The organism is Bradyrhizobium sp. HKCCYLS20291 (genome assembly GCF_051167715.1).
Lineage (GTDB): Bacteria > Pseudomonadota > Alphaproteobacteria > Rhizobiales > Xanthobacteraceae > Bradyrhizobium.
The window spans coordinates 56,134-146,252 of the sequence record NZ_JBNPTO010000019.1 but is presented as its reverse complement, the minus strand read 5'-3'; the positions used below and the strand labels follow the sequence as shown (position 1 = coordinate 146,252).

The 90,119-nt window shown below is 65.5% G+C and carries 42 protein-coding genes and 1 pseudogene (1 of these 43 running past the window's edge); 14 read left to right on the top strand and 29 right to left on the bottom strand.

Annotated features, from left to right (window positions below; genetic code table 11):
* Positions 1-575: 575 nt before the first annotated feature.
* From ACQR07_RS31055 to ACQR07_RS31045, 3 genes are all read right to left on the bottom strand, one after another.
* The gene (locus ACQR07_RS31055) at positions 576-2,024 is read right to left on the bottom strand and encodes an MmgE/PrpD family protein (protein ID WP_434905873.1); all 1,449 of its coding nucleotides are present in this window, start codon (positions 2,022-2,024) and stop codon (positions 576-578) included.
* A gap of 120 nt (positions 2,025-2,144) precedes the next feature.
* Positions 2,145-3,350: a M20 metallopeptidase family protein gene (locus ACQR07_RS31050; RefSeq protein ID WP_434905872.1), complete on the bottom strand. Its 1,206-nt coding sequence runs from the start codon at positions 3,348-3,350 to the stop codon at positions 2,145-2,147.
* Positions 3,351-3,546: 196 nt separating this feature from the next.
* Positions 3,547-4,440, bottom strand: coding sequence for a LysR family transcriptional regulator (locus ACQR07_RS31045; RefSeq protein WP_434905871.1), 894 nt, complete (start codon positions 4,438-4,440; stop codon positions 3,547-3,549).
* A gap of 196 nt (positions 4,441-4,636) precedes the next feature.
* On the opposite strand from ACQR07_RS31045, the gene ACQR07_RS31040 reads away from it, so the two are divergent.
* From ACQR07_RS31040 to ACQR07_RS31025, 4 genes are all read left to right on the top strand, one after another.
* Complete coding sequence (locus tag ACQR07_RS31040; protein WP_434905870.1) at positions 4,637-6,247, top strand: ABC transporter substrate-binding protein; 1,611 nt, start codon at positions 4,637-4,639, stop codon at positions 6,245-6,247.
* 175 nt (positions 6,248-6,422) lie between these two features.
* Positions 6,423-7,403: an ABC transporter permease gene (locus tag ACQR07_RS31035; protein WP_434905869.1), complete on the top strand. Its 981-nt coding sequence runs from the start codon at positions 6,423-6,425 to the stop codon at positions 7,401-7,403.
* Complete coding sequence (locus ACQR07_RS31030) at positions 7,404-8,330, top strand: ABC transporter permease (protein WP_434905868.1); 927 nt, start codon at positions 7,404-7,406, stop codon at positions 8,328-8,330.
* Entirely contained in the window at positions 8,330-10,168 is a 1,839-nt protein-coding gene (locus tag ACQR07_RS31025; protein ID WP_434905867.1) for an ABC transporter ATP-binding protein, read from the top strand. Before ACQR07_RS31030 ends, ACQR07_RS31025 begins: the two co-directional genes overlap by 1 nt.
* A gap of 231 nt (positions 10,169-10,399) precedes the next feature.
* Here ACQR07_RS31025 and ACQR07_RS31020 read toward each other — a convergent pair whose 3' ends face one another.
* From ACQR07_RS31020 to ACQR07_RS30985, 8 genes are all read right to left on the bottom strand, one after another.
* The gene (locus ACQR07_RS31020; protein WP_434905866.1) at positions 10,400-11,659 is read right to left on the bottom strand and encodes an L-rhamnose isomerase; all 1,260 of its coding nucleotides are present in this window, start codon (positions 11,657-11,659) and stop codon (positions 10,400-10,402) included.
* A 27-nt stretch (positions 11,660-11,686) separates the two neighbouring features.
* Complete coding sequence (locus tag ACQR07_RS31015; protein WP_434905865.1) at positions 11,687-13,063, bottom strand: FGGY-family carbohydrate kinase; 1,377 nt, start codon at positions 13,061-13,063, stop codon at positions 11,687-11,689.
* 23 nt (positions 13,064-13,086) lie between these two features.
* Complete coding sequence (gene rhaM / locus ACQR07_RS31010) at positions 13,087-13,407, bottom strand: L-rhamnose mutarotase (protein ID WP_434905864.1); 321 nt, start codon at positions 13,405-13,407, stop codon at positions 13,087-13,089.
* Positions 13,404-14,414: an ABC transporter permease gene (locus ACQR07_RS31005; RefSeq protein ID WP_434905863.1), complete on the bottom strand. Its 1,011-nt coding sequence runs from the start codon at positions 14,412-14,414 to the stop codon at positions 13,404-13,406. The genes rhaM and ACQR07_RS31005 overlap by 4 nt, the downstream gene beginning before the upstream one ends.
* On the bottom strand, positions 14,411-15,403 hold the full coding sequence (locus ACQR07_RS31000; protein ID WP_434905862.1) for an ABC transporter permease: 993 nt from the start codon (positions 15,401-15,403) through the stop codon (positions 14,411-14,413). The genes ACQR07_RS31005 and ACQR07_RS31000 overlap by 4 nt, the downstream gene beginning before the upstream one ends.
* A complete protein-coding gene (locus tag ACQR07_RS30995) occupies positions 15,400-16,914 on the bottom strand; it encodes a sugar ABC transporter ATP-binding protein (protein WP_434905879.1) in 1,515 nt (504 codons plus the stop codon). Before ACQR07_RS30995 ends, ACQR07_RS31000 begins: the two co-directional genes overlap by 4 nt.
* A 160-nt stretch (positions 16,915-17,074) precedes the next feature.
* Complete coding sequence (gene rhaS, locus ACQR07_RS30990) at positions 17,075-18,094, bottom strand: rhamnose ABC transporter substrate-binding protein (protein ID WP_434905861.1); 1,020 nt, start codon at positions 18,092-18,094, stop codon at positions 17,075-17,077.
* Between the two features lie 83 nt (positions 18,095-18,177).
* Positions 18,178-18,984, bottom strand: coding sequence for a DeoR/GlpR family DNA-binding transcription regulator (locus tag ACQR07_RS30985; protein WP_434905860.1), 807 nt, complete (start codon positions 18,982-18,984; stop codon positions 18,178-18,180).
* Positions 18,985-19,232: 248 nt separating this feature from the next.
* On the opposite strand from ACQR07_RS30985, the gene ACQR07_RS30980 reads away from it, so the two are divergent.
* The gene (locus tag ACQR07_RS30980) at positions 19,233-21,335 is read left to right on the top strand and encodes a bifunctional rhamnulose-1-phosphate aldolase/short-chain dehydrogenase (RefSeq protein ID WP_434905878.1); all 2,103 of its coding nucleotides are present in this window, start codon (positions 19,233-19,235) and stop codon (positions 21,333-21,335) included.
* 38 nt (positions 21,336-21,373) lie between these two features.
* Here the strand turns inward: ACQR07_RS30980 and ACQR07_RS30975 are convergent.
* Positions 21,374-21,515, bottom strand: a pseudogene (locus ACQR07_RS30975) (HpcH/HpaI aldolase family protein); the annotation flags it as partial.
* A gap of 76 nt (positions 21,516-21,591) precedes the next feature.
* Complete coding sequence (locus ACQR07_RS30970) at positions 21,592-24,150, bottom strand: M1 family metallopeptidase (RefSeq protein WP_434905859.1); 2,559 nt, start codon at positions 24,148-24,150, stop codon at positions 21,592-21,594.
* Between the two features lie 1,645 nt (positions 24,151-25,795).
* Here ACQR07_RS30970 and ACQR07_RS30965 point away from each other — a divergent pair.
* From ACQR07_RS30965 to ACQR07_RS30950, 4 genes are read left to right on the top strand one after another with little or no spacing between them, the layout of a single operon-like run.
* Positions 25,796-27,427: a radical SAM protein gene (locus ACQR07_RS30965; protein ID WP_434905858.1), complete on the top strand. Its 1,632-nt coding sequence runs from the start codon at positions 25,796-25,798 to the stop codon at positions 27,425-27,427.
* A gap of 19 nt (positions 27,428-27,446) precedes the next feature.
* Positions 27,447-28,721, top strand: coding sequence for a nucleotide disphospho-sugar-binding domain-containing protein (locus tag ACQR07_RS30960; RefSeq protein WP_434905857.1), 1,275 nt, complete (start codon positions 27,447-27,449; stop codon positions 28,719-28,721).
* Complete coding sequence (locus ACQR07_RS30955) at positions 28,718-29,722, top strand: NAD-dependent epimerase/dehydratase family protein (protein ID WP_434905856.1); 1,005 nt, start codon at positions 28,718-28,720, stop codon at positions 29,720-29,722. Before ACQR07_RS30960 ends, ACQR07_RS30955 begins: the two co-directional genes overlap by 4 nt.
* A 53-nt stretch (positions 29,723-29,775) precedes the next feature.
* Positions 29,776-30,699, top strand: a complete 924-nt coding sequence (locus ACQR07_RS30950; protein ID WP_434905855.1) for a cupin-like domain-containing protein — start codon at positions 29,776-29,778, stop codon at positions 30,697-30,699.
* A gap of 19 nt (positions 30,700-30,718) precedes the next feature.
* On the opposite strand, the gene ACQR07_RS30945 is transcribed toward ACQR07_RS30950, so the two are convergent.
* Together ACQR07_RS30945 and ACQR07_RS30940 are read right to left on the bottom strand one after the other, a co-directional pair.
* The gene (locus ACQR07_RS30945) at positions 30,719-38,068 is read right to left on the bottom strand and encodes an amino acid adenylation domain-containing protein (RefSeq protein WP_434905854.1); all 7,350 of its coding nucleotides are present in this window, start codon (positions 38,066-38,068) and stop codon (positions 30,719-30,721) included.
* Positions 38,068-38,829 (bottom strand): SDR family NAD(P)-dependent oxidoreductase, encoded by a 762-nt coding sequence (locus ACQR07_RS30940; RefSeq protein WP_434905853.1) that lies wholly within the window; start codon positions 38,827-38,829, stop codon positions 38,068-38,070. Before ACQR07_RS30940 ends, ACQR07_RS30945 begins: the two co-directional genes overlap by 1 nt.
* 217 nt (positions 38,830-39,046) lie before the next feature.
* Between ACQR07_RS30940 and ACQR07_RS30935 the strand changes: the two genes are divergently transcribed.
* On the top strand, positions 39,047-40,348 hold the full coding sequence (locus ACQR07_RS30935) for a cytochrome P450 (RefSeq protein ID WP_434905852.1): 1,302 nt from the start codon (positions 39,047-39,049) through the stop codon (positions 40,346-40,348).
* Between the two features lie 70 nt (positions 40,349-40,418).
* Here the strand turns inward: ACQR07_RS30935 and ACQR07_RS30930 are convergent, their stop codons facing one another.
* The 6 genes from ACQR07_RS30930 to ACQR07_RS30905 all read right to left on the bottom strand — a co-directional run bounded on the left by ACQR07_RS30930 (position 40,419) and on the right by ACQR07_RS30905 (position 78,628).
* Positions 40,419-59,387: a non-ribosomal peptide synthase/polyketide synthase gene (locus ACQR07_RS30930; protein WP_434905851.1), complete on the bottom strand. Its 18,969-nt coding sequence runs from the start codon at positions 59,385-59,387 to the stop codon at positions 40,419-40,421.
* A gap of 3 nt (positions 59,388-59,390) precedes the next feature.
* Entirely contained in the window at positions 59,391-66,086 is a 6,696-nt protein-coding gene (locus ACQR07_RS30925) for an amino acid adenylation domain-containing protein (RefSeq protein ID WP_434905850.1), read from the bottom strand.
* On the bottom strand, positions 66,070-72,858 hold the full coding sequence (locus tag ACQR07_RS30920) for a type I polyketide synthase (RefSeq protein WP_434905849.1): 6,789 nt from the start codon (positions 72,856-72,858) through the stop codon (positions 66,070-66,072). The genes ACQR07_RS30925 and ACQR07_RS30920 overlap by 17 nt, the downstream gene beginning before the upstream one ends.
* On the bottom strand, positions 72,855-76,736 hold the full coding sequence (locus tag ACQR07_RS30915) for an AMP-binding protein (protein ID WP_434905848.1): 3,882 nt from the start codon (positions 76,734-76,736) through the stop codon (positions 72,855-72,857). Before ACQR07_RS30915 ends, ACQR07_RS30920 begins: the two co-directional genes overlap by 4 nt.
* 304 nt (positions 76,737-77,040) lie before the next feature.
* Positions 77,041-77,592 (bottom strand): MbtH family protein, encoded by a 552-nt coding sequence (locus ACQR07_RS30910; protein ID WP_434867578.1) that lies wholly within the window; start codon positions 77,590-77,592, stop codon positions 77,041-77,043.
* A gap of 277 nt (positions 77,593-77,869) precedes the next feature.
* Positions 77,870-78,628 carry a DUF3102 domain-containing protein gene (locus ACQR07_RS30905; protein WP_434905847.1) on the bottom strand — a complete coding sequence of 253 codons (759 nt, stop codon included), beginning with the start codon at positions 78,626-78,628 and terminating at the stop codon, positions 77,870-77,872.
* 740 nt (positions 78,629-79,368) lie between these two features.
* Between ACQR07_RS30905 and ACQR07_RS30900 the strand changes: the two genes are divergently transcribed.
* The 4 genes from ACQR07_RS30900 (at position 79,369) to ACQR07_RS30885 (ending at position 83,421) form a co-directional block, all read left to right on the top strand.
* A complete protein-coding gene (locus ACQR07_RS30900) occupies positions 79,369-79,947 on the top strand; it encodes a YcjF family protein (protein ID WP_434905846.1) in 579 nt (192 codons plus the stop codon).
* Between the two features lie 210 nt (positions 79,948-80,157).
* Positions 80,158-80,334, top strand: a complete 177-nt coding sequence (locus tag ACQR07_RS30895; RefSeq protein ID WP_434905845.1) for a hypothetical protein — start codon at positions 80,158-80,160, stop codon at positions 80,332-80,334.
* A gap of 100 nt (positions 80,335-80,434) precedes the next feature.
* On the top strand, positions 80,435-82,078 hold the full coding sequence (locus ACQR07_RS30890) for an ATP-binding cassette domain-containing protein (protein WP_434905844.1): 1,644 nt from the start codon (positions 80,435-80,437) through the stop codon (positions 82,076-82,078).
* Positions 82,075-83,421, top strand: coding sequence for a prohibitin family protein (locus ACQR07_RS30885; RefSeq protein ID WP_434905843.1), 1,347 nt, complete (start codon positions 82,075-82,077; stop codon positions 83,419-83,421). Before ACQR07_RS30890 ends, ACQR07_RS30885 begins: the two co-directional genes overlap by 4 nt.
* 36 nt (positions 83,422-83,457) lie before the next feature.
* On the opposite strand, the gene ACQR07_RS30880 is transcribed toward ACQR07_RS30885, so the two are convergent.
* From ACQR07_RS30880 to ACQR07_RS30845, 8 genes are all read right to left on the bottom strand, one after another.
* Positions 83,458-84,219, bottom strand: coding sequence for a thioesterase II family protein (locus ACQR07_RS30880; RefSeq protein ID WP_434905842.1), 762 nt, complete (start codon positions 84,217-84,219; stop codon positions 83,458-83,460).
* 196 nt (positions 84,220-84,415) lie between these two features.
* Entirely contained in the window at positions 84,416-84,928 is a 513-nt protein-coding gene (locus ACQR07_RS30875; RefSeq protein WP_434905841.1) for a YcjF family protein, read from the bottom strand.
* A 130-nt stretch (positions 84,929-85,058) separates the two neighbouring features.
* A complete protein-coding gene (locus ACQR07_RS30870; protein ID WP_434905840.1) occupies positions 85,059-86,714 on the bottom strand; it encodes a cyclic peptide export ABC transporter in 1,656 nt (551 codons plus the stop codon).
* Between the two features lie 236 nt (positions 86,715-86,950).
* Positions 86,951-87,778 (bottom strand): hypothetical protein, encoded by an 828-nt coding sequence (locus ACQR07_RS30865; protein ID WP_434905839.1) that lies wholly within the window; start codon positions 87,776-87,778, stop codon positions 86,951-86,953.
* 1,264 nt (positions 87,779-89,042) lie between these two features.
* Positions 89,043-89,366, bottom strand: a complete 324-nt coding sequence (locus tag ACQR07_RS30860) for a hypothetical protein (RefSeq protein WP_434905838.1) — start codon at positions 89,364-89,366, stop codon at positions 89,043-89,045.
* A 180-nt stretch (positions 89,367-89,546) separates the two neighbouring features.
* Positions 89,547-89,741 (bottom strand): hypothetical protein, encoded by a 195-nt coding sequence (locus ACQR07_RS30855; RefSeq protein ID WP_434905837.1) that lies wholly within the window; start codon positions 89,739-89,741, stop codon positions 89,547-89,549.
* 43 nt (positions 89,742-89,784) lie between these two features.
* Positions 89,785-90,006 carry a type II toxin-antitoxin system HicB family antitoxin gene (locus ACQR07_RS30850; RefSeq protein ID WP_434905836.1) on the bottom strand — a complete coding sequence of 74 codons (222 nt, stop codon included), beginning with the start codon at positions 90,004-90,006 and terminating at the stop codon, positions 89,785-89,787.
* On the bottom strand, positions 90,003-90,119 hold the final stretch of the coding sequence (locus ACQR07_RS30845; protein WP_434905835.1) for a hypothetical protein. It continues 480 nt past the right edge of the window; 117 of the gene's 597 nt are visible here — the last part of the coding sequence; its start codon lies off the right edge, out of view; its stop codon occupies positions 90,003-90,005. Before ACQR07_RS30845 ends, ACQR07_RS30850 begins: the two co-directional genes overlap by 4 nt.

Below are 90,119 nucleotides of genomic sequence, written 5' to 3'. Positions count from 1 at the left end.
GAAATCAATAAGATAAGGGAAACTCCACACGCTCATAACGGTCTGGTTGCAGGTTCGAGTCCTGCCGGGCCCACCAGCAAACTCAACGACTTGTATAAGAATCGGGTTTTGCAACGGTATGCTTCGGGACTAGGGCAAGATTGCCGATCATCGTTGAGCGTGACGTTGCGGACTCAAGCCATGGCGGCGGGCGATCTACGACGCCACCACGCCGGGCTCCGTCGCTTCCCGAATGATCCGCCCCTTGTCGTCGTCAGACCAAGGTTCGGCGCCCCCCCCCGTGATTACCTCAACCCGCCTCACCGCAGAAGCCTTCAGTTCCGGCTTAAGGTCGAGCGTAGACACAAGCAGATCCCCGAAATCGGACCCCGAAGACTTCTCCAACACGTGTCACAACAACAAGTGGGTCAGAAACGGCGGTTACCATTCATCGGACGTCGCTCCAAGACGTCTTCAACAGTCTGCTAGATCGTCGGTCCGAGCTTCTCGCGGTGCGTTGACCACACCGACCGCAGATCCCGCAAAAGGTGCGACATCGCGACGTCGCGAATACACTTCTTCGCGCCCGCCGGAAGTTAGCGTGACAACGCCGATGGGGCTTTGGATATGCACCCAGTGGTACGCTGAAAACGCTCTCCGTCGTCCACGTGGGCCTCGAACTGTAGCAGCTCCAACAAGCGGCGAACCTTGATGCCGTGCGGCGCGGACAGAATCTGGCGAACCTGCATGAGGCGTTCTGCGGGAGCAATGCCGGCCGTACACTGGTCAAATTTTGTCTGCCGCTCCGATGCAGAAAACGGGTTCAACAAGGATCCCTTGGCATGCTGTAGTGATCGCGCCAGGCGCCGGCCGTCCTTCAAGGTCACGATCGTCGTATGCGGCAACAGATTTGTCGCAGTTTCCGCGCCCCTTTCGGCCTTCGGATCCAGCCGCATCTCCACAATTTGCATGTGGCGCCGAGTTTCGGCATCGCGCACCGCTTGCGGGGTGAAGTCGGCAAGCTCCACGCCGCCATAGCGAAGCATGGTTGCGATGGCGTACTGCATCGAGAACATGGCTTCCCGCGGATCGCCTGGCTCTGAATGCATGAGGTTCACCATGTTGACCCGCCCTACCAGCGTTTCGACGTGCGCGACCTCATCTGCATCGAAGCGGTGCTCTGCAGCGAGAGATTGCAAGGCATCAAGGCACCGATGCGTTGATGCGCAGTTCGGGTAGAGCTTGAATGCAAACCCGTGCCTCTCAATGGCCAGGGGTTCGTCCTGGACATTTGCCACAGCGGACCAGTCAGCCATCGTGTGGCCGCCATACAACGCGCCAAAGCCGTGTGGGCCTTCCAGTGCCACTTCACTGCCCCTCACTCCCGCCGCGGCCAATGAGGCCGCCAGGACGCCGCCTTGGGCGGCCAGTCCAGCATGCAGCGGCTTGGCGTCGGTGCCGAACTGGACCTTGGGCCCCGCGGCCATGGAAACCGCCAGGCTGAGCGCGTGCGTCATCTTGTCGGTGTCCAAGCCCCGCAGCCTTGCGCATGCCGCTGCGGCGGCAATGACGCCGATGGTCTGCGTGCCGTGCCAGCCTTTTTCGAAATGCGCCCTGTTCATGGCCATGCCAATCCGAGCCATCACTTCGCTGCCGACAATCAGCGAATCCAGCACCTGGTCCAGGGAGGTATCCATCTCGCAAGCCAGCGCCAGGATCGCCGGGATGAGGGCGCAGCCAAAATGGCTTCCCGCAACGAAAAACATTTCGTCGAGCTCTCTCGCATGCGCCGCCGTTCCGTTCGCCAGCGCGCTCAATGGCGCGCACAGTCGCTTGGTGCTGCCAATGACGGGAATAGTTCCTGCACCGGACTCCAGCCCCTGCCGGACGGACGCCGAAACGCGATCCCCTGCGCCCGCCACCATGGCTGCGATCGTGTCCTCCAGGGAATGCTCGGCGATGCGGATCGTCGACGGTGCCCACCGCGCTGGTACCGTGGCTGCCCAGTGCGAGAGGGCTTTCGTGGCCTGCGGGTTCGCGCTCATGTTTTCTCCTTGAATTCGTCGGCTGCCTGGCCCTGCGTGCTGCGACTCTTGTCGTGGAAACAGACCGGAGGTCTCGTGAATCCACCTGCCTGCATGATAGCGCCGCAACGCTATCCGCAATCAGATCGCTGGCCGGAGACGATGGGTCGCAATCGCGACAAACATGCCGCCCGCGACCGGAAGGATCTCGTCGCAGAAATCATACTTCGGATCATGCAGATAGGCGCTCTCCTCGCCATTGCCGACAAAGAAGAAGCAACCGGGAACCTGCTCCAGATAGAATGCGAAATCTTCCGCGCCCATCGTCGCAAGCCTGTCGATGTGTCCCGCCCGATTCTCGCCAAAGGTATCGATGGCGACCTTGATCACAAAATCTGTCTGCGCTCGATCGTTGATGACCGACGGAATGCGTAGGAGCTGCGTGATCTCTGCGCGTGCGCCATGCGCGCTACAGATGTTGGTCGTCACTTGCCGTATCTCGTGACCCAGCAGCGCAAAGACATCCGGCGAACCGTCACGGGCGCTGATCATGAGCCTTGCCGCCGGCGGAATGACATTGCCGCCCCCGCCGGCATGGAAGCCGGTCACGGTGATCACCCCGGATTCCAGCGGCGACAGCCGTCGGGACACAATACTCTGGAGCCCCTGGACCACGGCAGATCCAACAAGGATCGGATCTATCGCGAGATCCGGTCGCGCCGCGTGGCCGCCATGTCCCGCGATGGTGAGTTCGTAGCGCGTACTGCCGCCCATTGCCGGACCTGATTTGGCGAAAACCCGACCGAGCGGAAAGCCCGGGCGATTGTGAAAGCCATAGATATTCTCGACCCCCTTCAGCACGTCAGCCTCGATCATGGCGACGGCGCCAAGGCCGCCTTCCTCCGCCGGCTGGAACAAGAGCTTGATTCTGCCTGAGAGATGATCGTGGTCTTCTGCAAGTTTGCGCGCAGCCAAGAGAAGTGATGCGGTGTGCCCGTCGTGGCCGCAGGCATGCATCTTGCCGGGGCTACGCGAAGCGTAGGAAAGCCCGGTCTGCTCCTCGATCGGCAGCGCGTCCATGTCGGCGCGGAAAGCAATGGTGGGACCGGGTCTGCCTGTATCCAGGAGACCGACAACCCCCGTCTTGGCGACGCCCTCGGTCACGTCATAACCTAGCGCCTTGAGCCGGCCAGCGACCAGATCGGCGGTTTGACACTCCTCGTACCGCAACTCGGGATTGGCGTGCAGGTGCTGCCTGATTGCGGTCGCCTCCGCGATCGCCGGCTTTGAAAATACCGACACCGATGCCTCCCCGACGTTTTGCGTCTCATGCTGATCAGTACCCATGGTTAGTCATGGGACTGCTCTGCCACAATCGCTTAGATTCGCATCCTTCATTGCTGAAATGGCAATGCATTGTTTGGTCGCAGAGTACGATCGACGCGGTCGACCAGATCGCGCCGACGTCAGCCGGCCACGGACTCCGATCGTGCAATTGAGCGACCGTGTGCGGAGAGACACTGTCCACGCAAAGGGGTCTTCTTCAGTCACCGGACCGAAGCCTACCCAGCACGATCTCAAGAAACGCCTGAACCGTTGCAGGAAGTGTTCGCTTTTCCATGGTGATGACGTGGATCACTGTTTCCGCGACTCCATCGTCACGGATGGGAACGACCTTCAAACCTTCCGCATCGGCTTCTTCGGCAATTCGCGATGAACTAAAGACGACTGCGCCGGCACTCTTGGCGAATTGGCGCATGGCGGCAACGGAATTGGACGACATCGCCGGCTCGACCCTCAGCCCGTGCCTGGCGAACGCCGTCTCGATCATCTGGCGCTGGGTTCTGGACTTGTCGGGCAAGGCAAGCGGGTAGCGGGAAATGTCCTTCAGCGTGACGCCCCGCCTCTTTGCGAGCGCGTGGTCTTTCGGGACGACGATGCTGACCAGGCGCCGACTGACGTGAACAACGTCGACGCCGCGTGGCGACGGATGATTGAAGGTCACTCCGATGTCCGCTTCACCATCCTTGACCTGCCTGGCGATCTCGAACGAGTTGCCGAGGTATAGATCGAATGTCACCTGAGGATATGAGCCGCGAAAATCGGACATCATGCGAGGCAGAGGCTCGAGCGCAAAACCATCAAAGGCCGCGACCCGGATGTGGCCCTTGTGAGGACCGCGCAACTCCCTGATCTCGGCGATTGCACTGCTCGCGTCCAACTCGGTGCGGCGACCATGCGCGACCAGAATTTCTCCCGCCGCGCTCGGAACCATCCCGCGCGCACGCCTTTCGAACAGCTCAACTCCAAGCTGTTCTTCGATCTTTGCGATCTGCCGGCTGATCGCCGATCCTGCGACATTCAGCCGTGAGGCGGCTTCGGCGATGGAGCCGTAGCGGGCGACCGCCAAGACATACCGTATGGAAATGGGCTGCATCGACACCTCGTGCGTTGCCAATTAGGCAACGGATTATGCGAATTATGATTATTGTGGCACGGCCGGCCGATCGATATCAAGGCAGCTAGAACGAAAACCGACAGAAGAAGCCGGAATGACGCGGACGCCAAAGCCTCCGAAAAGAGACCGGCGCGCAGCGGGCAGATCTTCTGTTCAACTTTCAGGAGGAGCGAGAGTGCCAGGCAACAGCTATAGCCGTCGTACGATCCTGAAGTATGGATTGGGCGCAGCGACCGCCTTTCCGCTGGTCGGCCTCGCCTGTCCCTCATTCGCTCAAGATGCAGTTCTGCGGATCGCGTTATCTGCACCACCAACGACGATCGATCCTCATCTCTACAACGCGATCCCCAACAATGCGCTGGCCAGGCACTTGTTTGATCCGGTCGTGTTGACCGACGAGAGCGTGAAATCCATCGCCGGCCTTGCGAGTTCCTGGAAGGAAATCGACCCCACGCATTGGGAATTCGAAATTCGGCCCGACGTTAGGTTCAACGACGGCGCGCGGCTCACCGGAGAAGACATCATCGCTTCAATCGAGCGAGCGTCCAGGATTTCGACTCCGGGAAACTTTCAGATCTACACACGGTCGATCAAGAAGATCGTCTCGGAGGGCCGGACACTTCTCATCGAGACGAACACCCGTGATCCCTTGCTGCCGAACTCGCTGAGCCGGATCGGGATCATCAAGGCACAGTTCAAGAACGCAACGACCGGCGATTTCAACAACGGTTCGGCGGCGATCGGCACCGGCCCGTTCGTGCTCGACAAGTATGTTCCGGGAGACCGGATAAATCTGGTTCGAAACGACAACTACTGGGGTGAGAAGCCGGCCTTCGAGCGCGTGGAGATGAAGGTCATCTCCAACGAAGCCGCACGCATCGCGGCACTGCTGTCGGGCGATTTCGACCTCGTTGAAGAGCTGCCCCACACGGGGTCGGAACGGGTCGAGGCATCCCCGAGCTTCCACATCGTAAGGGGCATGTCGAACCGGCTTGTCTATCTGGCCATGGACCAACATCGCGACGTCTCTCCTTTCATCACGGACAAGTCAGGCAAACCTCTCACGAAGAACCCGCTCAAGGATCCGAAGGTGCGCAGGGCCTTGTCCCTCGCCATCAACCGGGAGGGAATCGTCAAGCAAGTCATGGCGGGAAACGCCGAGATTGCGTCTCAGTTTCTGCCAGCCGGGCAGCCGGGTACATCGTCGGACCTGCAGCCCGAAAAGTATGATCCGGGTCTCGCCAGGTCACTTCTCGTGGAGGCCGGATATCCTGACGGCTTCCGGTTGACCGTGCATGGTCCCAATGACCGCTACATCAATGACGCGAAGATCGTTCAGGCGGTCGCCCAGATGTTCTCGCGCGTCGGGGTCGTTTCGGCTGTGGATGTCATGCCATGGTCTGTGTATTCGGCGCGCAACAACAAGGGCGACTTCAGCCTGTCTTTGGCGGCCTGGGGGACCAACACCGGCGAGACTTCAAACCCGATGTCAGCCACCATTGCGACGAGAAACGCAGAGAAGGGCCTCGGGGGCTCAAATGCCGGCTTCTATTCCAATCCGGCGGTCGACGAAAATCTGAAGAAGGCGGCAACGGCTTCTGACGATGCGACCCGCTACGCGATCCTCGCCGAAAACTCGAAGATCATCTTTGAAGACCACGCGATTCTTCCGCTGCACCGTGAAGCGATCGTGGTCGGCGCCAAGAAGAGCATCCAATATACGCCGCGATCGGATCAGTTCATGTCTGTCATGGCTGCAAAGCCGATCACGGCCAGCAGGACATGATTGCGCCCTCACGCGTCGTCAGGCGTGAGCAGAGCACTCTACTGAAGACGACTTCATCGACAGCCGCCAAAGCGACACCCCCACCTCGCAGGTGGCGCCGGCGGAGCGACGGCGGGCTCTTCCAGATGCGTCATGCCGGCAAGGCATGCGAGCGATTTTCACACGAGGAGGCATGATGTTTGGTTGGCTCACCAGCCGGCTCTTCCAATCGATCCTGGTCATGCTTGTCATGACCTTGATCGTTTTTGTCGGCGTCAACGTCATTGGCAATCCGATTGACATCCTCGTTCCTCCCGACGCCTCACAAGCCGAGAAACTGCGCATTGTCGCGCATCTAGGGCTCGATCGGCCACTGTGGATTCAATATCTGCTCTTTCTAAAGGGTATCCTGCAGGGAGATCTTGGAACCAGCTATGTCTACAACCAACCGGCACTCGGCGTCATCCTTGAGCGGCTGCCCGCGACGCTGGAACTGGCCATCAGCGCCATGCTGCTTTCGGTAACCCTCGGCCTGCCGCTTGGACTTTATGCCGGCTTGCAGCCGGATAGCTGGCTGGCCAAGACGTTGATGGCTGGTAGCATCCTCGGCTTTTCTCTGCCGACATTCTGGATCGGCCTGATCCTCATTATGGTTTTCTCGGTCCAGTTGGGATGGTTGCCTTCGGGTGGGCGAGGAGCAACCGAAAGCCTGCTTGGCGTGCAATTGTCATTTTTGACCGTCGGCGGACTCAAACACCTGGCGTTGCCCGCAATCACCTTGGCTCTCTTCAAAATCGCGCTGGTGATGCGCCTGACACGAGCAGGTGTCCGTGAAGCGATGCCGCAGGACTATGTTCGTTATGCTCGAGCGCGTGGGCTGCCGGAAGGACAGATCGTCGGCATCCATGTGCTCAAGAACATCATGATTCCGATCGTGACCGTCATAGGTCTGGAGTTTGGTTCGCTCATCGCCTTTTCGGTGGTGACCGAAAGCGTGTTCGCCTGGCCCGGCATGGGCAAGCTGATCATCGACAGCATAAAGGTTCTGGATCGACCGATCGTGGTCGCCTATCTCGTGCTGGTCATGCTGATCTTCGTCGGCATCAATCTCTTGACCGACATGGTCTATACGGTTCTGGATCCACGAGTCCGTCTCGGCAGAAAAAGAGGCGCATAAATGTCAGTACTACTGGAAACCGACGTTGAACCTGTTGTCGTGGAGCAGGCGGTCGAGCGACCTTGGCGCAGAACGTTGAGGAGCTTTCTGCGATCGCACATCGCTGTCGCCGCCCTTGCCCTTTTGACCATCATTGTTTTGGCCGCCCTCTTTGCTCCTTGGATCGTACCACAGAACCCTTACGACCTCATGCAACTCGACATTCTTGACGGCATGCAGCCGCCAGGCAGCCTATCAAGCAACGGAGGTTTTGTCTATTTGTTGGGCTCTGACGACCAGGGCCGGGATATGTTCTCCGCGATCCTCTTTGGTCTGCGCATTTCCCTGAGCGTCGGCGTGTTGTCGGCTCTCATCGCCGCCCTCGTCGGCGCTTCGGTCGGACTGATCGCCGCCTACGTCGGTGGTCGAACCGAGAATGTCATCATGCGCATCGTGGACATGCAGCTGTCCTTCCCGGCTATCCTGGTGGCGCTGTTGATCCTGGCGATACTCGGCAAGGGCGTTATCAACGTCGTGCTGGCGCTGATTATCGTCGAATGGGCGATCTACGCGCGCACGGCCCGCGCAACGGCCCTGGTCGAAAGTCGCCGTGAATACATCGAGGCAGCCCAGTGCCTCGGCTTCCCGTCCTATCAGATCATCTTCCGGCACCTGTTTCCCAACTGTCTCCCCCCGCTCATTGTCATTGCGACCATTCAAATCGCGCGGGCCATTTCACTCGAGGCGACCTTGTCGTTCCTCGGCCTTGGCGTTCCCATCACAGAACCGAGTCTCGGCCTGCTGATTTCGAATGGTTATCAATACACGCTTTCGGGACAGTTCTGGGTCGCTCTCTATCCTGGCATTGCACTGCTCCTCACCATCGTCAGCATCAATCTGATTGGAGATCAGGTGCGCGACGTCTTTAATCCGAAGGGACGCGAGTGATGCCGACCAATCAGCAGCCAGTGAGCCAAGCAGCGACCCAACCTCTTCTGGCGGTGCGCGGCCTTTCCACTTCATTTCTGAACGACGGCAAATGGAAGCCGATTGTCCGCGATATCTCCTTTGACGTCGGACGCGCAGAGACGGTGGCGGTCGTCGGCGAATCCGGTTCGGGCAAGAGCGTCACCGCGATGTCTATCATGCGGCTTTTGCCTTCGAAGACCAGCAAGCTGGAGGGCCGGATCGAGTTCGCAGGCAGCAATCTGTTGGCGCTGCCCGAGGATGCGATGCGAAAGGTGCGAGGCAACAGGATCGCAATGATCTTTCAGGAATCGGCCCTCAACCCGGTCTACACCGTGGGCAACCATATCGTGGAGACCCTGCTCCAGCATCGGGGTCTTTCTAGAAAGGACGCAAGAATCGAGGCGCTGGGGCTGTTGGAGAAGGTTCGCATACCATCAGCAAAGCAGCGGCTTGACGAGTATGCGCATCAACTCTCGGGCGGCATGCGCCAACGCGTCATGATTGCAATCGCCTTGGCATGCCGGCCGAAATTGCTAATCGCGGACGAACCGACAACAGCGCTGGACGTGACTATCCAGGCTCAGATTCTGCAGCTCATCCGCGAACTCCAGCGTTCCGAGGACATGTCGGTGTTGTTCATCACCCATGATATGGGTGTGGTGGCCGAGATCGCCGACCGCACGGTCGTGATGTACAAGGGCTCGTTAGTGGAGACCGGTAAGACCGCACAGATATTCGACGCGCCTCGCCACAATTATACGCGTGCGCTGCTTTCGGCGGTGCCTCGCATGGGCGAGATGGCAGACCATTCGCGGCCGATGCGTTTTTCAATCGTGAACAAGACCACGGGAGAGATGGCCCGGGGCCAGGAGACGCCCGATACGGTTGCGGCGTCCAGCCAGCCCTTGTTGCAAGTCAGGAATCTGGTGAAGAGGTATGACATCCATGGCGGTGCGTTCGGCGGATTGAAGGGACGCGTCCACGCCGTGGAGAATGTTTCTTTCGATCTGCGCGAAGGCGAAACGCTTTCTCTCGTCGGCGAGTCGGGCTGCGGCAAGTCGACGACGGGCCGTTCCGTCATGCGGCTGATCGAACCGACCTCCGGTTCGGTCGTCGTGGATAGCACGGACATAGCGACGCTGGGCAGCTCTGACCTGCAGCACCTGCGCAAGAAAATGCAGATGGTCTTCCAGGATCCTGTGGCCAGTCTCAATTCGCGCATGACGATCGGCACAGCCATCGCCGAGCCGTTTCTTGTTCACGGGATGGGCAGCAAAAAGGAAGCAAGAGACAAGGTCGCGCATCTACTGGATTTGGTGGGCCTGAAGGCGGATATGGCCAACCTCTATCCCCACGAATTTTCCGGCGGTCAACGCCAGCGCATCAGCATCGCCAGGGCGTTGATCCTCGATCCGAAGCTGATCGTTGCGGATGAATCCGTTTCGGCGCTCGACGTGTCGGTCAAGGCGCAGGTCGTCAACCTGCTGCTCGACCTGCAGGCGAAACTCAAACTCGCTTATCTGTTCATTTCGCACGACATGGCCGTGGTCGAGCGATTCAGCCATCGGGTCGCCGTGATGTATCTGGGTGAGGTCGTCGAAATCGGCTCGCGCCGGGCGATCTTCGGCAATCCTCAGCATCCCTACACGAAGAAGTTGATGGCAGCCGTTCCAGTCGCCGATCCGTCCCGGCGCTCGATGAAGCAGGATGTTCCCGCCGGTGAAATCAAGAGCCCGGTCCGGTCGCTCGACTACGTCCTTCCCGCCCGGAAATATGTGAAGATCGGAGAAGACCATCTGGTGCTCGCAACTGATTGATGTCCGGGGGCACCGCGACCCACTTCATGATCGCCGAGTTCCAAGATCTGGAGCTCGCCTTCAAACAACTTGCGTGCCGGCAGATGCCTCCTGGCTCAAGAACGGTCGCACACCCTTCGATCAAGCGATCAGAGTCACGCCAGCCGTCGAGATGGCTGCGTGAAGGCGGCTTCAGCTACGGCCCTTGCTCGCAGCCAGCGCAGCGGTAGGAGCGTCAGTATTCGCTAGCGCTTATCGATGCACGAGAACGTCACGCTCATGGGCCTTGACGCGATCCAGCCAGCGCAGGCCGACCGGAGCGCCGCGCGTCAGGCAGAAATAGTCCCAGACCGCACCCCACGGGCTCGACCGATGTTCCTCGAACAGCGCCATGCGGCGGGTGCCATCGCCGTGCGCCTCGGCCTCCAGCAGCGCCGCACGCGGCTCCAGCATCGCCTTGAGCAAGGCCTTTTTCATGTTGCGGGTGCCGATCACCCAGGCCGCGATGCGGTTGATGGAGGCGTCGAAGAAATCCAGGCCGATCGCGACCCGGTGCAGCACGTCACCTCGCACCAGCTCGTTCGCGATGGCCTGCGTCTCGTCGTCGAGCAGCACGACGTGATCGCTGTCCCAGCGCATCGGGCGGGAGACATGCAGCAGCACCTCATCGACCAGGCTAAGCACCGCGGAGAGCTTGTCCGAGATCACTTCGGTCGGATGGAAATGGCCCGCATCGAGACACAACAGCGTGCCGCGCTTCACGGCATAGGCAAGGTAGAACTCATTGGAGCCGACCGTGAAGGCCTCGGCGCCGATACCGAACAGCTTGCCTTCCACGGCGTCCTTGTGGAAGGCCCGGGAGATCGGCTCCGCCAGCACCTCGTCGAGCGCGTCGCGCAGGCGCGCGCGCGGACCGAAGCGGTCGGCCGGATAGTCCTTGGTGCCGTCGGGCACCCAGATGTTCATGACCGACGGCGAGCCGAGCGAGCGGCCGAAATGCTCGGACACCCTGCGGCTCGCCTTGCAGTGATCGATCCAGAAGCGGCGGATGCCGGGATCGGGATGGCTGAGCGTCAGGTTGTCGGCGCTGAGGGGGTGCGAGAAGCAGGATGGATTGAAATCGAGGCCGATGTCCTTGCGGCTGGCCCAGTCGACCCACGACTGGAAGTGCTTTGGCTGGATCTCATCGCGCCTGACCTTCTCGTCGGTGTCGAGATAGATGGCATGGAGATTGAGCCGGAGCCGGCCCGGGATCAGCGACATCGCGAGGTCGAGGTCGGCCCTGAGCTCGTCGGGCGTGCGCGCGCGGCCGATGTAGTTGCCGGACACCTGGATGCCGCCGGTCAGCGCGGCCTCAGGGTTCTCGAAGCCGCGGACATCGTCGCCCTGCCAGCAGTGCAGCGACACCGCGACCTGATCGAGTCTGGCGAGCGCCGCCTCGACGTCGACGCCGGTCGCGGCGAAATGCGCCTGCGCCTGCGCAAAGGCCTTTTCTACGGTCTGGTCAGTCACGGGCGAACTCCTACGAACGGGCGGATGTCAGAGATGGTGAACACGGTCCCGCCAGCGCCGGACATAGCCGTCGAGACCTGTGGGAACGAGCGGCGACACCGGGCGGCTGAGATCGACGGGCGGCTTCGGCCAGGTGGCGAGCAGCGCTGCGCCTTGCGCGGTGCCGGCGGTGTTGTCGGCGACCAGCATCGGCTGATGCGGACGGAGCGCGGCCAGCAGCCCGGCATAGAGCGGCGATTTGACGAAGCCGCCTTCCACCACCAGTGCGCCGCTGTCGGCGCCGAGCCGCGTCAGCATGTGGTCGGTCATCAAGACGCTGTAGAGCGTGGCGAGCGCCGCCCGGGCACTTTCACGCGTAGGCAGGGCGCCCTCGATCCTGCCAGCGTGCTGCGCGAACGGGCCGCCCTCGCCAGAAAAGCACGGCAGCGCCAGCGCGCCCGCGCCGATCACCGCCTCGACATCGGCCAGCGTCGCGACTGCCGGATGGCCCTTGGTCAGAACATCGAATTCGCGCCCGCCCATGAAGATCGCGCAGGCGACGGGCCGTCCGTCCGCCGCGACATTGGCGAGCATGCTGGCCCGCTGATCGAGCCGCTCCAGCGGCGCGCCGACGCCCATCATCACCACCCATGTTCCGGTGGAAATCACCGTGAACGGCGCCTGCCGTGTCAGCAGGTGCGGCAGCAGCGAGGCGTTGGAATCGTGAATGCCGGAGAGAATACGCGTCGCCGGCGACAATCCGGTCCGGGCGGCGATCTCGGGACGGATCGCACCGATGCGATCGAAGGCATGCACGACCGGCGGCATCAGACGATGCAGGTCGAGCGCCGTCGCCAGGCGGGACAGCCGGCCATGGGCCGGCTCCCAGAGATCGCTGTGGCAGCCGAGCGAGGTCGGCTCTGCCGACATCACGCCGGACAGCCGCCAGCTCCAATATTGCGGATAGGGCAGCATGGCGCGCGCAGCCGCCATGCGATCAGGATGGTTTGTCCGCATCCAGGCGATCTGCCGGCCGTAGTTCAGCCCATTGCCGAGCGGCGGCGAAAAGGTCTCGGCAAAGGGCGGACGCAGATGCGCATAGTCCGGCTCGATCGCTTCCACCACCGGATCCTCATAGTCCATGATCGGCAGCGCCAGGCCCTCGTCGTCGTCGGGATCGTCCGACACGAAGGCGACCGTCGCGCCATGGGTGGTCGGCACGATGGTCTCGACGGCGTGGGTGCGCGCGAGCTCCGCCAGCGCGGACAAGAGAAAGCGCCAGATCATGTCGGTGTCGTAGTGCCGGTAGGGCGGACCCGGCAATGACGCGTTCGGACGGCTGGTCTCGGCCAGCCTGCGGCCTTCGCCATCGAACAGCGCGACCTTCACATTGGTCTTGCCGATATCGAGCACCGCCGTGGCCATGGTCTTGAACTCGTGAGGTGGCGTCACGCCATGTAGAAGACAGAGACGAGCGGCTCGGATACCGGCGAGCCATCCGGATTCGAAGCCATGATATCCTTCATGAAGTCCCACCAGCGCCGCATCACCGGGTGGCCAGGGAGATCGGCGAGGCCGTGCCCCGGTTCGCATTCGAGGTAGCCGAACAGCGTCAGCGTCTCCGGATCGAGGAAGATCGAATAGTTGCGGATTCCGGTCTCGGTGAGCAGCGCCTTCAGCTCAGGCCAGATCGCGTCGTGGCGGCGGCGATACTCCGCCTCCTGCCCGGCAAAGAGTTGCATCTTGAAGCCGATGCGTTCGCGGGTCATCGGTTGCCTTTCACCAGCCGGCGGACGATCAGCGGCGCGGCGATCGCCGCAATCAGGAGCACGCCGAGCAGCACGTTGATGACGATGCCCGGCACATTGACGAGACTCATGCCGAAAGTGGTGAAGCCGAGCACGAAGACCGCCAGCACCACGCCGGGAATGCTGCCCGATCCGCCCGAGATCGAGACGCCGCCGAGCACCACCATGGTGATGATCTCCAGCTCCCAGCCAAGCGCGATGTTCGGACGGGTCGAGCCGATGCGTCCGGTCAAAAGCACGGCGGCGAGCCCGCCGGCCAGCCCCGAGAGCACGAACAACCAGAAGCGGATGCGTTCGACGCGGATGCCGGAGTAGCGCGCAGCGATGGCGTTGTTGCCGATCGCATAGAGGCGGCGGCCGATGGTCGTACGGTGGAGAACCAGCCCAATGACCAGCGCGAGCCCCAGGAAGATCGCGAACGACCATGGCAGCGGCGGCATCTCGAACAACGTGCCCTGCCCGAGCGCCTGCAGCCCGGCCGGATAGCGGGTGATCGCCTGATCGCCGAGCACGACCTGCGCGATGCCGCGATACAGCGACATGGTGCCGATGGTCACGACGATCGAGGGCAGCCCGATGCCGGTGACGAGCAGGCCGTTGAAGGCGCCGGCCACCGCGCCGACCCCGAGGCCGATCAGCACCAGGCCGGGGGTGGAGACGCCGGCGACCGAGGCGAGGCCCATCGCCAGCGACGCGAGCGCGATGATCGCCGCCACCGACAGGTCGATGTCGCCGACCAGGATCAGGAGCGCCATCGCGAGCGCGACGATGGCCTTCTCGGAGAAATTGACGGTCGCGTCGGAGAGATTGAACACGTCGAGGAAATACGGCGATATCCACGCGTTCACCACCACAACCATGATGAGCAGGACAACGAGCACGCTCTCCCAGGCCAGCATCAGGTCGAGCAGCCGGAACGGCTTGCGATCTCCCACCTGGTAGCGCGGCGCATGCTCGGACACGCTCATCGCCTGCCTCCCGCAGCCTGCCGTGCCTCGCGCAGGATCAGTTTCTGCGGCTTCCATTCCGAGCGCGTATTTACGATGACGGCGGCGAGAATGACCGCACCGGAGATCGCCATCTGCCAGAACGGCGAGATGTTGATGAGCGGCAGGGCGTTTGCGACGACCCCGAGGAACAGCGCGCCGAGCAGCGTGCCGGGCACCGAGCCGATGCCCCCGGCGATCGAGACGCCGCCGATGACGCAGGCGGCGATCACCGTCAGCTCGTAGCCGGCGGCAATGTCCGCATAGGCGATGCCGAAGCGCGCCACCCACAGATAGCCCGCGAGCCCGGAGACCGTGCCGGTCAGCGTATACACAAGCAGCTGCAGCCGCTTCAGGTTGACCCCGCAATGTCGCGCCGCGACCGGGTTGCCGCCGACGGCGTAGAGCCCGCGCCCGGTGCGGGAGCGGCCGAGGAAGATGGCGAACGCAACCGCCACCGCGGCCGCCACCCAGATCAGCGACGGGATGCCGAGCAGACTGGCCTTCGGGAACGCAAGGAATGCTTCCGTCATGTCCTTCGAGGTCAGCCAGGCTCCGCCGGCCAGCACGAAGATCAGTCCGCGATAGATCGACAGCGTGCCGAGCGTGACCACGATCGGCGGCATCTCGAGCCCGGCGATCAAGAGCCCGTTGAGGAGGCCGAGCCCGGCGCCCAGCAGCATGGCGGCGAGCATCACCACCGGGATCGGCAGGCCGGGCAAGGCGCGGGACAGCAGCGCCACGATCATGCCGGTCAGCGCCAGGTTGGCGGCCACGGACAGATCGATGCCGCGGGTCAGAATCACCGTCATCTGCGCCAGCGCCATCATGAATAGCACCGAGGTGTCGGTGAGGATGAATAAGAAGTTGCCGGGCGACAGGAACACCGGCGCGCGCAGGCCGATCAGCAGCGTCATCACCAAGATAACCGCGGCGAGCACCCACTCGCGGCGTGACATCACGGGGATCATGCGGCGCCTCCCGCGGCCACGCTGACCAGCGCCTCCGGTGTCGCCTCGGCGTGATCGAAGATGCGCGCGATGCGCCCCTCGCTCATCACGACGATGCGATCCGACATGCCGAGAACCTCGGGCAACTCCGACGAGACCAGGATGATGGCGAGACCCGCGGCGGCCAGATCGACCATGATGGAATGGACGGCGGCCTTGGAGCCGATGTCGATGCCCTTGGTCGGCTCGTCCAGAATGAGAATCCTGGGCTCGGTCGCCAGCCATTTGGCGATCACGACCTTCTGCTGGTTGCCGCCCGACAGCTCCGTCAGCTTCTGATCCCAATGCGCCGCCTTGACGGCAAGATCGGTACCGAGCTTGCGAGCGCGGCCGAGCTCGCGGACGTAGTCGATGAAGCCGGTGCCGCCTGCCACCGTGCCGAGACTTGCCAGGCTGATGTTCTCGCGAATGCCGAGCTGGGTCACGGCGCCCTGCGACTGCCGGTCCTCCGGCACATAGGCCATGCCGGCCGCAATCGCATCGGCGGGCACCGCGATGCGAGCCTCCTTGCCGTCGATGAGGATTCGGCCGCGCGACGGCCGGGTGATGCCCATCAGCCCCTGCATCGCTTCGGAACGGCCGGCGCCGACCAGACCATAGAAGCCGAGGATCTCGCCTTCGTGCAGCCTGAACGAGATGTCGGCATATTCGGTCGCGTTGGCGAGCCCCTCGACCTCGAGCATCGGTTTGCCGATGGCCACGCTCCGCTTCGGAAACACCTGGTCGATGGAGCGGCCGACCATGCGCCGCACGAGCTCGGCTTCGCTGGTGTCGGCAATCAGGCCCTCGCCGACATGGGTGCCGTCGCGCAGGCAGGTCCAGCGATCGGCAATGCGGAAGATCTCATCGAACTTGTGCGAGATGAAGAGAATGGCCCGGCCCTGGCGCTTGAGGTCGGCGACGATCCGGAACAGATCGTCGATCTCGCGCGCCGAGAGCGCCGCGGTCGGCTCGTCCATGATCACGATGCGGGCATCGTGGGAGAGCGCGCGGGCGATCTCGACCATGTGCTTCTGCGCAACGCCAAGCCGCTTCAACGGTGTGTCGGGAGCAAAATCCGCCTCCAGCCGATCGAGCAGCTGGCGCGTGCGCTCGCGCATCCGTGTCCAGTCGATCAGCCGCCGGGACGTCACGGGCATATGGCCCATGAAGATGTTCTCGGCCACCGACAACTCATCGAACATCGTCGGTTCCTGGTGAATGGCGGTGATGCCGGCTGCCCAGGCCTCACGAGGCGTCGCGAAGCTGCGCTCGACACCACCGACCCGGATCGCTCCGGCATCGGGCGTGTAGAGGCCGGTCAGGATCTTCACCAGCGTCGACTTGCCGGCGCCGTTCTCGCCGAGCAGCGCCGTCGTTTCGCCCGCATGCAGCGCGAGATGCACGCCGTGGAGCGCGCGCACGCCCGGAAAGCGCTTCGAGAGTCCCGTCAGCGCGAGGACCGGCTCGGTCGGGTCGGGTCGAACGGGCATCTGGAAGGCAACGGACAAGGACGCGGCCCCGCGGCAATGCACCGGAGCCGCAGCGGCTCCGCTCGTCGTCCCCGCTTGCTCGCCAGGGACCCAGTGCAGGATTTCATGAAAGCCCGGGCTGAGCCCGGGCACGCCTTGTCGAACGCCTGAATCTTACTGATCAGAAGATCTTGGCAAACTGCTCGATGTTCGACTTGTCGAAGGTGAACGGATCGGCCATGGCGGCATCGTTGTTGTCGCCGATCTTGACCTCGCCCATGCGGCCGGCCTTGACCGACGTGCCGGCCTTGCCGGTGGCGCTGCCGGCGATGAGCGCGGCGGCGATCATGGTGGCGCAATAGCCGAGATCGATCGGATTCCAGATCGCGAAGGTGTCGGTTGCACCGGCCACCACAGCGCCCTTCATCTCGGACGGCAGACCGAGGCCCGTGACATAGACCTTGCCGACCAGCCCGGCATCCACCACGGCCTTGGCGGCCGCGACGATGCCGACCGAGGTCGGCGCAATGATGCCCTTGAGATTCGGATAGGCCTTGATCAGCGCCTGCGCCTCACGATAGCTCTTGTCGGCGAGGTCGTCGCCATAGACCGTGGTGACGAGCTTCATCTTGGCGTAGTCGGGCTTGGCCCATTCCTTCTTCATCTCCTCGATCCAGATGTTCTGGTTGGTCGCCTGCGCCGTCGCGGACAGGATGGCGACCTCGCCATCGCTCTTCAGCGTCTTGGCCATCATCTGCACGCACTTGCTGCCGATGAGCTGATTGTTCGAGGGGTTGAGGTGCATGATGCGTCCCTCGGGCGCGATGCCCGAATCGAACGAGATCACCTTGATGCCGCGCTGCATGGCCTTCTTGCCGACCGGCACCAGCGCGTTGGTGTCGTTGGCGGAGATGACGATGGCATCGACCTTCTGGGCGATCAGCGCGTCGATGACCTGGATCTGCGCCTCGGCGGTGGTGGTGGTCGGCCCGGTGTAGATCAGCTCGACATTGCCGAGCTCCTTGGCGGCTTCCTGGCCACCGTCCCGGCAGGCATCGAAGAAGCCGATGCCGAGCGCCTTCACCACCATGGCGATGCGCGTCTTCTCCGCAGCCTGTGCGACGCCGGCCCAGGAGGCCGTGGAGGCGCCGAGCGCGGTGGCGGCGAGAAGCTTCAACGTGTCACGACGATTGGACTGCATGGTGTTTCCTCTCCCATTGTCATTTGTTAGCCGCGGCTTGCCGTCGCGGCTTTATCAGTTCGATCCGCCAGGGCGGATCGTCTTCACGCGGCCGTCACGGCCTTGTCGTTGGTGTCCACAGTGGGCACGACGATGACCTCGATGCCGGCACTGGAGCACATGTCGATCGCCGCCTGCGGCGCGCGATCGTCGGTGATGATCTTGGACACGCGCGACAGCGGGCACACCGCGATGGCGCCGCGGGCGTCGAATTTCGAATGGTCCGCCAGCACGATCAGCTCCTGGGCCCGCCGCAACAGCTTCGCCTCGGCGCGGGCAATCAGCGGATCGCCCTCGATCAGCCCCATCGGACCGATCGAGGCGCAGCTCATGAACATCTTGGAGGCGGAGTAGTGCTGGATGGCATCGTCGTCGAACGGCGACACGATGATGCCCTGCTTGCGATAGACCTCGCCACCGGGCAGGACGATCCGGTTGTCGCTGCGGGCGATCAGCTCCTGCGCCATCGGATAGGAGTTGGTGAGGATGTGCAGGCGTCGCGACGCCAGCCATTCCACCATCTGGAACGTCGTCGTCCCCGCATTGATGATGATCGACTCGCCGTCCACGCAGAGATCGGTGGCGGCGCGCGCGATGGCCCGCTTGCGATGGATGTTGAGCGTCTGACTGACGTCGAAGGCACGGGTGGCGAGCGTATGCGGCTGCATCAGGTCGAGCGCTTCGACGCCGCCATGGACGCGCCGGATCTGCCCGGACGCCGCCAGCTCGGCCACGTCGCGGCGGATCGTGGCCGCCGATGCGCCGGTTGCGGCGACGAGATCGCCGATCGGGACGACGCCGAGGTCTGCGGCCATCCGCAAGATGATCTGAAAGCGCTCCCGCTCGAGCATGCTGCTCCTCCCCTGGCAATCAAGAGTAGGCGCGTACGCTCACGATCGTCAAACGAAATGCGCATCTGCAAGGCAAAAACGATCATTGCAGCGCAATAACGATCAAAAACGATTGACCTCGCTCACGCCCCGCTCCTATCCTGCTCGAAACGCCCACAGCTGCGGGGAGGATCGAGTGAGGGGGCTGCCGCCAGCACGCCCGGCGCTCCGCTTCTCACGGCATGATACGGACACGCCCGATGACCGAGATGCCTGCCGTCTCCTCCGCCCCGTCCCGCCTCGTGAACGCCTGGGACGATGCCCACGCCGCGACCTTGGACGAGCCGGGCCGCCTGCTCTACCGCTCCAACCTGCTCGGCTCCGATCTCAGGATCACCAATTTCGGCGGCGGCAACACCTCGGCCAAGGTCGCCGCCAAGGATCCGCTCACGGGGCAGGATGTCACCGTGCTGTGGGTCAAGGGCTCGGGCGGCGACATCGGCTCGATGAAGCGCGATGGGTTCGCGACGCTCTATCTCGACAAGCTCAACGCGCTGAAGGGGCTCTATCGCGGCCTCGCGCATGAGGATGAGATGGTCGGCTACCTGCCGCACTGTACGTTCGATCTCAATCCGCGCGCCGCCTCGATCGACACGCCGCTGCATGCCTTCGTGCCCTATGAGCATGTCGATCACGCCCATCCCGATGCCGTCATCGCCATCGCCGCGGCGGCGCGCTCCGAACAGCTGACGCGCGAGATCTTCGGCGCCGAGATGGGCTATCTGCCCTGGCAGCGGCCCGGCTTCGATCTCGGCCTCAAGATCGGCAAGCTCGCCGCCGAGCACCCCGAATATGTCGGCGTGGTGCTCGGTGGCCATGGCGTGTTCACCTGGGCGCGCACCTCCAAGGCCTGCTACGAGACCACGCTGCGCATCATCCAGAAGGCGGCGGATTGGCTCGCAGCCAACGAGTCCAAGCCGGTGTTCCGCGGCGCGCGCTGCGTCGCGCTGCCATCCGCCGCGCGTCTCGACGTGGCGCGCCGGCTGATGCCCGAGATCCGCGGCCGGATCTCGGCCGACGAGAAGAAGGTCGGTCATTTCGTCGACAGCCCGGAGGTGCTCGACTTCGTCAACTCGACCGCGCTTGCCGAGCTCGCGCCGCTCGGCACCTCCTGCCCCGACCATTTCCTGCGGACCAAGATCCGTCCGCTGGTGCTGCCGTTCGATCCCGCCAACGGCGACATCGACCGGCTCGTCGCCGAGCTGGATCCGCTGCTCGCCGCCTATCGCGCCGATTACGCCGGCTATTACGAGCGCTGCAAGCGGCCGAACTCGCCGGCGATGCGCGATCCCAACGCCGTGGTCTATCTGGTGCCGGGCGTCGGCATGATGACCTTTGCCAAGGACAAGACGACGGCGCGGATCTCGGCCGAGTTCTACGTCAACGCCATCAACGTGATGCGCGGCGCTTCCGGCGTCGACCGTTATGTCGGCCTGCCGGAGCAGGAGGCGTTCGACATCGAGTACTGGCTGCTCGAGGAAGCCAAGCTGCAGCGCATGCCGAAGCCGAAATCGCTGGCCGGCCGCGTCGCTCTCGTCACCGGCGGAGCCGGCGGCATCGGTCAGGCCACCGCGGCCCGCCTGGCTGCCGAGGGCGCGGCCGTGGTTCTCGCCGACATCGATGCCGCGGCGCTCGACGAGGCGGTCACGAGCTTCACGCGGCGCTTCGGCAAGGACAATGTTGCCGGCGTCGTCATGAACGTGACCGACGAGGCGGCGATCGACCGCGCCTTTGCCGAACTCGTCGTCCGCTTCGGCGGCCTCGATATCGTCGTGTCCAATGCCGGCATCGCCTCTGCGGCCGCGATCGAGGACACCACGCTCGAGCTGTGGGATCGCAACATGTCGATCCTGGCCACCGGCTATTTTCTGGTATCCCGCGCCGCCTTCCGGCTGATGAAGCGCCAGAACAGCGGCGGCTCCATCATCTTCGTCGCCTCCAAGAACGGACTGGCCGCCTCGCCCGGCGCGTCAGCCTATTGCAGCGCCAAGGCCGCCGAAATCCACCTCGCGCGCTGTCTTGCGCTGGAAGGCGCGCCGCACGGCATTCGCGTCAACACCGTCAACCCCGACGCGGTGCTGCGCGGCTCGCGCATCTGGCAGGGCGAATGGCGCGCGCAGCGTGCCGCATCGAACAAGGTCGGCGTTGATGATCTGGAGGAGGTCTATCGCCAGCGCTCGATGCTCAAGCGCTCGGTCCTGCCGGAAGACGTCGCCGAAGGCATTTTTTGGTTCGCCTCGGACCTCTCGGCCAAGTCGACTGGCAACATCATCAACGTGGACGCCGGCAACCAGATATCGTTCCCGAGATAGAGCGCCGATCAGCGCGACGTGCGCCAACGTGTGCAATTGCCACCGTGAAGGACAACGATCTCAGACCGGGGACGGCGCTCGAAGCTCCAGGTGCCGTGCTCGCAATCGACGACGATGATCTGCGCCGAGCTCGACCAGGCGAACCGCCACTCCCGACGAAGCATGGTGAGGCGTGAGCATGGTGACCGCCTCGCCATCGTGGAACGGCGCACGAGGCGCCGTTCCAACAGCCGTGTACGTTTCTGGGCCGCGTCCCTTAGCTGTTAGCGGCAAGCCAAGCGTCGATCTCCGGGATACGCTGGTCCCGAACCGAAAGCCGGAATGCCATGGCCGTGTAGAACCTTTCCACCTGCGCCTTGTTTGCTTTGGGCACGTTGACGTCAATGAACTCCCGAAGCTGCTTCAAGATGCCCGAATCGAGGCTCTGCGCGCCGATCGATGGAACGAACGTCACGCGCTGCATCGCATCGAGCTTGGCGTTCAATTCCTTGAGGTGAGACACGACGAAGGTCCAGGCGAGCGGAGCATTTTCTCCGGCGACACGCGAAATCATCGTAGGGCCAGTCGCCATCGCCGGATCATTTCCAAGCGCAATGTCGAGACTGCGTGCGGCCAGGTCCTTGTTGCGCGCGCCTGCCAACGCCACGAAGTACTGATCCTTCGCCACAGGATCGGCCGCTGCCTTGGCGAGATCGTATAGCCGGTCATAAAGACTCAGATCCGTGCGCAACCCCACGACCCTCAGAACTGGCTGCCTGATGGAAGACGGCAAATTGCCAGGCTCTTCCGGATGCGCCAAGAAGGCTGCAAACCGCCTCTGGGCCTCATCGATGACCGCCTGATCTCCCAGTCGGCCGAGGGCCCCGATCAGTTGCTCCCGCAAGACGGCAACATTGTCAGCCTCGTCAGACCGCCGGTCCCACCCTATCCGAGCGAAAGCCGGCTTGAGGATGCCGATCGCAAACTCGTCGAAGCGCTGTCTTCCGCCGAGATCCCAATACAGGCTATCAATGGACAGGAAGATCTCGATGACCTGGCTCCAGATCACGGTCTGGGCATCACCCCTGATCTGGCGGCTCAGGTCGAGATAGGCCGCGATCGGCATATCTCCGGCTTCGCCCAAACTCCAGACGTCATAAAGCAAGCCCAATTGGTCTCCGGGCGCCAGTCGATCGAATGCGCCGGCCAGCTGTTGGAACGACTCGGTGGAGTATTTGCTCCGATAGTATGCTCCCTGGCCGAAGTTTATCTTTACGGGTAAGGCACCGGCCACCTCGGCCTGCAGCGGATCCAGACCGGAAGTGATCATACTGGTGGGCGCCTTGCCGCCTGGCACGGACGCCGCGATCACCGGAACATGCCAGACCAGAGGCTTGCGGGAGTCCGGATCAAGCCCGAAGCGCCCCTGCCTCAATGACAGCCTGACGGCATCTCCAACATTCGAAGCGCTCTCCACGCTGATCAACGGCACCCCCGCCTGCAAGGTGAAATCATCAGCGATTGCTTTGATGTCCTTTGCGCCGGCGGCCGTCATCTCGGCCCACAGGTCATCGGTCACCGTATTCTTGTACGCGTAGCGCTTCATGTAGCTGCGAACGCCCTTCCGGAAGACCTCCTCTCCGACGTAACTTTCGAGCATGCGGATGACCGCTTGTCCCTTCTGATAAGTTATCTCGTCAAAGGCCTGGTCCGCCTGCTCCCCGCTCTCGATTTCCTGCACGACCGGATGGGTCGTCGCCCTCGAGTCCAGCTTCATTGCCCTTTGCCGCGCCGACTCCGATTGAAGCCACATCGTCCATTCCGGATAGAACTTGTCCGTGGCCTTGTTCTCCATCCACGACGCGAACCCCTCATTGAGCCAAAGATTGTCCCACCATTTCATCGTGACCAGGTTGCCAAACCATTGGTGCGCCATCTCGTGCGCCACGACCACGAATACACGCTGCCGATCCGACTCGGTCGAGAGCGCGGGATTGATCAGCAGGGACGTTTCGAAGTACAGGATGGCTCCCCAATTTTCCATGGCCGAGAAGCCGCCACCACCGGGGGCTGCCACCAGATCGAGTTTTGGCAATGGGTACGGGGTGCCGAAGTAGTCGTTGTAATATTCGAGCAGCTTGACGGCGCTTTCCAGAGCGAACTGGCCCTTATAGGCGCTTCCCGCTCGCGACAACACCGACACAGCAACGCCCCCGGCATTGGTTTCCAAACGATCCAGCTTCCCGACGCCTATAAATAGCAGGTAGCAGGACATCACCGGGGTCCGCTGAAATCGCACGAGGCGGAGCCCCGACTCCGACGCCTCGGTTCGCTCGATCGGCATGTTCGATACGACCGTCTCGTCTGCCGAGGCCGCGACGCTTACGGTGAATGTTGCCTTGTGCGCGGGCTCATCCCAGCACGGCATGAAACGTCGCGCCGCCACGGCCTCGAACTGGGTCAGCAGCATGTGTTGGGGGCCCGCGGGCGTCTCGTATCTGGTGACAAAAAGCCCCTCGGCGCTTTCATTTATCTTTCCGAGATAATCTATCGCCAGATCGTAAACGCCCGGCTTGATGAGTTCGTCGAAATGGAGATTGGCCCGCTGGCTTCCCGGATCCATCACGGGCGTCCCCATGCGGACACCTTGGCTGCCTCTTAGCTCGATCGCCTCGAACTCAAGCTCTGCGCTATTGAGAACGATGATCGATGTGGCCTCCAATACTTTGACCGTTATGACCGACCGCCCCTTGAAGACCAAGGCACTCGCGCGAGGTATTATGTCCAGATCATAGTGAATAGGCACAACGTTTTGCGGCAGTTCAATTCGCGCCATGACTTCCTCCGTAGCAATAATCTGCGAGCGAGCCTCCGAAGCGCTGAAAACGAAAGGTCGTGGACCAGTCTCGCTTTGCGAGGGAGACGGATCTGGGCGTCTTTGACGTGTTGAGCATATCCCCGTTGCCCATAGCCAACTGCGCGAGGGAGCAATTCTTAGCTTATATCACTCTTAGGTTGTGATGGAATTCGCTATATTCTCCAGTTTCTATCTTGTCGAGCCGTTCCGACGCGAGAGCCAGCGCTTCCGCGGGTCTTCCGAATTTCCGGAAACCCCGGCCGCAGACATTGCGGACGTCAGACAACGAGCAACGCGAGAGAGCGCGATCCCGATCTTCACCGATAGACCCCGCCTGGCGCCGACCTGATGCACCGCCGGCTCAGCGCCGCCGCGCTTGTCCGGCAATGGGGCCATTGTTCGCACCGCCGCTTGTCCGCGGGTTGAACACCGTGGCAGAGCGCCGACTGCCAGCGGACGTTCAGGTTCGCTATGCGCGTTCGTCCCTGTCGATCACGCCAGAAGCGAAACGAGCGCTCGAGCAATATCCATGGCCGGGGCAACGTGCGGCAGTTGCGAAACACCATCGAACAGGCTTGCCTGACATGCGCACGCAACGTGACCGATGCGACCGATCTGAACATGGACTTCGAAAGCTCTGCATCCTTCGACCTACCTTTGTTGACCTGTGGTTCCGCATTCCAGCCATGCCCAAACTGCCCGTCGTGCCAGTTTGTCGCATTCCGTCGGGCAAATCCGGCCTTGTGCCGTCGGGCAAATCAGACCGATGTTCTTCGCCGTCTCGCGCTCACAGAAGGGGCGTTTCGCGATCGTCACGGACCGTGGAGCGTGGGATGCGGTGGCCGGCTGGGGTCGCAGTGCGCGTTTCGCGTGCGGACGAACGAACCCTGGACGGACGGTCAAGCCGTGTGGTCCCGACACCCCGACGCTGGTGTCTTGGTCGGCGACGATGCCGATGACGGGGGCAAGCAAGCCCGGTCCCCTGGGAGAGCGCGGAGCAGCCGTTAAGCCCATCGCGCAGGGAAGGCCGGATGTCCGGCCAATCCTGTGGTGACGCCGCCTGCTTTTTTTCTGCAGGCGGGCCATGGGTGCGGCCCGCACCCGGCCTTCCCTGCGCCCTTCTTCTGGAAGGGTGCCCCGATGAGCAAAGCTCGGACGCGAACATGCGCCGCGAGGCCGAAACGTCACGCCGTCAAATCGGAAATGCCAGGTCGAGCGCCAGGACGTTCGCGCCAGGACGTTCGCGCCAAGTCGCTCGCGTCAAGTCGTTCGCCACCGGAGACGGTAAGTCCCACAGCTGAGATGCCGAATCGAGTCAGAAGCAATTCTCATCGTCTCCTGCGTGAAGGAGACGCACCTTTGGCGGCAAAAAGGATGGGACGGCGGTGCGCGACCACCGGAGCAACCAGCACTTTCAGCCTGCCGTAGACCATGGAACGTAGTAGCCCACAGGCACGACGGCAGCTCAAGATGCATCGAGCCATCGAGCAGTGGACGCAATCAACCAACCAGAATATGATCGCGGCAGTTGCTTTTGTTATCTCAGAAATTCAAAGCTTTGTTCGGCGCGATCAGCCCATGCGCCGAGACTGGTTTTTGTGCGCCGGACTGAGGAGAACGCCCCTTGGGATCCGAGATCGACTGCATTCTGATCGGATACAACGATACCGACCTCAACTGGATCGACGACGAGCTCAAGCCCCTTCAGAACTTCTCCGGCGCCTACCGGCATTTCCGCGGCAATGCCGTGCACACCAGGGGACGCTGGCGGCACTTCACCGACCTGCTGAATTGCGCGCTCGAAGATGCCACCGGCCTGCGGCACGGGCTGCACGTGGCGCGCACGCCGAGCCTCGCCTGCTGCATCCTCAAGAGCTTCCTCGCCGCACGCGGGCTCAGGTCCGAAATCGTCAACTTCTTCAACCATGACCGCAGCCGGCTGGTCGAGCTCCTGGCGCAGTCGCCGCGCACCGTCGCGATCACCACCACGGTCTACACCACGCCGCGGCCGGTCCGCGAGGTCGTCGAGTTCATCCGCGAGCACAATCCGGACGTCCGCATCGTGGTCGGCGGCCCCCATATCTTCAACACCTGCTCCGACCATGATGCCGACACCCAGGATGTGCTGTTCCAGGAAATGGACGCCGACATCTATGTGTTCGATTCGCAGGGCGAGAACACCCTGGCCGAGCTGCTGCTGGAGCTGCGTCGGCCGGAGCCGGATCTCTCCCAGGTGCCGAACCTGATCTGGACCGAGGACGGCATCAGCTTCTCGCGCAGCGAGCGCCGGCCCGAGAACAACGATCTCGACGCCAACGTCATCGACTGGACCGTGTTCAGCGACGACTACCTGTCGCCGTTCGTCTGGATGCGCACCGCCCGCAGCTGCGCTTTCGCCTGTGCCTTCTGCCGCTATCCGGCGATCGGCGGAGCATTGACGCTCAACGACATCGAGGTGCTCAGGCAGCAATTCCGCATGCTGAAATCCCGCGGCGTCAAGTTCATCTATTTCATCGACGACACCTTCAACGTGCCGCTGCCGCGCTTCAAGAAGCTGTGCCGCATGATGATCGAGGAGGATTTCGGCTTCCAGTGGGCGTCGTATTTCCGCTGCGCCAATGCCGACGAGGAGACCTTCGACCTGATCAAGAAAGCCGGCTGCGTCGCGGTCTTCGCGGGCATCGAGAGCGGCGATCAGCAGGTGCTCAAGAACATGAACAAGGCCGTCAAGGTCGACGGCTACAAGCGCGGCATGCGGATGCTGGCCGAGCGCGACATCATGGTCCACGCCTCCTTCATCATCGGTTTCCCCGGCGAGACCGCCGCCTCCGTGCAGAACACTCTCGCCTTCATCGAGGAGACCGCCCCGACCTTCTACGCGGTCGAGAGCTATTTCCACGATCCGAAGGTGCCGGTGCAGGAGCGCGCCGCCGAGTTCGGCCTGCAGGGATCCGGCTACAGCTGGAACCACAACACCATGACCTGGCAGGAAGCCAGCGACCATGTCGATTATCTCTACCGCAACGTCAAGAATTCGGTGCTGCTGCCGCTCTACGGCGTCGACATGTGGTCGGTTCCCTATTTCCTCGCCAACGGCATCACGCGCCAGCAACTGATCGATTTCCTGCGGATCGCCCAGAGCATGGTGATCCGCTCCTTCGATGAGGAGCGGCCGAACTACGATCGTGAATGGGCGCAGCTGCGCGGCGTGTTCCAGCCGGCCAGCGCCCGGCCGGTCAACGCGCGCGTCGCCTGATTTCGGAGCCCGGACGGACATGGCCAAGGGCGTGTTTTTGAACGTTTGCGGCGGCGGGCACGTCATCGCCACCTACGGCATGGTGGCTGAGCTGGTGCGGCGCGGCGACGAGATCGTCTATTTCGAAACCGAGCGCTACCGCACCGAGATCGAGGCGCTCGGCGCCAGCTTCCAGGCCTATCCCGACGTCCCCGGGCCCTACTCCGGCCCGATGGCCGGCTGGCGCTTCCATCACGAGCTCGACCTGCCGACCGCGATGTGCTGGTGGACGCTGGCCTGGTATCCGGAGCTGCTGGCGCGCGTGACCGCCGAGCGGCCGGACTACATCGTCCACGATTCGCTCTGCCTATGGGGCAAGATGATCGCCGCCAAGCTCGGCATCCCCGCGATCACTTCGGTGCATACGCCGGCCTTGAGCTGGCGGCTGCAGCTGTCGTGCTGGACGTTCTGGCGCGACCTGCCGCGCATGGTGGCGCGCGGGACCGGAACCTATTTCGGCTTCCGCCGCCTCGCCCGCGAGCTGAAGCGCCGGCATGGCACCAGGGTGTCGGCGATCGAGACCTATACCAATCCGCAGCCCGTCAACATCTGCCATACGCCGCGCGAGCTGCAGCCGCACGATCATCTGTTCGACGCCAGCTATCATTTCGTCGGCTCGGTGCACCACCGGCCGAGCCAGGAGGTTCCGGGCTTCGACATGAGCCGGCTGGACGAGAGCATCATCTATATCGGCTTCGGCACCATCTGCGATCCCGGGCCGGAGTTCTTCCGCAAGTGCCTCACCGCCTTCGCCGACCTCGACCTACAGGTCGTGATGCTGCTCTCTGCCAGCACCACGCCGGAGGATCTCGGCGAGGTGCCGCCCAATTTCATCGTCTGGAGCATCGATCGCGATGGCCTGCTGCCGCAGCTGGACATCCTGCCGCGTGCCAAACTGTTCGTGATGAATGGCGGCATGGGCGGCGCCCGCGAGGGCTCGTGGTTCGGCATTCCCATGCTGGCGATCCCGACCACGTTCGAGACCGACATCATTTCGATCCGGCTCGAGCGACAGGGCGCCGGACTTCGCCGCAGCGTCGACGCTCCTCCGGCCGAGTTGCGCGCGGCGGCGAAGCGCCTGCTCTCCGAGCCGGCGTTCGCGCGCCACAGCGCCCGGATCGGCGATGCCTGCCGCCGCGCCGGCGGCGCCGCGCGCGCCGCGGATCTGATCCAGGATCATGTCGCGCGGGCCAGCGCCGCGCATCACACCGTCGCAGCGTCGCTCCCCGGCCGAATGGCAAGCAGTCATCCATGAAGATCTTCATCAGCGGCATCGCCGGATTTCTCGGCAGTCATCTTGCGGACTACTTCCTGCAGCTCGGCCACGAGGTCTGCGGCAACGATTCGCTGATCGGCGGCTATCTCGAGAACGTGCCGGATGACGCCGAATTCCACCAGATCGATTGCGGCTACCTGAACTCCATGGTCAAGCTGACCAAGGGCTGCGACGTCATCATCCATGCCGCCTGCACCGCCTATGAGGGGCTGTCGGTGTTCTCGCCGCATCTGGTGACGCAGAACACGTTCCAGATCACCTCGACGATGCTGAGCGCGGCGATCCAGAACAACGTCAAGCGCTTCGTCTATTGCTCGAGCATGGCGCGCTACGGCACCCAGGACACGCTGCCGTTCACCGAGGACATGGTGTGCCGGCCGCAGGATCCGTACGGCATCGCCAAATACGCCGCCGAGATGCTGGTCGCCACGCTGTGCCGCACCCACGGTCTGGAATATGTGATCTGCGTCCCGCACAACATCATCGGCGCGCGGCAGAAGTTCAACGACCCCTATCGCAACGTCGCCGCCATCATGACCAATCTGATGCTGCAGAAGCGGCAGCCGATCATCTATGGCGACGGCACCCAGAAGCGCTGCTTCTCGTTTGTCCAGGATTGCGTCTACTGCATCGGCCAGGCTGCGCTGCGCGACGACGTCGTCGGCGAAACCTTCAACATCGGCCCGGACAACGAATTCATCTCGATCAACGAGCTGGCCGAGATCCTGGCCGACATCCTCGATTTCGACCTCGACCCGATCTATCTGCCCGACCGGCCGCAGGAGGTGCGCTTTGCCACTTGCTCGGCCGACAAGGCGCGCCGCAAGCTCGGCTACAAGACCAACGTCACGCTACGCGAAGGCCTGACCGATCTCGCCGATTACATCCGTCGCCTCGGCCCGCGCAAATTCCGCTATCATCTCGACGTCGAGATCGTCAGCGACAAGACGCCTCGATCCTGGACCGATCGCATGTTCTAGGTGAACGTCGAGAAGTCATCGAGCTCATCGACAGGCAATGGGAGGGTCTCGCCATGCTGCAACGAGTCGAAGGGACGAAGCATCTTGCCTATCCCGAGATCCCGCGGGTGCGCGGCGCCGACATCGGTCCGGCCCTCGCCCGGCACCGCGAGCAACGGCGCCCGCTGATCCTCGAAGGCGCCGGCGCGGCATGGCCTGCCGTCAAGCGCTGGTCGCCGGCCTACCTCGCCGAGATCGCAGGCGACGTCCAGGTCCGGCCCAGCGTCGGCCTGCCGGATACCGAGGTGCCCTACACCCTGCGCGACAAGGACTACCGCCGCACGATGACCGTGCGCGAGTTCGTTGCGCTGATGCAGAGCGGCGACCGCTGCTACATCGATCAGATCCCGGTCGACCGGCTGCCGGGCCTCGCGGACGACTACGATTTCGCGCCGCTGACGTCGGACATCAAGGCGGTGATCGTCTGGATCGGCGCCAACACGCGCTCCGGCCTGCATTACGACCATGCCGACAATCTGTTCGCCCAGGTGCACGGCACCAAGCGCGTGCTGATGGCCGCACCCGAGCAGGCCTACAATCTGCATCTGTTTCCGGATTCACATACCAAGAGCCAGGTCGCGCCGGAGCATCCCGACCTTACGGCCCATCCGCGGTTTGCGCGCGCGGCCATGCTGCAGGGCTTTCTGGAGCCCGGCGACATCCTGTTCCTGCCCCGCGCCTGGTGGCATTACTTCGCCTCGTCCGAGAGTTCGATCTCGCTGTCCTGCTGGCACGGCGAACCGCTCACGCCGCGTCACGACGTCGAGGTGATGATGCGGATGCGCAGCCCCACCGCCTGGGCGATGCTGGCGCGCGACTTCATCTGGCACGGCCTCTTCGCCCGCCCGCGTCCGGACCGGCTGTACAGCCCGCCGTCGACCGGTCAGATGCTGTACCATCTGGTCTCGACCAGTCTCACCCGACCGAAGAGCCATTGATCGGAGGCAATCACTCGCCCTATTCATCGCGGCAAGCTTCAAGGATCATAGCAGCCAACGCCGGCGCGTGGTCGGCGCCAAGCAGCGACATGTGCTCCCCTGGCACCGGCACCACATGGGTGCGGCCAGCCGTCAGCATGCCCCATCCCAACGTTGGATCCTGCGGATGAGCTTGCGCCAGCGCACGCGTTGCGAAGACGTGGATATCGGCGCGGCACGGCCGCGGCGCAAACGCAGCGATCGCGCGCATGTTCGCCTTGTAGACATTCAGCAGCCCGCTCACCTCGCCCGCCCTGGCGTCGATCGGAAGCAAGCCGCGCTGCTTCATGCGGTTCACGATGAGGTCGATGCGCTCAACGGCGGTCAACGCCAGCAACGCTTCGGCCGAGATGTCCAGCGCCCGGCCATGGAAGAGCTCGATCTGCTGGACGAGTTGAGCAAAAACCTCGTGCTCCTCCTCGTCAAGGATCGCGGTCCAGCTCAGCTCGGCCTCTACCCCGGGCACATCGATGACTCCGAGAAAATCCACCTCCAGCCCGGCCTCGCCCAACTGCCGCGCCATCTCCTGCGCCACCCGCCCTCCCAGCGAGTGCCCGGCGAGCCTGTAGGGACCTCGCGGTTGCGCTGTCCTGATTGCCGCCACGTAGTGCGCCGCCATGTCCTCAATGCGTGTCAACGGCGCTTCGGAGCCGTCGAGTCCGACCGACTGCAGGCCGACGAGCGACAGTCCCACCATCCCAAGCTGCCGGGCAAGCGGCAGGTAGGACATGACGTTGCCGCCGGCCTGATGAATGAGGAACAGCGGCGCGCCATCGCCGGACGACAATGGCACGAGCACGCCGGACTGTTTGTGCGTCGTGACGCCCGCCTGCGGCGGAGCCGAGCTGATGAGTTCGGCCAGCCGCGCCACGGTGCCACCAGCGAACAGCGCCGCGAGCGGCACATCGCGCCCGAGCCTGCGGCGGATTTCCGCGATCAGCTCGATCGCCAGCAAAGAGTGACCACCGAGCTCGAAGAAGTCGTCGTCGATCCCAATGGCGTCACGGCCCAGCACATCCTCCCAGACGCGCACCAGCTCGAGCTCGAGGCGATTGCGCGGCGCCGCCAGTTCGTCGCTGCGTGGCAGTCCTGATGACGTCTCGAGCCGCGCGAGATCGACCTTGCCGCCCGCCGCGCGCGGCAACTGATCGTGCCAGACGAACTTCGCCGGCACGAGATGCGCCGGCAAGCGTTCAGCCAGCCAGACGCGCAGGCTGGACTGCGAGGGATCGTGTCCCGGCATCGGCACGACATGGGCGATGAGTTGCAGCCGCTCGCGGGCATCCCGCGCGGTCGTCACCGCAACCTCGCGCACCCATTCCGACTGCAGGATCCGCGCCTCGACCTCACCCGGCTCGACACGGAAGCCGCGCACCTTGATCTGCCGATCGATCCGGCCACGCAGGCCGATCTCACCCGAAGCCATGACGCGCGCGCGGTCGCCGCTGCGATAACAGCGTGCGCCGGCCGCGTCGGCTTGCGCATCGGGCACAAAACTTTCGGCAGTCCGGCCAGGCCTGCCAGAGTAGCCAATGGCAACTCCGGCTCCGCCGACGCAAAGCTCGCCTGCGGCACCGAGCGGCGCTGGATATCCGTGGGCATCGGCGATCCACACGCGCACGCCCGGAATCGGCGTGCCGATCGAAACGTCCTTGTCGTCATCAGCAGCGGCCGGCCAGAGCTTGACCGTGCACCAGACGGTGGCTTCGCTCGGGCCATATTCGTTCGCCAGCGTCGCATGCGGGAGCGCTTGGCGATGCCGCTCGACCAGACGCGGCGGACAGTCCTCGCCGGCGACGATCACCGTCCGGAGCGTGTCGAGCTCGCCGCCGTCGGCGGCATCGAGCAGCGCCAGATAGAGCGCGGGCAGCATCAGCGACTGCGTCACGCGCTGGCTCCGCAGCACGGCTTTGAGCTCGATCGGATCGCGCTCCGCGCCGGGCGGCGGCAGCACCAAGGTGCCGCCGGCATAGAGCGTTCCGAAAATGCCAGCCACCGACGAATCGAAGGCGAACGACGACAACAAGGCAAAGCGCGGCTGCAGATCGTCATAGACCGCCAGTCGGGCGGCCGTCGACGCGGCCAGATTGCTCTGCGACACCACCACGCCCTTGGGCGTGCCGGTCGAACCGGAGGTGTAGATGATGTAGGCGAGACGATCGCCAGACGGCAGCTCTGGACGGAGGTTGTCACCAGGCGCCAGATCAGCAAGTGACAACACCGGCGGACACGATGTGACTTGCGACGTGACGTCGTTCAACGTGTCGGTGGAGGTCGCGAGGATCAGACAGACGCCACTGTCCTCGATCGTGAAGGCGAGACGCCCGGCCGGATAGCCGGGGTCGAGGGGCACATAGGCTGCGCCGGCCTGCATGATCCCGAGCAGGGCGATGATCATCTCCGGCGAGCGCTCGAACGCCGCCCCGACGCGGCTGCCGATGGCGACACCGGCGGCCCGCAGCCCTGCGCCGGTACGCTGAACACGCCGCGCCAGATCGCGATAGGACAGCGCCCCGCCGTCCCAGGACAGCGCGACCACATCCGGCTGCCGTGCTGCGAGGCTGAAGATCTGCTCGAGCACACCACGTGCAGGCTCAGCCAACGACGGACCGCACTCGAGCGCGCGCCGGCGCGACAGCTCGGCGTCGGACTCCAATCGCAGCTGCGACAGGCGCGACTGCGGACTCTGCACCAGCGCCGTACAGCCAAGCACGAACCGCGACGCCAACTGCTCGACCGTCGAGGGCTCCATCAGGTCGGCGTTGTATTCGATCGTACAATCGAGCCCGCCGGCCGATGGCGCGACCTGCAGCGTCAGATCGAACTTGCTGATTCCCGTTTCGATCTCCTCCGGGTCGATCGCCAGGCCTGGCAGCGACAGGGGCTCTCCGGGCAGGTTCTGCAGCACCAGCATGACACCGAACAGCGGATGGCGGCCGCGATGGCGCGGCGGCGCCAGCCGCTCGACGAGATCCTCGAACGGCAGATCCTGATGCGAGAATGCGCCGAGCGCGGTCTCCCGCACGTGCGCGAGCAGTTGCGTCATGGTCGGATCGCCGGCGGCGCTGACCCGCATCACCAGCGTGTTGACGAAGAAGCCGATCAGTTGCTCGACCTCGACCCGGTCGCGCCCGGCGACGGGAACACCGATCGGCAGATCGGCGGCGCCCGACGAACGGTGCAGCATGGCAGCGAGGACGGTGAGCAGCGTCATGAACAGAGTCGCGTCGTGCTGAGCCGCGGTCTCAGTCAACTCGCGCGCGAGCCGGGGCTCGAGCTGAAAACGCAAGCTCGCGCCACGCCCGATGGGCTCCGGCCTGCGTGGATGGTCGAGAGTAAGGATCTCGACCGGTTCGAGCCCCGCGAGTTGCCGCAGCCAATAGTCGCGCTGCCGGGCGAGGCCGCCGTCAGCCAGGCGATCATGCTGCCAGCAGGCGTAGTCGGCGTATTGCAAAGACGGCTCGGCGAGCGGCGACGGACGACCGGCACGGAACGCCGCATAGAGGTCGCGCAACTCGCGCGTCAGCACACCGAACGACCAGCCATCGGTGACGATGTGGTGCATGACGAGGAGCAGACGATGCTCGCTGTCGGACAGGCGAACCAGCCAGCCGCGCGCGAGCGGACCGGCCGCGAGATCGAACCGATGCCTTGCCGCCCGGTGCGCTTCGGCCGCGAGCCGCGAGGTCTGCTGGTCCTGGGACAGTCCGCTATGATCAACGATCTCCAGCTCGAACGGCCGCGGTGATTGCACGATCTGACGCGGCCCATCGTCGCCGCTCTGGAACACCGTGCGCAGGATCTCGTGGCGCCTGACGATCTCGTCGAGCGCGCGACGCAGTGCATCTTCGTCAAGCCCGGCCCGTTCGTCGGGCCGGTCCGCCACGGCACGCAGCCGCAGCCCGAGCACGACGTTGTAGGCCGGATTACCTGGCTCCAGCCGGTCGAGAAACCACAAGCGGGTCTGCGCCAGCAGCAGCGGCACTGGCCGGTCACCGCGCGCGCGCGGAATGGCGGCTTCCGCAACAACAGGTTCGACCGTCGTCGTCGAAGCTGGGGCCGCGCCATCGCCGAGCCTCGCTGCGACGCCCGCAACGGTCGGTGCCTCGAACAGCGCACGGACCGAAAGCTCCGTTCCCAGCGCAGCACGGATGCGGCTGATGAGTCGCGTTGCCAGCAGCGAGTGGCCGCCGAGCGCGAAGAAATTGTCGTCGATCCCGACCTGCTCGAGCTCCAGCACCTCCGCGAACAGCACGCAGAGCCTCTGTTCGGCAGCCGTCCGCGGCGGCTTGAAGCCGCGGGCCGCCAGCTTGCTGGCCGACGGCACCGGCAGCGCCTTGCGGTCGAGCTTGCCGTTGGGCGTCAGCGGCAACGTATCGAGCAGCATGACCGCCGAAGGTACCATGTAGTCTGGCAGCCGCTTAGCCGCATGCGCGCGCAGTGTCGTCTCCAGCGCGTCGCCATTCGCGGCGCGCGCGCCGTCAGCCACCACATAGGCGACCAGCCGCTTCTCGCCGGACGTATCGTGTCCCACCATGACCACGGCCCGATGAACGGCGGGATGCGTCGTCAGCGCTGCTTCGATCTCACCCGGCTCGATCCGGAAGCCGCGCAGCTTCACTTGCTCGTCGGCACGGCCGCGATACTCCAGACCGCCATCCGGCAGCCGGCGGGCGATGTCACCCGTCAGATACAGCCGCACGCCGGGCTCATGGGGATCCGGCACCATGCGCTGCGCCGTCAGCGCTGGCCGCTGCAGATAGCAGCGGGCCACGCCGGCGCCGCCGACCGCGACTTCGCCGAGCGCGCCCGGAGGTACCGGCTGCAAATGGTCATCGAGCAGATGCAAGGTGAGATCCGCCATCGGCAGGCCGATGACGCTGCCGAGCCGACGCGCCACGTCGCCCAGCCGGATGCGGCGGTAGGTCACGTGCACGGTCGTCTCGGTGATGCCGTACATGTTGACGAGTTGCGGAAACTCGTCGCCATGACGGTCGATCCACGGCTCCAGCATCGCGAGGTCGAGCGCCTCGCCGCCGAAGATGACGGCACGCAGCTTCAGCTCGCCTTCGCGTCCAAGCCGCCGGTCGGACTCGATCAGCTGGCCGAATGCGGATGGCGTCTGGTTGAGCACGGTGACGCGGCGGCGGCACAACAGGTCGTAGAACTCATCAGGCGAGCGCGTTACCTCGTACGGCACCACGATCAGCCGGCCGCCATAGAGCAGCGCGCCCCAGATCTCCCACACCGAGAAGTCGAAGGCGAACGAGTGGAACAGCGTCCAGACGTCGCGGCGGCCAAAGCCGAACCTGCGGTCGGTCGCATCCATCAGCCGGATGACGTTGGCATGCGAGACGACGACGCCCTTCGGCGTGCCGGTCGAGCCCGACGTGTAGATGACATAGGCCGCATTGTCCGGATGCACCATGACGAGAGGCGGCGACACATGCTCGTCCGTATCAGGCCGGGCCGCGTCCTCCATCACGATCAGCGGCCGGCCAGACACCCGCACGCGCTCGGTCAGCTCGCGGCTGGTGACGATGACGGCAAGACCGCTGTCCTCGATCACAAACCTCACGCGATCCGGCGGATAGGCCGGATCGAGCGGCACATAGGCGCCGCCCGCTTTCAGCGTGGCGAGGATGGCGACCACCATCTCGAGCGAGCGCTCGAACCACAGCCCGACGCGCACCTCGGGACCGACGCCGGCGGCCACGAGCCGGCCAGCGATCCTGTTCGCCCAGGCGTCGAGCTCCGCATAGGACAAGGACGGGGCCGATGATGGCGGCGCACCGCCCCACTCCAATGCGATCTGCTCCGGCGTCGCCGCGACCTGCCGGGCGAAACGCTGGTGGATGCAATCGGCAACCGTGATCGGCTGCCGGCGGCCGGCGCCGGCGAGCACCTGCTCCTCCTGCGCGCCGAGCAGGCGAAGCTGCGCGACCGGCCGCTCCGGATCGGCGGCGACGTCATCCAGCAAGGTGCAGAGCTCGCGCGCCAACTGCTCGATCGATGCGCGCAGGAACAGATCAGTGTTGAACGAGACGACGCCGTCGAGCTCGCCGTCAGGTCGCTCGTGAAAGAAGACTTCGAGATCGAAGCGCGCGGCGCTCTGGTTGGCGATGGCTTCGATCACCAGGCCGTCGATCTCGACGCGGGGCTCCGGTGCGTTCAGCATCGTCAACGCGACCTGGAACAGCGGATTGCGCGACGGATCACGCTCGGGCTGCAGCCGTTCGACCAGCGTCTCGTAGGGAACGTCGCCGTGGTCGATGGCATCGACCATCACCGCACGCACGCGGTTCAGCAATTGGCCGAACCTGTCCTCGGCCTTCAGCTCGAAGCGAAGCACGAGCATGTTGACCAGGAAGCCGATCAGGCCGTGGGTCTGGCGGTCCGCGCGCTGCGCGATCGACGTCCCGATCACGATGTCGCGCTGCCGCGTATGGCGCGCGAACAACACGCCGAACGCCGCGGTCAGCACCATGAACAACGTGGTGCTGTCGCCGCCCAACTGCCGCAGCCGGCTGGTGACTCGCGCCGGCAGCGCGAACGGGACGAGATCGCCGGCGAAGGTCCGCAGCCGCGGCCGCGGGAAATCGGTCGGGAATTCGACCAGCGGCAGATCGTGCAGCTGGCTCTCCCAATAGGCCAGCTGTGTCGTCAATCCTGCCTGATCGAGCTGTTCGTGCTGCCAGGCCGCGTAGTCCAGATACTGAATCGGCAGCTCTGCAAGCGCTGGAGCGCGGCCCGCGCGGAACGCGCGATAGCTCTCGACGATCTCATCCACCAGCACGCCGAGCGACCAGCCATCGGCGATGATATGGTGCAGGCAGATCAGAAGGACGGCGGTCGGAACACCATCGGAGCGATCCGGAAGCTGCACCAGCCGCGCCCGAAACAACGGGCCCTGTGCGAGGTCGAACCGCTGCTGGCTCGCGTGCCAGACCAATTCATTCAGCTCGTCCGCCCCGACGATGCGATCCCGCCGGTCGTCGCAGTCGAGGCGGATCCGGCCGGGCGGTTCGACGACCTGCCACGGCAGCCCGTCGCGCTCGCGGAAGATCGTCCGCAGCCCCTGTTGCCGGTACACCACGAGTTCGACGGCACGTGCGAGCGCTGATACGTCGAGCTGTCCGGTCAGCAACAGCGCGGTGGCGATGTTGTAGGCCGCAGAGTCCGGATCCATTCGGTCGAGAAACCACAGCCGCCGCTGTTGCAGCGACGCCGGCGCCTCGGTCGCGCCGCGCGGGCGCAATCGCGGAGCGGTCTCTGCAAGCCCTTCTTCCTGCAGCAACTCGTCGAGAAGATCGAGATCCTGCAGGTCCATCAGAACGTCGCCCCGCCGTCGATATCGATCACACGGGCCGTGAAATAATCGCACCTGATGATGAACTCGAGTGCCAGCCAGATCTCTTCGGTGGTGCCGACCCTGCCGAGCGGCACCTGAGCCAGCAACCGCTCGCGCTGCTCGGAGCTCATCGTCGCCAGCATCGGCGTATCCGTGAGGCCGGGCGCGATCCCGGCGACGCGGATGCCGTGCGGCGCGAGTTCGAGTCCCCAGGTTCTGGTCAGCGCGTCGAGGCCGGCCTTCGAGGCCGAGTAGTTGGACTGCCCGGGATTGCCCTTGCTGGTCACCGAGGAGACGTTGACGATGAGGCCCGGCCGGACGCGATGCCGCAGCATCGCGGCGGCCACTTCGCGGGCCATCAGGTAGGGGCCGGTGAGGTTGGTGTCGATCACCGCCTTCCATTGCGCCGTCGGCAATTTGCGCACCCATTCCTCCTCGGGAGCGACCAGCAATCCATCGCGCAGGATGCCGGCGCAATTGACCAGCGTATCGAGCCCTTCGAGCTGCGCCAGGGCATCCTCGACGGCGGCCTTGACCTCGTCCTCGCGTGTGACGTCGACCTGCGCCGTCAGCAATCGGCCTGGGGCGCCCTGCCCCTCGCGCGCCAGACTGCGCAGCCCGTCCGAATCGATATCGACGGCAACCAGGCTTGCCCCGGACCGCGCGAGCTGCAGGGCGAACTGCCGGCCGATCCCACTCGCCGCGCCGGTCACTATCGCCCTGATGTTTTCGAGCTTCACTCCAGTCCTCCGTCCTGCGAGACGATCTTACATCAGGACTTCAGAACGAGCGACATCAAGGCGTTGATGATCCCCGACGACGTGTGAACATGACCCGCGACGAGCTTGAGCCCCTCGCAGTCCGAACGTACTATACCAGCCGGGCATCGTCAGTTGATGCCGCTCCTTGCGGACTGTCGCGAGCATGGATCAGATTGCCTGGTCAACGAGGTTGCCAATGGCTGAACCACCCGGCCCGCGCGGCACGCAATTGTTCGCCGCCCTCAACGACTGGCGCAAGAACGGGCTCGTCGCGCTCGAGCACCTCGCGCAGCAATACGGCGACATCGTTTGCGCGAAATTTCCGGGCCGCCGCTTCTACATGCTCAACCATCCGGATTACATCCGGCACGTCCTGATCGACAATCGCGACAATTACCTGCGGTCCGAAGGCAGCAGGCGCGAGCGGCGGTTCTTCGGCAATTCCATGCAGGTGAACAACGGCGACGAAGCCCGCCGCCTGCGCCGGATCATCGGCCCGATGTTCCAGCAGTCGCTGATGGCGCGCGACTATTGCAGGGTGGTCGTCGACCTGACGCGCTCGGTGGTGGACGGCTGGACGACGTTTCCGAGCGCCACGCTGATGGATGAGCTCATGCAGGTCGCGCTGAGCGCCAGCGTGCAGATTCACTTCGGCACCCGGCCGGGCGCGGAAACTGACGAGCTCGCGACGCTGTTCCGCGAGGCCGATGAATTTCGCACCCACGCCGCCCTGCCCGAGTGGGTTCCCACCACCGTCAACCGCAAATACCTGCGTGCGATCGAGCGGCTCAACCGCGACGTCTTCGCTCGCATCAAGGCTCGGCGTGCCTCTGGTCCGGTCGGAGCCGATCTGCTCTCCGCCTTCGTATCGCTACCGGACGAGGGCCTGACCGATGTCGAGATCCGCGACTCGCTGGTGAGCACGACCGCCGCAGGTGCCGACGGCATCGGTATCGCCCTCAACCAGACCATCCGTCAGATCGCGTTGAACCCCGCCATCGACGACGCGCTTCACGCCGAAGCGGCAGAGGTGCTGGACGGTCGGCCCGTCCGCTATGACGACCTCGTCAACCTTCCCTATGCCGAGCAGGTGGTGAAGGAAGCGCTGCGGCTGGTGCCGCCGTCGGGCGCCATGGTGCGCATCGCGGCCGGCGCAGACGAGATCGGCGGCTGGCGGATTCCGCGGGGCTCGCGAATGCTGATCTCGTCCTGGGTGATGCATCGCGACGCACGCTGGTTCGGCGATCCCTACAGCTTCAAGCCGGAGCGTTGGACCGCTGAGTTCGAGCGCAGCCTGCCGACCTGCGCCTACCTGCCGTTCGGGCGCGGCCCCCGCACCTGCATCGGCGCTCCGATGGCGACCCTGATGCTGCGCCTGATGTTGGTGACGATTGCGCAGAGACACCGGCCGCGCGCGACCGATCCCGAACGCGCCATCAAGATCCGCCCCTTCAACCGCGCCGACGACTATCTGCCGGTCGTTCTCGAAGCGAGGTAGCGCGGCGCTGCTCCTGAGAGCACGCCAATATTGCTGAGCTGCTGAGACGTACGACCTCTCCGGAGCGATCTCAGCCGCGCTTCGCCGCCACGGCCCGCGCCCCTTCGGCGGATGATTCGTTCCTCGCCTTCTGCCGTTCACGCAGCAGCGCCTTGGCCTCAGGCGACATCGCCTGCAGCCGCACCAGCGCCTGTGCGATCTGCTGCGTCAGCCCGGGCCGCTCCTCCAGCGACATGATGGCCATCGCCAGCTGTTCGACCGTCGGCCCGGCGAACAGCGTGCGCATCGGCAGCTTGACCTTGAAGGCCTGCCGCAACGTGGCGAGCAGCGACGCCGCCTGCAGCGACTGACCACCGAGATCAAAGAAGTTATCGGTCACGCCGACAAGCGGCAGACCCAGCACGTCCTGCCAGATCGCGGCGATCGCCTGCTCGATCGAGTTGCGCGGCGCCACGCGCGTCCGATCCGGCGCCGCGGCAGCGTCGGGTGCCGGCAGACTCTGGCGGTCGATTTTGCCATTGGGCGTCAGCGGCAGAGCATCGAGCACCATATAGGCCGACGGCAGCATGTAGCCCGGCAACAGCGCGCTCAGCGCTTCCTGCATGGTCTGACGGAGGTTCGCATCCGGCGTGCCGCTCGGTACCACGTAGGCGACCAGTCGCGGATGGCCGGCGTAGTCAGCCTTCACCACGACGGCATCGGCGACGGCCGGCATGGTTCGCAGTGCTGCCCCGATCTCGCCGAGCTCGACGCGGAAGCCGCGGATCTTGACCTGCTGGTCGAGACGGCCGAGGAACGCAAAGCCGGCAGCGGTGCTGCGCACTTCATCCCCGGTGCGATAGGCCCGCGCGCCGGGTCCACCAAAGACATCGGGCACGAAGCGCTCCGCGGTCAATCCGGGCTGCCCGCGATAACCTCGCGCCAACCCATCTCCGGCAATCAATAGCTCGCCGGGCACGAAGGGCGGCGCCAGCTCCAGTGCGGCGTCCGCGACATAGACCGACGTGGCCGCAATCGGACGGGCGAGCACCGCAGTGTCCGCCGCCGTATTCACCGCACCGGCCAGCGACCAGATCGTCGTCTCGGTGGGACCATACAGATTCCAAAGCCCGCGACTGCGCGCCAGCAGCTCGGCGGCGAGATCGGCCGGCAGGGCCTCGCCGCCCGACCACACCGAAAGGTCCGGCGCGCCGGCCCATCCCGCGGCAATCAGCATCCGCCACGTCGCCGGCGTCGCCTGCATCACCGTTGCGCGCTCGCTTGTGATGAGGTTGGCAAGCTCCTCCGCATCCGCGGCCTGATCCGCACTCGCAAGGACGAGCCGCGCTCCGACCGTCAGCGGCAGTAGCAATTCAAGCGCGGCGATGTCGAAGGACAACGTCGTGACCGCAAGCAGCGTATCCTCGCGGGACAATCCTGGCGTCGCGGCAAAGCTTCTGATGACGTTGACGAGAGCGCCATGGGTGACCTGCACCCCCTTGGGTCGGCCGGTCGAGCCGGAGGTGAAGATGACATAGGCCAGATTGCCCGGCTGGACGGCGGCGCCGGGCCGCACGACATCGCCGGCTTCATCGACGAGATCGGCGAGCGCCAGCAGCGGCCGCTCGGACATATCCGCGTCGGCCAGTTCGGCCGCAAGCGTCCGCCCGGTGAGCACCGCGCGCGGCGAGCTTTCCGCCAGCATCAGTTCGAGCCGCGCGCGTGGAAAACGCGGGTCCAATGGGACGTAGGCCGCGCCCGAGCCGAGAACGCCGAGCAGCGCGACGACCATATCGACGGACCGGTCGAGACAGATCCCGACGAGATCCTCCGAACCAAAACCGCGCTGAATCAAGGCCGCCGTCACACGTCCAGCCCTGGCGATGAGCTGGCGATAGGTCAGCACGTCGTCGCCGCAGACGATGGCCGTGCGATCCGGGTCCCGTGCCGCCATCGCCGCGATCTGGTCGTGCAGGGAGGTCCAGCTGTCGCCTTCGGCGATTTTGCCGGAAGCCTGAATCAAGCCATCGCACTCGCGCGGTGGGAAACTATCGAAGGCCTCGAGCGGCCGCAGCGGGTTCTCGATGGTTGCCAGCAAGGTGCTGCGGCCATGCGCCAGAACGCACACCACGCCTTCGCGCGAAAACCGCTTCGCATCGTAGACGAGCCGCACGTGCAGGCCATCGCCGGGCATGACGAAGCAGGTCAGCGGGTAATGCGTCCGCTCGACTGCGGCGAGGTCGCGCACGGTGAAATCGGCGAGCGGCGCGACGGTATCGCCGAGCGGGTAGTTCTGAAACACCAGGATGCTGTCGAACAGCGGCGTTCCTCGCGGCAGGTCGGCAAGCTGCTGGACGTCGACCAGACGGCTGTGCTCGTACTCGGCCAATACGGCGCGGGCGGCATCGGACCGCGCGGCGAGCTGCAGCAGAGGGCATCCGGCCGGCACGTCGACACGCAACGGCAAGGTGTTGATGAAAAGGCCGACGGTCGTCTCGATGCCGCTCAACGGTGCCGACCGCCCCGCGAGCGTCACGCCGAAGACGACATCGCGCCGGCCGCTGAAGCGCGCGACGAGATGAGCCCACCACGCCTGGATGACAGCGGCCAGCGTCACATTGCCACTGCGCGCCAAGGCGGAGAGCGCCGTGGTTTCCGCGTTCGAGAGAACGAATTCGATCTCGCCGTGCGTCTCCCCCGCGGACGCCGCAAGCTCCGGGCCCGCCGCAGCCGGCAGCTGCATGGTGCTCGGCGTCTCCAGGCCTTGCAACAACTCGCGCCAATGCGCCCGGGCCGTGCTGTCGTCGCGGCGAGACAGCCAGACCAGATAGTCCGAGTAGGCCGCTGACGACGCGACGGGCGCGGGCGTTCCTTCGGTCAGCGCGCGATAATGAGCGATGACATCGCCGAGCACCAGCGGCAGCGACCAGCCGTCGAGCAGCAGATGATGGTGCGACCACAACAGGCGCCAGCTGCGCTCCGCGATCTGGACGACGGTGACCCGCATCAGTGGCGGACGATCGAGCTGGAAGCCGCGCGCCCGATCGTCGCGCAGCATCTGTCGCCAACGCGTGTCGGCATCGTCATTTCGCCAATCGAGCCAGCTGATCGGGCAGCGCAGCCCATGATGCATGATGGAATAGCTGCGGCCGTCGCGCACACCGCGATGAAACGATGCCCGCAACGCGTCGTGACGCGCGAGCGTCCGGTCCCACGCGGCTTCGAACGCGCGCCGGTCGATGCGACCGTCGATCGCGGCGGTGATCTGCTGCACATAGACGCCAGGCTGGTCGTCATCCAGCGCGTGAAACAGCAGGCCGTCCTGCAGCGGCGACGGCGGCAGAATCGTCTGCGTATCGGGATGCTCAGCGAGCAGCGCATCCAGCTCGTCGTCCGCCAGTTGCAGCAGCGGAAAGTCCGACGGAGCAGCGGCAGCGGCCGGATCAGACGCCATCAGCGTCTTGAGGCTGAGCACCATGTCCGCGGCCCGCCGCTCGACCGCGGCCCGCGGGATCATCCCGCCCGGGAAGATCCAATCGATGATCAACTCGCCATCGCTCACGCGCGCGATCAGTTCGAGCAGATAGTGCCGCTCGCCGTGCGGATCATGGTCATGACCGCACGACTCCGGCGCCGGCTGGATGCCGATGGCGGAAACCTGATCCTTCTTTCCGGCGTCGACATGGCCGAGGAAATTGAACGCGATATCACGCCGCGGCAGCGCCGCCAGCTGGGCCCTGACGTGCGGGTCGGGAGACAAATGGAGCAAGGCACCAAAATCCGCGCCGTTCGCACTCAGCGCACGAAGGCAGCGCTTGACCGATCGCAGCAGATCGCCGCCGCGCGATCCGGCGGGACGTTGCAGGCAGACAGGGTACAGCGCGGTGAACCAGCCGACCGTGCGGGACAAATCCAGGCCGGACCGTTCCGTGTCCGCCATCTCCTCGCGGCCATGACCTTCCAGATCGAGCCACAGCGACGACGCTGCGTCATCCGGCGACAAGGCGTCGAGGAAGGCAGCCAAGAGCATTTCCTCCGGCCGCGTCCGCAGCAGGGTCGGTGCCGTGCGCAGCAACGCCGACGTCTCCGTCGCGGTGAGCCTCACCCGCACCTTGTCCGCGTCCTTGACGAGATTGCTGGCAGGCGCCGACGGGACGAGACCGCCCTCGGCAAACCGCTCGATCGCAGACGCACCATGTTGCCCAACCAACGCGAGCCACGGTGCAGTGTCAGCAGAACGCGCTCGTGCATCGATGCTCGAAACCCATTCCGAATAGGAGTTGGATGCCGGCGGCAATTGGATGCGATCGCCAAGCATCACCTGCCGCAGAGCGGTCGCGAGATCCTCGAGCAGGATCCGCCATGACACGGCGTCGACGACGAGGTGGTGCAGCACCAGCAGCAGCCGGCCCGGCTCGTTGTCCCGCGTGAAATGGACCGCCCGGCCGACGGGACCAACGTCCAGATCCAAGCCGGCCTGAGCCAGTTCGGCGCGCGCGGTGAGCTCGTTCTGCCAGTCATGAACCGCCGAGAGATCGACAGCCTCAAACGCGATGCCGGTCGCAGCGTCCGCGGACTCATAGCGCTGCTGCCATCCTGTGTCCGTGCGACGGAAGCGCAGGCGTGTCGCGTCGTGGATAGCGGCGACGGCGCGAACGGCGCGCTCGGCCTGCTCGGCGGTCAGCGCCGCCGGGACCGTAAGCAGGACCGACTGATTCCAATGCGATACCCGACCGGCGGCGAGCCCGGCTGCGGCGATCGCATCGAGGCGCGCCAGGAAGTCGCGCTGGATCGGCGCGAGCGGGACGATGCCGGCAGCAGCACGCGACGCTGCCGTCGACATGTCCCCGTTGAGCGGCACGAGCTGCGGTGCGAGCCGTGCAATCGTTGGATGCTCGAGGATGCGCCGCGGCGACAGCCGCCAGCCAGCGCTGCGTAGCCGCGACACGATCTGCAGCGCCATGATCGAGTCGCCGCCGAGCTCGTAGAAATCGTCGCTGATGCCGATTTGAGGCGATCGGAGCACATCGGCAAAGATGTCTGTCAGCAGCCGCTCGACGTCGCTGCGCGGAGGAACGTGGCTGCGCGCCGGACGGATCGCCGCGACATCCGTGCTCGCAACGGCCAGAGCCCTGCGGTCGATCTTGCCGCTCGTGGTCTGCGGCAAGACATCATGGTGCACGAAGCTGACCGGAATGAGCGCCCGTGGCAGCCGGTCAACGAGATGATTGCGCAGATCGTCAGCGGCAGTGGCAGCACCGACGATATGGGCCACCAGCCGTTGCCGCGCACCGTCGTCGATCAGCAGCGTCACCGCCTCTTGCACAGCGGCGTGCGAGCGCAGCGCCGCGTCGATCTCGCCGAGTTCGACCCGTTGGCCGTGGAGCTTGACCTGATCATCGGCCCGGCCACGAAACTCGAGGGCCAGCGCGGGATCACCCTCTGTCACGTTCACCCAGCGCGCGCGATCTCCGGTCGCGTAGAGCCGCGCCCCGGCTTCGCCCGTGAGCGCGTCGGGGACGAAGCTCGCGGCGGTCCAGCCGGGACGCCCTGCATAGCCGCGAGCCAATCCCACGCCGCCGAGATGGAGTTCTCCGTCGGTCCCTGCCGGGACGAAACTCCGGGCCGCCTCGTCGAGTACGAATGCCGCTGTGCCGTCGACCGGTTGGCCGATGGCAACAAGCTCATGCTCGGCGCGGACGACGCAAGAGGTCGCGTCGATGGTGGTCTCGGCAGGTCCATAGAGATTGACGAGCTCGAGACCCGGGTGGATCGCCAGCGCACGTCTTGCAAGGTCGCGCGACAACGGCTCGCCGCCGACGAACAGACGGCGCAGCATGTCGCAGCGGCTCCACTCCGGGACATCGAGCAGCGCGCGCAGGAGCGTCGGCACGAGCTGCAGGACAGTGATGCGCTCGTCGCGGATCATGCGCACGAGATGGTCCGCATCACGATGCGACCCATCCGGCACCAGCACCAGCGACGCGCCTTCGACCAATGGCGCCCAGAATTCCCAAACCGACGCATCGAACGCGACCGGCGTCTTCTGCAGCACACGGTCACCAGGACCGAGCGGAAACGCGCGGCGCATCCAGGCCATGTGGTTCGCGATGGCGCGGTGCGTGATCTGCACGCATTTCGGCCGCCCCGTCGAACCCGAGGTCGAGATGATGTAGGCCAGATTGTCGGGCAGAACGGCAACCGCCGGCGCGGCCGATCGCTGCGCCGCGAGCAGATCTTCGGACAATGGAATGATCTCGACACCCGCCGGCCACGTGCGCCCAGCCGTCGTGTCATCGACGATGATCGCTCGTGCGCCTGCATCCGCGAGCACCTCTGCGGTTCGCGTGCGCGGCTGCTCGGCTTCGAGCAGCAGATAGGCAGCCCCCGCGCGCAGAATGGCAAGCAAAGCCACTACACGATCGCAGGACGATCCCGTGCACACCGCGACGACGGCATCCGGCCGGATGCCGCGCGCGAGCAGCAGATGCGCGAGCTGGTTGGCGCGCCGGTCGAGCTCGGCGAATGTGAGCGATTGATCGCCGGCGACCACTGCCACCGCATCGGGCGTACGCGCCATCTGGTGGCCCACGAGCTCGGGCAGACAGGCTGGGGCCGACGCCTGGGGAGCGCGGCCGGCGGCGATCAACGCATCTGCTTGATCAGCGTCGAGGACACCGGTCGCACCGACATCCTCATCGGTATGATGGGCGAGATGCTTCAGCACACGGCCATAGATGCCGGCGTAGCTCGCGCCCTGCGCCTCGGTGATGACGTTGGTGTCGAGATCGAGGCTGCCCGCGAGCGCTCGGGCTTCCACCGTGAGGCCGAAATTCACTGCGAGCGTGAAGCCGGTTTCTTCGAACCCGCGCGCACCCAGCACCCGAAACGCATCGTGCATCCGCAGCGCCTGTTCGAAGACGTGGAAATGCACGAAGTTGAAATCGGTCTCGAACAGCGCCTGCCCGGCCAGGCGCTGGATTTCCGCCAGCGGGAAGCGACGGTGGCTGGCGATCCGCTTCTCCACCTCGTGCACCTGCGCCACGAGCGCGCGCCAATTGCCGCTATCGACGCGGAGCCGGAACGGCAACGTCCCGAGGAACAGGCCGAGCACGCGCTCGCCATCCTGCCGCTCCGGCCGTCCGTTGGTCACCAATCCCGTAACGACGTCGCTCTCGCCGCAAATGACGCTGAGGGCACGCACATGCGCCGCAAGCAGAACGGTGCGAAGCGGCACCGCGCACTCACCGGCCAGTTGCTCGAGCCGCATGGACGTTTCAGCCGCGATCGGAATCGCAAACGAGCGCACACGCCGTTGCGGCGCGGCGTCATGGGGACGTGGCAGCCTCGGCAGCAGCGTCGGGCGGGCGCCCTCGACATAGTCCGACCAGAAGCGCCGCTCGTCCGCGTCGGTGAGCATCTCACGCTCGTTCGCGATGTAGTCGCGGAAGGTTGCGGTCGGGGGCGGCGGGAGCGGTGCAACGGGGTATCCGAGCCGCTCCGCATACGCTGCAAACAGCTCGGTGAGCAGCGTCGCGACACTCCAGCCATCGAGAATGGCGTGATGGAAGCTGAGGCTGAACTGGAACATCGACGCCGAACGACGGTGGACCTGCACGCGCAGCAGCGGAGCCTGCGCGAGCTCGAACGCATGCGCGGTCTCGGCGCGCCCCCAGGTCTCGATGCGCAGATCCTGCCCCGCTGCGCTCAATGCCGTGAGGTCATCGACGGCCAGCGGAATTGTCGCCTTGCGATGAATGAGCTGAAGCGGCTCAGGTCCGAGCCCGATCCGTATGCTCGATCGCAGTATGTCGTGCCGCGCGACGACGACAGCCAAAGCGTCCTTCAGGGCGTCGTGATCCCACGGCGCCTGCAGATGATAGCTCATCACGTCGTGGTAGGTGGTCGCGGTGTCAGCATCGAGCGTCTCCAGCAGCATGCCATGCTGCAGGCGCGTCAGCGGATAGGCCGCTTCCACATCGCCATCCAGTGCGCCGGCGACCTCTGGTGCGACAAGCTCGAACGGGCCGATGGGCCGCTCAACGGACCCGGCGGCCGAGCCCGCAGCGAGATGCGCGGCAAGCGCGGCCACGGAGGGATGGCTGAAGAGATCGCCGAATTCGAGCGCGACACCCGCCGCACGTGCATGCGACAGCACGCGGATGCTGCGGATCGAGTCGCCGCCGAGTGCGAAGAAATTGTTGTCCACGCCAACATGGTCGAGTTCCAGCCCGGCGGCAAAGGCGGCGGCGAGAACGCGCTCGATGTCGTTGCTCGGCCCCATGGACGCCGTCGCGCGCGTGCATTGCGCGCTCTCCGGCGACGGAAGGGCGCGGCGATCGATCTTGCCGTTGACGGTCAGGGGCAGCTGGTCGAGCAGCACGAACAGTGACGGGATCATGTAGTCGGGCAGTCTGCGGGCGAGTTGCTCGCGCAGCAGCGCGACCGAGACGGATCCGCGCGGGACGACATAGGCGATCAGACGCTGCTGCCCCGACTGTGCCGCGGCAAACGCCTGCACCGTCGTCATGGCCACGGCCGGACTATCGAGCAGCGCCGCTTCGATCTCCCCGAGTTCGATGCGGAAGCCGCGCACCTTCACCTGCTGGTCGATACGGCCGAGATATTCGACATCGGCCGCGCTCTGCCGCACGAGATCACCGCTGCGGTACAGGCGCTGGCCACCGGGCCCGGGCAGGAACCGCTCCGCCGTCAGCGCTGCACGATGCAGATAGCCGCGCGCAACGCCGGCCCCTCCGACGAAGAGCTCGCCGACCACGCCTTGCGGCAAGGACAGGCCGAACGGATCGAGCACCGTCAGAGACAGATCGGCCAACGCATCGCCGATGACGCTGCCGGAAGCGGTTGCGAGATCGGCTTGGCGGATACATCGCTCCGTCACGTGCACGGTCGTCTCGGTGATCCCGTACATGTTGGTCAGGACCGGCCGCACCTCGCCCCGCCGCGCAATCCAGTCGCGCAGCTCTTCAAGCTGGAGGGCCTCGCCGCCGAAGATGACATGACGCAGCGCCAGCGGTGGCGGCTGGTCGCCCTGCTGCCGCGCCGCGTCGACCGCGGCGAGTTGCCGGAACGCGGAGGGCGTCTGGTTCAGGATCGTCACGCGCTCGCGCCGGAGCAGCTCATGCATCCGCTCCGGCGAGCGGCTGACGTCATGCGGCACGACGACGAGGCGTCCGCCATGCAGCAGCGCGCCCCAGAGCTCCCAGACCGAGAAATCGAAGGCCACCGAGTGGAACAACATCCAGACGTCGTCGGCGCTCGGCGCGAAACTTTTTTGCGTCACGTCGAACAGGCGGATCACGTTGGCGTGCGTGACCACGCAGCCCTTGGGCCGGCCGGTCGAGCCTGAGGTGTAGATCACGTAGGCCGCATTCGCCGGCGAGATGACCGCTGGCGGAGCGATCGCCGGATGCCGCGCAATCGACGCCGCGTCACGATCGAGGACGACGACCGATGCCGTGCCGCGCGCCGCCGGATCGAGCGCATCGAGCAGCGCGGACTCGGTGACGATCAGTTTCAGACCGGCGTCAGCGACGGTGCTGCCGATGCGCTCGACCGGAGCGCGGGGATCGATCGGCACATAGGCGGCGCCAGCCTGCAAAATGCCGAGGATCCCCACGACAACGTCCACGGTCCGTTCGAGATACAGACCGACCAGCGACTCCGGACCGGCCCCCGCCTCCCGAAGGTGATGAGCAAGACGGCCGGCGCGCGCGCTGAGCTCGCGATAGCTCAGCCCGCTGTCGCCACAGCTGACGGCGATCCGGTCGGGATGGGCCGCCGCGGCCCTGGCAAAGCGCTGCGGCAGGGTGTCCTCTCGACCAAACACGGGTGCCGGCAACGGCAAGCGTTGCGGGGATGGCACGAGGCTCCAGTCATCGACCGTTTCGACCGCGCCGCTGGACAAGCTTTCCAGCAGATATTGCAGCGATACGAGCATCGCCGCCGCGGCGGCGTCGCTGATGCGACGGCGATCAAACAGGGCACGCACACGCAGCTGCCGCCCTGGCACGACGGACAAGGACAAGGGATAATGCGTCCGCTCGACACCCCGCGTTGCGGCCACCTCGATGTCGCGGAATCCCTGCGCCAGGGCTTCGTCGACGGGATAGTTGTCGAAGGCGATCAACGTTTCGAACAGCGGCACGCCCTGCTCGACGCCGCTTTCACGCTGAATGTCGACGAGCCGGCAATGATCGAACTCGCGCAGCGCAAGCTGCTGATCCTGCAATGCGTGCAGCCAGTCGATCACCGGCACGCCGCTCTGGATCCGAACCCGCTGCGGCAGCGTGTTGATGAACAGGCCGATCATGCGATCGGCGCCTTCCAGCTCCACGGGGCGGCCGGCCATAGTGACGCCGAACACGATGTCGTCGCTATGCGCGTAGCTTGCAAGCAGGCGGGCCCAGGCGCCTGTCAGAACGGAGTTGACCGTCAAGCGATGCTTGCGCGCAAAGGCCTCGATCGCAGCTGTGGCAGCTTCTGACAAGGACAGCACGGCTTCGCCCGCGGCCTCGAACTCGTCCGTGATCGTGCCGGCGGGCGCGGCTGGCAGCGACAGCCGCGTCGGAGTGGTGAAATCGGCAAGCGCCGCGCGCCAGAAAGCGTCGGCACGGATGCGGTCCTGGCGCTGCAGCCACGCGATGTAGTCGCGATAGGGCCGCCTCACCGCGGGTTCCACGGCGGTGCCCTGTCGTCGCGCCTCATAGCCATCCAGCACCTCGCGCAGCACGAGGCCGATGCACCAGCCGTCGAGCAGGACGTGATGATGCGTCCACAGGAAGTGCCAGTGCCGGTCGTCACGTCGCACCAAGGTGACGCGCATCAGCGGCGCACGATCGAGCGCCATCCCGCGGCGCCGATCGTCCCGCAGCAGCTCGGCGAGACGCAGCTCCTGCGCGGATGTATCGATGCCGCGCCAATCCTGCACGGCAACCTCGATCTCGGCGGTCGGAAGCACCACGACATGCGGCTCGGCGAGACCTTCCCAGACGAATCGGCCGCGGAAGATCGCATGCCGCCGCACGAGATCGCGCCATGCCAGCTCGAAGGCGCCGATGTCGAGGTCGCCGCGCAGCTCGCCGTGAAGCTGCTGCAGATAGAGGTCGCTGTTGGGAGCAGCCAAGGCATGGAAGAACAGGCCTTGCTGCATCGGCGACAGCACATGCAGGTCCTCGATCGGTCCGCACGCCTGCTCCAGCCGCATAAGAGCGTCGCTGGTGATGCGGCTCAGCGGGAAATCCGACGGGGTATGCGCGCCTGCCCCGGGCTGAAGGCAGTGGTCGATCAGCGCTCGCAGCTGCCGCTCGAAGCCATCGGCGAGTCGCACGATGGTGTCGCGGTCATGCAAGGCCTCGGAGTACTGAAACGACGTCACAAGCTCGCCGCGACGGACCATCGCGACGATGTCGAGCACATGGCTGCGCAACTCGTCGCCGTGCTGGCCCTGCCCGGACGGCAGGTCCGTGAGCCTGAGCAGCGCGCCATCGTCATGGGCCTGATCGAACTGGCCGAGATAGTTGAACGTCACCTTCGGCTGCGGCACCCGCGCGAGCCGATGCTGCAGATCACGGTCCTCGGAATACGCAACCATCAGACCGAAGGGCGTGCCGTTCGACGGGATCTGTCGTAGCTGCTCCTTGACCGCGCACAGCGTTGCGCCCACGCCACCAACGGAAGGCAATTCAAGACTGACCGGGTAGACGCTGGTGAACCAGCCGAGCGTGCGCGACAGATCGAGGTCGAGGCCCGGCAGCGCCTCGCGTCCGTGGCTTTCGAGATCGAGCAGGACCCGCGGCACGCCGGTCCACTCCGCCAGCGCGGCGGCACAGGCCGCGACCAGCGGCTCCTGGGCACGCGTGTTGTAGGCCTTCGGAACCTTGCGGAGCAGCGCCGCGGTTATCTCGGCATCGAGCACGATGTCGACGCTGTTCAGGCTGGCCGCGATGTTGGCTACGGTGGCATCAGGACGATCGATCGGGAGCGCCGGCGGCTCACGATCGGCGAGCGCGAGCCAATAGTCGACCGGTAGCGCTGCGGTCGCGGCGTAGCCAGCGAGGCGTCGGGCCCAGGTGGCGAACGACACGCTCCTGACGAGCGGCTCGAGCGGGCGCCCCTCGAGCTGCTCCTTCAGCCGCTGCTGCAACCCTTCGGTGAGAATGCGCCACGACACGCCGCCGATCACGAGGTGATGCGCGACCAGCAACAGATGCGACGGCTCACCCACCGAGCGGGACGGGAAAATCACCGCGCGGGCCAGCGGGCCACTGGCGAGATCCAGTCCGGCCTGCGCCTGCTCGGCGAACGGCGCGGTCCACTGCAGCAGCGCATCGCGCGTCGACGGCGCATCCGCCGGCACGGAGGCGACGACGCAAGGCAGCGGCTCCGTGGTCGTGCCGGCGTCGGGCAACCGCTGCGTCGGACCATCAGCACCTTCATAGCGCAGTCGCAGCGCGTCATGCTCTCTCGCCGCGGCATGCAAGGCCTGCTGCAACATATCGGGCGTCACACGCGGATCGACCTCGAGGACGACCGACTGATTCCAGCGGTTGCGATGCGCCAGGCCGCGCGCGAAGAACCAGCGCTGGATCGGCGTCAGTGGCACGTCGCCAGGTGCGGCCTCCGCCGACTCCACGCCCGCCGCCACCGCGACCGCCGCAAGCTCGCGCACCGTCGGATGTTCGAACAGGTTGCGGGGCGAAATGCGCAGGCCAGCGGCGAGCGCTCCCGACACGATCTGCAGGCTGAGAATCGAGTCGCCGCCCAGCGCGAAGAAGTTGTCGTCGATGCCGACCTGCTTCAGCCCGAGCACCTTGGCGAACAGCCAGCACAGCAGATCCTGCTGCGGCGTGTGCGGCGCTTCCGGCGCGGCTGGCGCCAGGTCCGGGGCGGGCAGCGCCCGCCGGTCGAGCTTTCCGCTCGTGGACAAAGGCAGCCGATCGAGCACCACGATCGCGGCCGGAACCATGTAGTCCGGCAGCGTCCGGCCGAGCTGCGCGCGCAGCCGCGCCGGATCGATGGTCTCGCCGGCCCGCGGGACCGCGTAGCCGACCAGGCGCTGATGTCCCGCAACATCCTCGCGCGCGATCACGGCGGCCTGCGCCACCGACGGGCACGCGGCCAACGCGGCCTCGATCTCGCCCGGCTCAATCCGGAAGCCGCGGATCTTCAGCTGCGCATCGACGCGCCCGGCAAATTCCAGCAATCCGTCAGCAAGCCGGCGCGCGAGATCGCCTGTCCGGTACATGCGGCTGCCGGGAGGGCCAAAGGGATTGGCGACGAACCGCTCGGCCGTCAGCCCCGCATTGCCGCGATAGCCGCGGGCGAGACCGAGCCCGGCAATGTGGAGTTCGCCTGCCTCACCGGTCGCCACGGGATCGAGGCCGAAGTCCTTCGCGGTGTCGAGCACATGCAGGACGTAGTTCGGCATCGGCCGGCCGATCGGAACGTCGGCACCGACCTGCTCGCCGTCGACCGTGAAGGCGGCGGCATCGATGGTTGCCTCCGTCGGGCCATAGAGATTGGTGAGCCGCGTGACGGCGATGCGCTCGGAGAGCTGACGCACGAAGCCGGTGGTCAACGCTTCGCCGCCCAAGGCGAGATGCTGCAGTCGCAATCCGTTGGGTGCGCCGGCGAGCACGGAGCCAAGGAAGGAGGGCACGCAACTCATGAAGGTGACGCGATCGCAGACCATCTGCTGCCAGAAGGCGGCGGGCTGCTCCCTCGTCGCGTTGCTGACGATGATGGCGGCACCACCGCCGACCAGCGGCAGCAAGGTCTGCTCGATCGCCGCATCGAAGGCGCTGGAGATGACGAGCGCCGATCGGAAGTCCGCTCCCACGGCGAAGTCATCGCGCAGCGCGACGAGCTTGTTGGCGAGGCCGGCATGCGTGATCACCACGCCCTTTGGCGTCCCCGTCGAACCGGACGTGTAGATCACGTAGGCGGCGTTCTGCGGATCGAGGCGTGACGCCGGCGCGGTGGCGGGGCGCTTCGCGAGCGCCGGCTGATCGGCATCGAGCAGGATGAGACTACGCGGCGCGTCGGACCCGCACAATCGATAGCGCAGGCCTGCGTGGGTGACGAGCGCCGATGCACCGGCATTGTTCAGCATGAAGCCGATGCGGTCATCCGGATAGCTCGGGTCGAGAGGCAGATACACCCCGCCCGCCTTCAGAATGCCGAGCAGGCCGACCAGCAATGCCGGCGAGCGCTCGACGCAGAGACCGACCACGGTTTCGGGTCCCACGCCGAGATCGTGCAGATGATGCGCCAATTGGTTGGCGCGGGCCTCGAGAGCGGCATAGCTGAGGCTCTCGTCCCCGTCGACGACAGCGATCGCATCGGGGCTTTCAGCTGCCTGAGCGGCAAACAGGTCGGGGAACGTGACCGGCGGCAGGTCTCGCGCGGTATCGTTCCACGCGGCCAACTCTGCTGCGCGACTGCCTTGCTGGTCAGCCAGCGGCGGAACAGCCCAGTCGGCGAGGCGTCGCGGCAGATCGTACGCAGGCTTCGCGACGACGTCACGCAACAGGCCTGCAACGTTGCTCAGGATGCGTGCGCCTACATCGTCGCTGAAGCGCGCGCGGTCGTAGTAGAGGCGCAATGTCAGGCCCGGGCCGGGAATGGCTGCGATCGCCAGCGGATAGTTGGTCCGTTCCAGGAAGGTCACCGGGCCGAGCGCGAGGCCGGCGGGCTGCTGCAGATTGGCGGGATCGACGGGATAGTTCTCGAACACCAGCAGCGTCTCGAACAGACGGTCGCCGACCCTGATCCCGCTCTCACGCTGAATGTCGACCAGCCGCGCATGCTCATGGACGCGCATCGCCGCCTGCTGGGCCTGCAGCTCGCGCAGCCATGCACCGAGCGGCGCGTCGGCGTCGAGGCGGACGCGCATCGGCAGCGTGTTGATGAACAGGCCGATCATGTGCTCGAAGCCTTCGAGCTCGGATGGCCGTCCCGACACCGTCACGCCGAACACGACGTCATCGCTATGCGAACAGGCCGCAAGCACGCGCGCCCAGCACGCCGAGACGACGGTGTTCAGCGTGACATGCTGGCTGCGCGCCCACTCCTGCAGCGCGGTGGTCTCCTCGACGGCGAGCACGAGATCACGCTCGCCGGTGCCTGTCGCAGCAGCCCGGCCAGGCGCAGCGCCTTGCAGCGCATCGAGCCGATTCGGCGCCTTGAATCCTTGGAGATAGCCGCGCCAGAACGTGCGCGCCGCCTCCGCGTCCTGCGTCGCCAGCCACGCGATGAAGTCACGATAGGGCCGGCGCTGCGGCAGCACCGGATCGACGCCGCGCCGATAGGCGTCATAGGCGGCCAGCACTTCGCCAACCACCAGCGTCAGACACCAGCCATCGAGGATGAGGTGGTGATGCGTCCAGATCCAGTGCCATCGGCCCGGCGCAAGCTGCAGCAGAATCACCCGCATCAGCGGCGCCTGGCGGAAATCGAAGCCGCGCGCGCGATCGCGACCGAGCAGCGCGGCCAGCCGCGCCTCCTGCTCGGACGGCGCCAGTTCGCGCCAATCCTCGTGGTCGAGCGCGAAGCGCACGTTGCGCGCCACGCGTTGCACCGCGCGCTCGCCGTCACGCCAGTGGAACGAGGTTCGCAGCACCGCGTGGCGGTCGATGACCGTCTGCCACGCCCGGGTGAAGGCGGTCACATCGAGATCGCCTTGCAGCGGGGCGTGCAGCTGCTCGACGTAGTGACCATCCTCGGGCGCGTACAGGCTCTGGAAGAGCAATCCTTCCTGCAGCGGCGTCAGCGCATATTCGTCTTCGATGTCGCCAGTCGCAGCTGGCACCGCGCGCGCAGGCGCGGCGGCCACAGCACCGGCACCACGGCGCCGGTCGCGCGCGGCGGACGCCGGCTTGGCGCGCCCGGCGAGGTCGCCGACGGTCTGACATTCGATCAGGTCGCGGCGGGCGACGCTGTATCCGGCGCGGCCGATGCGCGCGGCCATCTGCAGCATCATGATCGAATCGCCGCCGAGGGCGAAGAAGTTGTCGCGCAGGCCGACCCGCTCGACACCCAGCATCTCCTGCCAGATCGCGGCGATGCGCTTCTCGATCTCGGTGCGCGGTGCGACAAAAGTGTCGCGCGCAGTGTCCTGGCCGAAATCCGGCGCGGCGAGCGCACCGACGTCGAGCTTGCCGTTCTGAGTCAGCGGCAGGACATCGAGCAGGACGTAGGCTGCCGGCACCATGTAGCCGGGAAGAGCGGCGGCGCAGACCTCGCGCAGCGTGGCCGGCGAGCAGCGGTCCCGATCCGTCGCTACTCCGTAGACGACCAGCCGCGTCGTGCCGTCGTCGTCACGCGGCAGCACCGCCACGTCACGCAGGCCCGCCGCACGCAGCACCTGCTCGATCTCGCCGAGCTCGATGCGGAAGCCACGGATCTTGACCTGATTGTCGAGCCTGCCGAAGAAAGCAAGCCCACCGTCGCGGACCCAGCGCACGCGATCGCCGGTGCGATACAAGCGGCCCGTTCGATACGGATCCGGAATGAAGCGCTCGGCGGTCAGCTCCGGCCGGCCGAGATAGCCGCGGGCAACGCCGCGGCCGCCGACGAACAACTCGCCCGGTGTCCCGATCGGGACCGGCTGCAGCCGCGGATCGAGCACGATCAGCGATAGATCGTCGATCCCCAGACCGATCACGCTGGCCGCGCCGCGCGCGGTGTCCGCGACGCCAAGCCGACGGTGCGTGACATGCACCGTGGTCTCGGTGATGCCGTACATGTTGGTAAGGACGGGACGTTCGTCGCCGTGCCGCGCGAACCACGCGGACAGTTTGGCCGGGTCCAGCGCCTCACCACCAAAGACGACATGGCGCAGAGCCAGATTCCGGACGTCGGCGCTCGCCGCAGCAGCGCGCTCGTCGGCGGCATCGAACTGCGCGAATGCCGAGGGCGTCTGGTTGAGGACGGTCACCCGCTCCCGATCAACTAGTTCGCGGAATGCATCCGGAGTCCGACTGACGGTATGCGAGACGATGACGAGACGGCCGCCATAGAGCAGCGCGCCCCAGATCTCCCAGACGGAGAAATCGAACGCATAGGAGTGGAACAGCGTCCAGACGTCATCGCTGTTGAAATCGAAGGTGGCTGCGGTCGCGGTGAACAGCCCGGTCGCGTTGCCGTGCGTGACCACCACGCCCTTCGGCTTTCCGGTGGAGCCGCTGGTGTAGATCACATAGGCTGCATCGGATGCGGTGATCGCCACGTCGACGAAGGTCTCGGCGTCGCCATCATTGATGTCGTCGATGCGGATCACGGGGGCAGCGGGCACCGCTGCCCCCAGCGCTTCGGCGATCGACCCCGCCGCCCCATGCGTCACCGCTGCGGACACGTGGCTGTCGGCCAGCATGAAGGCCAGGCGCGCCGTCGGATAGGCAGCATCGAGCGGAACGTAGGCGGCGCCGGTGCGCAGGATGCCGAGGATAGCAACGACGAGATCGATCGAGCGCTCCACCGCGAGCGCCACGCGATCGCCGCGACGGACCCCAGCGCGTTGCAGGCGTCCGGCGAGGCTGGCAGAGCGCCTCATCAGCGCAGCATAAGTCAGCTGCTCGTCCTGCGATGACACCGCGACGCGATCCGGATAGCGCGCTGCTGTTTGCCGAAGCCATTCGGTCAGAGTGAGTTCGACGGATGAACTCAGTGCCGGCCCACGGCGCGGGCCCAGCAGTTCGTCGAGCTCCGCCGGAGCGACGACCGGCATGGTCGTGATGCGGGCCTGCGGATCCACACAGGCCGCGCGAATGACCTGCTCGAAGCTTGCGGCGAGACGCCGCACGGTTGCGGCATCGTAGAGATCGGTCGCGTATTCGATCCGCAGGTCGAGCCGCCGCGGCGTCTCCTCGCAGATCACGGTCATGTCGAACTTGGCCGTGTCGGTGAAGACCGGCAGGATGTCGATCGTCAATCCCGGCAGTTCGAGCTCGGCGCGCGGTGCATTCTGCAGCGCGAACATCAGATCGCAGAACGGGCGCCGGGCCGGCCGGCGCTCCGGCTTCAACGCGCTGACGAGCTTATCGAACGGAAGATCCTGATTGTCCCAGGCCGCCAGCGTGGTCTGGCGCACCCGGGCAACCAGCTCCGCGAAGCTGGGATCGCCGCTGACGTCGACGCGCAGCACCTGGGTGTTGACGAAGAAGCCGATCAGCGGCTCGATGTCGGCGTGGTTGCGGCCGGCCACCGGCGAGCCCAGGACGATCTCGTCCGCCTGCGTATGTCGTTGCAGCACGACCTTGAACGCGGCGAGCAGCACCATGAACAGTGTCGCGCCGAGGCTGTTGGCGAGCTGGCGCGCCGCGACGAGAACATCGAGCTCGAAACACTCCGTCGCCCCCCGCGTGCCCGGCACTGGCGGTCTCGGATAGTCGGGCAGCACTTCGGTCGCATGGACCGGAGGGCAAAGCTGTTCGCGCCAATAGCCGAGCTGGCGTGGCTCCAGCGTCTCCAGCCGCTCGCGTTCCCAATCGGCGAAATCGGCATATTGGATCTCGAGCGGCGGCAGCGCCGGACGGCCACCCGTCGCGAAGGCGCGGTAGCAGGTCGAGAACTCGCTCACGAAGATGCCCATCGACCAGCCGTCGGTGACGAGATGGTGCATGGTCACGAGCAGCACCGCGCTGCGATCGTTGAGATCGAAAATGACGGCGCGGATCAGGGGCCCGCAGGCGAGATCGAACGGGCGATGGATCTCGAGTCGAATGGCCTCCTGCAGCTCGCCTTCCGCGATCGCGCCTCCGGCACGGATCGCGACCGGCAGATGCGGATGGATGATCTGCAAGGTCTCACCCTGCGCGACATCGAAGGTCGTGCGCAGCATCTCGTGGCGGCCGATCAGCGCGTCGAGACTGAGCTGCAATGCGCGCCGATCCAGGACGCCGCGCAGGCGGAGCGCCGCGGGAACGTGATAGGCCGGATTGGCCGGATCGAGCGACACCTGCTGCCAGAGCCGCGCCTGCGCCGAGCTGAGCGGCGCGACCTCAACGGTCATGTCGAAATTGTCGGCGACGCTGCTCATCGTTTACCGGCCATCGAGAGTCGCACGCTGCCGGCGCCGTGGCCGCAAACGCTCTTCCGTTCCGGACAGACGGGCGTCCGGGCTTGCCGCGGCCGTTGCCCCGAGCTCGGCGATGCGCTGCGCGAGTTGTGCGACCGTGGTCGCTTCGAACACGGCGCGCAGCGGCAGATCGATGCCGAACACCTGCCTGGTGCGGGACAGCAGTTGCGTCGCGTGCAGCGAATGCCCGCCCAGCGCAAAGAAGCTGTCCTCGACGCCGACCCGCTCGATCTGGAGCACCGATCTGAAGATCTCACACAGGCCTTCCTCGACGGCATTTCGTGGCGCCACGAAGCTCGTCGTCAGCAGCGCGCCGTCATCGGGCGGCGGCAACGCCGCGGCGTTCAGCTTGCCGTTGATCGTCAGCGGCAGCGCGTCGAGCATCACATAGGCCGCTGGCACCATGTAGTCGGGCAACAGCGCCTCGCATCCTTTGCGCAGGCTGCGCGCATCGAGCGCTTGCCCCGCGGCCGGCACGCAATACGCCACGAGCCGTCCGCTCTCGCCCTGCTGCCGCACCACGGCGTCGCGCCCCCCTACGGCGCGGAGCACCTGCTCGATCTCGCCGAGCTCGACGCGGAAGCCGCGCACCTTGATCTGGCCATCGAGCCGACCGAGAAACTCCAGCTCGCCGCTCTCATGCCAGCGAGCCGCATCTCCGGTTCGATAGAGACGGCCGGCGCGGAACGGGTCCGGGACGAAGCGCGATGCCGTCAACCCACCGCGCCCGAGATAGCCGCGCGCCACACCTGCGCCGCTGACATAGAGTTCACCGGCCGTGCCGACCGGCACCAACTGTCCGTCCGCGTTCATGACATAGGCACCGAGGTCCGGGATAGGCACGCCGATCATGTTGCCGCGAACCTCGAACGCATCGGCTGCGCGGATGCGCCGACGGGTGACATGCACCGTCGTCTCGGTGATGCCGTACATGTTGGTCAGAACCGGCTGCGCGTCGCCACGGCGCCGGATCCAGTCCGCGAGCGTCGCGCCGTGCAGTACGTCGCCGCCAAAGATCACGTGCCTCAACGCGAGATGCCGACAAATGCCAGAGCTGTCACGCCGCGCGTCCTCAGCCGCGAGCTGAGCGAATGCCGCCGGAGTCTGATTGAGGATCGTCACCTGCTCGCGTTCGACCAGGTCGAGAAACTCGCCGGGCGCACGACTGGTGTGCTGGGGCACCACCACGAGACGCCCGCCATGGAGCAGCGCGCCCCAGATCTCCCACACCGAGAAATCAAACGCATAGGAATGAAACAGCGTCCAGACGTCTTCGGCCGCGGGCGTGTAGATCGTAGCCGTGGTTTCGAACAGGCGTGTCGCATTGCCATGCGAGACGACGACACCTTTTGGCCGGCCGGACGATCCGCTGGTGTAGATGACGTAGGCGCCACTGTCGGGACTCGTCACCCCAGGCGGAGGCGAGTCCGGCATGTCACGCCACGGCGCATCGTCGTCCATCAGCACGACACGCGCCGGCCGCAACATCTCTGCGTGCTCGGCATGCGCCAGCACCAGCAGCGCGGCACTATCCGCGATGGTGCACTGCAGCCTGGCGGGCGGGTGCGCGGGATCGAGCGGCACGTAGATTCCTTGCGCCTGCAACACCGCGAGAATGGCGACGACCTGGTCGATTGAGCGATTCAGACACAGGCCGACCCGCGTCTCGCTGACGACGCCGAGCTCGCGCAAATGACGCGCAAGCCGCGCGCTGCGCCTCGCCAACTCGGCATAGCTCACCGCTTCACCCGCGGCCGTCACCGCTATCGCATCCGGCTGACGGCGCGCTATGAGCATGAAGCGGTCGTGCAGGCCGGCCGGGGCGGCGATGCCCTCGCAGATCGCAAGCGACTCCCCCTCCCCGCGCTCCAGCAGAAAACTCCGCTCCGCGTCCGAGAGCAGGCTCACCGATGACCATGGTGCGTCCATGGTCGTAGCCATCGTCTCCAGGCAACGCGCGTAGTAACCGGCCATGCGATCGAGCTGCGCGGCCGGAAACACGGTCGTGTCGGCGATCATCACCAGCTCGAGCGTCTCGGAGGACGGGAGCACGCTGGCCTGCAGGATCAGGGGGAAGTCCGTCTGTTCCCACACCCTGTAGCCGAGAACCTCGACCCCGCCTTGTTGCGTGATCGCCTCGTAGACGTGGAAATGGACAAAGTTGAAAACGGCATCGAACAGGGTCCGGCCGCCGGCGAGCGTCTTGATCGCAGCCATCGGATAGTGCCGGTGCGGCAGCAGGCGGCGTTCGGCCGCGAATGTGTCCCGCACCAGGTCGACACTGTTTCCGGCATCGGCCAGCGACAGCTGGAGCGGCAGCGTGTTCAGGAACAGGCCGAGCACGCGCTCCCCGCCGTCGTCTTCGGGACGGCAATTGATCGTCACGCCGGTCGCGACCGTATTCTCTCCGGTCAGGAACGACAGCACGCGCAAATGCGCCGCGAGCAGCACGCTCTTCAGGGGCGCCTCCGCCCGGGCCGCCAACATGCGCAGACCTGACGCGACCGAGGCCGCGATCGGCACCGGGACCAGCCGGATGTCGCGGCCGCGAGACCCGGCCGCGGTCGGCGACCTTGGCACCCGGCTCGACGGCAGCCGTTCGACTTCCGCCGCCCAGAATTGCTGGTGAACCGGCGCGGCGATCGCCTCGCGTTCCCGCGCAATCAGCTCGGCAAAGGCGACCGGCGGTCGCCTGCCGCTCAAGGCAATGCCGCCGCGGCAGCGACGGGCGTAGCCGGACAGCAACTGCGTCATCAAGGTCGCGACGCTCCATCCGTCGAGGATGACATGATGGAAGCCGAGCACGATCTGCATCTCGTCAGCAGAACGCCGCAACAGATGGAATCGCAGCAAGGGCGCCGCGGTGAGCTCATAGGGCGTGCGCCGCATCTGCTCGACGATGTCGAGGATCCGCCGTTCCTGCGCGTCGTGACCGAGGGCCGAGATGTCCTCTCCGGTGCAACGCGGCGCCGCAACCTCGTGCACGAGCTGCAGCTGCTCATCGAAATGATCCAGCGAAAGGCTGGTGCGCAGCACGTCGTGCTGCGCCATGGCGGCGGCGAGTTCGGCGGTCCACGCCTGCAGATCGAGCGGCAGCCGGACGTGGAACGTGAACACGTCGCGATAAAGACAGTCCGCAGGATTGAGCTGTTCCTCGAACAGCATGCCGGCCTGCAGCCGCGACAACGGATAGGCATTGCTGATCCCGGCCGGGATGCGCGCGCGATCGGCCGCAGAGAGCAAAGCGAACGGAGGCGACGACGATCTGGTCAGCTCTGGCCGCTCTGCGGCCTGCGCGACTTCAGCATCGATCGCGAGGGCCAGATCGGCCACGCGCGGATGGCGATAGAGCGTCGCGACCGAGGTTGAGAATCCTGCCCGGCGCAGATGGGCGAGCACCTGCAGGCTGATCATCGAGTCGCCGCCGAGCGCGAAGAAATCGTCTGATCGCCCGACGCGTTCCGCGCCGAGCAGATCCTGCCACACGCGCGCAATCGCGCGTTCGGTGTCAGTGCGAGGCGGCTCAAACGTGCCGGGGGCCGCGCGCGCGGCGCCGCCCGGCGCCGGCAGCGCCTTGCGATCGAGCTTGCCGTTGCGCGTCAGCGGCCAGCTCGGCAGAGGCACAAAGGCAACCGGCACCATGTGCGATGGCAGCGCCTGCTCGCAACGCAATCGTAGATCAGCCACCATATTGAGATCGGTAGCCGCAGCCAGGTAATAGGCGACGAGCTGCCGCCGGCCTGGCGAATCCTCGCGGACCACGACCACCGCATCGCGCACTTGAGGATGGGCCGTCAGCACGGCTTCGATCTCGCCGGGTTCGATCCGGAAGCCGCGCAGCTTGATCTGATCATCGCAGCGGCCGAAATATTCGATGTCACAGTCGGGCCGCCAGCACGCGAGATCGCCGGTGCGATACAGTCGCGCACCCGGATCGGCGGCGTAAGGATCCGGGACAAAGCGCGCCGCTGTGGCACCGGGAAGATGCAGATAGCCGCGCGACACGCCGGCGCCGCCGACATAGAGCTCGCCCGAAACACCCTCCGGCGAGGGCTGCAAGGCGTCGTCGAGGATGTAGAGCGCAAGGTCGGGGATGCGCTGTCCAATGAGACTCCGGCTGGTGCCCTGGCAGTCCTGCTCTGTGATCTTCCGCTGCGTGACATGAACGGTGGTCTCGGTGATCCCGTACATGTTGAAGAGCTGCGGCCGCTGGTCGCCATGAGCGTCGAACCACGGCGCCAGCATGGACGGATCCAGCGCTTCGCCACCGAAGATCACGGTCCGCAACTGCAGGGCAGCGGTGCGCTCTGCGTGGCGCGAGCCGGCAATCAGCGCCCGAAACGCAGACGGCGTCTGGTTCAGCACGGTGACGCCCTCCTCTATCAGCAGATCGAGGAACTCCTCCGGAGCCCGGCTGGTGAGAAAGGGCACGATGACGACGCGGCCGCCATGCAGTAGCGCGCCCCACATTTCCCAAACCGAGAAATCGAAGGCGAAGGAGTGGAACAGCGTCCAGACGTCATCACGACTGAAGTCGAACCACGACTGTGTGGCCGCCAGCAGTCGCGTGACATTGCCATGGCTGACCACGACGCCGCGCGGCCGCCCGGTCGAGCCGGACGTGTGGATCACATAGGCCGCGTTCCCCGGCATGACCTCGACCTGGGGCGGCCGCTCATCGGCGGCCGACGGAGCACCGGGCGCGTCAATGAGGATGGCCTGCACCTCCCCGACATCGAGCTGCTGGACCATGGCGCGCGACGTGACCACGACAGCCGTGCGGCTGGCGGCGAGCGTCGCGGCCAGATGCGCGGGGGGATCGCCAGGGTCCAGCGGCACATAGGCGGCCCCAGATTTCAGAATGCCGAGGATGGCGACGATCATGTCGCAGGACCGGTCGAGGTAGACACCGACGCGATCTTCGCGGCCGATGCCGCAAGCCGACAGCCTGTGCGCAAAACGGTTGGCGCGACGATCGAGTTCGGCATAGGTCAGTTGCGCATCGCCGTCAGTGACCGCGACGCGGTCGGCGTAGCGGCGCGCCTGGCGCGCAAACCAGCCATGCAAAGTCTCATCGGGGACGATGACGCGATCGATCTCGTTGCGCCGCTGGATCAGCTCGATGCGCGCAGCGGAGCTGATGACCGGAAGCTGGCCGGCCGGAACGGCATCGTTGCGTGCGATGGCTTGCAGCAGCGCGAGCAGGCCGTCCCGCATCTGCCTGATCGTTTCCGGCCTGAAAAAGCACGTCTTGTACTCGATCAGGCCGCGCCAGCCGTCCGCCGTCTGCTCGACGTGCAGGCTGAGGTCGAACTTCGACGTGACGCTCGGCATCTGAACGGCGCTGAAGCGGAGACCGGGGAGAGACAGCTGTTCGACGTCGCTCTTCAGGAACAGGAACAACACACGGAACAGCGGATTCTGGCCAACCGCGCGGTCGGGGCGGGCGGCCTTCACGACAGCATCGAAAGGCGTCGCCTGGTGCGAGAAGCCTTGCAGCACCTCACGGTGGACTTGAGTGAGAAGATCACGAAAGGCAACGTCGCGGCCGCCGTGGTCGAGGCGAAGCACGAGCAGGCTGGCAAAGAAGCCGACGATGTCCTCGAGCTCGCGCTCGTTGCGGCCGGCAATGGAGGTGCCGATCGAGATATCGTCGCTCGCCGCATAGCGCTGTAGCAACAAGCCGAAGGCAGCGAGCATGACCGAGAACATCGTCACGCCCTGCCGGCGTGCAAGCTCAGCCAGCGCGTCGGACACATCCGCTGGCAGCGTGAACGACTCCGACGCACCGCGATAATCGGGCGCGGCCGGCGCGCGCCGATCGGTCGGGAGCTGCAATTCCAGAGCGTCGGCAAGATGCTCACGCCAGTAGGCGAGATCGCGGTCGGTCTCAGTCCCGGCGAGCTGATCCGCCTGCCAATGCACGGCATCAGCGAATTGCAGCCGCGGCGGCGGCAGCGACGTGCCGCGATAGCAATCGACCATCTCGCGCAGCACCACTCCCGCCGACCAGGCGTCGGCGACGAGATGATGGGCGCAGACCAGGAAGCACCAGTCGCGCTCACCCACCTGGACCAGTGTCGCGCGAAGCAGCGGCGGTTCGGCGAGATCGAAGGCGTGACGGCCGTCGGCGTCCATCAGCGCAGCCAGCGCCGCGTCGCGCTCGCTCGGCGAAAGCGTGCGGAGATCGACATTGCGAAACGGCACCGTGACGCGCGCGTGTATGCGTGCGACTGGCTGGCCATCGACCTCATCGAACGTCGTCCGCAGACTTTCGTGGCGCTGCACGCTGATGTCGAGCGCAGCCTGCCAGCGCAAGGGATCGAGATCGCCCTCGATGCGGATCGCCTGGCGCAGGACATAGGCAGGAAGGCTTGCCGGATCGAGCTGATGCAGGAACCACAGATTTTGCTGGGCCAGCGAGAGCCGGGTCCTGTCGGCGCATGCCGGCGCTGGACCGATCGCGGGTGCCGGCGCGGCGTGTCCCCTGTTCAGATAGTTGATTAGTTCCGCTTTGTGAAAGCGCAGCTGGTCCCGGAGCTCCGCCGTCACCGCCCCCGCCGGCGCGCTGACGCGCAGATCCTCCCCGGCGACGCCGAGATCGATGCCCTGGCGCGCGCAGGTCTCCAGCAGCTGCAGCAGATCAGAGCGTGAACTCATCGCGTACCTTTTCTCGTCCCTGATCGGCATCGGCAGGAGCCCGCTTCGCCCTGACAGCGTCGACGCGGACGCCGATCAGCAGCGTCTCTGCGAGGGATGCGATGCTTGCTCCGCGCAACAGATCGACCAGCGAGACATCCAGACCGAGGTCGCGGCCGACGCGGTTCTTGAACTGCATGGCAACCAGCGAATCGAGTCCGAGATCGGTCAGCCGACGGCTCATTTCGATGCGTTCGCGGCGCTGTTTCAAGATGTCGCCGACGATGTTGCACAGCGCGCTTGCAAGCAGCTCGCGCTGCTCTTCGACGTCGCCCAGCTTCAGCTTCGCCAGGAATGCTGCCGCGGCCGCAGATTGCGGCGCGGCCCGGCCGGCCTTCTCGCCCAGCACGTCGCGCAGGAGCGGCAATCCTGCGAGGTGGCTGTCATGTTCGGCGAGCAGTCCGAGATCGCCCGGCAGCACAGCGAGGCGTGATAGTGAGCGATCGCCGAGCAGCCGCGCCAGCGCCGCAATGCCCTGCGCTGGTGTCATCCGCTTCATGCCTGCCTGGACCAAGCGCGCATGCGCTTGCTGTCCATAAGCCGTGGTGGCGAAGCCGACATCGGACCAGGCGCCCCAAGCGATCGACAGAGCGGCCTGTCCGCTTGCCCGGCGCCGCTCGGCAAGGCCGTCGAGGAAGGCGCAGGCCGAGGCGTAGACCGACTGTCCCGCCGGCGGTGTCAGCGAGGAAAAGCTCGAAAACAGCACGAAGAACTGCAGCGGCTGATCGGCCAGCGCGCGATCCAGGGCGAGAGCCCCGACCAGCTTGGCGCGCAAGCCTGCCTCGACATCGGCCGCCTTGACCGCTTCCAGCGATTGATCGTGAAACACACCGGCAGCGTGGATGACTCCGCGGATGGCGGGCCGGCCGGCTGCCTTCCAATCGTCGAGGATGCGCGCGAGCGCCGCGGCATCGCTGATGTCGACGCTCTTGTAGTCCACGGTTGCACCGCGCGCGGTGAGGTCGGCGATGAGCGGATCATCGGCATCCCGCACTGAGCGTGCCAGCAGCAGCAGATGCCGTGCGCCTTGCTCGACCAGCCAGCGAGCAACCGTGAGGCCAAGGCCACCGAGACCGCCTGCGATCAGGTAGGCACCATCGCCGCTGACGCCGATCTCTTCGACGGCGGGACGCAGCGCCGCGCGGACGAGCCGTCGCACATAGGAGGCGCCGCCTCGCAGCGCAATCTGATCCTCGCCGGGCGCGGCCCGCAACAGAGCGGCGATCCCCGCGGCGGCTTCTGCAGGCGTCGCCTTGGGATCGAGGTCGACGATGCCGCCCCACAGCCGCGGGTGTTCACGAGCAATGGCCGCCGCCATGCCCCACAGGCTCGCATGCACGCAGCCCGCGACCGTGTCATCCTCGCGGACCGCCTGAGCGTCCGATGTCCCGATGAAGATGCGCGTCGAACAACCCGCGCGGCGCGCGACCGCCTGAACCAGGGCGACGATGGTCGCGACACCCCGCGACTGCTCTGCGAGCACGGCCTCACCGTCGAGCTCCGAGATCGGCGGCGTATCCAGCGGCCACAGGCAGAGAATGCCGGGGCACTTCTTCAGATCGAGCTTCTCGAGCCAGGCGAACGGATCACCGGCCGGCTGATCGATCTGCTGCTCGAATCGGCGGACGCAAAGTGGCCTGCCAGCCGTGGCGCTCAGCCACGCATCGGCGACACCCTTGGTATCGGCCAGCACGATCCAGTTCTCGCAGGATATGAGGGTGGGCGCTGCCGCAGCCTGGCTGGCGCGCCAACTGATCTCATAGCCCCATTGCGCGATCTCATCCTCTGCGGCCTCAGTCTTGAGCCGCTCGACGACGAGGTCGCGGATCGACAGCAAGGGCTGCCCGTTCGCATCGCGTGCGACGACGCTGCCGCTCAAGGAGCCGGCAGACCCGCGCGCGATCTGCGCAAACGCGTTGATATCGTCTTCAGGCCATTCACCGACAGGGCGATGCAACTGCACGCTGCCCACCCTCGTCGGAACGAAGATGCCGTCTGGATCGCTCGCCTTGACATGATGCAACAACGCGGCCAGCGCCGTCTGCAGGCAGCCATCGATGAAGGGGGCGCCGACCTCGTGTGCACGGCTGCCGCGCACCCGGCCAAGAAGGCGCCCGATCGCGAGGCCCTCGCCAACAGCCACCGCACGCAACACCTGCAGACTTGTCTTCAGCTCGACGCCTCGTGCCGCGAGATCGCGATAAAAATCCTCAACTGGCAACTCCACGGGACATTTTTGCTGGGCGGCGGCGAGTTCGACTAATAACTCCGACTGCGGCAAGGCGCCGTCGTCTGTTGCGAGAGCAGCACCAATTCCAACGGCCGGCACCTCACGCGCACAAGCCTGCTCATGCAGATCACGCAGCGCGGCGAGCTGCGGCAGGTGGGCCAGGATATCCTGATCACCAAGACCGAAGTCCAGCAGGCATGCGATCTCGTCGACACCCGCTGCGCGTAGCCGCAGCGTCATGTCGAGGCAGCTCTCCGGCGTGCCGAACAACGCACGTGTGCCCTCGAAACGCTCGTAGAGAAAGCCGACGAACGCCTCCATGTCGGCATCGGAGAGCGCGTCGATGTCGAAGTCCTGGCCGCGGCTCTCGGCGAGTCCGCGCAGCAGCGGCTTGCTCGCCTTGAGATAGTCGCAGAACGGCTTGCGGGCCACGCGACGGACCGTCTCGATATCGTCGGCAACGAAGGTGTGGCACATCACCGTGACGCGGCCGGAAGCCGGGTCGTGGCCGTGCTCGGCGCGTGCCGCACGATAGATCGCGATCTTCTCGGCGAGCGCATCGACATCCTGATCGAGCAGATGCGTCAGCAGGTGCGTGCCCAGCGCACCGGCCTGCCGGAACGATTCCGGATTGCGCGCCGCGGTGATCCACAGCGGCAGCTCCTTCTGCAACGGGGTTGGATAGACCCGGACCTCCGTCCTGGTCCCTTCCGCGCCGTCGACAACGACGGGGTCGCCGCGCCATAGCGCACGCACGCGTCCAACGCCTTCGTAGAGATCGCGATAGCGATCCTGGTAGTTGCCCGAGGCCAGCAGGAAATCGGCGGGATTCCAGCCTGGCGCCAGCGAGATGCCGATGCGGCCGCCCGACAGATTGTCGACCATCGCCCACTCCTCGGCGATGCGGATCGGATGGTGCAGCGGCAACACCACGCTGCCGGCCCGCAGATGGATGCGGCGCGTCTCGCGCGCCAGCGCGGCATGCAGCACCGATGGGTTCGGATACAGACTTCCCATCGGCGTGAAGTGACGTTCCGGCACCCAGACGGCGCCGAAGCCTGCCGCATCGCCACGCCGGGCGGCCTCGAGGATGAGCGCGTAGCGGTCGGCCGGCTCGCCGGATTCGATCGCCGCGAAGAACATCATCGAGAATTCGAGCGCGGCCTGCGTGCGAGCAGCAACTACGGACGCTCCATCACGCGCCGTCGTCGCAGATCGCTGCACAGCGCCAGCGCGCCGCAGCCGCACCTGGGCGCGGGTGTGAAGCTGCCATCCGATCGCGTCGTCACCAACACGGCGCGCATGGACGCTGAGCGAGGCCGAACCTCCCGGCCGCTGCTCGAGCTGAACCTGGATGCGCTGGGCTGCGGGATCCTCCGCATAGAGCGTGCGCACCAGCTCGATGTCCTCGACCTCGCAGCACTCGACCGACAGGCCGGCGCGCACCGCCTCGAGCGCCAGCTCGATCTGTGCCGAGACCGGCCAGATCGAGCGTCCCAGCAGCGCGTGCTCACTGAGATAGCGGCGCCGGGAAAGGTCGGCGTCGATCTCCCAAGTCTGTGTCCCAGTGGGGCTCCCCACCACATCGACGCGCTCACCCAGCAGCAGCTCGGAGCCACGACCACGCGACACAGCAAATTCGACCGGCCTGCGATCCTCCTCGGGATAAAGCCAGTGACGCTCGCGCCGGAACGGGTAACGCGGCGCATCGGTGCGATGCCTGTCGGATCCCGCATGCACGGCGCGCCAGTCGATCGCAACACCATCGACGTGAAGACGAGCGAGCGCCAAGCACGCCGTCTCGTCATCGTCGCGGCCACGCCGCAAAGTCGGACAGGCGGTCAGCTCAGGCACGGTCTGCATCGCCAAGCCAGCCAGCGTCGGCTGCGGCCCGAGCTCGAGCGCGTGTGTGTAGCCGGCCGCTGCCAATGTCCGCACGCTGTCCTCGAAGCGAACCGGTGCCAGCACGTGCTCACACCAGTAGTCCGGCTGCGCGATATGGTTGGGCGTCACGAAACGGCCGGTCAGGTTCGACACCAGCGGCACGACGGGCGCCTGCATGCTGATCCCGGCAAGCGCACTGCGCAGACGCGCGACCATCGGGCGCATCAGCGGCGAGTGGAAGGCATGCGAGACGGCCAGTCGCTTGACCTCGATCCCTTCCGCCTGTGCCTGATCGATGACGACGAGAAGATCCTCGAGCCGGCCGGAGATCACGTTCTCTCCCGGCGCATTGAAGCCGGCGACGGCGAGCGTCTCCGGAAATGCCGAGACCGCTTGCCGCGCCCAGCTCGCCGGGGCGAACACCACCGCCATGCCGCCGCCCGGCGGCAGCTCCTGCATCAGGCTGCCGCGGATCGCGGCCAGACGCAGCGCATCCTCCGGCGTCAGCACGCCGGCGGCGGCCGCCGCAGAGATTTCACCGACGCTGTGTCCGAGCACGGCCGCCGGCTCGACACCCCAGTGCCGCCAGAGTTCGAGCAGCGCCAATTGCAACGCGACCAGTGCTGGTTGCGTGTAGCGCGTCTGATCGAGCAGAGCCGCCTGTGCAGAGCCCGGCTCGGTAAACAGCAGATCGGTCAGCGATAGTCCGATCTGCTCGCGCAGCACCTCGAAGCAACGATCGAGCGCGTCGCGGAAGCGCGGTTGAGAAGCATAGAGCCGGCGGCCGGCGCCGGCATATTGCGAGCCTTGTCCCGTGAACAGCAGCACCGGGCGGACGGCCTCGCGAGGGGCATGGCCGTGCACAATCCGCGCAGCGCGACCTGAGGCGCCTTCACGCAGCAACTCGGACATCTCCGCCGCATCGGCTGCGACGATCGCGACCCGCTCGGGCAGATGAGCGCGTCCGGTGCTCGCGGTGAAGCAGATATCAGCCAATTCTTTCCGACGAGCCTGCGCGAGACGATCGGCGTAGCGCATACACAGCGCATCGAGCACGTCCGGGCCGGTTGCGGACAGCGGCAACACCCAATGTTGTCCGCGCGGCAGTTCGCCCGACACATCGGCAATCGCCGACGTCCTCGTCCCGGGGACTGCAGCAGCATCCCTGCTCGTGATCGGCCTTGCCGGCTTCATGTCGACGGGCGCAGCCTCGAGGATCACCTGCGCATTGGTGCCGACGAAGCCGAAGGCGTTGACCGCCGCGAGCCGCGGGCCGTTGCCGAACCAGGGCGTCGGCGCCGTTGGAATTTGGATCGGCCGGCCAGTCAGCCGGATCTTCGGGTTGAGCTCGCGCAGATGCAGGCTCGGAGGAATCTCGCCGTGCTGCAGCACCAGCAGCGTCTTGATCAGACCGCAGATCCCCGCGGCGCTTTCCAGATGACCGAAATTGGTCTTCACCGCTCCCAGCGCCAGCGGGCGCTCCGTGGGCCGGTCGCCATAGACATCTCCGATCGAGCCGACCTCGATCGGATCGCCGAGCGGCGTGCCGGTGCCGTGACATTCGACGTAGCCGACATCGGCCGCCGTCACGCCGGCTGCAGCCAAGGCATCGCGGAAGACGGCGCGTTGCGCGGCGCCGCTCGGCGCCGTGAAGCCATTGCTCCGGCCATCCTGGTTGACGGCCGAACCGCGCACTAGGCCGAGAATGCGATCGCCGTCGGCCTCGGCCGCCGACAACCGCTTCAATACGATGACGCCGCACCCTTCCCCGCGCGTATAGCCGTCAGCAGCCGCATCGAAGGTCCGGCATCGGCCGCTCGGCGAGATCATGCGCGCGCGCGACAGGTTGATCGTCGGCTCGGCAACGAGCATGACGTTGACGCCGCCCGCGAGCGCGATGTCGCATTCGTTGTTGCGCAGCGCCTGACAGGCCAGGTGCACGCTCACCAGCGACGACGAGCATGCGGTGTCGACCACGATGCTCGGGCCCTGCAGACCGAGCACATACGAGACGCGGCCGGCGGCCGCGCTGAAGGTCGCACCCGTGCCGAGATAGGCGCCGATCTCGTCACGCCCCATCTCGCGCAGCTGACGGGCGTAGTGATCCTGGTACATCATCCCGACATAGACGCCGGTGCGGCTGCCGGTCAGGCCGAGCGGATCGTATCCGGCATCCTCCAGCGCCTCCCAGACGACCTCCAGCAGGACGCGCTGCTGCGGATCCATGTTCGCCGCTTCGAGCGGGGAGATCCCGAACAGCTCGGAATCGAAGCAATCGACATCCTCGATGAAGGCGCCGCTACGGCTCAGGATCTTGCCTGGAGCGTCGGGATCGGGGTCATAGAGCGCATCAGCATCGAACCGCGCGCGCGGCACGGTGCCGACGGCGTCGACCCCATCGCGCAGCAAGCGCCACAGGCTCGTGGCGTCGCGCGCACCGCCCGGGAAGCGACAGCCCATCCCCACGACGGCGATCGGCTCGCTCGCAGCCGCATCGCGCTCGGCGAGCTCGACGCGCAGCGAACGGATCTGCTCATAGGCGAGCCGCAGCACATCGTGAATAGGTCGTTCCGCCTGCCGGGCTTCGCCCTCAGGTGCAAGTCCGCGCCGATCCATCATGGCCGGCGATCCCGGCCATCGATCTCCGCGGACAACAGCGCAGCGAGCTCCTTTTCGGACAATCCGTCGAGATCGACCGCGGCGACGCGGGCTCTGGTCGGCATCGCCATGCTGCGCCGGTCGCTCGGCGCGCGAGCCGGGACATCGCTGCCTGCCCGCGCAACAAGGCTTTCGGCCGTGGCCCGCGCCAACGTCTCGATGTTGGGGTAATCCCATGCAGCGGTCTGCGACACCTCTGCTTTGACGAATTGCGCCAGATCGGACGCGAGTTCGACCGAGGTGACAGAGTCCAGGCCAAAATCCGCAAATGTACGTCGCCTGTCGACGCTCGCGATGTCCAGTTGGGCGCGTCTGGCAATCCACTGCTGCAGCCAGCGCTCGATTCCGAGCTGGTCCGGAGCGCCTGGAGCACTGACCATCGCGCGCGTCTGCAACGCCGCGCCCAGCACGCCTTGCAGCGGCATGACCTTCACGCTCGGCGCGTGCGCGAGCGCCGACGGCTGCGTGCTCGTGATCTCGACAGGGCGGTCCTCCCGCCGCAACAGCGGATCGATCTGATCGACGACGCCGGGCCGATGCTGTTCGTGATCGCCGATGTCACCAGCGAACCGTGCCACCGCAGCTTCAATCTCGGTGACCTCAAGCGCCTCGGGTGTGGCACCGGCCATCGCGTCGTCGATCGCCTTGGCCGCGAGGGCCAGGCGCTGCCCGGTCCAGTCGCGCGCGCGCGCCGCGAGCGGATCTGACGCCGCGGCACCGACGTCCTTTGCGACATCGAGCACGGCGCACCACACCGTCCAGCAGCCGAGCTCGGCGAGAAGCGCGACGCGACGCTGCACATCGACATTCGTTTGAACGAGCCGCCGTGCCGCGTCATCGAGCGCCTCACCGAGCTGGCGAGCCTTCAGATGATCTCTCAGGAAGGATCGCAATGGCGCGCTGCCGGCAGCGACACGGCTGCCGACGAACATCTGCATCGTCTCGGTCGGTCCTTCGAAGATGCGCAGCAGGCGAACGTCGCGCAGCATCTGGGGCGCGAGATTGGTCTCGATATAGCCGCGCCCGCCGAGCATCTGGACGAGGCTGTCCACGCCGCGATAGGCGGCCTCCGCCGAGAGCGCCTTGATCGCCGCATAGATCTCCGCAGGCACGTCCGGTCCCGCGTCGAGCCATCCGGCGAGGGCGTCGACGAACTGCTCGAGCGCGATCACCTCGACCAGCAGCGCGGTCAACCGGTCGCGCGACATGATGTTGTCGAGCAGCCGTCCCGACGCAATCTGTCGCCGGCCGGCATAGCGCACCATGAGCTGGGCGCTGCGCTTCAGCACCCCTGCCGAGACCGCAGCCGTGCATGCGCGCCCCAGCTGCAGAATGCCCTGGGCGATCTGCATGCCGCGCCCGATCTCGCCGAGCACATCGGCCGCAGTGGCCCTGACGTCGCGCAGCTCGACGCAGTTCTGCACCATCCCGCGCAGGCCGACCGTCAGTTCTTCGGGCCCTTGAACGAGTCCTGGCGTGTGCTGCGCGAGCGTGAACGCGGTGACGCCGCGGTTCACGCCGGCACGATCGATGACGCGGGCAAAGACATGAATGGTGCCGGCCCAGGCCGCGGTACCGATCCAGCGCTTGCTGCCGTTCAGCGTGAACGTGCCGTCGTCGTTCTCCACCGCCGTCGCCGCGATCGCCGCCGAATTGGAGCCAGCCGCGGGCTCCGTGAATGCGAAGCTTCCGAGCTGACGTCCCTGCGCGAGATCAGGCAACAGCAGCCGGCGTTGCGCCTCCGTGCCATGGCGAAGCACGGGCTGAACACCCAGCACATTATGCGCCGCCACGAACGCGGCGATCGTGGTGTCGATCGCTGCGATCTGCTGCAGCACGCGAAGCATGTCGCGATACGACAGCGCGAGACCGCCGATCTCCTGCGAAGCCCGCATGCCGAGCAGGCCCATGCGGCCGAAATCGAGCACGATGTGAGGCGACATCGCACGGCGCTCGTCGATGAGGCGGGAGTCGATCCGCGTCTCCGCATAGTCGCGCAACCAGCCGATCACGCGATCGGCTCGCTCGGCGCTGCCGGGCCTCTCGGACTTCTCACGGGCGCCTGACGCAGCTTCGCTGCCGGACTGTCCGACGCGCAGCGCCGGCGCTTCCCAGCGATACGCTTCGGCCAGTTCGCCGGCCGCGAAGGCGCGGGCACATTCGCGGCGCTGAACCTTGCCGCTCGACGTCCGCGGCAAAGTCGGCGGCTGCAGCAGCACCACCGCCGCGAGGGCGAGCCCGTGCTCCTGCGCGACAGCCTCGCGGATGGCGCCGACAACCTCCCCTGCATCGAGCTGGCGCAGCGCCGTGCGGCGCACCTCGTGCACCACGACCGCCTGCTCGGTGCCGTCGCGCGAGATCGCAAACGCCGCGCCCGAATCCGCCGGCTGCAGGCTCGGATGCGCGGCCGCGACCGTGCGCTCGATGTCCTGTGGATAATGATTGAGGCCACGGATGATCAGCAGGTCCTTGATGCGACCGGTCACGCAGACCTCGCCGGCCTCGACAAAGCCGAGATCGCCGGTGCGCAAGTAGCTCTCGCCGTCGCCCTCGCCTGCCAGCTTCGCGCCGAACGATGCCCGCGTCTGCTCGGGATTGCGCCAGTAGCCAAGCGCAACATGCGGACCGGCCAGCCAGATTTCGCCGATGTCCCCATCCGGAAGCGGCCGACAGCTGTCGGGATCGACGATGCGCAGCGTCTCGCCGCGTGGCGGCCTACCGCATGAGAACAACACCTTCGCGCCCGGCGTTGCCGCGTCGACCCGCTTGGCTTGGCGTCGCTCGAGCGCGGCGCCGTCGAGGTGAATACGCCGGCCGCCGCTGCCGGGTTCACTTCCGGCGGCAAACAAGGTCACCTCGGCCATGCCGTAGCAAGGATGGAACGACTTGGGATCGAAGCCGCTCGAAGCAAAGGCGGCCGCGAACGCGTCTGCGACGCGGGAATCGACCGGCTCCGAGCCGCAATAGGCAACGCGCACGGACGACAGGTCCAGCCCACGCCGCTGCTCCTCGCTGACGCCCTCGACGCAACGCGCATATCCGAAGTTGGGCGCCCCGACCCAATCGGGACGGAAGCGCGTGATGGCTTCGAGCCATGTCGCGGGTCGCCGGATGAACGTCGGCGCGGCCATCAGCACCGCGCGCGCGCCAAGAAACAGCTGCTCCAGAAGACTGGCGATCAGCCCCATGTCGTGGAAGACAGGAAGCCAGCTCACCGTATCCGAACGGCTCGTCAGTCCGAAACTGTCGCGGATCATGATCAGGTTCGCCAACAGATTGGCGTGCGTGACGACGACCCCCTTGGGCGACATCGTCGATCCCGACGTATATTGCAGGAACGCGTAGTTTTCAGGCGACAGCTCGGGCCCGACGAACCGGTCGGCCAATTGCAGATCGACATCCTCACAGATCAGCAGTGCGCCTGCCGCTGCTCCGTCGCGGCGCATCCCCTCCAGCCAGGCCTCGGTTCGGGCCTTCGCGCCAGATGTCGACACCACGACGCTGGCCTGCGAGTCCGCGAGGATTCGCGCGAGCCTCGGCCAATGGCGCGCATTTGCCGGCGGATAGGCGGGAACGGCAACGACACCGGCATAGAAGCAGCCGAGAATGGCGGCGACGAATTCGAGCCCCTGCGGACACAACAACAGCGCGCGCTGCCCGGACTGCGTCACATCGAGCAGAGCGGCGGCCATCGCACGCGCGCGCGCGTCGAGCTCGCCATAGCTCCACGTCTGCTCGTCGCCGTCATCGCCGAGGAACGTGATCGCGGGACTTTTGGTGTGAGCAACCGCGTGCCCCCGCAAAATGTCGACGAAAATCTGAGGGCGGCGGGAATGCATGAAAACAAATTCCCCAAAATCAGATCACGTATATCATGGGTACTAACAACGTCAATGTTCGCGCGCCTTCGTCCACGATTGAGATCGGCCCGCTGTTACGAAGCGACGTCGCGAATCGATCACGCGGTCACCCGCAACCACCTGATCGTCGAAGACACAGGGGAGATGCGACGAGTCGATTGCGGACGTTGATAGTCCGCTGGAGATGGCTCCAGCGCCTCGTCCAGCCGGCGCCGTCCTTCGCCAAGTCCGCTGCAAGGTCTGCGAGCGCCTCGCAATGCGCGCAGAGGCATCGACCCGGAGCTTAGTTCAGCACTTCGAGCCAGCCCCGGCCGGCCAGTTCAGCGACGTCGATCTTGGCGTGAACACACACGCGTGTGCCATCCAGCGTGAGTTTGCCCTGCAGCGCCAACATGCCCTGGCGCGACTCCAAGTCGCAGCCGGCCAGCTCGAGCGTCTTCGGATCGAACCGGATGCCGAGCTCGGTGCCGCCGCGCGTTTCCGGAAACCGCACCATCACATGTCCGAGCTCGATGCGTTCGCGCAGCCGCCGTGACGGATCGTCGCCGAGACCGACGATCTCCACGCGATGATCGCCACGGCTGAGAGTTTCCACGACGGTCGGCCCCTCCGGCATGGCAATCGGAGTCGGCGCGGGACCCGGGTTGGCCATCTGCTCGCGCAGGCTGCGAGGCCGCATGTCCGTCCAGACCTCGTCGATATGAGCCAGGCATTCCGGCTTCGTTCCCGCCATTCCCGTGGCGTGCCAGCCCGGCGGCATCTCACGCCCTTCGGGCCAGATCGAGTACTGCTCCTCGTGGTTCATGACGACGAGGTAACGCGGCTCGGCGGACATGCTGGACATCGGTGCTCCTGATCGACAAAGCCGTTGAGAACGAGGATGATCCGGTGATCGGCCGGCCTTTCACCTCAATGTTGTACGTCAACATCGCCGGGAGCTCGGCAAGTGGATCACGGTCCCGGCCCCACATGCGACTATTATCTGTGGACGATCGTTGTAAGTGCAGACCTCCGGCGTCGCGCACCCTACCTCAAGACCGTCTCCGTAGCCGAAGCCGCCCCGCACGGCACACGTTGCGGCATGCGCGACTGACATGACGGGTGCGACGCCATCATTGCTCGACGGCCAAGCGGTCGAGATGCATTTTTCCTGATCGAGCCATGGCGACCGCGTTGTAAATGGAATTTCCCAGTTCGGGATCGGATCTCAGCGACGGGCGGGCGAATATCTCGATCACGCGCTCGAGATCGCGCGCGGACAATCCGTCGCGGAGCACGCGAACGAACTCGGCCAGCGACGCTTCGCGATCGAGCCGCACGTCGTCGCTCACGTCCGCGTCATCCTCCTCGATGACAGCATCGTCGCGCTTGCGACCGATCATCGAAGCACGGCGGTCGTCACCCCGTCGCAGCGCCCGCGCCCGCTCGCGCACCGACGACACGGCGATGTGCTTGCCGGCGACAACGTCGGCCAACACGTCATCCACCAGTTCCTTCGGAGCGCTCGGAGCGGACAGGATGTAGAGCAGCGAGGCAGGCAAATGCGAAACGTTTTCGCATTTGCCCGCCGTCCAGTTCGCGACCTGCATGTAGTTTTGCGCCGTTCGCACGGGGATACCGACTTCCTGCTCGACCCAGTTCGCAAAGGCGCCATGCGCAAGGTAATGCTTGGCGGCCAGCAGATCCTTGCCGACCTGGATGATCGAACGCGAACTTGTCTGGCTGATCCGCCGGGCCTGCCCCTTAAGGAATCTCGCCACTGATGGATCGACGGAGTCGTAGTCAAAGCCGGACTTGCTGGAGGGGTATGACTGCTCGACGGGGGACGGCACGAACCCGACTTTTGCATCAATACGGCTCAGCATCCGCATTCTATGTTCGGACACGCTGCGATCCCCTTCCAAATTCACCTGTCTCGAACGCTCCAACAAAGTTACGCCCTGGCGTCTCGCGGGTGTTTCCATCAAAATCAACAACCTATAGTGTTATTCAATCACTACGCACGGTCAAGTAACAAATACCGCAGACTCCTTGGCACTCCAGGCCAACGGCTTCGAGGCGATCCAACGAGCGCGACGGCAATCCGCTAGCTTTCGGCAGTCTGTCCCGGCACTTATTCTCTATGCCGCCTCCTTTTTCCTACCGACACTTTATATATGCACGATAGCACTCGGTGCTCGAGCTTCGCCTCGGGTGCGGACGCCCGGCACGTGTGAGCCGTTCAAGTTCATTCCTCCTCACAGGGCGACCGCAACGCAAGCATCAAATCCAAAGCTGCACCAGCTATCACCAGCTATCACAATCCGGTTGGTATTCCCGTGACGCCGTTCCGCGCCACGGCGCAGAGCGTCATGCTCGGACAAACCGACATCGAGGGGCCGGTGATTGATCCGGCCGAGACTGGTCGCAGCATCGACGCTATCTCATCAAGCTCACGCTCATCTCTCGGCGAATGTCCGATGTTGGGACGATGCCAAGCGTGCGAACCATGCATCAGCACGCGATGAGTGAGATGATGACTGGTCTAGAGCACAAACTTATGATAAGTATGCAGGATCATACCACGAAATAGTTGTTAATACTCCGCGGTGTCGGGGCGAGGGGTTCGCAGATGAGCCAGGACGCGAACGAACAAGGCGCGCGCAAGCCGAAGGCGACCATCATTCCGCCGGCGAGAGTCACGGCCCCGGCCGGCGACAGTACAACGGCTGCGATCTCGGACCAGGAGCGGGACGAAGCCGCCATGAAGCTGGTCGACCGCTTCGCGGTGGGAGCCGGTGCCGCCGCACTCATTCCGGTGCCGCTGCTGGACCTGGCGGCAGTGGGCGGACTTCAATTGCAGATGCTGCGCAAGCTGTCCGATATCTACGGCGTTCCCTATTCGGAGAACCGGGGGAAGTCGATCATCGCCAGCTTTGCTGGTACGCTGATCCCGGCCGGCGCGGCTCCAGCCGCCGCAGGACTTCTGAAGGCCATCCCGGGCGTCGGGACCGCGGTTGCTGCGGTGACCATGCCGACGCTCTGCGCCGGCGCGACCTACACGATCGGCCGCGCCTTCATTCAGCACTTTGCGTCCGGCGGAACGCTGCTCGACTTCACGCCGCCCGACTATCGGCAGTTCGCACGAACAGCGAAGGACGATTTCAGCTTGCGCCGCCGCGCCGGCGCTTCCGCAAGATCGGAAGCATGAGCCACTCCGGTTGAGGCCGACGCTTCAGCCTGAGATGGTCGCATGATCTCGCAAGTGACTGATTCCAAGCTTCCGATCTGAAGTCCGTCATGTCTGTCAATCGTCCCAAGTACCTGGTCCCGAGTCCATGCCGGTCGCGCGCATGATCATCGCCCCGTGTCGCGCTCGTCCGCGTAAAGCGCGCGTCCCCCTCACACAGCGGACGCGGCAATGACAGGAGCCGCTTACGCCCTCATCTATTTGACGTTCTGCGTGCTCGTCGGGCTGTGCGGAACCCAGCGCCGCCTTGGATTTCTCGCGACATTCATTGCGTCGATCATCGTGACGCCCGTCGTCGTGCTCGTCATCCTTCTCTTAACCGCCCCGACCAATTCGAGCCGATTGTAGATCCAGCAAACCATCAATCCGCAACCATTCTCCAGAACTTGAGGACATGGGCCGGCCCACGCCGCCATGTCCGAGCTTGAACGGGTCGAGTCCCCAGGACATGCATTTCTTCCAACTCATCCGGCGGGAAATGCGCGGGACCCTGCGGCGGCTGACCGTCATCTCCAGCGTCGCCGGCGCCAGCAACGCCGCGGCCCTGGGGGCGATCAACGCGAGCTCCCAGACCTCCGGCAACGAAGGAACGAACGTCTGGATGGCCGGCGCGTTCGCGCTGTCGCTGTGCGTGTTCGTGAAGACACAGGATTACCTCCTGGTCGCGACGACCAACGAGATCGGCGCCATCGTGCACAGGCTGCAATCGCGCCTCGCCGACGAGATCCGCCAGTCCGAGCTCGTGCTGCTGGAAGGGATCGGTCGCCCCGCCATCCTCACAGCGATCCTCGGGCACACCACGACCATGACCCAGGCGGCGCAAAGCCTCGCGCTTGCGGGACAAGGCGTCGTGATGCTGTTTTTCGTCGGGATCTACATCGCTTACCTTTCGCCGTTGATCTTCACGATGAGCGCCCTCATGATCGGAATGATCATCTGGGTCACCCACGTGATGAATCGCGCGCACTCCGCTGGAGCCATCGAGTCGTCCGGACTGGAGGATCGGATGCTCAATCGCTTGTCCGACTTTCTCGACGGCTTCCGGGAGGTCCGCCTCAACCGCGCGCGCGGCGATCAGCTGTTCGAGGACACGATCGAGGTGTCGCGACAGGCCGCCAATATCCGGATCCGCACCCAGAGCGACACGTTCCGAGGCACGATCTTCACCCAGAGCTCTCTCTACGGGCTGCTTGGCATCGTCGTCTTCGTGGTCCCACGTTTCGGCGATGTCGACGGCGAGGCGATCGCGAAGGTCACCCTGCCCTTGCTGTTTCTGGTCGGCAGCTGCTTCGGCGCGGTCCAGGCCATTCCGGTCATCGCGGCTGCGAATGCAGCGACCGAGGGCATCATCGGGATCGAGTCCAAACTGCGCTCGGCCCGCACCGCGGCCTCGGTCTTGCCGGCGGCGCCGCGGCGCGAATTCAATGAGATCAGCCTCCGCAACGTGGTCTTCCAGCGCACCGAGCCAGCGTCGGACACGCTGTTTCAGGTCGGACCGCTGGACTTCACGCTGCGTTGCGGCGACATCGTCTTCATCACCGGCGGCAACGGATCCGGCAAGTCGACCTTCCTCAAGCTGCTTGCCGGCCTCTATGAACCGCTGTCGGGCGACATCACTTTCGACGGCGTGCGCGTCAATGCACGAACCCGCCAGGATTACCACGAACTGATCGCGGCGATCTTCTCCGACTTCCATCTCTTCCAGCAGCCCTACGGCATCGCCGCGGCGGATCTGAACGAGGTCGAGCGGCTGCTGACCTATTTCGAACTCGACCGCAAGACCGGGCTGGTCGACGGCGAGTTCACCACGCTCGACCTGTCGAGCGGCCAGCGCAAACGGCTGGCGCTGGTGATCGGGCTGTTGGAGAACCGCCCCATCCTCCTGCTCGACGAGTGGACGGCAGAGCAGGACCCGGAATTTCGCAGGACGTTCTATCAGGACCTCCTGCCTGAGCTGAAGCGAAGCCGGACGACCGTGGTGATGATCACCCACGACGAGCTGGACATCGAAGAGCTGACCTTCCCGTCGCGGCGATTGCGCATGGATGAAGGGCGGCTCGTGGAGCGGCATGCGGCGGAGACCGGGGTGTGAAGACGCGTACAACCGTTTCGCCGGCTTCCCCGCCAACGCGCTGGCAACGTTTTGCCTCGCGCTGGCTGCCGTTGATCGTCGTCAGCCTGATGGTGGCGACGGTGTTCCTGTCCGTGATGTACCCCTTCGTCGCGGTCACCGTTCCGAGCGGGCAGGCCGGCGTGCCGTGGAAGCGGATCGGCCATTTCAGCCTGTATTGCTTCTGCATGGCCGGGCGCGGCACCGTGCTCGACCCGCACGAGCTTCGCAACGAAGGGCTGCACTTCGTCTGGCCGTGGGATCGGCTCTTCCTTTATGATCTGAGGCTGCAGAGCGCGACCCAGACCTACAACGCGATCTCCAAGGACGGCGTCAGCATCGCCGCAACCATCAACGTGCGGTTCCAGCTGAAGCACAATTCGCTGCCGCAGCTGCACAAGTTCATCGGTCCGGAATACATGGACCTTGTGGTGCGTCCCGAGCTCGGCAGCCGGGCGCGCGAGGTGATCGCGCAATACAGCGCCGAAGAGGTCTACTCGACCGCGCGCGAGGCCATCAAGACGACCATCCGCAGTAGCGGCCAGGCCAAGGTGGATGCACAGCTGAACCGGCTGGTGCAGCCGGAGACGGTGCATCGCTCGCAGCTTCCGGACAACGCGCCGCTGGCGCCGGCCCTGAACGACGCCATCGACATCGTCGATGTCCTGGTGCTCGAGATCACGCTGCCGGAGGCGGTGATGTCGGCGATCAATCGCAAGATCGAGCAGTACTATGTGGCCCAGGAGTATGAGTACCGCGTGCTTCGTGAAACGCGCGAGTCGGAACGCAAGCGGATCGAGGCAACCGGTATCCGGGATTTCCAGCAGATCGTCAGCCAGGGCATCTCGGATTCCTATCTGCGCTGGCGCGGCATCGAGGCGACGCTGCAGCTCGCGCAATCGCACAACGCCAAGACCGTGATCATCGGCAGCAACAAGGACGGCCTGCCGATCATCCTCGGCAATGCCGACGCGCCCGCCCCTGCTCCGGCCGTCGCCAATGCCGAACCGGCAGCCCCGCCTCCCGCACCACGGCCGCGCACCGAGACTGCCGCGCCGACGAGTTCGACCTCCGAGGCCGCGCCGGTCGCCTTGCCGCCGGCCGAGGCGGCCAAGCCCGCTCCCGTCACGCCCGAGCCGGGCCCGCAGGACTCCGGTACGCCGCCCAAGTCGCAATCGCTGTTTCCTCCGAGCTGGTCGGACATCCCGTCGCTGGTGTCACCGGCCCCGCCACCGCCAGCGTCGCGGCCGGCGCCGCGGCCGTATCGTCCCCGGACGGAACGACCACCGCAACAGCCGCCGCAACAACCGCAGCAGCCGCGATGATGTCCTTCGTCGCGCCAATTCCGCTCACGGTCCGCGTCAGGCAATCCAGCGCTCGGCCTCCGTCGCTGCGAGACTGATCAGCCGCTCGCGTTCGCTGTTGATGAAGAAGTGGTCGCCTTCGACCACATGCAGACGAAAATCGCCATTGCCGACCTGGCGCCACGCGGCGATCTGGTCGCGGCCGACCTCGAAATCGCGCAGGCCACTGAACGCGACGATCGGACAATCCAGGCTGGAGGGCCGGGCCGCGACATAGGTCTCGATCAGCTGCAGATCGGCGCGCAGCGTCGGCAGCACCAGCTGCATCAGCTCCGCATTGTCCAGCACGCTCGGTGCCGTGCCGCCCAGCCGTCGCAGTTCGTCCAGCAGCTTGCGATCAGGCAGCGGATGCAGCCAAGGCCGGCTCGAGGGCAGTTGCGGCGCGCGGCAGGCGGACGCCATGAAGCCCGACGCCATCCGGCCATGGTCGCGGGCGAGCACGCGCGCCACCTCATAGGCGATGGCGCCGCCCATGCTGTGACCGAAGAAGGCGAAGGGCTGATCGAGCAGCGGCAGCAGCGCCCGCGCCAGCGCGGTCGCGACCTGCTCCAGATTGGTCCATGCCGGTTCTGCCGCGCGCTGCTCGCGTCCGGGCAGCCGGACCGCGCGCACATCGATCGTGCTCGGAAATTCGCGCGACCAGCCGCGATAGATCGCCGCGCCGCCGCCGGCATAGGGCAGACAAAACAGACGGAGTTTTGGTCGTCCGACGTAATCCGTTTCGGCAAGCCAGGGCGAGCCGCTAGCGTGGGACCACATCGATATCAGCCTGCCATCCAAAATCTACAAATCGCTTTCGACAGACATGTCGGGCGACGGACAAATCAGTCCGGACCATCGGTCGAAGGACGCGTGTGTGCATCACCATGGAATTGGGGTGGCGTGCGACGGCCGTCAACGACTCGCCAACAGCATTTTGCGCTCCTCCCTTGAGCGAGGAGCGCACGAGGCTTGATCAGAGGTCGGATCCCGCCGTGGAGACGTTGGACGTCTGCTTCTTGATGAACTCCCGATAGTCGCCGGGATTGAAGTCGAGCAGCGTGCCGCCGGAGGCGAAGTGCTGGATGAACACTTTGCCGATCACATAGGTCGCAGCACCGGAGACGGCAGGCATCGTCACCGCGGCCAACGTCATGCCGAGCGGCGGCACGACCTTCAGCGCGCTCAACAGTCCGCTGGCCGCGACGGCCCCCGCGCCGACCGGAATGATCGAGCCGGCCAGGCTGGCAATGACAGACTTGCCGCGATTGTCCGAGAACGGCACATCGTAGATCTCTGCGAGCCGGCGCAGCATCTGCAGCTGGATGCCGCCGACCGCGACCATGTCGACGATGGGAAGTGGAATCACACCGGCGGCCGCGGACCATTTGGCGAATCGGCTGACCAGGGCGGCGGCCATCTCGTCGCGTTCCGCATCGGTTGCCGGCGCGTCGATCGTGCCCGGCTCAGTCTCACGCTTCGCATCCATCTTCGCCTTAACTCCCGTTTCAGTCGTTGACTGCACCATTGGCCCGGCTCCTCCAACGAGATATGCAAAGCGCCCGGGCAACTAATAGTCGAATTCGCGCGGTTTGTCGACCTCGCCCGGGCGGATCATGTCAGGAGGCCGTCTCCTCCGTCTCTTCTCTTGGGACTGGCTTTGCGACAAAACGCCCATCCTGCATGCGCAGCCCGCGACCGATCTGGTCGAGACGGCCGATATAGCGGTCGTCATGCGTTACCAGCACGATGGTCAGGCCGGCACGATGCAGCTCCGGTAGCAGCTCGTCGTAGAATCGGCGACGCGACTCGGGATCCTGCTCCGCCGCCCACTCGTCGAGCAGCAGGATCTGGCGCCGCTCCAGCAGACTGACCATCAGCGCGATCCGCTTGCGCTGGCCGGTCGAGAGGTTCAGCGTGTCGAACTCCCCGTCGGTGACCGCGGTCTTCCCGGTCAGCTGGAAGCGCGCAAGCTGCCGCTCGACTTCGCCGTCCGGCGGCTCGGGGACGCCGTAGAGCCGATCGAACAGATGATAGTCGGCGAAGACCGCGGCAAACAGCGCGCGATAGGCATTGCGATTGGCGTCGGTGACGCGCACGCCATCGAAAGCGATCTCGCCGGCATCCGGCGCATACAGCCCAGCCAGCACCTGCAGGAAGGTCGACTTGCCGGAGCCGTTGCCCCCGGTGATGTAGATCAGCTCGCCCCTGCGCAGCGTGAAATCGACCGGTCCAATCTGGAACGGCTTGTCCAGCTTCTTGTCCTGGTAGTGAAAGTGCACGTCGCGGACCTCGATCGTCGCGAAGGTCGGCTCGGCCTCCTGTTCACAGACCGTGTCCTCGGCGGCAAACGCCTGCAGCCGCGCCTCGAGCTTCTCGAATCCGTCCGCCGCAACGCCGGCCGTCTGCATCACCGGCACGGCCTGAACGAGCCCGAAGCAGGCGCCGATCACGAACAGCACGGCCATCGTGGTCTTCGAAAGCGCGCCTTCCGAAACGGTACTCAAAGCGGGCACCACGAACACGATGACGCCGAGCAGCACGTACATGAAGGTCTGCGACAGCAGCAGCCGCTTGAAGGTTTCCGCCTGGGTCCGGATCCTGAGATTGGCCGCCATGCGCGACACCTCGACGAAGTCGTCATAGAGATCCGTGCTTCGCGAGCTGTTGAGCCGCACCTCCTTGAACCCATCCAGCAGATCGGTGACACGCTGGAACAGCCGGTCATTCGACTCCGCGGCCGCCTTCAATCGGCCGGCAAGGTCCCGGCTCCTGATGAAGTAGATCGCGCTGGCCAGGCCGATCACCGCTGCGCTCAAGGCAAAGGCCGTCAACGACATCCAGGCAATGTAGAGCGCGACGAAGACGATGAGAATGGCGCCCTGGGTCGCGAACGCCAGCGAGCTCGTTGCTTGCCGCAGCGCATCGGTCTGTTCGACGATCGCGGCGTAGATCTGCGGCCGGCCGATCTCCTCCAGCTTGAGCAGCTCGGATTGCCGCACATAGCCGATCAGGCGCAACCGCAAACGGTGGATCAGCGCCTCGATCTGTCCGACCGCTCCAAGCAATAGATACCGTCCGGTGACCATGAACAGGAGCAGCGAGGATACGAACAGCACCCCGAGCGCGGCGCCCGGCTTGCCGTTCTTGCTGGCCTGCGCGGCGGCGTTCACCGTCGCCAGCACCGCCGCGTTGCTCAGGCCGGCGAGCCCGGCCATGATCAGCAGCTGATAGAAGGACCCTCCCATCTCTTGACGGAGGAGATTGAGAAACATCATCGTCCGAGCGGTCCGCCGTTACGCCGCTCCCGTGGCCGCGCCACGGTGAGCCGAATGATCAACCTCGTGTCCGCACACAGCAAATAGATCCCGGCCAGTGCGGCGATGTCAGAAAGGCAATGAAGTATTCAAGTGATCTCTAACACAGTTCGCGTGATGTCATCCATAGATCGGATCTTGCCCTGAACTGACTGATTGGAAAGCGGGATCATCGATCGGCCGCCGGTCAGACATCACCTCAAGCTCGTCCCTGGTGCGAGCCTGACCGGAGCCTGCTGCTGGAGCATCCGGTCCAGATTGCGATCCTGGAGCGCGGGATGACGCGCATGCGCAGCACCCGGCTTGCCCTCGGCCGGTGCGGGTCGGGCCGCCTTCTTTGCATCGGCCTCCTTCTCGGTCTCGACGGTCACCGGGCCGACGACGTGAACCGGCAGCGGGATCGGGATCGGTGGCGGCAGCGGCTCGGCCATGGTGACGACGAGATGGTGGACGCCCTCGCGGCTGTAGAGGCCGCCGGAATTGATGGTGTTGAGAATGCTGAAGATGAAGCCGAAGCGGGTGCCTGCGCTGGCGACCACGTCGACATCGACCGTGTAGCTCAGTCCGCCGTGATGCTCGGGTTTGATTTCATCGAGGGTGGCCGCGATCCAGCCGGCGAGACCGAGGCGGGTCTGGGAGGGATCTGGCCCGCGGCAGGTTTCGCCGTAGAGTTCGAGCGCCTCCGGGACGGCGATGGCGAAGTCGAGATGACCGCTATGCGTGAACTTGCCGCTGAGCGACGTGCTTGGATTGATCGTGGCCAAGCTGGCCGAAACCACGGTGGCGATCCCCGACGTATCTCCCGACACGGTATTGATCAGCGTCATGTCGAGCGACGCCTTGACCAGCCATTTCGACAGATGGAAATGCTTGTAGCGCTCCTCGGAGGCGACGGCTGCGACTTCACACTGGATGGCGCTCTTGAATGACTGGATCGTGGCCGCGCCACGGTGCTCATCCAGCGGCAGCAGCGTGCAGCCGCACAGGCTCATCGCGGCTCCCAGCGCGCACAACTTTCTCATCGTATAGCCCCCTCCCCAGGGGAAAGATCGCAGCAACACCTGCGGATCGAAGGCCGTACGCCCGACAAAAAGCCTGATCTCCCGCGCTCGTCTCGAACTTATTTGATTCGCTACCGATGCGCGCGTGCGAGGTTCTTCGCCCGAGACGGCGGTGTACAGACACCTATCGGAATGGGAGGACCGAATGTGCGTCACGTCCCTGATCCGTTCACGAGGCGTCGGCAGCTGCCACTCACATCCGTGCATCTGATTGGCCGCATCGCTCACCACACCAACAGTGTCATCCCGGGCAAGGCCAACGCGAAGCGTTGGTGGCCGCTGACCCGGGATCCATACGCCGTGACGGGTGTGGCTGGGCGAGATGGAGCGGCCATCGTGCCTCATACATCTCCCTGGGGTTATGGATCCCGGATCGGCGCGCGCGTGCCGCGCACTTGTCCGGGATGACGGCGGAGGAGTTCGTTGACGGTCTTGGCAAGCACACGCACTGCGTCCTGATTGGCCACCGCGGCCACCACACAAACAGTGTCGTCCCGGGCAAGCTCACCAACGCGACAGCGTTGGTGGGCGCCGACCCGGGATCCATACGCCGTGACGGTCGTGGCGGGGCGAGATGGAGCGGCCATCGTGCCTCATACGTCTGCCTGGGGTTATGGGTCCCGGATCTGCGCGCGCGTGCCGCGCGCTTGTCCAGGACGACAGTAGAGGGTGTGGTTGGCGGTTGCCAAACTCATAGATCAAATAAAGACGAGTGGACCAGACAAAGACGACGAACTACGAGACCTGGACGAACAGCACGCGGCATCGCCTTCCCGCGGCACATCGTGCCCGGATTGTGCATTCGTCACCGCCCTCCTCAAGTCGAGGGCGCGGAGAAGGCCGGGAGCCTGCCGCCCCCATGGCCCGCCTGCAGAAAAAAATGCAGGCGGCAGGTACCACAGGTTCGGCTGGGACATCCCGGCCTTCCCCGCGCGACTGGTTTTAACGGTGTCCTTCGTGCTCTCCCTGGGGATCGGCTTTATTGCCCCCATCGCCCGCGCGTGCCGTCACAGCAACGATCACGGACTTGACCTCAGCGTCGAGAGGCCAGGACCACACGACTTCGCCGTCCGCGTCGACCGCGCTCGTCAAGCGCAACCGCCACGTCCATCGCAGCCCACCTCACGTTCGTGACGACGCGTACGTCCCTCTGCTCGAGGCGGGATGGATGCAAGAAAGCACAATTTCCGATTATTCGCAAGTCATTTTTGTTTTTCGGAATCATTCATCCACCAGGCGACAAGGCCGTCCGGTCCTTCAGGATCTCGCGCGCGGCCGCCGCGATGCGCCGGCACAGCTCCAACGCGGCGTCCCTGTGCCTCACATGGAAGATCTCGTCGCTGATCAGGCGGTCGTCCAGCCAGGCCCGGAAGGCCTGCTCACTGTCGGGGGTGAAGGTGCCCTCGTCATAGATGAAGCCGCACAGCGGGCCTTCGATCACGTAGTCCGAATCGTCGGGATGCTGCGACGGCCGTGCACATTGCGCCCAGATCCGGCCGTCATCGTCGACAAAAGCAAGCACGCCGTCGTCACGCTGTTCCACTCTCATCCCCCCTCCGCACGACACAAGCGAAACCCTCTCCGCGTCATTGCGAGCGCAGCGAAGCAATCCAGAGTCCCGCCGACCACCCTGGATTGCTTCGCTGCGCTCGCAATGACGGCGGAGGGGTCGCGGTTCTCACTCTCGGAGTCGCGCGGCGGACGACAAGGTCACGCCGGGACTGCTCCGCTAACCTTGCTCTGGACAGCGGATCTCCTTGTAGACCGCGTCCGCGAACGCCTTGATGCCGGTGTTGATCCGCAGGGGCGAGGTCAGCGTCTGGTAGGTAACGATGCCGCGGGTGATCGACAGCACCTTGTAGCTCTCGGCGATCCTCGTCTTGTAGCACTTGCCGACCTGGATGGCGTCCTCTGTCAACGGCATGGTCTCTCCCGTGGCGGTGATGGCTGAGATGGCGGGGCAGGTCTCACGGCAGGCGGACCGCGCCGGGAAGCGGAGGCTCGCGGTCGACGGCCTTGAACGCATCGAGCGCGGCAAACAGCGCCTGTCGTCCGTCCGCGACGGCCTGCTCGGTCGTCTCGCCGATGCCGATGACGCCGGGAAGATCCGGAAAGGTGACGAGCAGGCCGCCGCCATCCTCGCGCCCGAGCTCCGTCACCTCATAGGCGTAGGCGCTGAGATCGCTCATCGCACCACCTCGTCCATGCGGTCGATCATGGCGACGAAGGCGCGGATGTGGGGCGCCCTGATCCGGGCCTTGAGCGGAATGGTCACGCAGTGCGGCACCGAGGGATGCAGGAA

Coding starts and splice junctions, on each gene's coding strand:
- ACQR07_RS31055 (WP_434905873.1), bottom strand. CDS start 2,024: ATGAGCGCGAACCCGCAGGCCACGAAAGCCCTCTCGCACTGGGCAGCC.
- ACQR07_RS31050 (WP_434905872.1), bottom strand. CDS start 3,350: ATGGGTACTGATCAGCATGAGACGCAAAACGTCGGGGAGGCATCGGTG.
- ACQR07_RS31045 (WP_434905871.1), bottom strand. CDS start 4,440: ATGCAGCCCATTTCCATACGGTATGTCTTGGCGGTCGCCCGCTACGGC.
- ACQR07_RS31035 (WP_434905869.1), top strand. CDS start 6,423: ATGTTTGGTTGGCTCACCAGCCGGCTCTTCCAATCGATCCTGGTCATG.
- ACQR07_RS31030 (WP_434905868.1), top strand. CDS start 7,404: ATGTCAGTACTACTGGAAACCGACGTTGAACCTGTTGTCGTGGAGCAG.
- ACQR07_RS31025 (WP_434905867.1), top strand. CDS start 8,330: ATGCCGACCAATCAGCAGCCAGTGAGCCAAGCAGCGACCCAACCTCTT.
- ACQR07_RS31015 (WP_434905865.1), bottom strand. CDS start 13,063: ATGGCCACGGCGGTGCTCGATATCGGCAAGACCAATGTGAAGGTCGCG.
- rhaM (WP_434905864.1), bottom strand. CDS start 13,407: ATGACCCGCGAACGCATCGGCTTCAAGATGCAACTCTTTGCCGGGCAG.
- ACQR07_RS31005 (WP_434905863.1), bottom strand. CDS start 14,414: ATGAGCGTGTCCGAGCATGCGCCGCGCTACCAGGTGGGAGATCGCAAG.
- ACQR07_RS31000 (WP_434905862.1), bottom strand. CDS start 15,403: ATGATCCCCGTGATGTCACGCCGCGAGTGGGTGCTCGCCGCGGTTATC.
- ACQR07_RS30995 (WP_434905879.1), bottom strand. CDS start 16,914: ATGCCCGTTCGACCCGACCCGACCGAGCCGGTCCTCGCGCTGACGGGA.
- rhaS (WP_434905861.1), bottom strand. CDS start 18,094: ATGCAGTCCAATCGTCGTGACACGTTGAAGCTTCTCGCCGCCACCGCG.
- ACQR07_RS30985 (WP_434905860.1), bottom strand. CDS start 18,984: ATGCTCGAGCGGGAGCGCTTTCAGATCATCTTGCGGATGGCCGCAGAC.
- ACQR07_RS30980 (WP_434905878.1), top strand. CDS start 19,233: ATGCCTGCCGTCTCCTCCGCCCCGTCCCGCCTCGTGAACGCCTGGGAC.
- ACQR07_RS30970 (WP_434905859.1), bottom strand. CDS start 24,150: ATGGCGCGAATTGAACTGCCGCAAAACGTTGTGCCTATTCACTATGAT.
- ACQR07_RS30960 (WP_434905857.1), top strand. CDS start 27,447: ATGGCCAAGGGCGTGTTTTTGAACGTTTGCGGCGGCGGGCACGTCATC.
- ACQR07_RS30955 (WP_434905856.1), top strand. CDS start 28,718: ATGAAGATCTTCATCAGCGGCATCGCCGGATTTCTCGGCAGTCATCTT.
- ACQR07_RS30950 (WP_434905855.1), top strand. CDS start 29,776: ATGCTGCAACGAGTCGAAGGGACGAAGCATCTTGCCTATCCCGAGATC.
- ACQR07_RS30945 (WP_434905854.1), bottom strand. CDS start 38,068: ATGGACCTGCAGGATCTCGATCTTCTCGACGAGTTGCTGCAGGAAGAA.
- ACQR07_RS30935 (WP_434905852.1), top strand. CDS start 39,047: ATGGCTGAACCACCCGGCCCGCGCGGCACGCAATTGTTCGCCGCCCTC.
- ACQR07_RS30930 (WP_434905851.1), bottom strand. CDS start 59,387: ATGAGCAGCGTCGCCGACAATTTCGACATGACCGTTGAGGTCGCGCCG.
- ACQR07_RS30925 (WP_434905850.1), bottom strand. CDS start 66,086: ATGAGTTCACGCTCTGATCTGCTGCAGCTGCTGGAGACCTGCGCGCGC.
- ACQR07_RS30920 (WP_434905849.1), bottom strand. CDS start 72,858: ATGATGGATCGGCGCGGACTTGCACCTGAGGGCGAAGCCCGGCAGGCG.
- ACQR07_RS30915 (WP_434905848.1), bottom strand. CDS start 76,736: ATGCATTCCCGCCGCCCTCAGATTTTCGTCGACATTTTGCGGGGGCAC.
- ACQR07_RS30910 (WP_434867578.1), bottom strand. CDS start 77,592: ATGTCCGCCGAGCCGCGTTACCTCGTCGTCATGAACCACGAGGAGCAG.
- ACQR07_RS30905 (WP_434905847.1), bottom strand. CDS start 78,628: ATGCGGATGCTGAGCCGTATTGATGCAAAAGTCGGGTTCGTGCCGTCC.
- ACQR07_RS30900 (WP_434905846.1), top strand. CDS start 79,369: ATGAGCCAGGACGCGAACGAACAAGGCGCGCGCAAGCCGAAGGCGACC.
- ACQR07_RS30895 (WP_434905845.1), top strand. CDS start 80,158: ATGACAGGAGCCGCTTACGCCCTCATCTATTTGACGTTCTGCGTGCTC.
- ACQR07_RS30890 (WP_434905844.1), top strand. CDS start 80,435: ATGCATTTCTTCCAACTCATCCGGCGGGAAATGCGCGGGACCCTGCGG.
- ACQR07_RS30880 (WP_434905842.1), bottom strand. CDS start 84,219: ATGTGGTCCCACGCTAGCGGCTCGCCCTGGCTTGCCGAAACGGATTAC.
- ACQR07_RS30875 (WP_434905841.1), bottom strand. CDS start 84,928: ATGGATGCGAAGCGTGAGACTGAGCCGGGCACGATCGACGCGCCGGCA.
- ACQR07_RS30870 (WP_434905840.1), bottom strand. CDS start 86,714: ATGTTTCTCAATCTCCTCCGTCAAGAGATGGGAGGGTCCTTCTATCAG.
- ACQR07_RS30865 (WP_434905839.1), bottom strand. CDS start 87,778: ATGAGAAAGTTGTGCGCGCTGGGAGCCGCGATGAGCCTGTGCGGCTGC.
- ACQR07_RS30860 (WP_434905838.1), bottom strand. CDS start 89,366: ATGAGAGTGGAACAGCGTGACGACGGCGTGCTTGCTTTTGTCGACGAT.
- ACQR07_RS30855 (WP_434905837.1), bottom strand. CDS start 89,741: ATGCCGTTGACAGAGGACGCCATCCAGGTCGGCAAGTGCTACAAGACG.
- ACQR07_RS30850 (WP_434905836.1), bottom strand. CDS start 90,006: ATGAGCGATCTCAGCGCCTACGCCTATGAGGTGACGGAGCTCGGGCGC.